General features: G+C 60.4%; 145 protein-coding genes, 2 tRNA genes and 1 pseudogene (1 of these 148 only partly in view). 133 read left to right on the forward strand and 15 right to left on the reverse strand.

Annotation, left to right across the window (positions count from 1 at the left end; all coding sequences use genetic code 11):
• The 3 genes from Q9316_RS00005 (at position 1) to Q9316_RS00015 (ending at position 1,638) form a co-directional block, all read left to right on the forward strand.
• Positions 1–777: a hypothetical protein gene (locus tag Q9316_RS00005; protein ID WP_306031570.1), complete on the forward strand. Its 777-nt coding sequence runs from the start codon at positions 1–3 to the stop codon at positions 775–777.
• Between the two features lie 298 nt (positions 778–1,075).
• Positions 1,076–1,330 carry a hypothetical protein gene (locus Q9316_RS25815; RefSeq protein WP_306031571.1) on the forward strand — a complete coding sequence of 85 codons (255 nt, stop codon included), beginning with the start codon at positions 1,076–1,078 and terminating at the stop codon, positions 1,328–1,330.
• A gap of 8 nt (positions 1,331–1,338) precedes the next feature.
• Positions 1,339–1,638, forward strand: a complete 300-nt coding sequence (locus tag Q9316_RS00015; RefSeq protein ID WP_306031572.1) for a hypothetical protein — start codon at positions 1,339–1,341, stop codon at positions 1,636–1,638.
• Between the two features lie 291 nt (positions 1,639–1,929).
• On the opposite strand, the gene Q9316_RS00020 is transcribed toward Q9316_RS00015, so the two are convergent.
• From Q9316_RS00020 to Q9316_RS00035, 4 genes are all read right to left on the reverse strand, one after another.
• A complete protein-coding gene (locus Q9316_RS00020) occupies positions 1,930–2,130 on the reverse strand; it encodes a hypothetical protein (protein WP_306031573.1) in 201 nt (66 codons plus the stop codon).
• Positions 2,127–2,318: a hypothetical protein gene (locus Q9316_RS00025; protein WP_306031574.1), complete on the reverse strand. Its 192-nt coding sequence runs from the start codon at positions 2,316–2,318 to the stop codon at positions 2,127–2,129. The genes Q9316_RS00020 and Q9316_RS00025 overlap by 4 nt, the downstream gene beginning before the upstream one ends.
• Positions 2,311–2,475 (reverse strand): hypothetical protein, encoded by a 165-nt coding sequence (locus Q9316_RS00030; protein ID WP_306031575.1) that lies wholly within the window; start codon positions 2,473–2,475, stop codon positions 2,311–2,313. The genes Q9316_RS00025 and Q9316_RS00030 overlap by 8 nt, the downstream gene beginning before the upstream one ends.
• A gap of 87 nt (positions 2,476–2,562) precedes the next feature.
• Positions 2,563–3,144 (reverse strand): hypothetical protein, encoded by a 582-nt coding sequence (locus Q9316_RS00035; RefSeq protein WP_306031576.1) that lies wholly within the window; start codon positions 3,142–3,144, stop codon positions 2,563–2,565.
• Between the two features lie 427 nt (positions 3,145–3,571).
• Here Q9316_RS00035 and Q9316_RS00040 point away from each other — a divergent pair, with 427 nt between their 5' ends.
• The 4 genes from Q9316_RS00040 (at position 3,572) to Q9316_RS00055 (ending at position 5,089) form a co-directional block, all read left to right on the forward strand.
• Positions 3,572–4,243 (forward strand): hypothetical protein, encoded by a 672-nt coding sequence (locus tag Q9316_RS00040; RefSeq protein WP_306031577.1) that lies wholly within the window; start codon positions 3,572–3,574, stop codon positions 4,241–4,243.
• 76 nt (positions 4,244–4,319) lie between these two features.
• Positions 4,320–4,396: transfer RNA gene (locus tag Q9316_RS00045), tRNA-Met, on the forward strand.
• A gap of 4 nt (positions 4,397–4,400) precedes the next feature.
• Positions 4,401–4,476, forward strand: a tRNA-Asn gene (locus tag Q9316_RS00050).
• A 160-nt stretch (positions 4,477–4,636) separates the two neighbouring features.
• Positions 4,637–5,089 carry a hypothetical protein gene (locus Q9316_RS00055; RefSeq protein ID WP_306031578.1) on the forward strand — a complete coding sequence of 151 codons (453 nt, stop codon included), beginning with the start codon at positions 4,637–4,639 and terminating at the stop codon, positions 5,087–5,089.
• A 92-nt stretch (positions 5,090–5,181) separates the two neighbouring features.
• Here the strand turns inward: Q9316_RS00055 and Q9316_RS00060 are convergent, their stop codons facing one another.
• The 6 genes from Q9316_RS00060 to Q9316_RS00085 all read right to left on the reverse strand — a co-directional run bounded on the left by Q9316_RS00060 (position 5,182) and on the right by Q9316_RS00085 (position 9,040).
• Positions 5,182–5,436 carry a hypothetical protein gene (locus Q9316_RS00060; RefSeq protein WP_306031579.1) on the reverse strand — a complete coding sequence of 85 codons (255 nt, stop codon included), beginning with the start codon at positions 5,434–5,436 and terminating at the stop codon, positions 5,182–5,184.
• Positions 5,433–6,080 (reverse strand): ParA family protein, encoded by a 648-nt coding sequence (locus tag Q9316_RS00065; protein WP_306031580.1) that lies wholly within the window; start codon positions 6,078–6,080, stop codon positions 5,433–5,435. Before Q9316_RS00065 ends, Q9316_RS00060 begins: the two co-directional genes overlap by 4 nt.
• A 69-nt stretch (positions 6,081–6,149) precedes the next feature.
• Positions 6,150–6,620, reverse strand: a complete 471-nt coding sequence (locus tag Q9316_RS00070; protein ID WP_306031581.1) for a hypothetical protein — start codon at positions 6,618–6,620, stop codon at positions 6,150–6,152.
• Positions 6,620–7,198: a hypothetical protein gene (locus tag Q9316_RS00075; RefSeq protein WP_306031582.1), complete on the reverse strand. Its 579-nt coding sequence runs from the start codon at positions 7,196–7,198 to the stop codon at positions 6,620–6,622. Before Q9316_RS00075 ends, Q9316_RS00070 begins: the two co-directional genes overlap by 1 nt.
• A gap of 70 nt (positions 7,199–7,268) precedes the next feature.
• The gene (locus Q9316_RS00080) at positions 7,269–7,463 is read right to left on the reverse strand and encodes a hypothetical protein (protein ID WP_306031583.1); all 195 of its coding nucleotides are present in this window, start codon (positions 7,461–7,463) and stop codon (positions 7,269–7,271) included.
• Positions 7,460–9,040 (reverse strand): DEAD/DEAH box helicase, encoded by a 1,581-nt coding sequence (locus Q9316_RS00085; RefSeq protein ID WP_306031584.1) that lies wholly within the window; start codon positions 9,038–9,040, stop codon positions 7,460–7,462. Before Q9316_RS00085 ends, Q9316_RS00080 begins: the two co-directional genes overlap by 4 nt.
• Before the next feature lie 75 nt (positions 9,041–9,115).
• Here Q9316_RS00085 and Q9316_RS00090 point away from each other — a divergent pair, with 75 nt between their 5' ends.
• From Q9316_RS00090 to Q9316_RS00355, 55 genes and pseudogenes are all read left to right on the forward strand, one after another.
• Entirely contained in the window at positions 9,116–9,874 is a 759-nt protein-coding gene (locus Q9316_RS00090) for a ParB/RepB/Spo0J family partition protein (protein WP_306031585.1), read from the forward strand.
• On the forward strand, positions 9,871–10,044 hold the full coding sequence (locus Q9316_RS00095; RefSeq protein ID WP_306031586.1) for a hypothetical protein: 174 nt from the start codon (positions 9,871–9,873) through the stop codon (positions 10,042–10,044). Before Q9316_RS00090 ends, Q9316_RS00095 begins: the two co-directional genes overlap by 4 nt.
• The gene (locus tag Q9316_RS00100) at positions 10,037–10,690 is read left to right on the forward strand and encodes a ParB/Srx family N-terminal domain-containing protein (RefSeq protein ID WP_306031587.1); all 654 of its coding nucleotides are present in this window, start codon (positions 10,037–10,039) and stop codon (positions 10,688–10,690) included. Before Q9316_RS00095 ends, Q9316_RS00100 begins: the two co-directional genes overlap by 8 nt.
• A gap of 14 nt (positions 10,691–10,704) precedes the next feature.
• On the forward strand, positions 10,705–11,091 hold the full coding sequence (locus Q9316_RS00105; RefSeq protein WP_306031588.1) for a hypothetical protein: 387 nt from the start codon (positions 10,705–10,707) through the stop codon (positions 11,089–11,091).
• Positions 11,088–11,729 (forward strand): ABC transporter, encoded by a 642-nt coding sequence (locus tag Q9316_RS00110; RefSeq protein ID WP_306031589.1) that lies wholly within the window; start codon positions 11,088–11,090, stop codon positions 11,727–11,729. The genes Q9316_RS00105 and Q9316_RS00110 overlap by 4 nt, the downstream gene beginning before the upstream one ends.
• Positions 11,726–12,010, forward strand: a complete 285-nt coding sequence (locus Q9316_RS00115) for a Thoeris anti-defense Tad2 family protein (protein WP_306031590.1) — start codon at positions 11,726–11,728, stop codon at positions 12,008–12,010. Before Q9316_RS00110 ends, Q9316_RS00115 begins: the two co-directional genes overlap by 4 nt.
• Complete coding sequence (locus Q9316_RS00120) at positions 12,010–12,333, forward strand: hypothetical protein (RefSeq protein ID WP_306031591.1); 324 nt, start codon at positions 12,010–12,012, stop codon at positions 12,331–12,333. The genes Q9316_RS00115 and Q9316_RS00120 overlap by 1 nt, the downstream gene beginning before the upstream one ends.
• Positions 12,334–12,424: 91 nt before the next feature.
• Positions 12,425–12,727 (forward strand): hypothetical protein, encoded by a 303-nt coding sequence (locus Q9316_RS00125; protein ID WP_306031592.1) that lies wholly within the window; start codon positions 12,425–12,427, stop codon positions 12,725–12,727.
• Positions 12,724–12,852, forward strand: a complete 129-nt coding sequence (locus Q9316_RS00130; RefSeq protein WP_306031593.1) for a hypothetical protein — start codon at positions 12,724–12,726, stop codon at positions 12,850–12,852. The genes Q9316_RS00125 and Q9316_RS00130 overlap by 4 nt, the downstream gene beginning before the upstream one ends.
• On the forward strand, positions 12,842–13,723 hold the full coding sequence (locus tag Q9316_RS00135) for a hypothetical protein (RefSeq protein WP_306031594.1): 882 nt from the start codon (positions 12,842–12,844) through the stop codon (positions 13,721–13,723). The genes Q9316_RS00130 and Q9316_RS00135 overlap by 11 nt, the downstream gene beginning before the upstream one ends.
• Entirely contained in the window at positions 13,710–13,973 is a 264-nt protein-coding gene (locus Q9316_RS00140) for a hypothetical protein (RefSeq protein ID WP_306031595.1), read from the forward strand. The genes Q9316_RS00135 and Q9316_RS00140 overlap by 14 nt, the downstream gene beginning before the upstream one ends.
• A gap of 151 nt (positions 13,974–14,124) precedes the next feature.
• Complete coding sequence (locus tag Q9316_RS00145) at positions 14,125–14,793, forward strand: hypothetical protein (RefSeq protein WP_306031597.1); 669 nt, start codon at positions 14,125–14,127, stop codon at positions 14,791–14,793.
• Positions 14,790–16,058 (forward strand): phage terminase large subunit, encoded by a 1,269-nt coding sequence (locus tag Q9316_RS00150; protein ID WP_371877900.1) that lies wholly within the window; start codon positions 14,790–14,792, stop codon positions 16,056–16,058. Before Q9316_RS00145 ends, Q9316_RS00150 begins: the two co-directional genes overlap by 4 nt.
• Positions 16,059–16,113: 55 nt before the next feature.
• Positions 16,114–17,724: a hypothetical protein gene (locus tag Q9316_RS00155; RefSeq protein ID WP_306031598.1), complete on the forward strand. Its 1,611-nt coding sequence runs from the start codon at positions 16,114–16,116 to the stop codon at positions 17,722–17,724.
• 83 nt (positions 17,725–17,807) lie between these two features.
• Positions 17,808–18,749: a DUF6651 domain-containing protein gene (locus Q9316_RS00160; RefSeq protein WP_306031599.1), complete on the forward strand. Its 942-nt coding sequence runs from the start codon at positions 17,808–17,810 to the stop codon at positions 18,747–18,749.
• Positions 18,750–18,873: 124 nt separating this feature from the next.
• The gene (locus tag Q9316_RS00165) at positions 18,874–19,773 is read left to right on the forward strand and encodes a major capsid protein (protein WP_306031600.1); all 900 of its coding nucleotides are present in this window, start codon (positions 18,874–18,876) and stop codon (positions 19,771–19,773) included.
• Between the two features lie 80 nt (positions 19,774–19,853).
• On the forward strand, positions 19,854–20,696 hold the full coding sequence (locus Q9316_RS00170; protein WP_306031601.1) for a hypothetical protein: 843 nt from the start codon (positions 19,854–19,856) through the stop codon (positions 20,694–20,696).
• Positions 20,697–20,699: 3 nt separating this feature from the next.
• Complete coding sequence (locus Q9316_RS00175) at positions 20,700–21,503, forward strand: hypothetical protein (protein WP_306031602.1); 804 nt, start codon at positions 20,700–20,702, stop codon at positions 21,501–21,503.
• Positions 21,500–22,273: a hypothetical protein gene (locus Q9316_RS00180; RefSeq protein WP_306031603.1), complete on the forward strand. Its 774-nt coding sequence runs from the start codon at positions 21,500–21,502 to the stop codon at positions 22,271–22,273. Before Q9316_RS00175 ends, Q9316_RS00180 begins: the two co-directional genes overlap by 4 nt.
• Positions 22,260–22,604 (forward strand): hypothetical protein, encoded by a 345-nt coding sequence (locus Q9316_RS00185; protein ID WP_306031604.1) that lies wholly within the window; start codon positions 22,260–22,262, stop codon positions 22,602–22,604. Before Q9316_RS00180 ends, Q9316_RS00185 begins: the two co-directional genes overlap by 14 nt.
• A gap of 8 nt (positions 22,605–22,612) precedes the next feature.
• The gene (locus Q9316_RS00190; protein WP_306031605.1) at positions 22,613–23,068 is read left to right on the forward strand and encodes a hypothetical protein; all 456 of its coding nucleotides are present in this window, start codon (positions 22,613–22,615) and stop codon (positions 23,066–23,068) included.
• A gap of 4 nt (positions 23,069–23,072) precedes the next feature.
• Entirely contained in the window at positions 23,073–23,489 is a 417-nt protein-coding gene (locus Q9316_RS00195) for a minor capsid protein (RefSeq protein ID WP_306031606.1), read from the forward strand.
• 87 nt (positions 23,490–23,576) lie between these two features.
• Positions 23,577–24,092 carry a hypothetical protein gene (locus Q9316_RS00200; RefSeq protein ID WP_306031607.1) on the forward strand — a complete coding sequence of 172 codons (516 nt, stop codon included), beginning with the start codon at positions 23,577–23,579 and terminating at the stop codon, positions 24,090–24,092.
• Between the two features lie 96 nt (positions 24,093–24,188).
• Complete coding sequence (locus Q9316_RS00205) at positions 24,189–24,524, forward strand: hypothetical protein (RefSeq protein WP_306031608.1); 336 nt, start codon at positions 24,189–24,191, stop codon at positions 24,522–24,524.
• 143 nt (positions 24,525–24,667) lie between these two features.
• Positions 24,668–24,895, forward strand: coding sequence for a hypothetical protein (locus tag Q9316_RS00210; RefSeq protein WP_306031609.1), 228 nt, complete (start codon positions 24,668–24,670; stop codon positions 24,893–24,895).
• A gap of 2 nt (positions 24,896–24,897) precedes the next feature.
• Entirely contained in the window at positions 24,898–29,520 is a 4,623-nt protein-coding gene (locus tag Q9316_RS00215) for a phage tail tip lysozyme (RefSeq protein ID WP_306031610.1), read from the forward strand.
• Complete coding sequence (locus Q9316_RS00220) at positions 29,520–29,873, forward strand: phage tail protein (RefSeq protein WP_306031611.1); 354 nt, start codon at positions 29,520–29,522, stop codon at positions 29,871–29,873. The genes Q9316_RS00215 and Q9316_RS00220 overlap by 1 nt, the downstream gene beginning before the upstream one ends.
• Before the next feature lie 54 nt (positions 29,874–29,927).
• The gene (locus tag Q9316_RS00225) at positions 29,928–30,641 is read left to right on the forward strand and encodes a phage minor tail protein L (protein ID WP_306031612.1); all 714 of its coding nucleotides are present in this window, start codon (positions 29,928–29,930) and stop codon (positions 30,639–30,641) included.
• Positions 30,638–30,880, forward strand: a pseudogene (locus tag Q9316_RS25635) (Mov34/MPN/PAD-1 family protein); the annotation flags it as partial. The gene Q9316_RS00225 and the pseudogene Q9316_RS25635, both read left to right, overlap by 4 nt.
• A 12-nt stretch (positions 30,881–30,892) precedes the next feature.
• Positions 30,893–31,423, forward strand: a complete 531-nt coding sequence (locus tag Q9316_RS00230; RefSeq protein ID WP_306031613.1) for an NlpC/P60 family protein — start codon at positions 30,893–30,895, stop codon at positions 31,421–31,423.
• On the forward strand, positions 31,416–32,024 hold the full coding sequence (locus Q9316_RS00235) for a hypothetical protein (protein WP_306031614.1): 609 nt from the start codon (positions 31,416–31,418) through the stop codon (positions 32,022–32,024). The genes Q9316_RS00230 and Q9316_RS00235 overlap by 8 nt, the downstream gene beginning before the upstream one ends.
• Entirely contained in the window at positions 32,024–36,718 is a 4,695-nt protein-coding gene (gpJ, locus tag Q9316_RS00240; protein WP_306031615.1) for a TipJ family phage tail tip protein, read from the forward strand. The genes Q9316_RS00235 and gpJ overlap by 1 nt, the downstream gene beginning before the upstream one ends.
• Positions 36,719–36,776: 58 nt before the next feature.
• Entirely contained in the window at positions 36,777–37,172 is a 396-nt protein-coding gene (locus Q9316_RS00245; protein WP_306031616.1) for a hypothetical protein, read from the forward strand.
• On the forward strand, positions 37,169–37,564 hold the full coding sequence (locus Q9316_RS00250; RefSeq protein ID WP_306031617.1) for a hypothetical protein: 396 nt from the start codon (positions 37,169–37,171) through the stop codon (positions 37,562–37,564). Before Q9316_RS00245 ends, Q9316_RS00250 begins: the two co-directional genes overlap by 4 nt.
• Complete coding sequence (locus tag Q9316_RS00255; protein WP_306031618.1) at positions 37,565–37,945, forward strand: hypothetical protein; 381 nt, start codon at positions 37,565–37,567, stop codon at positions 37,943–37,945. It begins immediately after the preceding gene.
• Positions 37,942–38,346, forward strand: coding sequence for a hypothetical protein (locus Q9316_RS00260; protein ID WP_306031619.1), 405 nt, complete (start codon positions 37,942–37,944; stop codon positions 38,344–38,346). The genes Q9316_RS00255 and Q9316_RS00260 overlap by 4 nt, the downstream gene beginning before the upstream one ends.
• Positions 38,336–38,719, forward strand: a complete 384-nt coding sequence (locus tag Q9316_RS00265; protein ID WP_306031620.1) for a hypothetical protein — start codon at positions 38,336–38,338, stop codon at positions 38,717–38,719. Before Q9316_RS00260 ends, Q9316_RS00265 begins: the two co-directional genes overlap by 11 nt.
• A gap of 70 nt (positions 38,720–38,789) precedes the next feature.
• Positions 38,790–39,077, forward strand: a complete 288-nt coding sequence (locus Q9316_RS00270) for a hypothetical protein (RefSeq protein WP_306031621.1) — start codon at positions 38,790–38,792, stop codon at positions 39,075–39,077.
• A gap of 10 nt (positions 39,078–39,087) precedes the next feature.
• Positions 39,088–39,594 (forward strand): TIGR02594 family protein, encoded by a 507-nt coding sequence (locus tag Q9316_RS00275; RefSeq protein ID WP_306031622.1) that lies wholly within the window; start codon positions 39,088–39,090, stop codon positions 39,592–39,594.
• The gene (locus tag Q9316_RS00280; RefSeq protein WP_306031623.1) at positions 39,595–39,969 is read left to right on the forward strand and encodes a hypothetical protein; all 375 of its coding nucleotides are present in this window, start codon (positions 39,595–39,597) and stop codon (positions 39,967–39,969) included.
• Positions 39,962–40,234 (forward strand): hypothetical protein, encoded by a 273-nt coding sequence (locus tag Q9316_RS00285; RefSeq protein WP_306031624.1) that lies wholly within the window; start codon positions 39,962–39,964, stop codon positions 40,232–40,234. The genes Q9316_RS00280 and Q9316_RS00285 overlap by 8 nt, the downstream gene beginning before the upstream one ends.
• Positions 40,231–40,623: a hypothetical protein gene (locus tag Q9316_RS00290; RefSeq protein ID WP_306031625.1), complete on the forward strand. Its 393-nt coding sequence runs from the start codon at positions 40,231–40,233 to the stop codon at positions 40,621–40,623. Before Q9316_RS00285 ends, Q9316_RS00290 begins: the two co-directional genes overlap by 4 nt.
• Positions 40,589–40,852: a hypothetical protein gene (locus Q9316_RS00295; protein WP_306031626.1), complete on the forward strand. Its 264-nt coding sequence runs from the start codon at positions 40,589–40,591 to the stop codon at positions 40,850–40,852. Before Q9316_RS00290 ends, Q9316_RS00295 begins: the two co-directional genes overlap by 35 nt.
• A gap of 174 nt (positions 40,853–41,026) precedes the next feature.
• On the forward strand, positions 41,027–41,371 hold the full coding sequence (locus Q9316_RS00300; RefSeq protein ID WP_306031627.1) for a hypothetical protein: 345 nt from the start codon (positions 41,027–41,029) through the stop codon (positions 41,369–41,371).
• 3 nt (positions 41,372–41,374) lie between these two features.
• Positions 41,375–44,479 carry a hypothetical protein gene (locus tag Q9316_RS00305; RefSeq protein ID WP_306031628.1) on the forward strand — a complete coding sequence of 1,035 codons (3,105 nt, stop codon included), beginning with the start codon at positions 41,375–41,377 and terminating at the stop codon, positions 44,477–44,479.
• Positions 44,479–44,958 carry a hypothetical protein gene (locus tag Q9316_RS00310; RefSeq protein WP_306031629.1) on the forward strand — a complete coding sequence of 160 codons (480 nt, stop codon included), beginning with the start codon at positions 44,479–44,481 and terminating at the stop codon, positions 44,956–44,958. The genes Q9316_RS00305 and Q9316_RS00310 overlap by 1 nt, the downstream gene beginning before the upstream one ends.
• A gap of 101 nt (positions 44,959–45,059) precedes the next feature.
• Entirely contained in the window at positions 45,060–45,824 is a 765-nt protein-coding gene (locus tag Q9316_RS00315; RefSeq protein WP_306031631.1) for a PhoH family protein, read from the forward strand.
• 51 nt (positions 45,825–45,875) lie between these two features.
• On the forward strand, positions 45,876–46,628 hold the full coding sequence (locus tag Q9316_RS00320; protein ID WP_306031632.1) for a hypothetical protein: 753 nt from the start codon (positions 45,876–45,878) through the stop codon (positions 46,626–46,628).
• 53 nt (positions 46,629–46,681) lie between these two features.
• Complete coding sequence (locus Q9316_RS00325; protein ID WP_306031633.1) at positions 46,682–46,972, forward strand: hypothetical protein; 291 nt, start codon at positions 46,682–46,684, stop codon at positions 46,970–46,972.
• Positions 46,969–48,303: a DnaB-like helicase C-terminal domain-containing protein gene (locus Q9316_RS00330; protein ID WP_306031634.1), complete on the forward strand. Its 1,335-nt coding sequence runs from the start codon at positions 46,969–46,971 to the stop codon at positions 48,301–48,303. Before Q9316_RS00325 ends, Q9316_RS00330 begins: the two co-directional genes overlap by 4 nt.
• 2 nt (positions 48,304–48,305) lie before the next feature.
• Positions 48,306–49,424 carry a hypothetical protein gene (locus tag Q9316_RS00335; protein WP_306031635.1) on the forward strand — a complete coding sequence of 373 codons (1,119 nt, stop codon included), beginning with the start codon at positions 48,306–48,308 and terminating at the stop codon, positions 49,422–49,424.
• A 116-nt stretch (positions 49,425–49,540) separates the two neighbouring features.
• Positions 49,541–50,032, forward strand: coding sequence for a WGR domain-containing protein (locus tag Q9316_RS00340; protein WP_306031636.1), 492 nt, complete (start codon positions 49,541–49,543; stop codon positions 50,030–50,032).
• Positions 50,032–50,325, forward strand: coding sequence for a hypothetical protein (locus tag Q9316_RS00345; protein WP_306031637.1), 294 nt, complete (start codon positions 50,032–50,034; stop codon positions 50,323–50,325). Before Q9316_RS00340 ends, Q9316_RS00345 begins: the two co-directional genes overlap by 1 nt.
• Positions 50,325–50,885: a hypothetical protein gene (locus tag Q9316_RS00350; protein ID WP_306031638.1), complete on the forward strand. Its 561-nt coding sequence runs from the start codon at positions 50,325–50,327 to the stop codon at positions 50,883–50,885. Before Q9316_RS00345 ends, Q9316_RS00350 begins: the two co-directional genes overlap by 1 nt.
• A 14-nt stretch (positions 50,886–50,899) precedes the next feature.
• Positions 50,900–52,300, forward strand: a complete 1,401-nt coding sequence (locus tag Q9316_RS00355; RefSeq protein WP_306031639.1) for an ATP-dependent DNA ligase — start codon at positions 50,900–50,902, stop codon at positions 52,298–52,300.
• A 105-nt stretch (positions 52,301–52,405) separates the two neighbouring features.
• Here the strand turns inward: Q9316_RS00355 and repC are convergent, their stop codons facing one another.
• Positions 52,406–53,488 (reverse strand): replication initiation protein RepC, encoded by a 1,083-nt coding sequence (gene repC / locus Q9316_RS00360; RefSeq protein ID WP_306031640.1) that lies wholly within the window; start codon positions 53,486–53,488, stop codon positions 52,406–52,408.
• A gap of 178 nt (positions 53,489–53,666) precedes the next feature.
• The gene (locus Q9316_RS00365) at positions 53,667–53,867 is read right to left on the reverse strand and encodes a hypothetical protein (RefSeq protein ID WP_306031641.1); all 201 of its coding nucleotides are present in this window, start codon (positions 53,865–53,867) and stop codon (positions 53,667–53,669) included.
• A gap of 306 nt (positions 53,868–54,173) precedes the next feature.
• On the opposite strand from Q9316_RS00365, the gene Q9316_RS00370 reads away from it, so the two are divergent.
• From Q9316_RS00370 to Q9316_RS00515, 30 genes are all read left to right on the forward strand, one after another.
• Positions 54,174–54,590: a helix-turn-helix domain-containing protein gene (locus Q9316_RS00370; protein WP_306031642.1), complete on the forward strand. Its 417-nt coding sequence runs from the start codon at positions 54,174–54,176 to the stop codon at positions 54,588–54,590.
• A 110-nt stretch (positions 54,591–54,700) separates the two neighbouring features.
• Entirely contained in the window at positions 54,701–54,907 is a 207-nt protein-coding gene (locus Q9316_RS00375) for a hypothetical protein (RefSeq protein WP_306031643.1), read from the forward strand.
• A 43-nt stretch (positions 54,908–54,950) separates the two neighbouring features.
• Positions 54,951–57,665, forward strand: a complete 2,715-nt coding sequence (locus tag Q9316_RS00380) for a cobaltochelatase CobT-related protein (RefSeq protein ID WP_306031644.1) — start codon at positions 54,951–54,953, stop codon at positions 57,663–57,665.
• Between the two features lie 115 nt (positions 57,666–57,780).
• A complete protein-coding gene (locus Q9316_RS00385; RefSeq protein ID WP_306031645.1) occupies positions 57,781–59,004 on the forward strand; it encodes an AAA family ATPase in 1,224 nt (407 codons plus the stop codon).
• Positions 59,004–59,660 carry a sigma factor gene (locus Q9316_RS00390; RefSeq protein WP_306031467.1) on the forward strand — a complete coding sequence of 219 codons (657 nt, stop codon included), beginning with the start codon at positions 59,004–59,006 and terminating at the stop codon, positions 59,658–59,660. Before Q9316_RS00385 ends, Q9316_RS00390 begins: the two co-directional genes overlap by 1 nt.
• The gene (locus tag Q9316_RS00395; protein WP_306031468.1) at positions 59,657–60,181 is read left to right on the forward strand and encodes a hypothetical protein; all 525 of its coding nucleotides are present in this window, start codon (positions 59,657–59,659) and stop codon (positions 60,179–60,181) included. Before Q9316_RS00390 ends, Q9316_RS00395 begins: the two co-directional genes overlap by 4 nt.
• A gap of 2 nt (positions 60,182–60,183) precedes the next feature.
• Positions 60,184–63,540, forward strand: a complete 3,357-nt coding sequence (dnaE, locus tag Q9316_RS00400) for a DNA polymerase III subunit alpha (RefSeq protein WP_306031469.1) — start codon at positions 60,184–60,186, stop codon at positions 63,538–63,540.
• Between the two features lie 8 nt (positions 63,541–63,548).
• The gene (locus tag Q9316_RS00405; RefSeq protein WP_306031470.1) at positions 63,549–63,860 is read left to right on the forward strand and encodes a hypothetical protein; all 312 of its coding nucleotides are present in this window, start codon (positions 63,549–63,551) and stop codon (positions 63,858–63,860) included.
• A complete protein-coding gene (locus Q9316_RS00410; protein WP_306031471.1) occupies positions 63,857–64,417 on the forward strand; it encodes a hypothetical protein in 561 nt (186 codons plus the stop codon). The genes Q9316_RS00405 and Q9316_RS00410 overlap by 4 nt, the downstream gene beginning before the upstream one ends.
• A gap of 72 nt (positions 64,418–64,489) precedes the next feature.
• Complete coding sequence (locus Q9316_RS00415; RefSeq protein WP_306031472.1) at positions 64,490–64,708, forward strand: hypothetical protein; 219 nt, start codon at positions 64,490–64,492, stop codon at positions 64,706–64,708.
• Positions 64,709–64,827: 119 nt separating this feature from the next.
• Positions 64,828–65,850 carry a hypothetical protein gene (locus Q9316_RS00420; RefSeq protein ID WP_306031473.1) on the forward strand — a complete coding sequence of 341 codons (1,023 nt, stop codon included), beginning with the start codon at positions 64,828–64,830 and terminating at the stop codon, positions 65,848–65,850.
• A 126-nt stretch (positions 65,851–65,976) separates the two neighbouring features.
• A complete protein-coding gene (locus Q9316_RS00425) occupies positions 65,977–66,927 on the forward strand; it encodes a 5'-3' exonuclease (protein WP_306031474.1) in 951 nt (316 codons plus the stop codon).
• On the forward strand, positions 66,924–67,262 hold the full coding sequence (locus Q9316_RS00430) for a hypothetical protein (protein ID WP_306031475.1): 339 nt from the start codon (positions 66,924–66,926) through the stop codon (positions 67,260–67,262). The genes Q9316_RS00425 and Q9316_RS00430 overlap by 4 nt, the downstream gene beginning before the upstream one ends.
• Positions 67,234–67,599 carry a hypothetical protein gene (locus Q9316_RS00435; protein ID WP_306031476.1) on the forward strand — a complete coding sequence of 122 codons (366 nt, stop codon included), beginning with the start codon at positions 67,234–67,236 and terminating at the stop codon, positions 67,597–67,599. Before Q9316_RS00430 ends, Q9316_RS00435 begins: the two co-directional genes overlap by 29 nt.
• A gap of 14 nt (positions 67,600–67,613) precedes the next feature.
• Positions 67,614–68,741: a hypothetical protein gene (locus Q9316_RS00440; RefSeq protein WP_306031477.1), complete on the forward strand. Its 1,128-nt coding sequence runs from the start codon at positions 67,614–67,616 to the stop codon at positions 68,739–68,741.
• Positions 68,738–68,950, forward strand: coding sequence for a hypothetical protein (locus Q9316_RS00445; protein ID WP_306031478.1), 213 nt, complete (start codon positions 68,738–68,740; stop codon positions 68,948–68,950). The genes Q9316_RS00440 and Q9316_RS00445 overlap by 4 nt, the downstream gene beginning before the upstream one ends.
• A gap of 70 nt (positions 68,951–69,020) precedes the next feature.
• Positions 69,021–69,551: an ASCH domain-containing protein gene (locus Q9316_RS00450; protein ID WP_306031479.1), complete on the forward strand. Its 531-nt coding sequence runs from the start codon at positions 69,021–69,023 to the stop codon at positions 69,549–69,551.
• A complete protein-coding gene (locus Q9316_RS00455) occupies positions 69,481–69,870 on the forward strand; it encodes a hypothetical protein (protein WP_306031480.1) in 390 nt (129 codons plus the stop codon). Before Q9316_RS00450 ends, Q9316_RS00455 begins: the two co-directional genes overlap by 71 nt.
• Positions 69,871–69,941: 71 nt before the next feature.
• Positions 69,942–71,039 (forward strand): metallophosphoesterase, encoded by a 1,098-nt coding sequence (locus Q9316_RS00460; protein WP_306031481.1) that lies wholly within the window; start codon positions 69,942–69,944, stop codon positions 71,037–71,039.
• A 65-nt stretch (positions 71,040–71,104) separates the two neighbouring features.
• A complete protein-coding gene (locus tag Q9316_RS00465; protein ID WP_306031482.1) occupies positions 71,105–71,485 on the forward strand; it encodes a hypothetical protein in 381 nt (126 codons plus the stop codon).
• Positions 71,469–71,756 carry a hypothetical protein gene (locus Q9316_RS00470; protein WP_306031483.1) on the forward strand — a complete coding sequence of 96 codons (288 nt, stop codon included), beginning with the start codon at positions 71,469–71,471 and terminating at the stop codon, positions 71,754–71,756. The genes Q9316_RS00465 and Q9316_RS00470 overlap by 17 nt, the downstream gene beginning before the upstream one ends.
• Positions 71,746–72,009 (forward strand): hypothetical protein, encoded by a 264-nt coding sequence (locus tag Q9316_RS00475; protein ID WP_306031484.1) that lies wholly within the window; start codon positions 71,746–71,748, stop codon positions 72,007–72,009. Before Q9316_RS00470 ends, Q9316_RS00475 begins: the two co-directional genes overlap by 11 nt.
• Before the next feature lie 177 nt (positions 72,010–72,186).
• The gene (locus tag Q9316_RS00480; RefSeq protein ID WP_306031485.1) at positions 72,187–72,318 is read left to right on the forward strand and encodes a hypothetical protein; all 132 of its coding nucleotides are present in this window, start codon (positions 72,187–72,189) and stop codon (positions 72,316–72,318) included.
• Entirely contained in the window at positions 72,311–72,550 is a 240-nt protein-coding gene (locus tag Q9316_RS00485; RefSeq protein WP_306031486.1) for a hypothetical protein, read from the forward strand. The genes Q9316_RS00480 and Q9316_RS00485 overlap by 8 nt, the downstream gene beginning before the upstream one ends.
• Complete coding sequence (locus Q9316_RS00490) at positions 72,547–74,490, forward strand: AAA family ATPase (RefSeq protein ID WP_306031487.1); 1,944 nt, start codon at positions 72,547–72,549, stop codon at positions 74,488–74,490. The genes Q9316_RS00485 and Q9316_RS00490 overlap by 4 nt, the downstream gene beginning before the upstream one ends.
• A gap of 275 nt (positions 74,491–74,765) precedes the next feature.
• Positions 74,766–75,239 carry a hypothetical protein gene (locus tag Q9316_RS00495; protein ID WP_306031488.1) on the forward strand — a complete coding sequence of 158 codons (474 nt, stop codon included), beginning with the start codon at positions 74,766–74,768 and terminating at the stop codon, positions 75,237–75,239.
• Positions 75,239–75,553: a hypothetical protein gene (locus Q9316_RS00500; protein WP_306031489.1), complete on the forward strand. Its 315-nt coding sequence runs from the start codon at positions 75,239–75,241 to the stop codon at positions 75,551–75,553. Before Q9316_RS00495 ends, Q9316_RS00500 begins: the two co-directional genes overlap by 1 nt.
• Complete coding sequence (locus Q9316_RS00505) at positions 75,553–76,119, forward strand: hypothetical protein (protein WP_306031490.1); 567 nt, start codon at positions 75,553–75,555, stop codon at positions 76,117–76,119. Before Q9316_RS00500 ends, Q9316_RS00505 begins: the two co-directional genes overlap by 1 nt.
• 110 nt (positions 76,120–76,229) lie before the next feature.
• Entirely contained in the window at positions 76,230–78,479 is a 2,250-nt protein-coding gene (locus Q9316_RS00510) for a ribonucleoside-diphosphate reductase (RefSeq protein ID WP_306031491.1), read from the forward strand.
• A complete protein-coding gene (locus tag Q9316_RS00515) occupies positions 78,479–78,697 on the forward strand; it encodes a glutaredoxin domain-containing protein (RefSeq protein WP_306031492.1) in 219 nt (72 codons plus the stop codon). The genes Q9316_RS00510 and Q9316_RS00515 overlap by 1 nt, the downstream gene beginning before the upstream one ends.
• 31 nt (positions 78,698–78,728) lie before the next feature.
• Here the strand turns inward: Q9316_RS00515 and Q9316_RS00520 are convergent, their stop codons facing one another.
• The gene (locus Q9316_RS00520) at positions 78,729–79,238 is read right to left on the reverse strand and encodes a hypothetical protein (RefSeq protein ID WP_306031493.1); all 510 of its coding nucleotides are present in this window, start codon (positions 79,236–79,238) and stop codon (positions 78,729–78,731) included.
• A complete protein-coding gene (locus Q9316_RS00525; protein ID WP_306031494.1) occupies positions 79,235–79,534 on the reverse strand; it encodes a PadR family transcriptional regulator in 300 nt (99 codons plus the stop codon). Before Q9316_RS00525 ends, Q9316_RS00520 begins: the two co-directional genes overlap by 4 nt.
• 204 nt (positions 79,535–79,738) lie before the next feature.
• Between Q9316_RS00525 and Q9316_RS00530 the strand changes: the two genes are divergently transcribed.
• From Q9316_RS00530 to Q9316_RS00695, 34 genes are all read left to right on the forward strand, one after another.
• On the forward strand, positions 79,739–80,077 hold the full coding sequence (locus Q9316_RS00530; RefSeq protein WP_306031495.1) for a hypothetical protein: 339 nt from the start codon (positions 79,739–79,741) through the stop codon (positions 80,075–80,077).
• Positions 80,070–80,297 carry a hypothetical protein gene (locus Q9316_RS00535; RefSeq protein WP_306031496.1) on the forward strand — a complete coding sequence of 76 codons (228 nt, stop codon included), beginning with the start codon at positions 80,070–80,072 and terminating at the stop codon, positions 80,295–80,297. The genes Q9316_RS00530 and Q9316_RS00535 overlap by 8 nt, the downstream gene beginning before the upstream one ends.
• A 9-nt stretch (positions 80,298–80,306) precedes the next feature.
• A complete protein-coding gene (locus Q9316_RS00540; RefSeq protein ID WP_306031497.1) occupies positions 80,307–81,272 on the forward strand; it encodes a hypothetical protein in 966 nt (321 codons plus the stop codon).
• The gene (locus Q9316_RS00545; protein ID WP_306031498.1) at positions 81,269–81,538 is read left to right on the forward strand and encodes a hypothetical protein; all 270 of its coding nucleotides are present in this window, start codon (positions 81,269–81,271) and stop codon (positions 81,536–81,538) included. Before Q9316_RS00540 ends, Q9316_RS00545 begins: the two co-directional genes overlap by 4 nt.
• Positions 81,531–81,749 carry a hypothetical protein gene (locus tag Q9316_RS00550; RefSeq protein ID WP_306031499.1) on the forward strand — a complete coding sequence of 73 codons (219 nt, stop codon included), beginning with the start codon at positions 81,531–81,533 and terminating at the stop codon, positions 81,747–81,749. Before Q9316_RS00545 ends, Q9316_RS00550 begins: the two co-directional genes overlap by 8 nt.
• Before the next feature lies 1 nt (position 81,750).
• Complete coding sequence (gene dut, locus Q9316_RS00555; protein WP_306031500.1) at positions 81,751–82,212, forward strand: dUTP diphosphatase; 462 nt, start codon at positions 81,751–81,753, stop codon at positions 82,210–82,212.
• Entirely contained in the window at positions 82,212–82,832 is a 621-nt protein-coding gene (locus Q9316_RS00560; RefSeq protein WP_306031501.1) for an AAA family ATPase, read from the forward strand. Before dut ends, Q9316_RS00560 begins: the two co-directional genes overlap by 1 nt.
• Positions 82,833–82,946: 114 nt before the next feature.
• On the forward strand, positions 82,947–85,478 hold the full coding sequence (locus tag Q9316_RS00565; protein ID WP_306031502.1) for an ATP-binding protein: 2,532 nt from the start codon (positions 82,947–82,949) through the stop codon (positions 85,476–85,478).
• The gene (locus Q9316_RS00570; protein WP_306031504.1) at positions 85,478–86,968 is read left to right on the forward strand and encodes a hypothetical protein; all 1,491 of its coding nucleotides are present in this window, start codon (positions 85,478–85,480) and stop codon (positions 86,966–86,968) included. Before Q9316_RS00565 ends, Q9316_RS00570 begins: the two co-directional genes overlap by 1 nt.
• A 38-nt stretch (positions 86,969–87,006) precedes the next feature.
• A complete protein-coding gene (locus tag Q9316_RS00575) occupies positions 87,007–87,636 on the forward strand; it encodes an RNA ligase family protein (protein WP_306031505.1) in 630 nt (209 codons plus the stop codon).
• A gap of 65 nt (positions 87,637–87,701) precedes the next feature.
• Positions 87,702–88,301, forward strand: a complete 600-nt coding sequence (locus tag Q9316_RS00580; protein WP_306031506.1) for a hypothetical protein — start codon at positions 87,702–87,704, stop codon at positions 88,299–88,301.
• Positions 88,302–88,354: 53 nt separating this feature from the next.
• Positions 88,355–88,585, forward strand: a complete 231-nt coding sequence (locus Q9316_RS00585; RefSeq protein ID WP_306031507.1) for a hypothetical protein — start codon at positions 88,355–88,357, stop codon at positions 88,583–88,585.
• Positions 88,578–89,162: a hypothetical protein gene (locus Q9316_RS00590; RefSeq protein ID WP_306031508.1), complete on the forward strand. Its 585-nt coding sequence runs from the start codon at positions 88,578–88,580 to the stop codon at positions 89,160–89,162. Before Q9316_RS00585 ends, Q9316_RS00590 begins: the two co-directional genes overlap by 8 nt.
• A 9-nt stretch (positions 89,163–89,171) precedes the next feature.
• The gene (locus Q9316_RS00595) at positions 89,172–89,300 is read left to right on the forward strand and encodes a hypothetical protein (RefSeq protein ID WP_306031509.1); all 129 of its coding nucleotides are present in this window, start codon (positions 89,172–89,174) and stop codon (positions 89,298–89,300) included.
• A complete protein-coding gene (locus Q9316_RS00600; protein WP_306031510.1) occupies positions 89,297–89,857 on the forward strand; it encodes a 3'-5' exonuclease in 561 nt (186 codons plus the stop codon). The genes Q9316_RS00595 and Q9316_RS00600 overlap by 4 nt, the downstream gene beginning before the upstream one ends.
• A 99-nt stretch (positions 89,858–89,956) precedes the next feature.
• The gene (locus tag Q9316_RS00605) at positions 89,957–90,766 is read left to right on the forward strand and encodes a hypothetical protein (RefSeq protein ID WP_306031511.1); all 810 of its coding nucleotides are present in this window, start codon (positions 89,957–89,959) and stop codon (positions 90,764–90,766) included.
• A 134-nt stretch (positions 90,767–90,900) separates the two neighbouring features.
• On the forward strand, positions 90,901–91,308 hold the full coding sequence (locus tag Q9316_RS00610) for a hypothetical protein (protein ID WP_306031512.1): 408 nt from the start codon (positions 90,901–90,903) through the stop codon (positions 91,306–91,308).
• The gene (locus Q9316_RS00615; RefSeq protein ID WP_306031513.1) at positions 91,301–91,717 is read left to right on the forward strand and encodes a hypothetical protein; all 417 of its coding nucleotides are present in this window, start codon (positions 91,301–91,303) and stop codon (positions 91,715–91,717) included. The genes Q9316_RS00610 and Q9316_RS00615 overlap by 8 nt, the downstream gene beginning before the upstream one ends.
• Complete coding sequence (locus tag Q9316_RS00620) at positions 91,717–91,986, forward strand: hypothetical protein (RefSeq protein WP_306031514.1); 270 nt, start codon at positions 91,717–91,719, stop codon at positions 91,984–91,986. Before Q9316_RS00615 ends, Q9316_RS00620 begins: the two co-directional genes overlap by 1 nt.
• Entirely contained in the window at positions 91,986–92,450 is a 465-nt protein-coding gene (locus Q9316_RS00625; protein WP_306031515.1) for a hypothetical protein, read from the forward strand. Before Q9316_RS00620 ends, Q9316_RS00625 begins: the two co-directional genes overlap by 1 nt.
• Position 92,451: 1 nt before the next feature.
• Positions 92,452–92,742, forward strand: coding sequence for a hypothetical protein (locus Q9316_RS00630; RefSeq protein ID WP_306031516.1), 291 nt, complete (start codon positions 92,452–92,454; stop codon positions 92,740–92,742).
• A gap of 44 nt (positions 92,743–92,786) precedes the next feature.
• On the forward strand, positions 92,787–93,158 hold the full coding sequence (locus Q9316_RS00635; RefSeq protein ID WP_306031517.1) for an A1S_2505 family phage non-structural protein: 372 nt from the start codon (positions 92,787–92,789) through the stop codon (positions 93,156–93,158).
• The gene (locus Q9316_RS00640) at positions 93,158–93,361 is read left to right on the forward strand and encodes a hypothetical protein (protein WP_306031518.1); all 204 of its coding nucleotides are present in this window, start codon (positions 93,158–93,160) and stop codon (positions 93,359–93,361) included. The genes Q9316_RS00635 and Q9316_RS00640 overlap by 1 nt, the downstream gene beginning before the upstream one ends.
• 71 nt (positions 93,362–93,432) lie before the next feature.
• Complete coding sequence (locus tag Q9316_RS00645; protein ID WP_306031519.1) at positions 93,433–95,424, forward strand: hypothetical protein; 1,992 nt, start codon at positions 93,433–93,435, stop codon at positions 95,422–95,424.
• A gap of 50 nt (positions 95,425–95,474) precedes the next feature.
• Positions 95,475–95,894: a hypothetical protein gene (locus Q9316_RS00650; RefSeq protein WP_306031520.1), complete on the forward strand. Its 420-nt coding sequence runs from the start codon at positions 95,475–95,477 to the stop codon at positions 95,892–95,894.
• A gap of 119 nt (positions 95,895–96,013) precedes the next feature.
• A complete protein-coding gene (locus tag Q9316_RS00655; RefSeq protein WP_306031521.1) occupies positions 96,014–96,643 on the forward strand; it encodes a S24 family peptidase in 630 nt (209 codons plus the stop codon).
• Positions 96,644–96,772: 129 nt separating this feature from the next.
• Entirely contained in the window at positions 96,773–96,979 is a 207-nt protein-coding gene (locus Q9316_RS00660) for a hypothetical protein (RefSeq protein WP_306031522.1), read from the forward strand.
• Positions 96,969–98,000, forward strand: a complete 1,032-nt coding sequence (locus tag Q9316_RS00665; RefSeq protein ID WP_306031523.1) for an NUDIX domain-containing protein — start codon at positions 96,969–96,971, stop codon at positions 97,998–98,000. The genes Q9316_RS00660 and Q9316_RS00665 overlap by 11 nt, the downstream gene beginning before the upstream one ends.
• A 9-nt stretch (positions 98,001–98,009) precedes the next feature.
• Positions 98,010–99,446: a nicotinate phosphoribosyltransferase gene (locus Q9316_RS00670; RefSeq protein ID WP_306031524.1), complete on the forward strand. Its 1,437-nt coding sequence runs from the start codon at positions 98,010–98,012 to the stop codon at positions 99,444–99,446.
• A gap of 101 nt (positions 99,447–99,547) precedes the next feature.
• Positions 99,548–99,907 (forward strand): hypothetical protein, encoded by a 360-nt coding sequence (locus tag Q9316_RS00675; protein WP_306031525.1) that lies wholly within the window; start codon positions 99,548–99,550, stop codon positions 99,905–99,907.
• Between the two features lie 95 nt (positions 99,908–100,002).
• Positions 100,003–100,425 (forward strand): hypothetical protein, encoded by a 423-nt coding sequence (locus Q9316_RS00680; RefSeq protein ID WP_306031526.1) that lies wholly within the window; start codon positions 100,003–100,005, stop codon positions 100,423–100,425.
• 11 nt (positions 100,426–100,436) lie between these two features.
• Positions 100,437–100,976 (forward strand): hypothetical protein, encoded by a 540-nt coding sequence (locus Q9316_RS00685; protein ID WP_306031527.1) that lies wholly within the window; start codon positions 100,437–100,439, stop codon positions 100,974–100,976.
• 165 nt (positions 100,977–101,141) lie between these two features.
• Entirely contained in the window at positions 101,142–101,438 is a 297-nt protein-coding gene (locus Q9316_RS00690) for a hypothetical protein (RefSeq protein ID WP_306031528.1), read from the forward strand.
• A 32-nt stretch (positions 101,439–101,470) separates the two neighbouring features.
• Entirely contained in the window at positions 101,471–101,722 is a 252-nt protein-coding gene (locus Q9316_RS00695; RefSeq protein WP_306031529.1) for a hypothetical protein, read from the forward strand.
• Position 101,723: 1 nt separating this feature from the next.
• Here Q9316_RS00695 and Q9316_RS00700 read toward each other — a convergent pair whose 3' ends face one another.
• Entirely contained in the window at positions 101,724–101,939 is a 216-nt protein-coding gene (locus Q9316_RS00700) for a hypothetical protein (protein WP_306031530.1), read from the reverse strand.
• 208 nt (positions 101,940–102,147) lie between these two features.
• Here Q9316_RS00700 and Q9316_RS00705 point away from each other — a divergent pair, with 208 nt between their 5' ends.
• The 7 genes from Q9316_RS00705 to Q9316_RS00735 form a co-directional block, all read left to right on the forward strand.
• A complete protein-coding gene (locus tag Q9316_RS00705; protein WP_306031531.1) occupies positions 102,148–102,468 on the forward strand; it encodes a hypothetical protein in 321 nt (106 codons plus the stop codon).
• Complete coding sequence (locus tag Q9316_RS00710; protein ID WP_306031532.1) at positions 102,431–102,886, forward strand: hypothetical protein; 456 nt, start codon at positions 102,431–102,433, stop codon at positions 102,884–102,886. The genes Q9316_RS00705 and Q9316_RS00710 overlap by 38 nt, the downstream gene beginning before the upstream one ends.
• Positions 102,861–103,103 (forward strand): hypothetical protein, encoded by a 243-nt coding sequence (locus tag Q9316_RS00715; protein WP_306031533.1) that lies wholly within the window; start codon positions 102,861–102,863, stop codon positions 103,101–103,103. Before Q9316_RS00710 ends, Q9316_RS00715 begins: the two co-directional genes overlap by 26 nt.
• A gap of 66 nt (positions 103,104–103,169) precedes the next feature.
• Positions 103,170–103,445, forward strand: a complete 276-nt coding sequence (locus tag Q9316_RS00720; protein WP_306031534.1) for a hypothetical protein — start codon at positions 103,170–103,172, stop codon at positions 103,443–103,445.
• A gap of 2 nt (positions 103,446–103,447) precedes the next feature.
• Entirely contained in the window at positions 103,448–103,660 is a 213-nt protein-coding gene (locus Q9316_RS00725; protein WP_306031535.1) for a hypothetical protein, read from the forward strand.
• Positions 103,657–103,896 (forward strand): hypothetical protein, encoded by a 240-nt coding sequence (locus Q9316_RS00730; RefSeq protein WP_306031536.1) that lies wholly within the window; start codon positions 103,657–103,659, stop codon positions 103,894–103,896. Before Q9316_RS00725 ends, Q9316_RS00730 begins: the two co-directional genes overlap by 4 nt.
• Positions 103,887–104,037 carry the 5' portion of a hypothetical protein gene (locus tag Q9316_RS00735; protein ID WP_306031537.1) on the forward strand. Its footprint extends 320 nt past the window's final position, so the window shows 151 of its 471 coding nt (coding positions 1–151); it begins with the start codon at positions 103,887–103,889; its stop codon lies off the right edge, out of view. Before Q9316_RS00730 ends, Q9316_RS00735 begins: the two co-directional genes overlap by 10 nt.

Below are 104,037 nucleotides of genomic sequence, written 5' to 3' on the forward strand. Positions count from 1 at the left end.
ATGGCAAAGAACAAGGCACAGAAGGCAGTAGTCGAAACCGTCGTAGTCGACACGCCCATCACCGACCACGAAGCCGCTATTCTGTCGGCGCTCGAAGGCGACAACGCCAATACTGACCCGGTCCAGTCCGATGCAGGCCCGGCCCCGGTCGACGGCGCAGTTGAACTGTCGCTGCCGCAGATCGCCGACAGCTACACCGAGGACGAGAAGCTCGCCATGGCCAAGAAGGTCGCCAAGGGCTTCGAGGACCGGAGCGCCTACGAGAAGCAGAAGAACCCGAACAACGACCGGATCCACAAGAACCTCGACAAGACGCGCGCCAAGCTGACGCTGCCCTCGGCGGCGGCCATCCTCATCGCGGCCCAGGTCGAGCCCGACTTCATCAACCGGTCGCAGTCGGAAGGCTCCCGCTTCAACGTCTACGCGGCGGACAAGCTCGCTGACCTGGTGAAGGGCCTTCGCGACGGGGCGCTGACCAACAAGATCAACATCGCCATCTGCAGGAGCCTCTTCGCCTTCCGGGCGGCGGGTGAGAAGTTCACCGGGGAGATGGCGAAGGCAGCGGCGTGCGACAAGATGAAGGTCAGCGCCGCCATGCAGAAGATCCTCATCCGCCACACCGTCGACCCGGGCACGATGTCGACGCAGACCTCCTCCACCATGACGGCGCTCCAGACGATGGGCATCGTCAAGAACACGGGATCTTTCCGGGCGCCGGTCTATGAACTGACCGACACGCCGCAGACCAAGCGCCTCCAGGAGGTGCTGGCAGCGTAAGGTTTCACCCGGACTGATGAAGAGGGGCAGCGCTGGGGCTGCCCTTTTTCGTGCGCTGACGAAGCCCATGGGTATCCGTGGCGCACCATGGGCGGCCTAGGGTGAAAGCAGGCGGCGCGGGGATGGGGAACCGGTGGGCTCCATGGGAGCCGGCGCTGGCTGCCCGGTCCATGGTCGACCAGGCCCTTTTCAGGCCAGGCTTCCCTATTTCGCCATTTACCGAAAGCGCCCTTTAGCTACCAGCCGCAACCCGTTGGCAGATTTGCGATGATTGATTATCGAACAAAGGAGATGACCAATGAAAACTGTTCTGATCACCTTCGCAGAGAAGCCCTGCAAAGACTATCCGCTCGCCGTCGTCGTGATCGACCCTGACAAGAACTGGCCTGCTCCGCAGCGTGGGCAAGAACATCTCGTCCGCTCGATGCGCGATGCCCGCCTTTACGCCAACGGCCTGTGCGCGGGCGCTCATATCGCCTCTGCCTACGATCGCACCTGGCCCGTCAATCCGACCGTCGACGAACGCCTCCTCGAACAGACCCTGACTAAGTGAGAACCGTCATGACCCTGTTCATCCGCTCCTGCGAAGACAACTTCCGCAACCGCAAACAAGACCTGAAGATCGAGGCCGTGCTCACCACGGCCGACGACAAGGCCGTTGCCCGTCTGACGATCCTTTATGCCGACGAAGGGATGACCATCACCACGAAAGTCCTCGATCCCGTGGCCGCCTACCAATACCCGATCATGTGCGAGGCCCATCTCGCCATGTGCATCCTCAAAACCCTGCACGAGGCCACGACCGCCCGTGACCTGGCCTTCTCGCCGAAGATCACCGAGCCCCTGCCCCTGATCATCTAAGCCCTAGAGCGCGCACCCAGCGCGCCCTTGCGGCCACCTGCCTCGACCATGGTGCTCCGAGGCCAGACAAGGAACTATCCGGAACGGTTTTGGGGAACCGGTGGGCTCCATGGGACTCGGGGTAGGTCCGATGGCTCGACCTACCCCTCTGTTTCCGCCGCCTGACGCCCGTGGGCGCGTTCGGCGCCCCATGGGGCTGTCACGGCCCATCCAACCCCTCCGCCGCCTCCCACGGGCGTCCCATGGCGTTTTCCCGCTACGCCAAAAGCCTCCCCGAAGGGAGGCTGGTGATTATCGGCTGAAGATCCGGGCGTCGCGCCGGCGGTTGTTGGCGAAGAAGGTGGAGATCGAGTGGCTGGGCATCTCCATCTCCTCCAGCTCGTCGAGATCGTATGTGTCATAAGCGGCCGCCCTCGCCTGGATGGTCGCTTTCTTGAAGCGGTGCGGCTCGACCAGGGCTTCGGCGGAGGAATGAACGGTGTGGTCTCTCATTTGCGTCTCTCGCAGGCAAGTTTGAGGGTGAGGGTCTGCCCGGTGGGCAGTTGGATCTTCCGGATCGGGAAGCGGGTGGCAGCCTCGGTGCATTCGGCGGCGGTCTCGTAGACCTCGATCGCCTGGCTCTCGATGGCAGGGCTGGCGCCAGGGGCGCCAACCAGGGTCATGAGGATCAGCTCAAACATTCAGGTCCGAGCCTTCGACGGCGCCGACGAAGAGGATGCCGGTGAGGAGGATCGCCAGGACGATCTGGAACCGGTTGGTTTCGGTCGGCTCGTAGTAGGCAAGGGCTGCTCGTCCAGCCGTGTAGAGGCCAGCGGCGGCGACAAGGAGAAATTTCATGGGTGTGCTCCAGGGGCGCGGGATGCCCGGGTGGATTGTTGCGAATATGTGAGCACGCTATCTCTAGCGTGCTCACTAAGCACTTACTTATTCAGCAGCTTTCGAAAGATCGATATTGAACTTTGCTGCAAGCTTGATCGTCGCATCGTTCTGCAAGTTCATGCGAAACTCGCTCTTGTTGATGCTGCGCAGAATGTTGAGCGCTTCAAGCGCTTTCAGCGAAGAGCGATGCTGAGACGCGACAGTCGAGTCAGCGACTTGCTTTGCGTTCTGCGCAGTGAGCGCGCGCTTCTTCGCGTCTTTGATCTTGTAGTGCGAAGAGCATGCATGCGTTGCGTCTTCGCGCGTGAACGCGATGTCTGCGCGCTCGAAAGCGAGCGCAGTCAGAAACACGCAACGATTCATTTCGTTGAAATCGCGTGCAGCGATTTCATCGACAGCGAAGCGCGACAGATTGCGCAGCTTGTCGATTTCATAGACGTCGTTTTCGAAGACGCGAACGTCAACTTGCGCGTTCGCTAAGAACGCGACGAGCTTTTCAGAATTGTTGCACTCTTTTGCGAAGTTGCGCAGCTTGTCGCGATTGCTCTCGCTCATCTTGTCAGCTTTGATAGCTGCATCGATGCGAGCATTGATAGCAGTCGAGAATGTGTTGTTGTTGTCAGTCATAGTCTTGTCTCTCTCTAGTGTAAGTCAGTGATGACTTATGTTGAACATTGAAAACAGTAGCTCTGTGACATAGACGCAAGTGTGCTTGGGATGCGTCGCATGTCATCTATTCGATTGTCAAAGAACTGAAGCGCTTTGCTTCAATCAACTGAGCTACTTGCTCTCTGTTGATGAATATAACTTAGCAGTGTGCTGTCAGAGATGCAAGCGAAGTCTTAGAAAAAAGCGTGTCAAATCAAGGGGATACCTTCATCGCTCACCAACATCCCGGTTCCCAAGCCACCTCCCCGATGTGTCCCGTCGAGCCGGACCTTGACCTAAGTTGCACCCTACCCCGGAAACCAGACCCGTAATTCCCCAGTCCACCTCCCCTTGACTGGGTAGCCGGGACGTTCGATGTCTGGCGCGGGGACGCTGGGAACTTTGCATGAGCAACATGACGATCAAGGAATGGCTGAAGCGGACGCGTTGGCCCTGGAAGGAGCCTGTGCGAGCACAGCACCCCTACCCGTGGATTCGAAACCCCCAGCGGCTACCAAAGCGGAAATCGCCTGACCGGCACAGGCTCATCATCGAGTGGGCGATGGTCATCGCCGCGATCAGTTCTGGCGCTGCGACCGTCTACGGCGCCTACTATGCTTCCCAGCAGTATGAGATGTCCCGCAAGGCGCTGACGATGAACGACCGGAACCGCTCCTTCAGCGAGTTCATGGTGACGGTCAAGAACCTCTGCGGCTTTATGGGCGAACTCGACGTGAGTGTGGATGACCTGTTCGGGCCGAAGGATGTGGATAATCGCGTCATGATTACGCAGCTCCTGCAACGCGCCCAAGCCGCGTCAGACGACCTGAACACCTGGCTCGATACCGACGAACGCGAGCAACTCACCCGTATCGTGCAGTTTTTGAACCGGCTGTTTATGCCGTTCGCGCTGTTTCGCCTGACGCAGCAGCCAACCGAGATGGTCCAACCAGATCTATCAATTGCCGGCCATACGACGCTGGTTTGCGAGATGTTTGCGAAGGACGTGCAGACCTGGTTCTCGACAGGTGTCGTGCCCCGCGAATTTGACCTGAAGTATCTCTATAAGGCGAAATAGCTAATTCGCGTTATCCGCTTTTCGTTAAATGGCTCTTGACTGTGGGTAAGTGCTTACTTAGGATCGGCGCTGTCAATGCGGGATAGAGCAGTCCGGTAGCTCGCCAGCCTCATAAGCTGGAGGTCGAGGGTTCGAATCCCTCTCCCGCAACCAATTTTGGGGAGTAGCTCAGATGGTAGAGCTGGCGACTGTTAATCGCCCTGTCGCTGGTTCGAGCCCAGCCTCCTCAGCCATTGTCTGCAAGGGATCGATCTATCTGGGGTCTGGCTGCCGTAGGTGCGTGAAGTGCCAGCAGGAGCTCGCCGACTACGCCGATGTGTTCGAGACGCCCTACCCCGCCGACGAACCAGTCGAGCCGATCCAGCTCGACCTTCCCTTCGAAGGAACCGACCATTGACAACGATCGCCTACCGGGACGGTATCATGGCCGGCGACAGCCGGGCCTATTCCGGCGACAAGCATCCGATCGGCCACAAGCAGAAGATCTTCGCCCTGCCCGGCGGCCGCCTTGTCGGCGTCTCCAGCAGCGTCGTGGGCGCGCCGAACCATTTCATCACCTGGCTGTGCTCCTTGGACCCGAAAATCTTTCTGGCGAGCGCTGTGGCCGATCAGGAGCATCTCGTCCAGGCGCTGGTCGTCGAGCCAAACGGAGACGCCTTCTACTGGAACGACGGCCGGACGTTCACCGGGCCGATCCAGGCCGACTACTATGCGATCGGCTCGGGACAGCAGACGGCACTCGCAGCGCTGACGCTCGGAAAGTCCGCCGCCGAGGCGATCGAGCTGGCGATCCTGCTCGACCCCTGGACAGGCGGCGATGTCCGGACGCTGGAGCATCCGAAATGATCTACGTCTATGGCCTGTTCATGTGCGCGGTAACGATCATGGCGATTTCTGGCTATCGGCTTTTCGCGAAATCCGGAAATAGCCCTTTCGCGCTATTTTGAACCGCCGTTGACTTCCATCCACATCTCAAAGCTCTGCTCCAGGATGTCCTTCATCTGAAGCCCGTGAACGGCGGCCGCAGACTTGTAGCGCCGGTGGAAGGTCTCCGGAACCTTGAAGCTCATGTCCTTCAAGCGCTCGCTCATGTTGTTGGCGGCGACCTGGGTCGACTGGCTGACGAAATCCATCTTCAGGCTGTTGGCGCTTGCCGGCTTCGGGACCGGGGCTTTGGTGGGTGCTTTGCTCATGCTGCCTTCTCCGAAAGTTCGTTCATTCTGGTCACGATCTCGGATGCGAGACCGTCAGCCCGTTCGTTCAGCGTGGTGAATGTCGTCTCTGCTACCGAGCGGCCGGCGTCCTGGGCCTTCTGATACCCGGTCTTGGCCGTCAGATCGTTCTTGGCGATCTCGTAGCCCGTGGAGCGCAGGATCTGGCGCACCTCCTGGACGGAGGCTTCGCTTTCCGTGACCTTGTTCAGGACGATCATGATCCGGTCGCGCGGCACGCCTTTTTGCACCAGCTCGTTCGCGAACAGGATCTGAGGCTTCAGATCGTCCGTCGACAGGCCGGTGGGTATGATGACGAGCTGGGAGACGCGTGCGATCGCCAGGGAGGAATCGTCGCTGTCCGGTTTGCCGTCGGCAACGATCAGATCGAAGTTCTCGCGCTTGAAGTTCTTCGGCGACACGTAGGGTTCGGCATGAATGACCGGCTCCAGGCCGAGCTTCATGCGAAGGCCGACCCAATCGACCGAGGTAAGCTGCTTGGTGTTGAAGTCGGCGATCTTCACGCTCCATTCGGCCGAAGCGTAGGTCCGGGCGATCAGCCGCGCCAGGGTGGATTTGCCGACCCCGCCCTTTTGGGACAGGCATGCGATGACTAATTCGCTCATTGGCTATATCCGCCTTTCGCTATTTCGTGTTCTAGCGAAAAGCGGATACCTGATTTGGGTTAACAGAGTCTAGCGCTGGTCCGGATTCGGTGTGAACTGATCCAGGTCGAAGATCTCTTCCGAGGTGCTGATCGAGGTTTCGAGCACACGCCAGCGGAATTCGTAGCTGTCGGTCGCGTGGTCGCAGATCATCTCCGCACTGGCCGGGATCTGGTGCGTGTTTCGAAACTCGCGCTTCAGCTCCTCCTCGTCGAAGGCCATGTTAAGCTGGTAGTTGCTGAGCCGGGCCGCGCGCCGCTTAATGTTGAGGCGGATCGTCCGGATGTTCGAGGTCATCGGCGCCAGCAGATAGTCATCCGGACTGCTCAGGACGGGCAGGGTAGGCGCTTCGAACACCGGAATTTCGACTGCGCCGCCGCGAATGTGATTGTCGGAGATCTGCAGCCAGCCGATCATCTCGCTGCCGCACCAGACCTGCCAGCCGCGATCCGGCTCGCCGCCGGCCATCTGGCGCTGGTCGAGATCGAGGTAGCCGCCCATTACGAGCGCTCCTTCGCCAGCGCATCGATCGCCGAGAGCAGCTCGCCACGAAAATAGGCGCGAGCGCGCTGCGGATCATCGAACTTCAGCATGCCGTCGTTGATGATGGTGCGATCGACGGCCGACAGGTCGTATTTGTCGAAGGCATTGCCGCTCGGAGGCGCCATCGGGTTCATGATCTCGATGACGACGCCGCCATGCTCCTTGAAGAAGTGACCTTGAGTTTTGCGAACCGAACCGAAGGAGTAGCGAGCGTTGGGATAGAGGTTGCGCGTGGCGATGAACGGCATGATGTGCTCGCCGAACATCTCCTCCAGGCGGTTGCCGAACTCGCCAAGCAAGATGCGGTGCTCCCAGTCCTTGCCAAGGATCGAGGTGACGCGCTTCTTGCCCTCCTGGGTCTGAACGTCATCCCAGGACAGCCCCAATTTGTTGACGGCAAACTCGCGCAGAACATGCCCGTCATCGATCGGGAGATAGTTCAGATCCGTGGACAGAATCTCCTGGGCGAGAGATTTGCCGGACTTGGGGTTGCCGCAGATGGCGATGAAACGCGGAAACTTGAGGGGTTTAGACATGCGAGACCCTATTAGATGAGTAACTGATTACTTATCTATAGCGGGCGAGCGGTCGCTTTTCGGGATTTCACTAATTCGCGATTACGCGCTCTCGTGATTTCGCTCTTTCGCCTTTTAGCGCCTGGACAGTCCTGGTCAGGAGCTGCTTCAGCTTGAGGTTCTCAGCCTCCAGCTCGGCGATGCGTTGCTCCTCCACCTTCCGGGTGAGCATGGACCTGCCATGGGAGTCGAAGAAGTGAACAGGATCGACAAGGCGGCGCGTCATGCTGCCTTCCTTTCGAAGAGCGCCCAGGGAAAATCCTGATTGGCCGGAAGAATGCCCTCGGCAAAGCCTGGCGTGGCTTCCACGATGGCCCGGCGCTGCCGGTAGTGGTCGTTGAGCGTGGTGTTGATGTTGCAGGTGTAGTCGGCGATGAATGCGTAGTTCGGCATGTTTTTCTTGGCGCGCAAGCCACGGCCGATCTGCTGGCGAAGCTGCACCTCGGCCTTGTAGCCGCCCAGACGCTGAACCAGGCCAACAGCCGGCACGTCGACGCCGACATCGAGAATCGTGGTGCCGATAAGGACGTCGATCTCTTCGGTGGCGAGCATATCGATATAGCGCCTGCGAATTTCCATCTTGGACTCGCCGTAGATGAATTTCGCGCGAAGACCGGCGGCCTTGTAGAACTCCTCGATCTTCTGACCGTGCTCCTTGCGCACGCAAAGCGCCATCACCGGCAGACCATACTCCTTCGCCTTCAGCGCGTCCGCCAACGCGGCCTGAAGCATGAAGTCGTTGTCGATGTAGCCGAGCTTGTAAGCGCGCTCCCACGGGCTCGTGCGGCGCAGCTTCGGGTGAGGGGTGCAATCAACGAACTTGAAGTAGGGTTTCGCCAGGATGCCGCGATCGATCAGCATCTTCTCGGTGATGATGATGAGCTTCGGACCGAAGGCGGCCATCAGGCGCATGTTGTCTTCGGCGCTGTCGCGCATGAAGGGCGTGGCGGTGAGAGCGACCCGGATCGTGGCGTTCTTGCAGTGCTGAAGGATCTTGTAATAGCTCTCGCCGCCGGCCTCGTGAGCCTCCTCGCCGATGACGACCTCGATCATCTCCAGGATCTTGATAATCTGATTTCGCTTTTTCGTCTTTTCGGCAAATCGCTCTTTCGCGATCTTGACGATCTCCTCCCGGGACAGGTTCTCATCCTTGGTCTTGGAAAGATGGATCGATTTGACGATCGCCCGGATCTCCTTGTTAAGATCGGGCTCTTCCAGAGCCTGGACCAGCGTCTGAACCATGCCGAGGTTGACGCCCTTTACCACCTTGAATTCGCCGTCGCCGATCTGCCCGGTGTTGAGGCCGATTTCCTTGAGCTGATCGTCCATCTGGTAGAGGAGGATGCCGCGCGTCGTCAGGAAGAGCGTCATGCGCCGGTAGCGCGCCATGATCAGCTTGGCGATGACAGACTTGCCGCCGCCGGTGGCGACTTGAATGATGCCCCGTCCGTGCTTCTCAACCTGGCGCAGCGCGCGCCACTGAAAATCGTAGGGCTCGAACTTGGAAACGACGGGCTTTTCCGGACCGAGCGGCTCGGCATGCGGCTTGCGGATCAGGTGCACGTTATGGCCGCGCTTGGTCAGCTCGGCGTGCACCAAATACACGAAGCCGGCGGGAAAGGCGTGTTTCGTCGTATCGTAGAAGCTGGACTTGCCGTCCCAGCGCCCGGAATTGACGGACCAGATGTGATCGGCGCCATCGACGACATAGGAAAGCAGGTCGGCCGTGACCTGCGCAACATCGGCCGGCGGATTGACCAACTTGGCGGCGGTGGCGTTGTGGGCGAGCTGAAGAACAGCCATTGAATTTTCCTCGCTGCCTCTTGCAGGCTTTGCGTGATATGATAAGTAATAGGTTACTTACCAGAGGATGATTCATTGTCGCAACCACAATTGCTCAACCTCGACCCTCAAATGCTGACGCCGAATCCGTGGAACACGAACATCGTGTCGCCGGACAACGAGACGAAGCTTGAAGAGTCGATCAGACGAAACGGCCTGTTCAAGCCGGTCATCGTGCGTGAGCTTCCCGTGCTCAAGCTCTCCCAGCCGGCACAACCGGTCTACGAGATCATCGGCGGCGAGCATCGCTGGCAAGTCGCCAAGAAAATCGGCCTCGCTCAGATTCCCGTCGTCAATCTCGGGCAGATTGACGACAAACGGGCCAAGGAGATCTCGGTCCTCGACAATGCCCGCTACGGCGCAGACGACACGCTGTCCTTCGCAGAACTTCTCAAGGGTCTTGGCGATGTCGTCGAACTCCAGAGTTTTCTTCCTTTTGGCGACGAAGACCTGACAACGATCTTCTCAAGCGCTGATATAGCGCTCGATGACTTGGAGATTGATGGGAATTTCGAACGCGCCGAAGGCGAGTCCGATGCCCCCGAGCCACCGGCGGCCAAGGCGCCGAAAACCCACACCGTCATGCGTTTCAAGGTGTCGCTGCGCGACGCCGAGCGCCTCACGGCCCTGATCGCCCGGACGCAGAAGGCCCAGGGTCTCACCGACGCCGACGATTTGACGAATGCCGGTGACGCGCTGGTCCACCTGTTGGTCGATCAGTTCGAGGTGAAGGCCTCGGCCGGCGCCTTCCAGCTCGACGAAATCGACGCCGCGCTCGCGGAGGTCGCGGCGTGAAGGAAACGAAATTCCCCGAGTGCACCGGATGCCGCTTCTTCTCCGCCAAATTCGAACGGCCGGAGTGTCGTGAATGCGGGGCAGGGGAGTTTTACGAGGAAAAGATCAACACCCGGCAGCCGTCGCGCGATGAGCTGATGGACATGCTTCAAAGGGACTACGATGAGTGATCAGCCGAAGATCGAGCTTTGGGATATCGACAAGCTCGTCCCCTATGCCCTGAACGCCAAGAACCATCCCGAGCACGAGATCGAGAAGCTCGCGAACGCCATTCTCACCTACGGCTGGACCCAGCCGATCGTGGTTTGGACGAATGGCGACATCATCGCCGGCCACGGCCGCCGGCTTGCCGCCATCAAGCTCGGCCGCAAGAAGGTGCCGGTCATCGTCCGGTCGGACCTGACGAAGGACCAGGCCGATGCGTTGCGCCTGGCCGACAACCGGGTGACTGGTTCGTCTTACGACATGGCGATGATCCAGGATGAGCTGCGCCGCCTGTCGGAGACCGATATCGATCTGCTCACCCTCGGCTTCGACGAGAAGGAGCTGGATTTCTCGACGGCCGATCTCGGCGAGATCGACACGGACTTCTTCACCGACGACATTTCCGGCGCCGTCGAAGCCCAGCAGCAGGCCAACGCCAAGAAGACTGAGGAGGTGGATGACACAGCCGCCCCGGTTGGCGATGCTCTCGGTTTCAAGCGCGTGACCATCGCCCAGTCCCGCATCATTCGCGACTTCATGTCCAAGGTCGAGGACGATACAGGCCTGAAGGGCGCAGACGCCCTCGTCACCTATATCGGCGCGAGATCGTAAGTAAGGACTGACTTATGGTCGACACGCCGCAGGATGCAGCACCGGACGTCAACGAGATCGCAAAGGCGAAAGTCATCTCCATCCGAACACGCCGCGAGGTGCCGCCGGAGGAGCTGGAGGTGCTTGAACAGGAGCTGGGCGGGAAAGAGCAGGGCACGCCAGTTGATCTGGACACCGCCGAGATGGTCGAGAATTTCGCCGACATGGTTCAGGACGGCCGCTACGCCGGCGCGCTGATCGTCGGCTGGAACCCCAACGACAAGTGCTTTTTCTCCGACCTCGTGCTGCCGAACGACGATCACGCCGACCTGTCGGCCATGAAGCTCATCGGCCAGCTCGAAATGATCAAGGGCATGCTCATGGAGATCATCCAGAGCGAAACAGTGGTGGAAATGGAATGACGCAATACACCATCTCCCGAGCGTTCAAGTCCAATGTCGAGCGTTCCCAGCGCGTGCTGGAGATCGGCGAGAGCTTCGGTCTGGCGCTGTCGGACAAGGAGTTCGTCATCTATGACAACCTGAAGATCGACATCGATGACGGCGATATCGTCTACATCACCGGCCAGTCGGGCTCGGGCAAGTCGCTGCTGCTGCGTGACCTGAAGGCGCAGATGGCAGGGGAGGGCAAGAAGATCGCCGACCTCGGCGATATCGTGCTCGAAGACAAGCCTGTCATCGACCTGGTGGGCGCCTCGACCGTCGAGGCGACCGACTACCTGGCGAAGGCCGGCATTTCCGACGCCTGGATCTACATCCGCAAGCCCTCCGAGCTGTCGGATGGCCAGCGCTACCGCCTGAAGCTTGCGAAAATCATGGAGCAGGATGCCGACGTCTGGATCGCCGACGAGTTCGGCGCCGTCCTCGATCGCGTCACGGCCAAGATCGTCGCCTTCAACATCCAGAAGGTCGCGCGGCGCCTGGGCAAGACCTTCATGGTCGCCACCACCCATACCGACCTGGGCGAGGAACTCGGCCCGGACCTGACGATCACCAAGCGCTTTCGCGAAAAGGTCGACGTCGAGCGGAGGGCTGCATGAACTACGGAGCCGCTCTTGAGCATGTGAAGGCCGGCGGCCGGGCGCGACGCAAGGAATGGCGAGCGAACCAGTTCGTGTTCCTCAATCCCGGCTCCAAGCCGGCTGATCTGCGGGGCGCCAAGCGCATCGCGGCGGCCTTGGCCGGCGAACTCTTCGACACGGGCGACAAGGGCACGACGCTTCGCCTGCCAAATCTCAACCTAGCCTCCTCCGGATCAACCGAAACCGGCTGGCAGGCGAGCCAGGTCGACCAACTTTCCGAGGATTGGGAGCTCATCTGATGAAACATCAAGGCTGGATCGGCGTCGACCTCGACGGCACGCTCGCGGAATACGACCATTGGCGCGGTATCGATCACGTTGGCGCGCCCATTCCGGCGATGTGCCGGCGCGTGCGCGAATGGCTCGACCAGGGCAAAGATGTTCGCATCTTCACCGCACGCTGCGCCGGGCCGGAGGATTGCAGACCGGCCATCAATCACTTCTGCATGGCCCAGTTCGGCACTCTGCTGCCCATCACAAACGTCAAGGACTTCGGCCTGATCGAGCTGTGGGACGATCGCGCGGTGCAGGTCGAATACAACACGGGTCGAAGGATCGGATAAATGGCGAAATGGCTTTTTAGCGCTTTCGTGTTTTCGCTGCTGAGCGCCTGTTCAGCCGTTGCGCCTGTCTTCGCGGGGTAGGGAAGGGGCCATGTATCTCACCTCTATCGCCGTCGCGCTGTCCATCATGATCAACGCCTTGCTCGGCGGAGCGCCAACCGAGACGCTTTCCTACCGGGCGGCTCTGGCGCGCGACGGCAAGAGAAGGTGGGCTGTGTGCTGTGCCGGATCCTCGACAGCGTGGACACCAATCATTGTGACAAGACCCTTCGGTGGTGGAGAGAAGTCAATGGACGCAAGTAACTGGATGGAACTGGGGCTCATCATGGCGGCCACGGTCGCGTTCCTCGTCTTCCTCGAAATCAAGATCCGACAGCGCGAGGAAGGAGAATGAGCACTTTCCTCGCCTCGATTCTCTACGCGCTGCTGATCGTCTGGTTCTATCTGTCGCTCAAAGAGTTCTGGCACGCGCTCATTCGCGCAGGGGTGCGCAGGGGCTGGTTTCGTCATGACGTTTGATGTCGACACGCTCATCGAGCGAAACCCGAGCCCACGAGCTTCTTTCGCGCTGGCTCGCGAAATGATGGTCGAGCGCGGCGACAAGTCCGATTGGGATCTGCTGCACGATCTGCACTACAAGGCCGAAGCGCTTCCGTTTGGCCCCCGTTTCTGGCGCCTGCGATTGTTTGACGAGACGATCGGCGTCATCGTCACCGGCTCGCCCAAGGGCATGCTCCGAGAGCGCCATCTCGTGTTTCCGAAACTGGCGCCCGGCGCCGGCGAGACCAAGCTGACGAACACGAACCGTTATCTCTACATCAACCAGAATTTCCGGGTGATTTCGCGCTTCGTGGTCGACACCATGTATCGCGGAATCGGCGTCGGCTACCGGATGATGAACCTGGTCTCGCGCATGGAGGGCAACACCTTCATGGAGATCCAGTCGTCGATGTCGAAGTTCAACCTGTTCGGCCAGAAGGCGGGCTTCCGCTTTGTCGAGCCGATGAATGCCAACAAGTTCGACGCCGGCATGAAGTTCTTTCGCAGCCACTTCGAGGCGTCGCCCCAGGACTATCTGGCGATCGTCGGCGAGATCGAGGGTAAGAGCCCGGCCGCCGCCGCCAAGCTCGTGCAGGCGTGCAAGGACTTCTATCTGCGCAACTCCGCGCTGGAGAACACGGGCGCCAACCGAGAGCGCGGCGCCGCGCGCGTGGCCGCCATGTCCACGGTCGAGGTGATCAAGGGTATCCAGCAGATGAGCCTGGCCTCGCCCATGTATGGCGTCTGGAAGTGCCCCGATCCGAAGGGCTCCGTTCCGGATCGTCTTCCCATTCTGCAGTTCGACCGGCAAGGTCCAAACGAGAGGCTGAAGCTCGATGCGCCGCAATAAGCCGAAGCGCACCGACAAGCAGCGCCAGATCATGCACCTGGTTCTGGAGGCTGCCGACAACGGCACCTTCTACACCATGACCGAGCTGCACCAGGCGCTGCCCTATACGTGCGCCTACGGCTCGCTCCGGACGTCCATCAAGTTCTTGGTCGCACGCGGGATCGTGACGAAAGAGCGTGCCGGGCTATCGAAGATCATTCGTCCCACTCCCTCGGCCTATGATTGGTTCAGAACTGGAGGGCGCATCTAGAGGACCGGAAGAGTTCGTTTCCCCCGCCTTCTTCATACTTAGTAGTTTATTACCTGTAGTAGTAAGTAATTACTAACTTAGTATGAAGATGGACAGGGAAGACGGCTCCGGTTAATATGTAAGTCACCGCTTAGTTATCTTGCAGGGAAATATGTCTGAAGAAGCACTCTCCGGTCCGGACGAGAACGCCGCCGGCGAGGACAAGAAGAACCGCCGGCTGACCGACGCCGAATGGGCTCAGATCGTAGAAAGCTACGAGCTGGGCATCAAAGGCGTGGGCGAACTTGCCGATGAGTTCGGCGTCTCCCGACAGAACCTTTCACAGCGCTTCAAGACGCACGGCATCAAGCGAGGCTCGCGCGCCCATGAGGTGCAGGCGGCGGTGCAGCAGGCAGCTACAAACCAGGCAGCGGCGGCAGCAGCGCGCGCCGAGACGTTCGCGGCGAAGCGAGCTGCGTGGATCGAGGAAACTCGTCTACAGGGCTATCAGATGGTCAGGAATGCGACCCTGATTGCTGCCAAGCTCGTCGGCGATACCGTCAAGAGCAACGCTTCGATGGCCTCGATCGATGACGACCTGAAAGCGATCCGTCGTTTCCAGCTCACGCTGATCGAAGGTATCGACGCTCGCCTCAACAAGATTCTGCGCGCCGACGAGACGGTTGACGAAAACGAGCTGCCCGAGCTGCCGCTGGTTGACCTGACAGCCGAGGACATCGTGCGCCACCATCAGGACATCGGCGCTCTCGACGACGAAACCGATATCGATGCGCTCCTGAAGTCCGTCGACCAAGACCTCACCGGAATGGTGTCGTCGTGATCGGCGGCGGTCAGCTCAAGGTCCACCTCGGCCAGAAGCGTGTCCTTCAGGATCCACGCCGCTTCCGCGTGATCGTGGCCGGCCGGCGCTGGGGCAAGACGCAGGTCTGCAAGATCGCCCTCATCCAGGCAGCCGCCGGCAAGAAGAACCAGCTCGTCTGGTATGTCGCCCCGACCTATCAGATGGCGCGCGACATCCTGTGGGAAGACCTCAAGCTCTCGATCCCGTCCAAATGGGTCAAGCGCATGAACGAAACGCGCATGACGATACGGCTGGTGAACGGCTCGACGATCATGCTCAAGGGCGCCGACAAGCCGGACTCGCTGCGCGGCGTCGGCATCTCGTTCTTGGTCATGGACGAAGCGCAGGACGTCAAGGAAGACACCTGGGAAAAGGTTCTGCGCCCGACGCTCGCCACCACCGGCGGCCGCGTCATTTTCATCGGCACCCCGAAGTCCTTCAACTGGCTCTACGACAAGTTCCAGGAAGGCCAGAAGGGCGACACCTACAAGGACGAGAAAGGCAGGACGGTCGTCAATGCCTGGAAGTCCTGGCAGTTTCCCACCATCACCTCGCCGTTCATCCCGAAGAAGGAAATCGAGCAGGCCCGGCGCGACATGGACGAGAAGTCCTTCCGTCAGGAGTTCGAGGCGAGCTTCGAAACCATGTCCGGTCGCGTCTACTATGCCTTCAACCGCAAAGAGCACGTCGGCGATTTCGCGTTCAATCCGCACCTGCCGATCATGGTCGGGCAGGACTTCAACATCGATCCGATGTCATCCGTCATCATCCAGGAGCAGCCCAACGGCGAGATCTGGGTGGTCGATGAATGTGTGCTGTTTGGCTCCAATACCCAGGAAACCGCTGACGAGCTGGCGCGCCGCTACTATCGGCACATGAATTCGCTTCGGATCTACCCCGACCCCGCCGGCAACAACCGAAGCCATGGGCGCGGGGAGTCCGATCTCGACATCCTTCGCGAGGCCGGCTTCAAGAACATCAAGTTCAAGCGCAAGCATCCGGCCGTCGCCGATCGCGTCAACTCGGTCAACCGTCTGCTGAAGACGGCAGAGGGCGTCATCCGGCTGCGCGTTGATCGCAAGTGCCGGCATTTCATCAACGCCCTGGAGCAGACCATCTACAAGCCTGGCACCCGTGAGGTGGACAAGTCGGCCGGCGTCGAGCACGCAGCCGATGCGTTTGGCTATTATGCCGACCTCGAACATCCGGTGCGCGACATCAAGATCCTGGGCGTTTCCCTGTAGGCTTGCACATAAGTAATCGATGACTTATTATTGAGCGGAATTTCAGGATATCGGTATGGCAGTCAAGCAGGCAGATCAGAAGAATAAACTCCGCGCCTTCTACGATCGGCGCCATCCCCGCTACAATCTGATGGCGGCGCACTGGCATTTCCTGGAAGCAGCCTATGCCGGCGGCCGCGAGTGGTTCATCGAGAACATCTTCCGCTACCACAAGGAGGGTGAGGAGGAGTTCGGCAAGCGCCGTGAGCGCGCCTATCGCTTCAACCACACCAAGGAGGTCGTCGACCTCATCCAGAAATACCTCTTCAAGGGCGTAATCGCGCGCAAGGAAGACGGCACGCCCGATGTGGTGAAGGAATTCTGGAAGCGCGCCACGCTGAGCGGTCACGACATCACGCAGTTCATGAGTTCGTCCTCGGGCTCTAACTCGGTCTTCGGTCGGGTCGCGATCGTCGTGGACAACAACATGAAGCTCGCCACGACGGAGGAGGGCGCCGCCCGGCCGCTGTCGGTGGCCGAAGCCAAGCAGTCGAACTTCCGGATTTACTCCTACATCGTCAACGCGATCGACATCCTCGACTATGCCTATGATGAGGACGGCGACGGCGGCCTGCTGTGGATCAAGCTGCGCGAGCACACGCGCGACGATGCCGATCCGCTGGAAGACACCGGCGACGTGATCGAGCGCGTGCGTCTGTGGACCCGCTCCGAATGGATTCTCTTTGAGGAAGAGGAAGTGAAGGTTGGTCGGCGCACGGAAAAGGTCGTGCGCGAGATCGGTCGACAGGCTCATGACCTCGGCGTCGTGCCGGTTATCCTGCATGACCACACCATCGAGGCCAAGCCCTACGAGGCGCCGGGTCTGATTGACGACATCGCCTATCTCGACCGGGCGGTGACGAACTACCTGTCGAACCTCGACGCCATCATTCAGGATCAGACGTTTTCGCAGCTCGCAATCCCCGCGAACGCGATCGCCGCCGGCGATGACATGTATAGCAAGGTGCTGGAGCTCGGCACCAAGCGGATCTTCGTCTACGACCCCGGTCAAGGCTCTACCGCCAAGCCCGAGTTTCTGTCGCCCGATCCCAAGCAAGCAGGCGTCATCCTGGCGGTGATCAACAAGATCATCAATGAAATCTACCACACCGTCGGCCTGGCCGGCGAACGCACCAAGGAAGACAACGCCGTCGGCATCGACAACTCGTCGGGCGTGGCCAAGGCGTATGACTTCGAGCGCGTCAACTCGCTGCTGCTGACCAAGGCGCAGTCCTGCCAGAACGCCGAGAACAAGATCGTGGATCTCGTCTGCCGGTGGGCGGGCGTGAAGGCGCCCGAGGAAGATCTCGTCACCTACCCGACGACCTTCGACGTCATGCGCCTGGTTGACGATCTCGTGACCGCTGAAGCGCTCGCAAAGCTGACCGCCCCGATTGAGGTGCGCCGCGAGCATATGCGCCAGATGGTCGAGAAGCTGTTCCCGCAGCTCGCCGACGATCTCAAGGAGACAATCCGCAAGGACATCGATGGCTGGCTGGAGGGCACTGACGTCCTCCTGGCCGCTCCAACCGCATTCGGCGGCCAGAAGCCCACCGCAGCGCCCGGTCGACAGGGCCAGGTGACTTCGAAATCGCCGAACAAGCAGCCTGCTTCGACCTCGAAGTAGGCGTCCGGTCGCAAGACCACCGAAACGGCCGAGATACCGGCCAAAACTGAAGATCGACCGAGATACTGGTCAAAGGAGTGAATATGTCTGCTGCAATGAACGCCACCCTGCCGCGTATGGGGATCGCAACTCTGATGTCGGGCTTCGGCCCCAAGCCGTTCCTGGCCCCGCCGGACGAGATCGGTGGTGATCCGGACGCAGCCGCAAAGGCCGCCGCTGCTGAAAAGGCCGTTGCCGACGCCGCCGCTGCGAAGGCCGCCGAAGAAAAGGCTGCCGCCGACAAGACCGAAGCCGAACGCAAGGCTGCTGAAGAAGCCGAGAAGAACATGTCCGAGGCCGATCGCGAGAAGCAGAAGCTCCTGCGCGAGGTCATGGAGAAAAAGGGCAAGCTCAAGGAAACCGAGGAAGCCCTGGCCGCAGCACGCGCCGAGGCCGACAAGTTCAAGGGCATCGACCTGGACAAGGTCAAGTCGCTGGTCGAGGCCGAGAAGCTGCGCGAGGAAAAGGAGCTGGAAGCCAAGGGCGAATTCGATCGTCTGAAGGCCCGGATCGCCGAAGAGCGCGAGGCCGAGCGCAAGGCATGGCTCGAAGAAAAGAAGGCCCTCGAAAATCAGGTCAAGACGCTCGCCGGCAGTGTCGACAATCTGACCATCGGCAACGATTTCGCCACCTCGACCTTCATCAAGGACGACCTGGTGCTGACGCCGACGAAGGCGCGTGCCCTCTACGGCAGCTACTTCGAGGTCAAGGACGGCAAGCGCATTCCCTACGACAAGCCCGCCGGCGCCGCCGGTCGCACGCCGCTGATTGACGCCGCCGGCGAACCGCTGGCCTTCGATGCTGCCATGCGCAAGATCATCGACGCAGATCCCGACAAGGATACGCTCCTGAAGGCCAAGGTCACGCCCGGCGCGGCCTCCAAGAACGTTCCCGGCACGAAGTCCCAGCAGGAGACGAACCAGTCGAAGGGATCGCTCTACGGGGCTTCGCGCATTCTGGCCGGTCTCAACGCCGGTCAGAAATAAGCAAATCCGTCTCTATAGCAGATAAGTAAGCACTTACGGTAAGAATCTGCTTGCCAATCAATTTGCCGTCAGGGTATGATAAGTCATTACTTACGTATCTTGACGGCGATAAAAGGAGTTTCCAATGCCGCTGCTTGTCGAAGAAGCCAACAAGCTGTCGATTGAAGACCGGCAGCGTGGCGTTATCGAGGAGATCATCGACAACGATGAACTCTTCGCCCTGCTGCCCTTCACCCAGGCCAAGGACAAGGTGTATTCCTACGTCCGCGAAGGCACCCTGAGCGAAGGTCAGTTCCTCTCCGAATACGAAGACGTGCCGGAAGGCGCGGCTACCTTCGAGCCCGTCGACACGCGTCTGAAGGTGCTCGCAGGCCAGGTCGACATGGACAACTTCACGACCGAAGTTCAGTCCACGCTCAACGACCAGGTTGCGATCCAGATCGCCGCCAAGTCCAAGGCGCTCGGCCGCAAGTTCCGTCGCACCCTCATCAACGGCGATTCCAGCGTCAATGCCAAGGAATTCGACGGCGTGAAGGCCCTCATTCCGGCCGGCCAGACCCTGACCGCCGGTGCAAACGGCGCCCCGATCTCCTTCGGCGCACTCGATGAACTGAAGCAGGCCGTCAAGCTCGGCGCCGACGTTCTGATGATGCACCCGAAGGTCTGGCTCGCCATCCGCGAACTGAACCGCTCGTTCGGCGGCAACACCGCCGACCTGTCCATGATCGAGAACTTCGGTCGCCCGATTCCCATGTATGACGGCACGCCCGTCATCATGAACGACTTCATCACGCTCGATGAAGATCAGGGCACTAACACCGACACGACCTCGGTCTACGCGCTTCGCCTGAACGAAGCCGACGGCTTCCACGGTCTGTTCGGTGGCGCGTCCGCCGGCATCCGCCTGGAGTCCCTCGGCACGCTCGCCAACAAGGACGCCTCGCGCTGGCGCGTGAAGTGGTATTGCGGCACTGCCCTCAAGGCCACGCACTCGGTCGCCCGTCTGAAGGGCATCAACGTCTAAGGTTGCAAATAAGTAACCACTGACTTAGTATTAGGGGCAGGACATTTCCTGCCCCTTTTCTGTTTCAACACGAGGCTCAAATGAAGCGACTGAAACTCTCCGGCTCCCGATGGGCTGGCTATACCGGCCTGATCGGCACGGTCGATTTCAAGGATGGTATTTCCGTCGATCCCGTTCCGCAGCGCATCGCCGACCGGCTCTCCGCTGCAATGCCGATGACCGAGATCGACGACGAGGGCAACGAGATTGGCGTCGCTGGCGTCGTCGCGCGCCTCCTGAAGGACTCGGCGGCACGCGCTGCACCGGTCACGCCGTCTCTCGTGCGCCAGACGGAAGCCGAAAAGAAGGCTGAAGGTCTGCGCGACAAGCTCAAGGCAGCCAAGTCGCCGACCGACAGTTTCTATGCCGTCGAGCAGCTCCAGGCTATCGCTGATGAAAAGGGTATCAAGGGTCTGCGCCTCGTTGCCGAGCCGTGGGGCGTCAAGGGCAAGGCAATCCCGGCCCTGATCGCCGCAATCATGGAAGCCCAGAACAAGTTCCTCGAAAAGAAGAACTATGTGGTGAACGTGCTGGCGGAAACCGCCCAGGAGCCCGAGATCGTCGAGGAGACCGGCAAGGTCAGGCCGGAAGACATCCAGACCGAGAAGCTCTCCACCATCAGCTCCGCAGCCATCACCGGCGACATGTCGGCTGCCATCTCCACCACGGCTCTCGAACCGCTCGACGCCGGCGAAACCCTTCTCGGCTCCTCCGTCCTTGCCTCTTCTTACGAGATCGATGGCAAGACCGTCACGCTCGGCGAGCTGGTCGGGGTTGCGCACCAACTCTCCGGCGCCACCGCCGCTGAGTGGAACGCGCTTCCCGATGCCGATCGCGAGGATCTCATTCGGGCCGAACTCGATCGCCGCCTGCCGAAGGACTAAGCCATGAAGTTCTACCCCGAGGAATACAACGTCGCTGTCACGTTTCCTTTCACCGATCTGAACAACGAGGCAGTTGTTCCGACCGCCGTGCATGCGAAGCTTTACGACGGCGACGACCAGATGTTGCTCGACATGCCGAATCTGCCCTTCGACCCGGACGCGGGCTTCAAGGAGGTCATCATTCCGGCGGCGCTCAACGTCCTCGGGGTAGGCGAACTCTCCGCCGGCCGCATTCTGCGCGTCAGTCTCCTCACCGCCAATGGAACGGTTCGACGTTCCTTCTCCTACATCATTGAGGGCGAGTTCCGTCTTGCCCTGATGAACAACTCATTCCAGACGCTCGAAAGCGCCGAGATGCTGGCGCGGGACATGGTGAACCTCTCCGGTTGGTCCGGCGCATCTGATGAACAGCGCTTTGTGGCGCTCATCGAGGCCTATAATCGGCTCACGCGCATCCCGATGAAGTTCAAGTCGGCTGACGCGGAGAACCTGCGCGATCGATCCGAGATGTTTGCCGAGGAGACCGTGATCCTTCGCTCGGCCTGGCCAACCGTGACCGAAGAGGAGTTCCTGGAATGGCCGGCGTATTTCCGCAAATCCCTTCGGCTCGCTCAACTGACGGAAGCAAATGAACTGCTGGAAGGCGATCCGATCGCCAAGAAGCACCGCGCAGGAATCCTGTCGGAGACGGTCGGGGAAAGCTCGATGATGCTCCGGTCCGGCAAGGTCGAGCATGGGGTGTCTTCTGCCACCCTGCAACACCTGACCGGTCACGTCTTCTATAGCCACCGGATCGTGCGTGCATGATCCAAAATCGACTGAACCAGGAGGCCGACCAGGCGGCGGCTCGGTATGGGCTGCTGGTCGATGGCTGGCAGGGGCTTTTCGGGCGCGCACTCAATGCGATCGACTTCGGCACGGCCAGCCACGCTGCTCATTTTATCTCCGAGGCACTGGAGATGGCCCAGACCTATATGCGCCAGGAGGCTGTAGCCTTCGATGACGTGTTCGAAGAAATCGCGTCAGAAGCTCACCAGACGACGCTTGATCAAATTGCAAGCAATGACGCAAACGAGCTTACGGAGCGCGTCACCGATCATCTGCGCACTGCCCAGCAGTATGCCGCAGACGAGTTGCTTGCACAGATCAATCGCGATCTCGCGCTTATGCGACGGGCGCTTCAGCGCGTCGCTCTGGAAGTCTATGCGGCGTCCCGCTCACGCGGCATCTCGCAGCGCCAGGCCCTGATCGAATATCGCATCGGTAACGTCGCCGAGCTGGACTTCGCCTTTCATGATCGAACGAACCGGAAGTGGTCGTCGAGGAAGTTCGTGCGCACCCTTTGGCGCCACTCGCTCCTATCGGTCTACAACGAGGTGGTCATGCTCACGCTTGCAGACCACGGCCTGCGCCGTGCGCGCGTGGTGCATCTGGATCCGAACGCCGAGTCCCACGACACGCTGATCGCCTTTTCATCCTCCGCTGACCTGCCGACCTATTCGGAGATCCGCGACACGATCTTCCACCCGAACGCGAACGCCATCCTGGCGATGGAGGGCTCCAGTGTTTCAGCCTAACCAGATCGGCAAGCTCTTCAAGCTGACCGGCCGCGACATACACTCCCGGCCGTCCTACGCGCCGCCGATCGACTGCCCGTTCGCCCCGGTCTCGCTGGCGGTGTCCACCGAGAAGACCAACGTGCGCGCCGACAGCTCCGCATCGCGTGGCTCGGCCGACGAACTGATCGCCAAGTCGAAGATCCTGATCGTGCCACGCATCCGGCCCGACTTCGAGGATCGGTTCGAGCACCTCGGAATCCACTATCGCGTGGTCGCGATTCATCCGCGCTACACAGTCACCGGCGGCCTCGATCATTTCGAAGTGGATCTGGAGGTTCAGCCTCAGTGAAGATCGGGATGCGCGTCAAGGGCGTCGACCAGGTTCGTGCCGAACTGCGCCATACACGCGAGCGTGTGGTCGACACTGCTCGTGGCGCCATGCGGCGCGCTGCCCTGCGCATTCGTGACGAAGCCCGGATCAACGCACCGCGAGACAAATGGAACCTTGAAGAGGCCATTCAGATCATTCGCACCGTTGGCGAGCGGGGACGCCTTCAGCTCGACATCGACATCGTGTCCTCGGTCAATGGTGTCGATGTCGGCCAATACGCCCTGATCATCCATGAGAACTACGAATCCATCATCCGCGAGCCAAACCCTGACCCTCTCGCTCGACAGGGCACAAAGGATAAGCAGCGGCAGTATCCCGATCATGTGATCGGCGAGAAGTTCCTGCAACGCGCGGCCGAGAAAGAGCAGGGCACGCTCACGAAGCACCTGGTCTCGGTGATCACCAAGGCAATCGAAGGGTAAGACAATGATCTGGGACATTCTGGAAAAGAAGCTCATCGACGCCGATCTGATTGTGCCCGCCGTTCCCGGCAGCACGATCTTTCGGCACACTATGTCGGCGACGGCTTCGAAGGGCGTGATGTTCAAGAATCCGCTCACCGGCATTCCCGTCGATCCGTATCTGCCCGGCTTCTACAAGCCGAGCCTGCAAGCGATCGTTCGTCACGTCGATCCTGAGATCGGCGATCTACTTTCCGACCAGGTGGTGAAGGCGCTTCAAATCGACGAGCCGGAAGACTTCGACGCCACCGACAAGCGGGGAAGGGTGCGTATCCACGTTTTCTATCCGTCCACGCTTCCAATCCAGTTTCCGCGTCTCGATGGCAACGGGTTCGAGTGGTCGTTGAATTTCACGACAGCGTTTGCCATCCAGCCTCTATAGCTAAATGGCGAAAGAGCTATTGTGATAAATCGCCCTTCATGGCAGAATAAGTAATCGCTTACCTAGTTTCTGCAAAAGGAATTCGTCATGGCATCGTCCACTGAAAATGTGAAGCTCGGCGTCTGCTCCGTTCTCTTCGACAACGTTGACCTTGGTTTCACCAAGGGCGGTGTCGAGGTGGAGGTTGCTACGTCCACCCATGAGGTCAAGGTCGACCAGACGGGTGAGACGCCGATCAACGAACTCATTACCGGCCGCACGGTCACGGTGAAGGTTCCGCTCGCGGAGACCACGCTGGACAACCTGGTCAAGATCATGCCCGGCGCGACGCTGATCACCGATGGCACCGATCCGACCAAGAAGAAGGTCGTCGTGAAGACCGGCGTGTCCATGTCGCTGCTCGACAGCGCCAAGATTCTCACGCTTCGCCCCAAGGGCACGACCGGCGAAGACGACTTTACCGTCTTCAAGGCGGCTTGCCCTGGCGCGCTGAACTTCGCCTACAAGCTCGACGACGAGCGCGTCTTCGTGGCGAACTTCAAGGGCTATGCTGATGAAGAAGGCGAGATCTTCTCCGTCGGCGACAACGACGCTGCGGCCTAATATCTAAGTAATGGCTTACTGAGCCATTCAAGAAATCGGGCCGGCGCTCAATGGTGAGTGTCGGCCTTTCCATTCAGAAACCCTGGAGTTTTCCAAATGCAGTATCTCGATCTCGATGCCGTCGCTTCCAATGCCGAGTTCACCCTGAAGCTGAACGGCAAGGAGCATACGCTGAAGGTCGCAACCGTCGAAACCTTCATCCAGAACATGCAGGATCTGGAAGGGCTTTCCATGAATGCGTCGGCTGCCGACGAGCTGAAGGTGGCTGTCGCGATCGTCAAGCGCGCGTTTCCGACCATCCCGGAGAAGGAACTCAGGGAGTTGAACATTCTGCAGGTGAAGGCCATCGCGGATTTCGCCCAGACCGCCAACGGCGAGAAGGTCGAAAAGGTCTCCGAGGACAACGAGGGAAACGCACCAGCGGCAAGCTGAAGTCCATCGATTTCGGATTTCTGTTTGCCCGCGTCCTGAAGTTCTACGGCTTCGAATACGACACCCTGCTGCAATACAAGTGGAAGAGGTTCCTCTTCCTTCAGCGCCAGATTGATCGTCTCGAAGCAGCCGACGACCTCCGGATGGTGCAGCTTCTCGGCTCGGCGACCTCGCAAGAGGGCTACACGCAGATCGTCGAGCGCCTGCAACGAACGATGGGCGACATCACAGTCTACGAAGCCAGCGCTGCGGTGCTCAATCTGGACGATAACGCCCTCGATCCCGAGTTCAATCGCGAAGCCCTGCACGCTCTGATGGGCGGGCGCGCACGCAAGAAGAAACCTCAGTCAGCGCTTACTGAAGAAGGCTAGAAATGACAGCGATCCGCGTCGAACTGGAACTTGCCGACGGCCAATTCGTCTCCCGCATGATTCATGCGGGGGAGACCGTTGGTCAGTTCCAGCAGAACGTCGCGCGCGGATCGGCTGCACTCACAGCTCTCAACCAGGCCGGCCTGGGTGTCATCTCGTCCGTTTCTCGTGCCGACCAAGCCTCGCGCGGCTTCCTGTCGACGCTCCGAGACGTATCCATCGTCACGGGTATGCTGTCGCTCGGCATCTCCAAGGCGATGAACCTTCAGAACTCGTGGATTGGATCCATCGTCCGGATCAACGCCGAGTTCGAAAAGCTCAATTTCCAGATGCAGGGTATGGCACGCTCCGCCGACCCGATCCGTGAGGCTGGCCAAAACGTGGCCTGGCTGCGCGAGAAGGCCATGGAGATGCCGTTCTCGCTGAAGGCCATCACGGATGGTTTCGTGCGCCTGAACGCGACCGGCATCGATCCGACCAAGGGGGCGCTCGACGCACTTGCTGACGGCATCACCGCCTTTGGTGGCGGCGAAGAGCAGATGAAGCGCACGCTCGTCGGCATTTCCCAGATGTCCGGCAAGGGCGTCGTCCAGATGGAAGAAATGCGTCAGCAGATCGCCGAGCACATGCCTCGTGCGATGGAGCTGATGGCGCGCTCGATGGGCGTCTCCATGGCGCAGCTCATCAAAGATATCTCGACGGGTCGAGTGGCCGCCGGCGCATCGCTGGAAGCGTTCTTCGGCGAGCTTGAGCGCACGTTCGGCGGTCGCGCCGCGCAAATGATGCAGACCTTCAACGGCCAGCTTCAGCGCACCAAGACCCAGCTCGAACTTCTGGCTACGTCCGATACGATCCGGCTGGAATTCTTCGACGGCGCGCTGAAGGATCAGCTCGCCGACCTGAACGCATTCCTGACGTCGCCTCGCGCCCAGGCTTACGCTGACCAGCTCGGTCAAGCCATGGCCAAGGGCGTGACCTGGGTTCGCGCCGCGATCGACCAGCTCATCGCGTTCCGTCGCGAGATCGGCAACGTCGCCCAAGCAGCCGCCTACGTCTTCGGCGCAAACCTGTTGTTCAAGGGTCTCGGCGCGATGGGCGGGGCGCTCGGCTCGCTTCGCAACGAGCTGAAACTGGTCAGTCTCCAGTTCACGATGGCCGGCGCCGCCCAGAATGCCTACACGATCGCGGCAAATTCCGGCGCCCCGCCGCTCATTCGCCTGAGCAGGGGCTTCGCTGCTGTCACCGCCTCCATGCGCGGCCTGATGATGGGCGCGGCTGCGTTCGCGCCCTGGATCGCCGGCCTTGGCCTGGCCGTCTACGCTGCCGGCCAGTATTTCGGCTGGTTCGGCGATCGCGTCGGCGACGCCTACAACGATCTCGTCCGCTTTGGAGCGGAGTCCCGCGCGCAGGCCCAGGAAACATCCCAGGCCCACATCGCGGCGCTGGAAGCGCGCCTCGCGGCGATGAAGAACGCTGCCACGATGTCGTCTTCCGGCAAGTGGTCGGAAGAGATCCAGCAGGTCGAAAAGGAACTTGCCGACGCTCGCGCGCGTCAGGGCGAACTTCTGCTCGTCGCCGGCGAGCGTGAAGACACCCAGATGCTGACCCGTTTCTCGGAGTCGGTCGAGCGTAAGCTGAACCTCGTCAAGTCGGGCTACGACCGTGAGATGATCGCGGCCGAGAAGTATTACAACGACCTGGCCAACACCACCCGCGACAAGGGCGGGGACGTTCAGAAGATCGAGGACGATCGTCGCGAAGCCTACGCGAAGGCGCAGAAGAAGTTCTACGAAGATCAGATCCGCGAACTGGAGGGCATGATCCTCTGGGAAGAGAGCGTCGAGACCTATGCCGAAGGCGTGAAGAAGAAGCAGTCCCAGCAGCGTCTGGACATGCTTCGCGCTCGTCTTCGTCAGGAAAGCGAGGCTCTTCGCTCGTTCAAGGCGGCCGACGTTCCTCTCCTGGCCAAGCTCGATGACCCGAACTCCGCCTACGACAAGGGCAGCAAGCTGTTCGCTCGGCTCCAGGAGGATATTGCCGGTGTCAAGGCGGAGATCCAGGGCGCATCCCCGGAACTCGCCAAGCTCCAGGAAATGCTTCGGACCAACAAGTTCGGCGACATGGGTCGCGAGGAAGTCCAGGCGTTGGCCGCAGACATCCGCAACGCCACTGCCGAGCTGGAGCAGTTCGAAGAGCTTCGCAAGGGGCAGAAGGACGCTGAGCGCGATCTGAAACAGATCGAGGATCGCCTTTTCGATCGCGAGATGGATCTGCTTGAAAAGAAGCAGGGCAAGACGATCACCGAGGGTGAGCGCTTCATTCTGCGCATGGAAAATGGCGCCTACAAGGGCCTTGGCCCGGCGTCCCAGATCGCGAAGGCGCTGGAAGGCGTCTACGGGCGTCTGGATATCGCAGGGTCGAAGTCTAACCAGCTCGGCGAGACGCTGCGCACCAACGCGTTCGGCGACCAGTCCCAGGGCAAGATCCAGGGCGTCAACGAAAAGCTCCGTGAAACCGCCCTGATCCTCGACCAGATCGGACAGGGGCTGAATGGCATCAACTTCAGCGGCTTCAACGCCTCAGGCATTGCCGGCATGGCGGGCGGCTTTGGCGCATCCACCGCTCTTCCCGTCAACGTGCCGAAGGACATGTCCGATCGGATGGCGCAGGCCATGCAGATCCTCATGGAAAAGGGTTGGTCGCAGATTGCCGCATCAGGCATCGTCGGCAACCTGGCCGGCGAAAGCTCGCTCAATCCGAACGCCCGGAACAAGGGCGACGGCAGCGACGGCTCGGATTCGATTGGTGTTGCTCAGTGGAATTCCAACCGTGCGCGCGCACTCCAGCAGTTCGCCGCGATGCGCGGCAGCAACTGGAACGATTTCCGCACCCAGATCGAGTTTGTCGATTGGGAGCTGCGCAATACTGAAGCGTCTGCCGGTAGCGCCATCGGCCTTGCGCGATCGCCGGAAGCCGCCTCCGAGATGTTCATGCGCAAGTATGAGCGTCCGGCGGAATGGGCGATCCGCGAAAGCGGCCCCAAGCGCGCTGGCTATGCGAAAACCGCCTACGGTCTTGGCGGGGGCGGCGCCTCCTCGCAGCCCGCTGCCGAAACGACGCCCATCGTCAACTACAACCCGGAACTGGAAGCCCAGATCCAGGAACGCGTTCGCGTCACGGAAAAGCTGACGACCGCCGCTCAGACCCTGAGCCAGCGTGAAAACGACATTCTGACCGGGGAGCAGCAGCAGGGCAGGGCGGATTACCTCAAGGAGCTGAAGGACAAGGCTGAGCAGGCAGCCAAGGGCATCGAGGGCACCGGCAAGAACCTGTCCGAACTTCAGGACAAGATCAAGTCCGGCACGCTCGGCTCCAAGGATCTCGCAGCGCCGGAATACAAGGAGCTGATCGCGGCGGCGAAGGAACTCGACAAGATCGAGGAAGACCGTCGCAAGAAGAAGTCGGCCATGTCGAAGGCCGATCAGCAGACAGAGGAATTCAGCCGTCGCCAGATTGAGCTTGCTCGCCGCGTCGAGGAGGCCAACGCGCGCATGCTCGACCCGCTGGAGCAGAAGTCCAGCACTGCCTATCGCGCTCTGCGCCAGGATCTTGACGACTACCTGTCGGATGTCCAGCGCGCATATGGCCAGGAGAGCACGCAGTATCAGCAAGCGCTCGATTTCCGCGCGGCGATGCTCCGCCAGCACCGCAACATGGAAGTCGCTGAGAACGGCGCGAAGTGGGCAAAGAACACGGCCGATATCAATCGCGGCCTGATGTCTGAAAGCCAGCGTCGCCAGCTTGCGCTCCAGGAAGAGATTGCCCGGATCGACGCCGAGGTTGCCGCCTTCCAGGGCTCCGAGGCTGAGAAGGTCCAGATCGTGGCTGCCGCCGAAGCGCAGAAGGCTGCTCTTCGAAAGCAGGCCGCCGCCGCTGCCAGCCCGATCACTGGCATGATGCAGCAGTGGGGCGATCTTCAAACGAACCTCGCCAATGCGACGCAGCAGTGGATGGGCTCGCTCGCCGATGGCCTGACGAACCTCATCATGGGCACCGGCGATCTGCGCTCGGTCATCCAGGGCATCCTGAAGGATGTCGTGAACATGGGGCTGAAATACCTCATGTCCCAGATGATGGGCGGCAAGAGTCAGAGCGGCGCAAGTGGCGCGAAGGGTGCGGCGGGTAAGACCGGCAAGGCTGCAACCAGCGCTGCCACGGGCGGCAAGGGCAAGATGTTCCCTATTCGCCACACCGGCGGCCTCGTCAATGCGTCCGGCGTTTACAAAGCGGTTAACCCGAGCGTCTTCGTTGGCGCGCAGAAATACCACACCGGCGGCATCATCGGCGGCCCGAAACTGTCGCGTGGGGAGGTTCCTATCATCGCCAAGGAAGGCGAGGGCGTCTTCACGCCTGAGCAGATGGCGAACATGGGCGGGTTCAATCAGACGTCGTTCCAGATCAACGCACCGGTTCAGGTCAACGGATCGGCCGGCACGCCCGAGCAGAACCAGGATCTGGCAAAGCGCGTGGCGAAGCAGATGGAAGACACTTTCCGGGGCATCGCCGCTGACGAGATGCGTAAGCAGACCCGCCCAGGCAACTTCGCGAATTCGAGGAGCAGGTAATGGCGCTCAAGACCTTCACACCGCCGGTCGGCCCTTCGCCGGGCACGGCGTTCGAGCCTCAGATCAAGGTGCTGGAGGCAGAGTTCGGCGACGGCTATTCGCAGCCGACGCCGGACGGCATCAACAACGTGCGCGAGAAGGTGAAGCTGAATTGGGACGGCCTCACCGAGCGCGAGATGAGCGCCATCAACGCCTTCTTCATGGCGCGCAAAGGCGCCGAGGCGTTCTACTTCAAGCCGGCTGGTTACGATCGGCCGCTCAAGTGGACCTGCAAAGAGTGGGGGCGCACCTTGACGGATGGGGTCTGGAAGATGACGGCTACCTTCGTTCAGTCCTTCACTGCTCAAATCTGAGGCTTGATAATCAGTAAGCGCTGACTTATTATTGGGATCTTGACGGAGATCCCTTTGGTTACGCTTTACCAAGCCGCGCAAAGCCTGACGCCTGATCCGATCGTGAGCCTCTTCACGCTCGATACGTCGTCTATTGGCGGCCCCTTGGTTCCGTTTGTGCAGGGCAGGGAAGCCGACCAGGCGGTGTCCTTCGGGAACGTGGAGTATCAGGCGCTCGACTGCGAGTTCACCGGGATGGAAGTGTCGGGGGTGGGCGCGCTGCCTACGCCAACCATTCGTGTCGCCAACCATGACGGCATCATCCAGTCCATTCTCAACACCTGGGGCGACGTTCTCGGCTGCCCGATCTATCGGATGCGCACCTTCGCGCGCTTTCTCGATAACGGGTCGGAACCCGACAGCGAGTCCTTCTACGGCCCGGACCAGTTTCGCATCGAGCGTCTGGTGGCTGAAAATCCCGTCTATCTCGAATGGGAACTCTCGACCGCCATCGACCAGGAAGGCAAGCTGCTGCCGGGCCGACCGGTGATCCGTGACACCTGCCTCTGGCGATATCGCGCCTACAACGCCAGCACGAATGGCTTCGACTACTCGAAGGCGCAGTGCCGCTACGCCGGCAACAAGTTCTACGACATCAACGACCAGGAGGTCAGCGAACCCTCGCTTGACGTTCCGAGCCGGCGCATTTCGTGCTGCGAGGCGCGCTTCGGCAAAGGTAATCCGCTGCCATTTGGTGGCTTCCCGGGTGTAGCAAGGGTGCGCGCGTGATTCAAACTAAGTCATTCCTTACTTATGATGTTGTCGAGGCCGCGAAAGCCCACGCGCGCAAGGAATATCCGAACGAAAGCTGTGGCCTGGTTTTCAACGGCGAATATGTGCCGTGCGAGAACATTGCCGGCGACCCGACGACCGATTTCGAGATTTCGGCGCAGGTCTATCGCTCCTACGCCAGGCGCGGAGAGATTCAAGCCGTTCTGCACTCGCACCCCGGCGGGCCGCTGTTTCCGACCGAAGCTGACATGATCGGGCAGATCAGCACGGATGTCGCATGGGGCATCATTCCGATCCTGGAAGAGGACAAGATCTTCCGTATCGGCGAGCCCATCATGTGGGGCGGCAACGTGCCCAAGAGCGATCTGATCGGCCGCGAATTCCTGCACGGTATTCACGACTGCTACTCGCTGATCAAGGACACCTTCGCTCTCGGCAAGGAAGGTCTCGCCGCCCAGGGCATCAGCGACGTGTGGCCATATGAGCCCCGCCTGCTGCCCGAAGTTCCGCGCGACGACGGCTGGTGGGAACTGGGTAAGGATCTCTACGTCGACGGCCTGAAGAAGAACGGCTTTCGCATCATTCAGCCGCATGAAGCGCGCGCCGGCGACGGCTTCCTTACGAAAATCCGTTCCGACAAGCTCAATCACGCCGGTCTCCTCGTTACCGACGACACGATCATTCATCACCTGCCCATGCGCGCCTCGCGGCGTGAGCCGGCGGGTTTGTGGGGTCGCCAAGCCGAGATCTGGGTCCGCCATGAGGGCCTCGATGCGTAAGGTCTTCCTCTACGGCGCCATCGCGAAGAAATACGGCGAGAGCTTCGACCTGGATGTCGCAACTGCCGCCGAGGCCGTGCGCGCCCTCACGGCCAATTTCCCCGAGATCGTCAAGGATTTCGAGGCGGGCTCCTGGCATGTCGTGCGCGGCGCCGACATCGATGAAGGCATGTCGCTTGGCGAGGACGATCTGGCGACCTTCCGTCTGGGCAAGGGCGATCTTCACATCGTTCCGGTCGTCGCCGGCTCCAAGCGATCCGGTCTGCTGAAGATCGTCCTGGGCGTCGCGCTCGTCGGCATCGGCTTCTTCATGGGCGGCTTCGCAGCTCCGATCTTCGGCGGCACGGGCGTCCTCGGCGGCGTGACCTACGGCCACATGATGATTTTTGGCGCAGCGATGGCTCTTGGCGGCGCGGCCCAGCTTCTCGCCCCCGAAAACAAGGACAGCGACACCGACAAGGAGTCGTCTTTCACCATGTCCGGCCCCGGCAACACCTACGACCAGGGCTACCCGGTCCCGCTCGTCTACGGCGAGGTCATCACGGGATCTGTCCTGATCTCCGCCGGGGTCGACGTCGAAAAGATCGCGGTGGGCTCCTGATGCATATCGTTGAAAGTGAAGAAGCGTTCCGTGCAAACGAAGCGCTGCACGAGCGCGGAGAGCTGGTCATTCGCGGCTCTGGCGGCGGTGGTGGCGGCAAGGGCAAGGGCGGCGGATCCGGTAGCGATGCCGAAAACACGCTGCGCTCGAAAGCTCGCGCGCGCATGATCGAGGCGATCTCCGAAGGGGAGATCGAGGGCCTGGTTGACGGCGAACGCTCGATCTACTTCGAGCAGACGCCGGTGATGAACGCCGACGGCAGTTACAATTTCAAGAACGTCATCTGGCGCGAGCACAAGGGACTTCCCGACGAGGGACACTTCCCCGGCCACGCAGGCGTGGAAACTGCAAATTCGGTCGAGGTGCAGGTCAAGGCGTCCGTTGGCCCGGTCCAGCGGACTATCGTCGACAAGAACGCCGATGCAGTGCGCGTCATTCTCCGCATCCCGGCGCTTTTTGAGCAGGACAAGAAGAAGGGCGAGACGAAGACGGCCTCGCTTGCCTATCGCATCGATGTGCGTCCCTATCAGGGCGCATGGCAAGTTGCTGTTCAAAAGAACATCAGCAACGAAAAGTGCACCAGCCCCTACCAGATCGCGCATCGCATTGAGCTGCCGCTGAACGGCTCGCCCTGGGACGTGCGCGTCGTGCGCCTCTCGCCCGACAGCGCCAAGGTCGAACTGCAGAACGACCTGTGGTGGGAAGGCTACGTCACGATCGTCGACGGCAAGTTCACCTATCCGCACACGGCCGCCGTCGGCCTGGAGGTGAACGGCGAGGACATGGGTCAGAGCATTCCGGCTCGCTCGTTCCACGTCAAGGGCCTGAAGATCCTCGTGCCGAGCAACTACGATCCCATCGCTCGCACATATACCGGCATTTGGAACGGCACATTCAAACGCGCCTGGACCAACAATCCGGCCTGGATCTTCTACGACCTGATCACCAACGATCGCTACGGCCTCGGCGAATTCATCCGGCCCGAGATCGTGGACAAGTGGTCGCTCTACACGATTGCTCAATACTGCGACCAGCTCGTGCCCTCTGGTTATCGCAATGGCGACACCGGCGCGATGATCATGGAGCCGCGTTTCACCTACAACGGGGTGATCAACAATCGCGAGGAAGCCTACCACGTCCTCCAGGCCGTAACCGCCGCCTGGCGCGGGATGGCCTATTGGTCGATCGGTCAGGTGTTCGCGACCGCCGACATTCCCGCTGACCCGATCAAGGTCGTGACGCCGGCAAATGTGATCGGTGGTGAGTTCCACTATTCCGGCACGGCCATGAAGGCGCGTCACTCCGTCTGCCTCGTCAAATGGAATGACCCCGCCGACTTCTACCGCCCGGCGACCGAGCTGATCATCAACGACGCGATGCTCCGTCGTTACGGCTGGCGCGAGAAAAACGTCACTTTCGACGGCTGCACCTCGCGTGGCCTTGCTCACCGCTACGGCAAGTGGATCCTGGACGTCGAGCAGAACGAGAACGAGACGGTGGAATATTCCGCCTCGTGGGATCACGCGGAGGTGCGCCCGGGCGACATCGTGGCGATCGCCGATCCGGCAAAGGCCCTCGTGCGCGCCGGCGGACGGGTCGTCTCCTTCAATGCCGCAACCAAGACGGTGAAGCTTGACGCCCCGTTCGAGGCGACGCCCGGCGAGACCTACTCTCTGATGGTCGCTCTTCCCAACGGCAAGCTGGACACCAAGGCCGTCGTGTCGTGGGCGAGCCCGTCCGAGGCGGTTCTCCAGAGCGTGTTCTCCGAACAGGTGCAGCCCGACGCGATGTATGCCGTTACGGGCACGGACATCCGTCCGCGCCAGTTCCGTGTCCTGTCCGTGCGCGAAGAAGAGAAGAACATCTTCAAGGTGACGGCGCTCTTCCATGATCCGCTGAAATACGCGCGCGTGGAGCAGAACATCAAGTTCGATCCGCTGCCCTACACCCGGCCGCAGAACGTTTCCTTCCCGCCTGAGAACCTTCAGGTGCGGGAGATCTACTATCAGCTCAACGGCGTGCAGCGCTCGCGCATGCTGTTTTCCTGGTCCCCCAATCCGAATTCGATCAGCCGCTCCTATCGCGTCAAGATCATCACGCCTTTTGACGGCGAGATCGACTTCGGCGAGACCGAGCGCACCTGGGTCGAACTGAACGATGTGACCCCCGGACCATACACTTTCATGGTCTGCGCCATCGGCATCTCGAAGAAGCCCTCCGATTGGGTCGAGTTCGAATACGAGGCGGTGGGTCCGGCTGGCATGCCCATTCCGACCGTCACGAACATCCGCCTTGCTGATCGCGCGGGCAACGAGTTTGTCGGCCGCGACGTTCGCGTGATCTGGAACAACAACTTCGCCGGCTCTTCCGACCCGACGTCCGACGAGGGCGGCCTGTCGCCCGGATGGTCGCCGTTCTTCAAGAGCAACACGGTCAAGGTCTATGACACTGCGACCAGCAAACTGTTGCGCACCCAGGAAACAACCGGCCCGTCGTTCACCTACAGCTTCGAGATGAACAAAGCCGACAGTCTGGCTGCTGGCTTTGCCACCGCGCGCCGCTCGCTGCGCTTCGAGATCGTGGTGAGTGATACGTTCGGGCGCACGTCGCTGCCGAGCAATGGCGTTTTCCAGAATCTCCCGCCGGCCGCCGTCGTTCCGACGAGCTATATCAGCGGCGACAAGATCTTCCTCGCGTTTCCGCATCTCGCCGATCCCGACTTCGTGGGCCATCTCATCTGGTTCAAGACCACCGGCGGCTACAATCCGGCGACCACGGCGGCGTGGGGCGACACGCCCGATACCAATGTCGTCGTGCCGGCCGAGCCGACCACGACATACTACTTCCGGTTTGCCGCTTATGACGCATTCGGCAAGGATGGTCTGAATTACTCGCCCGAGATCCAGATCGTCACGGGTCTGAATGGTTTCGACTTCGACGCGCCTGCTGTTCCGGCCAAGCCCACGCTGACCTCTGCGTTGGAGAACGGCCAGGCAAAGCTCGTCGCTCAGTGGACGGCGAATACCGAAAATGATCTTGCCGGATACGACGTCGAAATCCGCGAAGGCAGCGGAGCATGGGTGTCGTTCCTGACGACCTCCAATCGTTATGAGTGGCCTGTTAAGGCAGGGGTTACTTATACTGTCCGCCTTCGCGCATATGACGTCTCCGGCAACAAGTCTGCCGTGAGCGCCTCGACCACGCATACGGCGATCAAGGACACCACGCCGCCGGCCGCGCCAACCGGCTTCACGGTCACAGCAGGTCTGACGTCGTTCTGGCTTGAATGGGTCAATCCGGCGGACGCTGACCTCGACTATATTGAAGTCCTCGAAGGCACGACCAACGTCGCCGCGAACGCGGTGGTGGTCGGCCGCGCGCTCGGCACGTCCTTCGCTCGCACCGGCCTGGCAAACCAGGTCGCGCGCTTCTTCTGGCTGCGTGCCGTCGATACGTCGGGTAACAAGTCTGGCCTGACAGCAGTGCAGACGGCGACCACGGCCACGCTGCCTGAAGCCAAACGCATGACCATCACCGGTCTTACCCTGACGCCGAACAGCCCGAGCAGCAATCGTGTTGCCTGGTCGGCTTTCACGGTTGGTATCGGCTCGCCGACTGCCGGCACGACCAGCGCCAACGTTGCCGCCGGAAATGTCGCCTGGACCAGCGGCTCGCTCTACCTCTACTACGTCGAGGGCGAGACGACGCTGCGCTCCACGACGTCGATCGCGACCATCTACACGAACAATGGATATCCCGTCGCTGTCTATCGCGGTGGAACCGACGTGCAGATGGCCGACGGCAAGGTCGTCATGGATGGCAACAACATCCTGGCTGGCACGGTCGGGGCAAACCAGCTCGTCGTCAACGAAGCCATCATCACCAGCACGCTCCAGCTCAAGGACGCGATCATCACCTCGGCCAAGATCGTCTCGCTCAAGGCCGAGCAGATCGAAGCGGTCGGCGTCCTGGCGAGCACGATCCAGGTCGGCGGCGACAGTCTCGGCACGATCAAGGACCGGGCGGCCGATCCCGCTTCGCGCATCAACCAGGGCACGACGGTCATCGATCCCGGCAAGGTTCTGATCTCCGGCGCCTCGCGGCTCTCGAACTGGATTTCCGGCTCGGATGCAACCAAGATCGACGGCGGCGCTCTCGCAGCGAACTCGCTCAAGGGCAATACGGCCGTCATCGGTATGCGTGGCATCACGATCGACGGGATCACCTTTGAGCACAACAGCCCGTCGGCAAATCGCGTGTCCTGGACCGCCGGCACGATCGCTTACACCGATGATGCCGGGGCGAGCGTCACTCGCGCGATCACCGCCTCCAACGTTCTTTGGTCGGCTGGCACGCTCTATCTGTATTGGGTGAAGGGCGCGACGACGATCTCGTCAACGACCTCGTTTGCAACGGCCAACGGCGACAACAATGTCATCTTGGCGACCTATAAGGGCGGGATCTGGCTGTTCGCCTCGTATGGCCGGACGATCGTCGATGGTGGTCAGCTCAAGTCGCAGAGTGTCGATACCGAGCAGCTCAAAGCGGGCGCCGTGAAAGCTGGTATCATCGATGTCACGACCCTTTCCGCCATCACCGCTGATGTGGGTGTGATGACTGCCGGGCTGATGCGTTCCGCGAACAGCAAGTTCCAGGTTGATCTCAACAATGAGCGAATCCTGATCGCAGATTGAACTTGCTTCGCCTCGGAATATAGGTAATTGCTTACTTACTGAACAGGAAGTGAGATCGATGACAGGGCGCGTGTCGCTTGGAAAATATGTAGATGGAACGCACCGCCTGCGAGTGTCGGCCCCTGGCTTCAATGTCGACGACCCCGGCCTCATCGGCCAGCAGGTCGTCTTCGACAGCTACATTGGCGGGCACGGCATGATCATCATGTCCGGAACCTTCGCGGTATCCGGCGGGGCGGGCTATGCCAATACCAAGCTCGTCTCTTGGCCGGCGCTGAATGCCAGGCCGCTTGTCTATATGCTCGTCTCGGTCGACGGCGGGCGACGCAAGACCTTTCACTCGATGTCGAGTTTCAAGATGAAGGTCGGAAACGACGGCATTTACGCAGACGGCGCGCCGTCTTCGAGTATGGTGTTCTACTACGCTGCGCTCAACGTGGCGGTTGGCGCATGACGAACCGTGTTGTCCTCGGCAAGTTGAATGGATCTATGGCGGCGCGCGTGAGCAAGCCCGGCATCGATGTGCTCACGGCGAGCGCCCTTGAAGACTTCTTCCTGCATGAAAGCTTCAAGGGTCACAGGATCCTTCAGACGGGCTCTATCCCGTTCGCCACGAACACCACCACCTGCACGATCTACTATCCGGATTGGGGATTCGTTCCCATCATCTTCATGGTGCCGGCCGCCTCGGATACCGCCGTCTACCCCTTCCTTTCAGGCGGCAACCTGGTCGGGGTGTGGAACATCGAGCAAGAGCCAACGCGGACGAGCTGCGTGTTCACGATCCAGACACCGCTCCAGTCCTCGCTCTATGTCCGCTACGTTATCCTGCCGCTGGTGAACTAGATGGCAAATCGAATTCTGCTCGACCAAACCGGACTTTTCATTTCAGCGGCAGGGGTCGATGTCCTCTCGGCACTTGAGAAGGATCTGATCTTTTCCTCGAACTACGTCTCAACGCGCAAGTTTCTCGGCGGAACCGTCTTCGTGTCGGCGAACAGCCAAGCGACGATCAACTATGGCACGACCTTGGCCGGAGTGCCGATCGGGATCTTCTACGTGGACGATGGTGCATTGGCGTTGCACCCGATCATTCAAGCCACCACGGCTGTCCTCACGGACATGAAGGAGTTCGCGGCTTTCTTCAATTCGACATCCGTGACGTTCCGAAACTACACGACCTCCGGTCGAACATTTCAGTATTCCATTCTTGAGGTGATGACATGATCGTTGTTTTCGATCCCGCCGACGGCCGTATTCAGCAGACCGTCTTCGATCCTATTCCGCCTGGTCTTGAAAGGGTGCTTACCGACAACGGCCAGAACTTTCTCTTCACGCATCAGGAAATCGGCCCCTCCATCTATGACGACTACTTCGTCTCCGATGGCGCGCTGACGAGACGCCCGGACTTTCCCATTCCGCACGCCGAGATCTCGCTCGGCGTCGGTGAGGGGATTGCCCTTGAGGGACTGCCGCAGCCCTGCCGCATCTTCGTCGAAGGTGCGGAGATCGTCGTCAACGACGGCGAGTTGACGATCGAGAGTGATATGCCGGCCGAATACGAGATCCTTTTCGATCAGTGGCCATTCAAGCCTGCAACTGTGAAGGTGACGATTAATGAAGCTTAACCTGCGCAAAGACCTGGAGCCGCTCAAGTGTGAAAAACTCGCACAGATCGACGCTGACGCGAACCGTGCGCTTGAGAGCTATCGCACGTCAGGTGACATCGCGGCGCTCGTCTACAAGCTCAAGCGTGACGAGGTGAGCGAGGCCGACGCTGGCCGGCCGCTTAACGAACTGGCGATGCTTCAGGCCGAAGCATTTGCGACAAAGGTGCCGGCGAGTGACCTGCTCGAACTCTGGCGCAGAAAGATCCAGGACGAGGATGCATTCATCATCGTGATCGAGGCAACCCGTCAGAAACTCAAGGCCAGGACAAGGGCTGCGCAGACGCCAGCGGAGATCGAGATGATCCTGTTCAGCCCGCCTAGCCAATCTTGACGGTTGCACATAAGTAAGTCATGACTTATTATTCGCCTCATCGCATCGCCTAGCCGAAAAGGGCAGATCCATGAGCGCTACTGAAGAAAAGGGCTTCGCCGTAACGCCAGCGCGGTTGGGATTTATCCTTAGCCTCATCGCGGTGATCACGTTCGGATGGAAGATCGCCGCGCACGCGACGTCCCAGGAGCTGACGATCCAGTCGCACTCCGAATACATCGCCGAGGACAAGCAGAACACCAAGGAGGTCCTCGCCGAGTTGAAGGATCTCAACAAGAAGGTGGATCGGCTGACGTTTGTCATCGAGGGCACCAAGACTGCCTCGAAAGAGGCTTCCCTTGAGGCATTCTCTAAGTAAGGACTGACTTATGTTGAAGCCCACCGGACTCGCTTGGATCGACAAGGCCGCCGGTTATATCGGCGAGCAAGAGATCAAGGGCGGGAAGCACAATCCGCTGATCATTGACTGGTGGAAGGCCATCGGCGCCTCCTGGTTCAAGGACGACGAGACGCCCTGGTGTGGCGCATTCGTCGGCGGGGTTCTGGCGGAAGTCGGCATCAAGCCTCTTCCGGGAGGTAAAGGGGCCTCCGCCCGTGCGTGGAATGAGTTCGGCGTCAAGCTCCTGAAGCCGGCCGTTGGCTGCATCGTCATCTTCTCGCGCAACGGCGGCGGGCATGTCGGCTTCGTCGTCGGAAAAGACCAGAAGGGAAACCTGATGGTGCTCGGCGGCAACCAGGCCGACGGCGTGAATATCAAGCCCTTCGCGACGTCCCGCGTGCTCGGATATCGCTGGCCCTCCGTCTTCCCCGCCGAATCCCGTTTCAACCTTCCGGTCATCACGAGCGACGGCCGCCTTTCCACAAACGAGGCATAAATGAGCAAGTTCGAACAACTTCCTGAACTCCTCGGCGCAGCTCTGGTCGAGGCCTCCGCGAAGATCGGCCCGGAGCGCGCCCTGATTGCCCTTCAGGGAATCGTGCACAACGCCAAACCCATTCGCGTCATCGACGGCGTGCTGCGCAAGGAAACGATCGAGGCTGTCGAAAAGGCGGTTCAGGTCTCGGGCATCGAGACGATCGTTGGCGCATTCGTCGAAAAGGTCGAACATCGCTTTCCCGGCACCTTCGAAGTCGACGAGGATGACGACGTCATTGCCGGCGAACTGCCCGTCGCAGAAGCGCCTGCCGACATCGACGAGGATCTCGTGCCAGTGGTGGCGCCGCGCCGCAAGAGACGCACTGATGGCTAAGGCACTCAAAGATCACCTGGCGTCCGACAACTGGTGCATTCGGCGCCGGTGGATGAAGGTCATCCTCGGCTGGGCCATGATCAACGTCCAATACCTCATCGTCTGGGGTGACGACAACGAGCTGAACCAGAACGCGCTGATCTCGATGCTTGGCCTCGTCGCCGCGATCTCCGGCTCATACATTTTCGGCGCTGTCTGGGATGATAACGACAAACGAAAATGGCACGGCCGCCGCGAGCGCCCCGACCCGGAGTTGGGCGAATGATCGCTCTTCCCTCCAAGAACACCGTGATCCTCGGCGTTGGCGCTGTGCTTGGAGCCTTCGCCGGCATCGTGCTCTCCAGCCTGGTCTGGATCGCCTACAACCAGTTCGTCGGCTACCCGGCCGCCGCTGAGGAAGCGCGCCAGGGCTATGTGGTGCTTTCCGAGAAAGTCGCTCTCGAAGCGAAAGTCGCCATTGAGCAGAAGCGCCGCGAAACTGCCGAGATCATCTCCCGCAAGCACGCTGAGGCCCTGGAAAAGGCCGACGCGCTGAACAACGCCGAAAAGTCGCGCCTGGAGCAAGAGAATGCCGAATACGAAGCCCGCCTTGAAGCTGTCGGTCGTCGCTGCGAGCTTGATGGCGCTGACATTGACTGGCTGCGCAAGCCTTGAGAAGCGTCTGATCGAAGCATCGGTCAGCAAGGCAGTTGTAGAGGCCGACGTCAATCTGCCCGGCCGTCCGGCTGAGTGCGAAGGTCGAACGAAGGAAGAGCACGCGCCGCTGGTTGTTGGCGGCGAGGTGCGAACCGCCCTGAAGAGCGAGCGGAAGGCTCTCGAACGCCAGCAGCAGCGTCAGGACCGGTGCGAATCCTTCTATGACGACGTATGGAGCAAATACTGACGAACCGGAGCGATCTTCCCTCGCCTTCGTCATACTCTTTCTAGAGTTCTATACCCTGTAACTGACTAAGTATGAACGAGGCGAGGGAAGCGACCAAATCTATTGGTAAGCGCTTACTTATCATGATAGAATCCTCGCCACACCACGTTTCACTGAGGCGCGCACGGAGTCGCTATGTCGTCGGTCAAGGTTCCCGGAAAGATCATTCAGGCTGGCTACGGCTGGACGATGCGCATCGTCGTCGGCGAAAGCACGACCCTTTTTCCCACGGGCGCAACCTTCCGTGCTCAGGTCAGGCGCGACCCGGATGTGAATGACGTCCTTTACGAGATGACCACCGCCAACGGCGCGATCACGCGCGTCAACGGCAACACGCTGGATCTCTCCATTCCCGGAACTGCGACCGCCGGCTGGCCGTCGCGAAAAGCTTTCATCGACATCGTTCGCACCGACACACCGCAGCCGATCCATCTCGGCTTTCGTCTCGTCGTGCCCGTTCAGCAGCCGATTACGAGGTAGGTGATGGCAGAGGAGAACCTCGTTTCGGTCGTTCTTGGCGACATCGAGATCATGCGCCTGGAGACGGCTCCGGCGGAGATCCGCTTCGAGCACAATGGCGACATCGAAATCCAGTATTTCGGTAGCGAGCGCCCCGAAATCACTCTCATGGGGCTTGGACCGGCTGGTCCCACTGGCATCAAAGGCGACCAAGGTCTCAAAGGCGACAAGGGCGACAAAGGCGATAAGGGTGATAAGGGTGACACCGGCGACATCACGCCCGCTCTCGTCAGTCTCCGGGATCAAGCGCAGGCGGCTGCTACGGCTGCGAACACCTCCAAGACGGACGCCGCCGGCTCCGCAACGAACTCGGCCACGTCTGCGACGGCGGCTCAGACCGCTCGTTCCGGCGCTGAGACCGCTCGCACCGATGCCCAGACAGCGCGCACGCAGGCGCAAACCGCGCGCACCGGAGCTGAAACCGCTCGGGATACTGCGAACACGCACGCCACGTCGGCCTCGACGTCGGCCGCCAACGCCGCCACGAGCGCCGCAAACGCACTCGCATCCAAACAGGATGCGGCGGGCAGCGCGACCGCTGCGGCAAACAGCGCCCAGGCCGCCAACGCTGCAGAACAGGGCGCGGAAGACATTCTGGAGCACCTTCGCGGCTCGTTCCTTGGCCTTCAGGCAAACGATCCGGCTGTTGATCTGAACGGCAACGCGCTCACCGGCGGCGAGGTCTACGTCAACTCGACATCCGGTCGTCTGCGCTTCTACAGCGGCTCTGTATGGTCGAACATCGGCGTGACCGAACCCGAGATGGCTGCGCAGATCCAGGCCGCCGTCAACGCGTTGGTCAATGGCGCCGGTGCCACGCTCGACACGCTGGCCGAGATCGCCCAGGCGCTCGGAAATGATCCGAACTTCGCCACAACGATGACCTCGGCAATCGCCGGCAAGCTCGCCAAGAGCCAGAACCTCGCGGACGTGGCCGATACCGCCGCTGCGCGCGCCAACATCGGCGCGAACAACGCCGGCAACCTGACCACCGGCACGCTTCCAGGCGCGCGCTTCAACGACACCTCGCACGGCAACCGAGGCGGAGGCGCGCTGCATGCCGCTGCCACACAGAGCGTCGCTGGCTTCATGTCGGCCGCCGACAAGACCAAGCTCGACACCCTGGATCTCGGCGACCACACGCAGGTCGAGCTTGCCAACGCGCCCCTGAAGGACACCCCGGTTGATGGTGACTCCCTTGCGCTGCTCGACAGCGCCAGCGGGAGCGCGATCAAACGCACGACCTGGCTTCGTATCAAGGCTGTTCTGAAGTCCTACTTCGACACGCTGTATTCGACCGTCGGCCACGTTCACACCAAGGCGCAGATCACCGATTTCGCTCATGCTCACGCGATTGGCGATCTTCCGGTTGCGGCGTCCGGCGCCAGCTCGACCACTCAAATCGTTCGCGCCGATGACACGCGCCTGTCGAATGCGCGCACGCCGCTGGCACATGTGCACCCGATCGCCGATGTGACCAATCTCCAGACCACTCTCGATGGAAAGCAAGCGGCGCTCAGCGTGGTTCCCCAAGCCGAGGCCGAGGCGGGCACGGCGACGACCTCGCGCATCTGGACCGCCCAGCGCGTCAAGCAGGCGATCGACAAGTTCGCCTTCGTGACCAACGGCAACCTCGGATCTGCCGAGGATCTTGATAACTACATTACGCCGGGTCTTTGGCATCAGGCCGCGAACGCAAGCGCAACAGCGGGCGCGAATTATCCCGTCGGCCTGGCTGGCATGCTGACCGTTACGGCGGGCGGTAGCATGGTCTACCAGTCGTATCAGGCCTATTCGACCGGCAAGGTCTATACACGCTGCAAGTATCAGACGACCTGGTATGGTTGGGTGGAGACAGCGCTCGTCGGCCACGGCCACGCTATCGCCGACATCGCCAATCTTCAGACGACGCTCAACGGCAAACTCAATACCACTGGTGGCACGGTTAGCGGGAGCCTCACGGGAACGGGCAATATCGACTTCGCCCGCTTCTACGGGACCAACAGCGACACGGCCGCTGCCCCGTCCTTCACGAACGCCGCCGACCTCAACACCGGCATCTGGTTCCCGGCTGCCGACCAGATCGGCTTTTCTACGGGCGGCACGAACCGAGTTACGATCTCGGCTTCCGGTATTGCTGGTGCTGGTGGTGGGCTCACCGGCCTGAACGGCTCGAATATCTCGACCGGCACGGTGGCCGACGCTCGGCTGCCGACCGCGATGGGCTCGAAGACGTTCACCACCGAGATCCGTGTCGATAGCACGGGCAATTCCCACGTTTGGCACCGTCTGAATGGCGTCAATCGCGGTTTGACCTATCACAATGCCACCACGCCGGGCATGCACTGGAACCTCTACAACAGTTCCGGCGCCTATGTCCGATCGCTGAATTATCGCGAGTCCGATGGCCGCTTCTATGTAGATGGCTATGTTCATTCTGCCGGCGATCTGTATGTAGGTTCGGCTGGCACCTACATCACGACCGATGGCAATATCGCCTTTACCGGTGGAATGGCCACTGCCTTCGGCGCCTCGCTCTGGGAGGCTCTCAACGCACGCGTCAAGAATGATGGCGGCACCTATGGCATCAACATCTCCGGTAACGCCGGAACGGCTAACCGAGCATATCCGCGTCGTGTAGGCGGCGGAGATCTGAACTTCAACTGGTCCGGACAGGGCGGCCAGCCGACTTGGTTGTGGGGCGGCACTGACGGGACGAACATGTATGTTTACAATCCGTCGAACTTCAACGTCGCCTATGCCAACAATGCAGGAAACGCTGATACAGTTGGTGGACTTGCGCCTTCGGCGTTTGCCCAAGTTCATCAGGGTGCTGGTAACGGCGACACCAATTTCCCGATCGGACATACGATTGCGGCCCGCCTTAATCCAGGTGGCTGGTCCGAGCGGAACGCCTCTAGAGCACTAAATCTCGTTTCCGGCACTGCAATTGAGTATTGCTCTTCAAATTCAGGTCTTGCCGGAAACGCTCTTGCGGGAACGTGGCGCTGTCGGGGTATTACCCAGGTTGACCCGATCGCCGTCCAGCTTTTTGAGAGGACTGCATAATGCTGGCACTAAACTCAGTTGCATCGGTCAAGGCGACACCCGAGAATGGTGTCTATCTTTTGGACTGCAATATCACTGACCGTGATGGATTTACCTACGACTGTGAGTATTGCAGCCGCCCCGAGGACATGTTCGGTCTGAACCCGACCATTCGCGAGTGGCTTGTCGAAAACGAAGGCTCGTATCAGGTGGTCCCCTACGTTCCGCCGACCGTAGAGGAGATGCGCGCCACGTTTCCGCTTCTCACGTCCCGGCAGTTCTGGCTCGCCGCTGCAAATATCGGCGTCACGAAGGCCCTGGTCGCGAGCACGATCGAGGCGCTGGATGTGTCCGATGTGGAAAAGGCGACGCTGATGGTTGAATTGATGGAATCCACGACCTTCGAGCGGCTGCACTATGCCGTGGTTGATCTCGCAAACGCGCTCAATATTCCAGCGCAGCAGCTCGATGACCTCTGGATGTGGGGCTCAGCGCTTTAGGTCGAAAAGCGACTGAATCAAATACGTCAGCACTTACTTACTCAGAGGGAATCCGGTAAAGTATCTGGGTAGTTCATACTCTCCACTGGAGCCCTCGGAAAATGTCCAAGCCCAAGAAGTCCGTCGCCCGCCAAACCCGTCGCGACGTGCGCGCCTCTTCGCGTGACCACTCCAAGCTGATCGCTTCCGTCGATCGATCCCTTCCCCAGGCGCCGACGCCCGTTCGCCGTGAACCTGTGAAGCCGCTTACCGCTGGGCAGAAGCGTTACGACGTCGCCATCGCAAGCAAGGACATCATCTTCGGCCAGGGACCGGCTGGCACGGGCAAGACCTGGTATGCCGTTCAGAAGGCCGCCGAGGCTTACAAGGCAGGGCTGATCAGGAAGATTTACGTGACCCGCCCGGCGATCGAGGTGGGCGAGGGCATGGGCTTTCTCCCTGGTGAGCTGGACGAGAAGTTTGCGCCCTACCTGATTCCGCTCAAGGAAGCATTCTGCGAGGCGCTCGGCTCCGGTCATTACGAATACTGCCTGAAGGCCGGCGTCATCGAGCCGGTGCCTCTGGCGTTCATTCGCGGTCGCACCCTGAAGGACGCCTGGGTGCTCGCCGACGAAATGCAGAATGCCACCAAATCCGAGTTCAAGGCGCTGCTGACCCGTATCGGCGAGAACGCCAAGTTCATCGTCAACGGCGATACCTCGCAGATCGATGAGAAGATCGGCGGATCGTCCGGCCTGGAAGATGCTATTCGGCGGATCGGCAACCACAGCCAGGTCTCCGTGATCACCTTCGGGCGCAGCGAGATCGTCCGCTCCGGCCTTTGCCAGGATATCGTCGAAGCTTACGAGGGGCCGAAACCTAAGTAATCGCCTACTGAGTTCTGCTATATCGTCGTCGTCACAGAAACACATGGTCCAATGAGTATGATGCAGCAGAACGAAATGACGATGGGTGGCGATCTCGAAATCAGGCATTCGCCGCTTGAAGACGATATCGTCGCCCACCGTTTCATCCAGAACCAGAAGACGCTCCAGTTCGAGACTGATCTGTTCGCATCCAAGTGGTTCGACTACCGCCATCTGACACCGCTCGCCGCCACCCGCCTCTACATTCAGGCATATGATGGCGTCTACCGCCGGCACTACGCGGTGAACATGGACCACAACGCAGCGAAATACGTTCGAACGATCTCCATCGACGAGATCTTTGGCGGGCTGGATGCGCCTGAAAGCTCCACGCACAAGAAAGCCAAGAGCCACTTTACCGCTTGCTGGCACGGCCGGCAGATGGCCGACATGTTGGGCATGCCCTACGAGGTCTATCTCGACCTCGCGTTCGAATACCGGCTGCGTTACTGGAACCGCCCCTACCTGCCGCAGCCGCAGCACCTCTACAGCGACATGGTGGTTGATCGCGTGCAGCAGCGATGGCCTGAGCTTCAGGCGGCGCGGCTCTACACGAGCGATCATCCAGCCTACCTGATCGAGAACTACCAGAATCTACCGCAGCAGAACGACTACCACGAGTGGCTGTTCAAACAGGCGGGGCTCCGCGCCAACCCAGGCGAAATGCTGGGACGTTTCGTCAACGAAGACCTTCTCCCGGTCGAGAAAATCAAAGGACGGGTCGAGGAGGGGGTCTTCGAGATCGCCCGAACGTATATGCATTAACCCTTCGCTATTTCGCTATATCACGAAATAGCGCAATCGAGAGAAAGCAGAAAATGCAGTCCCATCATCATAGTGGCCGTCGCGAGGACGGCTTCCGTCCCAACAAGAAAAAGACCATCACCCTGAAGGAGTCCAGACCCAAGTCCTGGAGCCATCAGGACGATCTCACGGCCGCAATCGGCAAGAAGATTCGCCTGATGCGCGCGCCGATGCCGAATATCGAGGGTAAGGTGCTCGCCGCCGATCAGTTCACAGTCAAGGTCGAAGTTCAGAGCCCCTCGGGCGCGCTTTCTGCTGTCGTAGTGTTTAAGTCAGCGCTTACTTCCTTCGAGGTGTTGGCGTGAGCGAGGAGGTTCTTGAGCAGCAGTCCTACGAGTTCGATGGCGCCTTCCAGCAGAAGATCGTCTCGCTGTTCATGCGCGACACACAGTTCGCCATGCGCACCAAGGATCTGATCAAGGCGGAGTATTTCACCGAAGCTGCCTCCGGCGCCGTCGTGAACATGGTTCAGGAGCACCTGAAGACCTACAAGGCCGCGCCGGATCCCCGCATCATTCCGACACTGCTCAAGGATGCCTTCGCCGCCAAACGCATTCGTCCCGACATGAAGGACGATGTGGTCGCTGTCGTAAAGGGCGCGCTCGGCAAGAACGTCGACCTCAGCAACTCGAATTACGTCCTCGACAAGGTGAAGGACTTCGCTCGTCACCAGGCTGTCGAGCAGGCGATCATGGCGTCACTTCCGGCTCTCGAAAAAAAGGACTGGAAGTCCATCGAGAAGCTGATGAAGGGCGCGCTGTCGGTCGGCGCTTCGGTGGACAGCCAGGACTACGACTACTGGAAGGAAATCGATAGCCGGACCATCCGGCGCGAAGACATCAAGGCAGGCCGCCTAGTCAAGCGTGGCATCACGACAGGCTACACCGGCATGGATGCCTATCTCTTCCACGCCGGATGGGGTCGCCGTGAGCTGTCGTGCCTCATGGGCGCTGCGAAGGCAGGTAAATCGCTCGGCCTTGGTGACTTTACCAAGAACGCCTCCCTGGCCGGCTTCAACGCCTTCTACGGGTCGTGCGAAGTCGCCTCGTGGATCATCGCCGAGCGTATCGACGCCGCGCTCTCCGACACCATGATCAAGGATCTGGCGGTCGATCCCGCTACCGTGAAAGCGAAGATCCAGGCAATGGAGGCAAAGTCTGGCGCCTTCAAGATGCGGGATTTCGCGTCCGGCACCTTGAAGCCGTCTCAGCTCCACCGGATCATCGAGGAGTATCGCAACGACGGCATCATCTTCGATCTGATCACGGTCGACTACGCCGACATCATGGCCTCCGAGTATCGCTCGGACAACCTCCAGGAAAACCTGCGCACGATCTATATCGATCTCCGCGCCATCGCCCACGAATTCGACGCGGCTTTGCTCACGGCCACCCAGACGAACCGTGACGGCGCCAAAGCTGCGACCGCCAAGGCGACTGACGTCGGCGACGACTGGAACAAGGCTCGAACCGTTGACATTCTGATCGGCATCAACGCGACCGATGCGGAAAAGGCCGCCGGCGAAGCGCGCTTGTATTGGGCTCTTTCGCGCAACACCGAAGATGGGTTCTCGCTGCGCATCCGCCAGAACCGCCAGAAGATGCAATTCCTCAACAAGATTATTGCGCGGGAATAGCCATGAGGGTTGAAGCCGAGGAAATCTCGAAGGAACTGGATCTGGAGTTCCTCTTCGAACGCGAGAGCCTTCCCTACAAGCTCTCGCGCGGCACATCGGGCATGCAGATCAATGCCAAACACTGCGCGGCGTGCGGCGACAGTCGCTGGCGTGTCTATCTCAACGCTGACTCGGGCGTTGGAAACTGCTTCGTGTGCAACTTCCCCTACACGAAGATGAAATTCGTGAAGGAGCATTTCCAGCTCGAATGGCGCGAAGCCTTCGATATGGCGCAGGAAATTCTCAAGGAGCAGGGCTGGCGGCCAAAGCGCCAGGCGGTTGCGGCCGTCGAACACGGCGACGTGAGGCTTCCCTACAGCATGGAGCTACCGACGGAAGACGGCTCCAATCTGCAGTATCTGGAGCAGCGCGGCATCACGGCCGACTACGCCAAATACTTCGCGCTCCGCTACTGCGAGTTCGGCTGGTGGGAATTTGAGGAAGAGGGCGAAAAGAAGCGCCATCCCTTCGACAATCGCGTGATCATCCCGGTCTATGACCTGGACGGTCAGCTTGTCACGTTCCAGGGCCGGTCGCTGGCGCCGCCGCTCACGGTGGAGCAGAAGGAGCTTGGTCTCACCGAGCGCAAATACCTGTTCCCGAAGATGCTGCCTGGCACTGGCCGGTTCCTGCTCAACGGACAGAACGTCCACGCCACCGCCGAGGTGGCAATGGGAGAAGGGTTCTTCGACGTCGCCGCCATGAAGATCGCCTTCGACAGTGAGGTGGCGCTCCGGCACGTCATCCCGGTCGGATCATTCGGCAAGCATCTGAGCTACGGCGCCATGGACGGCAACGACCAGCTCGGAAGGTTCGGCAAGCTGAAGGCGAGGGGTGTCAAGCAGGTCACGATCATGTGGGATGGCGAGGAAATGGCGCTCGTCTCGGCGCTGAATGCAGCGAAACTGCTCGCTGGTATCGGTCTCGTCGTGAAGATCGCGCTGCTTCCGCCAGGGAAAGATCCGAACGAAGTTCTCCCGGAGGTGGTTGTCCGGGCATATCAGGATGCGAAGGTCTGGACGCCGGCCCTCGATATCCAGTGGCGCTTGCGAAATCCATACGCTGCCCGCTCGGGTAAGTAAGCAATTAGTTAGCGACCCTTTCTGATCTCGCTATAGTGAGATTTGAGAGAAGCGCGAAAGCGCAAAGAGAGAGAAGAGCGATGTCTGAATATCCTATGGAAGTTGCGAAAGCATCTTTGTCCCATAAGGGCGGAACGAAGGACTATTTCCTCACCCTCGTCGTGAACGCGCAGGGAAGGGCGATCGTCATTCGTCGCTGGGGCGCCAAAGGCGCTACGGGACAGGTGAGAGTCAAGAAGTTTGCCAGCCAGCTTGAAGCGGAGGTGGACTACCAGAAGGAGCTGGACCACCGTCAGTCTGGCAGCAAAGGCTACCGCATCACGGACAGCAAGACGCTCCAGATCGAGAAGCGCGAGGCTTTCCCGTTCGTCGTCGGGCGCACGGTGTTTCCGAAGATCGGCCCCGCAAACGTTCAGCATCTCGATCCTACCTACGACACGACCGGCATGCGCGAGCCCGAGAGCAACCGAGATGACGACGACAACTTCATCGGAAACGCCACGCGGCATGTCACCATCGATCCGGATGTTGTTGCACGCGCCGAGGCTGCTCGAAAGGAAGCCGAGCTGGCGGAGATGAAGCAGAACCCGAAGTTCGGGCGGTTCTGATGGAAGACTTTCTGCAATTTCTCCGGCAGGACGTTACCGAAAATCTATTCGACCCGCCGGACTATGTTCCGAAAATGGTCGACGTGGTGATGGCGCGCCATGATCTGGAAGACCTCTTCCAGTGGGCACAGGTCAACTCGGTAGCCGGCAGCTCGCACCTAACGAGCAACAGACAGCGGGTCATCGAGGCTCGGATGCGCGTCATCATCCGACGCGCTCATGCGAAGCGGAACACAATCGAGAACCGCCTCAAGCTCGACTACCCCGACAACCCCAAATTTGGGAGGTTTTGATGCCCACCCTTTACGAATCCCTCAGCGATACGAACCAATTTTCATTCACCTGCCCGCTTTTCGGCGCGAAGACGCGCATGGGTGCGTGTGTTCAGCTCCGCGACAAGGTTTGGCGCGGTGAGCAGATCGACGTCCGGCGCGGCTGTCAGGCTGCAATGCACTGCAACAAGTGCCCCGCCGCCGAAATGGTCCGCAAATACTGCTTCGACAAGAACTGGACGAATGACCACCACGGCTCGTCGACGCCGAAGGATGGCAAGCTCATGAAGCCGATCCTGGAGCGCATCCGCCCCGTCATGATGCGTGAGTCGGTGCTCAACGATTATCGCGTGCCCGAGAACGAGCGGCTTTTGCTGGTGACTGCCAACCAGCGGATCGATGAGCAGCTTCGCTCAGCGCCGGGCGAGTCCACCCGCCAGGGCAAACCTTTCGAGCACGGCTCTGCCTCGGTCACGCGCGCTCGCAAGGTCGTCAAGGCGCCTGAGATCACCACCCCGGCGGCAGCCGCCATCAACGAAGCAGCCGCAACCGGCAACCTTGCCGCTGCGATCAACGCATAAGGAAGTGATTACCTATGGATGCGACACAGGCTCTCGACCTCATCGAGAAGATTGCGGCTGAAGGGTCGCGCAACGGCAAAGAGGAGTTGCTCGCGCAGCTCCTGGCCACCGACATCGGCAAGTTTATCGTGAAGTGGTCCTATGACCCGTTCATCACCTACGGGATCAAGCCGACCCGTCATGCCTCGAACCTCGGCGAGAAGATCGCCTTCGACATCGATGGCATCGAAAGCGTGCTCACGAAGCTGGCGCAACGCGAGCTGACCGGCAATGCAGCCGCCGATGTTGTGACGGCCTGCCTGAAGGCGTCGGACGAGACGGCCAACGAGCTGCTTTGGCGCATCCTCAACAAGGATCTGCGCTGCGGCATCGCCGAATCCACCATCCAGAAGGTCATGCCTGGCCTGATCCCGGTCTTTGCCGTGATGCGCGCCCATCACTACGAGGAAAAGCGCATCAAGACCTGGCCCCAGGTGGTCGAACCTAAGCTCGATGGCTATCGCTTCACATTCCTGTGCCGCGACGGATCCGGCGGCTTCTTCACCCGGTCCGGCAAGCGCGCGCCGGCGGCCGAACACTTGGTCGAACCGATGATCCAGATGGCGCTGAAGGCGGTCGCCGAGTCGAACAATCTGGAACTCATGACGACGCTCAGCACGAAGCCGGGTCATCTGGGAAGCTACGCTCGTTCGAGCCTGAATTTCATGGTCGACGGCGAAATGGTCGTGAATGACAGCTTCGCCGAAGCTGGCGCGCTCCGTCGCAAGAGCGAAACGGCCGATGGCGCACGGTTCCACGTCTTCGACTTCATGACCTTCGCCGACTTTGACGCGACGGGCTCGGTCGGTCAGGTTTACATGAAGCGGCGTGAACTGGTGGAACAGCTCGTCGGGTATGCTGACGAGACGATCATCACCAAGACGCCGCGCTACCTGGTCAACAGCCACAAGGAAATCCACGATCTCTACACCAAATTCCAGGCGCGCGGCCTCGAAGGTGCGATGGTCAAGGATCCGCAGGGGCTTTACGACAAGAAGAAGTCCTACGGCTGGCTCAAGATCAAGGCCGAGGAAACCGAAGATCTCCCGGTTGTCGGTGCGTTCCCCGGTGAGCCCGGCACCAAATACGAAACCTGCCTCGGCGGCCTGATTGTCGATCGCAACGGCGTCGAGGTGCGCGTTGGCGGCGGCTTCTCGGACAAAGAGCGCGCCGAACTCTGGGATCTGTGGCTTCGCGACGAGACACGCATGGACAATCCTCCGGTCTATGACGGCGAGTTGGAGCTCCTCAAGCGCTTGATCGAGGTCGAATATCACGAAGTCACGCCCGACGGCTCGCTGCGACACCCCCGCTTCAAGCGCTTCCGCGACGACAAGGCGGGCGAGATAGAGGACAAGGAGAAGAAAGCGGCGTAACCGATTAAGTTTTTGCTATAACAGAGGAATCAGTTCCCCTGGTGCTTGGGTCAATGCACCTCTTTCTCTCTCGAAGGGGCGCTCGATGCGCCCCTTTTTTCTTGCCTAGTGCGCGCGTCGTCGGCGCATCCCGCGAATTTCCTCCACCAGGTCTATCTGCTTGTCGGCCACGCGCCGCACGAATGCGCGGAAGAACCCGCCGAAGTTCCGAATTGCGTTCTTGCGTTTTCGATCATCCTCGTAGTGTTGCAGGCAGATAAAGAATGTCGCGCCGGCCGCGACCGGCCCAAGCTTCTCGATCGCCTCGAACCAGGCGCTTTCATGCACCCCGACGGATCCGCGCAGCCGGCCGGCGCCGTTTACCAGATCGCGCTCGGTTCGCGGCGCCTCCATATAGTCCATCGCATCCGGGCAGACTGCCGTCAGATCACTAAGCGCGAGTTTCGCCACACCATTTTTCGAAGCCGTTTGACAAGACTGGTCAGGGGTATCTTTGTTGTTTTCAATGAGACGGCTGTTATTGCCCCCACAGGCGGTATCATATCTCTCTTTCGTCACTTCATGGAGCGTGCGCCAAGACGCCAGAGAAGCGTCAGGGCTCGCGAAGCTGTCCCGACGAGGTGTGAGGGACACAAGGCGATCGAATTCGCTCTGGAGGTCGTCTGCGTCGGTCATGGCGTTGATCAACTCCATAGTGTCGCGCCGGCAAATAGTGATCTCATCGAAATGCCGCCGGCGAAGCTCGCGCGCGTCCTGGATCTCCTCGCAGCGCTCCTTGAACTCGTCGAGGCGGAAAAGCAAAGGGGAGAGATCGAGGCCGTAGGCATCGCGTATCTGTCCGTTCTTGGAGCGGATTGCAAAGCGCTTGCCGTTGGCTGACTCCTTCGAGCTGATCACGCCGTCATCAAGAAGCGACCTGATCGCGTAGCGCACGCCACGCTCTGACAACCCTGTCCGCTCCATGAGGAACTCGTTCGCCGGCCAAACCAGGTAACGGCCGCCAATCGTCTCGCCGCCGTAGCAGCCGACGAGCTGGTCAAGGACGAACCTTGCCCCCGGTCGGAGGCGGAGTGCTTTGACGGCAAGTCGCGCCGCTGCGAATAGTTCGGTTGCGCCCGTCTCGGGCGCAGGCTCCGGTGGCTGAACGAAGCGCGCAGGCCTTCGCCAGCCGGTGTTAACCGTCTGCATTTCTCTCTTCCTAAGCGCAAGGAGCCTCATTCGCCGAATCGGTGATTCGTCGTTGACTCCGGCGGCTTTTGGTGGGAGAAACGAGCTGTCGAGACCCGAATCACATGCCGCGCAGCCGCCGGTATGAGTTTCCAAAAAGCCCCTTGGTTCCAGCCTTGGGGCTTTTTCTATTCCTACGTCAGTTAGTGGTTTGGACTTCCTCGGACGAGGCGATCCGGCTCAACGCATACTGAACGGCCTCGGAACGATTCCGCAGCCCTTTGGACGCAACTAATTCTGAAATGGTCTGGTCAGCTTCCTGTGTCAGCCAAACGGTCGTTTCCTTCAGGCCGATCGCCCGACGGCGCTCACGCAATCTCAAAACTTTGTCGGCAGACACACGAATCTCCTGCATGCAAATCAGTGATGGTCGCGAGTAACTCCGATTCTAGGTGATTTGGCAAGAGGTGCCGAGTAACCGTCCCGGCCTGAAAACGCCCGAAATGGCGTAAGACTTCTTATGGAACATCGCAACAAGCAGGGGAATTTGGCTCACGTCAGATAAGTAGGCGTTGACTTATTATTCTCGCTATGATCAACCGAAAGAACCCAATAGATGACGACTCGAAAAGCACACACCCCAGCGTTAAAGCGCTATAGCGTAGTTATCGCAACGCAAGAGAGAGACTAGAAGGGAACGAATGAAATGAGCACCGTCTCATCGGCTCAGTCGACGCTTCAGCAGTTCCTCAATAAGAGGATCTACGAGCTTCAAAGCCGGAAGTCGCAGATGGAAATCGCCAATGAGGCCGGTTTCAACAATGCCAATTTTATATCTATGCTGAAGTCGGGGCGCTCCAAGCTGGCGCTAGACCGTGTGCCTGCCATGGCAAAGGCGCTCGATGTAGATCCAGCCTATCTCTTTCGGCTGGCTCTGAGCCAGTTCTTCGATGATGCCGTCCTGAAGGAGCTGATGCCGCTCTTCAAGTCGGCCGTGACCGAGAACGAAAAAGAGATCCTGGATGTTATTCGAGAACATTCGGGCAATACCGATCCGCGCTTGACCGGCGATTTCCGTGAGGATCTCGCAAAGGTGGTTGCCAAGCACAACGGTAAGCAGTAAGTCGGCAACGAACCGGCCACCCGTGGCCGGTTTTAAAATGCCTGGGGTAATAAGTAATAACTTACTGAGGAGTATGCGCCAGGATGGCGCATCGACAAAGGGTCCAACAAGTGAACAACACCTCCAAGAATATCATCGCGCTGGCTCAGGAAGACGCCGAGGCCACCGCAGACCTGCTTAGTAATATCCAGAAGACGGATGGGGGATCGGTCACGATCTATCAAGGTGAACATCCCGAATACGGCAACATCTTCGTTGTCATCCCGGCCTTCGGTCAGTCTTACCTTCTGACCCCATTTGAAGTCCTTTCTTCATAGCTGTAATTCTAAGTCACTAGTTACTTAGACGTAGGAGAGAGACATGAACCGTGAGATTATTGAGCTTCGTGAAGTGGTCACGAAGCTCGTGCCGATGCTCACCGGCAAGGGTCTTACGGTGACGCAGCGCGGCGCCGACGCATACGTGATCGCCGACCCCAAGACGCGCAAGCCCGTTCGAATCAACATCCCGAACATCCCGGATACCGCCGACGCAGGCTTCATCCGCGCGATCCAGGGCTTCATTGACCACGAAGTCGGCCACGTCCTGATCACTGATTGGGATTGGGTCGCGGGCTATCGCGTCACGTCTCAGCAGATGATGGAGAAGAAGGTGCAGCGTCTGCGCACCTATCACAACATCATCGAGGATACGATGATCGAGCGGGAGATGGAGCGCATCTTCCCCGGTTCGAAGAAGAACATCGCCGACCTGCGCCGGCACTTCATCGCCAAGATCACCAAGCCGGCCGTCGCGTCGGCCAAAGACGAGAAGGAGGCGTTCAGCTACCTCCTGGTCGCCGTCATGCGCGCCCTCGCCGGTCATACCGAGTTCCAGGACTACATGGATGACGAGAAGCTCTGGGGCAACAAATACGTCAAGGAGCTGCTCGATCGTCTGCCGGCGAAGGTGAAGAAGGATCTGCCGAAGGTCCGGACCACCAAAGAGACGCTTGAGATCGCCCGGATTCTGGACGGTATCCTGCATCCCATCGTGCCGCCGCCGACCATCACGAAGGTCGAGCCCAACCAGGGTCATACGCCAGGCGGAGATCCCGTCGAGATCCACGGCACCAACTTCGTCGACCTCGAATGGGTTAAGTTCGGCGGCTCGCTCGCCAAGATTGTCGCGCATGCCAGCGGCCGCAAGATCGTCGTGGAAACCCCGCCGCACGCCGCAGGCTTCGTTGACGTCGAGGTCAAGACCGAACACGGCCAGGCGGTCAAAGCGAGCGCGTTCGAATATCTCGATCCTCCGCCGCAGCCTGGTGGAGGTGGCGATGGTGATCCCGACGCGAGCGACAACAACAACCACAGCTCCGGCGAGGACCAGCAGCAGTCCGATGGTGAGTCCCAGGACAAGCCCGAGAAGGAGGCTGGCGAAGGCGACGGTGACGGCGAGCGCGATCACCAGGACAGCGGTGAAGACGAGCCGGGTGACGCTGGCGAAGGTGAAAAGGATGAGAGCGATGAAGAGGAGCCTGAACAGGGCGACGGCGCCGAGGAAGATGCGGATGACGACACTGCCGGTGATGGCGAGGGGTCTGATGACGCTGAAGGCGATGGCGATCGGGATAGCGATGAAGAAGGAGCCGAAGACGAAGATCCTGAGAAGGATGAAGATGAGGGCTCTGGGGGTGATGAGGCCGAGGAGAATGACGACGGGGGCGAAGGCGACCCAGATGATGATCTTCACGACGGGAACGATGGTGAAGACCAGGACGGCGAACACGACGGCGGCCAGGAAGATGATGATGGCGACGCTGACGACGGCTCCGAGGAGGCGGCCGAAGCTTCTGACGGCGGAGACGACGACGGAGAGGATGCGTCGGGTCAGGACGAGGAGGATTCTGACGAGGATGGCAAGCCCGGCGCGACCGAGGCCGACGAAGACGATGATGGCAAACGGCCTGGCGAGAAGGAAAGCAAGGATCGTCTAGCCATCCAGACTGACGATCACGAGGCGGGTGAGGTCGGAGAGGCTGATGACGAGGATAACGGCTCCGGCGGCGGCGTTGGAAACGGTCTGGGCAAGAGCCTGTTCGACTTCGATGACAATGCCTTCGAGAAGGCAGACCTGTCGAGCCAGATCGCGATCCTGATCGCCAACGAGGCTGTCGATCTGCTCGCCGACAACGACTACAATGTGTTTACCCGCGAGTTCGACCGGATCGAGCCACTGAAGGTGCCGGAGATCCACGATCAGTGGGTGCCGGACCTGGAAGAGAAGGCGCGCGCCATGACTGGCCGGATGTCGAAGGACATCGAGCGTATGATGGCTTCGCAGTCGCATGTGGTGAAGGTGCCCGGCTATCGCTCGGGTCGACTCCACTCCCCTGCTCTGCATCGCATCGTTACTAACGACGATCGCCTTTTCAATCGTAAGCAGGAGCACAAGTCGAAGGACACGGCCGTCTCGCTGCTGATCGACAATTCTGGCTCGATGGGTGGCGTCAAGATCGTCACGGCGATGGTTGCGGGCTACGCGCTGTCATCGACGCTGGAGCGCGTCAACATCGCCAGCGAAGTCATTGGCTTCACCACCGGGGATCATCGAGGCAAGGGTTCGCGCACGAGCCAGCAGGAGATGAACCGGGAGATTTCGGATGCTCGTGCCAAGGGGCTCAGCTTCCATCGTGTCTCGCCGATCGTCATGCCGATCTACAAGGACTTTGACGAGCGGATCAACGCGACGGTGAAGCAGCGCATCGCATACATGGCGAACGCGCAGCGAGGCATGGTGACAAACGTCGACGGCGAGTCCCTCGAATACGCTGCCATCCGCCTGCTCAAGCGTCGTGAGAAGCGCAAGGTCATGCTTGTCCTGTCGGACGGTCAGCCCTCCGGCGCAGCGAACGCCGCCGGCCATCTGAAACAGACGGTCGAAAAGCTGGAGAAGCTCGGTATCGATCTCGTCGGTATCGGCATCATGGATGCTGCAGTCCGCCGCTTCTACACCAACCATATCGTGCTCCAGAGGATCGAGGATCTGCCGACGCAGGTCATGCAGGAGCTGAAAAAGATCCTCACGAACTGATCAACGGCACTGCGACGGGTAAGTAAGTAATTACTTGCGTCCCGTCGTCGTTCTGAGTAAGTAATTAGTTATGTGAAGCGCGAACGCGCATTTCAGAGAGAGAAGGAAACGATAGATGGCTGACGCCGCTGACGGGAAAATTATCTGCCAAATTGACGGCGCCCGAACTCATTCAATCCAGGTCCACCTGCGCGATAACCATCCCGACTGGACGATCGAGCGCTACCAGAAGGAATATCCCGATGCGCCCATCCTGTCCGAGAAGGCCACGCAGGCGCTCGCTCAGTCGCGTGCAGCAAAGGCGCAGTCGGCCGCCGGAGCTGGCGGCATCGTGACCAACGCCAAGAAGCACTATCTGCATGAGGTGTTCGGTTTCGGCGATGCGCGTGCTGCGCGCTCCTCGATCGGCAATCCGATCGAGATCCAGGTGATCCTTGATGCCGACGATGAGGCGCAGCCCTACGTCCAGCAGGTCGATCCCGACTACGTGTTCAACATTGACCTGGTGAAGAAGGTCATCATCGGTTTCGAGATCAACAAGCCCGTCTATCTCTGGGGCTTCCACGGGACAGGCAAGACGACGGTCCTCGAACAGGTCTGCGCGCGCACGGGTCGTCCCTTCAGCCGCGTTCAGCACACGATCAACACCGAGGAAGCGCATATCCTCGGCCAGTATGTCGTGCGCACCAAGTTCGTCGAGGAAGAGGTGCTCAACCCGACCGGCGAGAAGGTGAAGATCGTCAAGCCGCAGACCGTCACCGAGTTTCAGCTCGGGCCGCTTCCGATGGCGATGCTTCACGGCTGGGTCTACTGCGCCGACGAATACGACTTCGCAATGCCCTCCGTCACGGCTGTCTACCAGCCGGTGCTTGAAGGCAAGCCGCTCGTCATCAAGGACGCTCCGCCCGAGTTTCGGGTGATCAAGCCGCACCCGGATTTCCGCTTCTGCGCGACCGGCAATACGAACGGCGTCGGCGACGAGACCGGGCTCTACCAGGGCACGCTGATCCAGAACGCCGCCAACTACTCGCGCTTTCCGATCGTTGAAGAGGTCGAATACATGGAGGCCGCGACCGAGGAGCTGATCCTTGTGTCCAAGACCGGTATCGACAAGCCGACCGCCGGCAAGATCGTCAAGTTCGCCAAGAGCGTGCGCGATGCCTTCAAGGAAGGCAAGATCTCCATGACGGTCTCGCCGCGCGAGCTGATCAACAGCGCCGACCTCGGCATGTATTTCGGAGGCGACTGGAAGCAGGGGCTCAAGCTCTCCTTCGCCAATCGCCTGTCGCGTGTCGACAAGAAGACCGTCGAGGAATTCGCGCAGCGGGTGTTCGGCTGATGAAACTGCTCGAACCCATCGAAAGCGAGAAGTCGATCAAGTCCTTCGCCTGGCGCGTCATGCGCCGCCTGCGAGCCGCTGGAGACAGCGGCCGCACCTTCGCGATTGAAGACATTCAGCAGGAGTGCCGCATCGCGTGGTTCAAGGCATCGGAGAGCTATCAGGCTGAGATCGGCGTGCCGTTTCAGGCATACCTGAAGAACGGCATGCGCCTGCACATCAATCGCCTGATCGAGAAGAACATCGATCGCCGCCATGACGAGGTGGTCTCGATGTCGCTCGATGCCGAACTCGATCAGGGCTCCGGCAATCGCGCTTCCCTCTCGGACGTCGTGGCCGACAAGAGCATCTCCGGCACGACCGGCTACGAGGAAGATCAGCACTTCCAGTATGCGATCCGCAAGCTCAAGCCGCGCGCCAAGCTATTCATCACGCTCCTGCGCGAGCAGCCGAAGGAGCTGCTGGATGAGGTCATCCGAATGAAGAAGAAGTCCGACTATGCCCGTGAGGAAATGGGCATCGTCAGCCCCGTAACAAACCGACTGGCGACCTGGATGATCTTCGATCTCATGGACGCCTCAAATGTCGAACGCACCGAGATCATGAAGGAAGTGCGCGCCCTTGGTGAGCGCGTCTGCGAGGCGATGTCACGATGACCGATGTTCCGAATTTCTCCCCTGGCTGCTTTGGTTCGGCTCTCGCGTTCCAGCCCGAGAACCCGATCTGCCGGGCCTGTCCGTTCAACGCGCAATGCCACCCCCTGCACGAGACGAACCTGGCGGCGCTGCGCGAGCGCTTTGGCATCAAGACCACCCGGCGCGGCCCCAAGCTGAAGCCGGCGATCGCTCCCATCTCCGATCCTGCGATGATGGTGCTGCCCGTGAAGGTGCGTCGTCTGCTTGAGAAGCTGGACACATCCTCACTCCGCATCACGGAGAAGCTCGCCCAGGGCGTCAATCCGTTCGAAGGCAAGCTGCCTTTCATGCAGATCGCCTGCCACCTGCTCCTGCGCCTTGGGCGTCCTTTGCCGCGCCCGCTGCTCGCCCAGGCATTCGTCCAGAAACTCGGCTGGCAGCAGAACACCGCTGATGCGCATGCGCGCATGGCATTCCAGGCGCTCGCGCATGTCGGAGCCATTACGGACTCTGAAGCCGGCGCCGTCTTGAAGAGGGGTTGAAAATGCACTCGATCTTGGCCGCCAGGACCGATTTCTCCATTGGCGAAAGCATTCTGCAGACCGAACACCTGGTCGAAAGCGCGAAGGCGAACGGCGAGAAGGCCGTGGCCGTTACCGACACCATGACGATCACCTCCATGATCGACTTCACGAACCGCTGCAAGAAGGCTGACCTGAAGCCGATCGTCGGCGTGAGGCTCCGGCTCGTTGACGATCACACCTGGCGCGCCGACAAGACCGACAAAAAGAACAAGAAGGGCAAGCCGATCTATCACGCCACGGCCTACGTGATGTCGGAGAAAGGTCTGAAGGCGATCTTCCGGCTGCTGTCGCTGGCGAACGAGGAGCCCCGCTTCTACTACGTCGCCCGCCTCGACTTCGCCGATCTCTACGCGGAACTCGACAATCTCACCAAGGATGATCTGCGCATCACGCTCGGCGATGTCCAGCCCCTGACGGCGCATCCCGATGTCGCCGAGATCCAACAGGAGATCATGTCACGGCTGGGTCACGCCTATGCGACGCTCGTGCCGATCGACACCCCCTATTTCGCTCGTCTCAACGAACTGGCTGTGGAGGCGATCGGTCGCGGCGCCGAGCCGCTCGTGGTTCGCCCGGCCTTCTACAAGGAGGGCGAGGCCGACGCCGCCGAGATCATGGCCGCGATCTGCAACAACAACAAGGTGTCGGATCCCTGGCACAAATCCACCCACAACCGGGACTTTCACGTCGTCGGCGTCAAGGAGCTGGCGCAGGAAGTCGGCAAGGCGTCCAAGCGCTTTGTCGATCGAGGCAATCCGAGCGCCGGCTTGCTCTTCAAGCAAGGTCTCATGAACACAAAGGAACTCGTGGATGCAGTCAGCTATCAGTGGTCCAAGGCAGAGGTCACGCTCCCGCAAATGGCGTCGGACGAATTCGCTGCCGTGGTCGCGGAATGCAAGAAGGGCTGGGCGGAACGATTTGCGCAGCCAACATTCGGCCACCTTCCCGAAAAGGGGGAGCTCGCCACCGTCTACAAGGACCGTCTCAAATACGAGCTTTCGGTCCTCCAGAAGCTCAAATTCTCGGGCTACTTCCTTCTCGTCCAGGATGTCGTCCGCTATGCAAAGCAAAACGGCATCCTGGTTGGCCCTGGGCGCGGCAGTGTCGGTGGTTCTCTGGTCGCTTACCTGATGGGCATCACGGACTGCGACCCGATCCGGTTCGGGTTGCTGTTCGAACGCTTCATCAACCCCGACCGTATCGACTTGCCCGACGCCGACTTGGACTTCATGTCGCAGCGCCGGCATGAAATCTTCGAATACCTGATTGCGAAATACGGCCAGGCGCGCGTAGCGGGTGTGTCGAACTTCTCGGCGCTCGCGGCCGCCTCCTCAATCCGTGATGTCGGGCGCGTCGCGGGTCTTCCGGAGCGGGAATACGTCTGCTCGAAATATGTGCCGAAGCTGCACGGCGCCAACGTTCCCCTCCCTGACTGCGCGGCGCAGGTGCCTGAGATCAAGGCATTCAGTGACAAACATGCCGAATGGTGGAGCGTCATGACCCGCCTCGAAGGCACGATGCGCAACTATGGCCAGCACGCCGCCGGCGTGATCGTCGGTGGTGTTGATCTGGTGGACCGGGCCGTTATCGAACGGCGCAAGGAAGGCACGGTGGTCAACTGGGACAAGCGCATCGTTGAGGATCAGGGTCTGGTCAAGATGGATATCTTGGGTCTCAACACCCTCGACCTGATCAATCTCGCCTCCGAATACATCAAGGAGCGACACGGCAAGCGCCCGGATCTCATGCGTATCCCGCTCGATGACGAGCAGGTGCTTGCCAACTTCGCCGCCGGCCTCACGACCGCTGTCTTCCAATTCGAATCCGGCGGCATGCGAGGGCTTTTGAAGCAGCTCGGCAAGGACGGCGGGATCACCTTCGAGGATATCACCGCCGCCACGGCTCTCTATCGCCCAGGTCCGATGGAGTCAGGGATGATGGAGAGCTTCTATCTGCGCAAGCAGGGGCTGGAGACCATCGAATACGACCATCACCTGATGGAGCCGATCCTGCGCGAGACGTTCGGCGTCATGGTCTACCAGGAGCAGGTCATGCAGGTGGCGCGCGCCATCGCTGGCTACTCTGCCCCCGACGCTGACAAGCTCCGCAAGATCATGGGCAAGAAGTTGCCCGAGGAGATGAAGAAGGAGCGCGGCAAGTTCGTCGACGGCTGCGTCGCGACGATCGGATGCACACCCGAATGGGCCGGCCAGCTTTTCGACAAGATCGAAGGCTTCGCCGGCTACGGCTTCAACAAGAGCCACTCAGTCGAATACACGCTGATCTCCTACCAGTCGATGTGGCTGAAGACCAACTATCCGGTCGAGTTCTTCGCCGCTGCGCTCTCGCTGATGGACGAGGACAAACTCCCCGGCATCATCAAGGACGCATCACGTTTCGGCATCGACGTCTCTATGCCCGACATCAACATTTCAACCGACAGGTTCGAGATCGCGACGGACGTGCGCCTGGTTATTCCTTTCCAGCGCATCAAGGGAATTTCCGGCAACACCACCGGCGCCATTCTCGAAGCGAGGAAGAGCGGCCCGTTCAAGAACAAGGCCGACTTCTTGGCCCGTGTCGAAAAGCGCAAGTGCAACGTCAAACACCAGGACGCACTGGAGAAGGTCGGCGCGTTCTCGCGCATCGAGGTCGGCTCGCTTCCTGCGACCGATCCCTCCAGGATCAGGGATCTGATCGAGTTGATCCCTGGGCTGATCACAGCCAACGTCCCGGTCAATCGCGACCTCGACAACGGCAAGGAGGCGAAGGAGGACATCGGCGTCCTCGCCGCCGAGTATCGCGAGCGCCACGGTCCCGGCGGGTCCAGCGATGGCATGCCGGTCAAACCAGCATTCGGTCGGAGCGCACGCTTCATGCTCATCCAGGACTGCCCTGGGGCTCAGGAAGAGGAAGTCGGTATGATGGGCTGGAGCCAGTCCGTCAATGCGGTGATCGACGCTATGAGCGTTCATGACCTGGCGCGCGAGGACGCCTACTGGACGGCGCTGGTCAAGCGCACGAAGGCGGAGAAGCAGCTCACGGCCGAGGAAGTCTCGACCTATGCGCCATATCTCCAGCGCGAGATTGAGATTCTGAAGCCGCCGGTGATCGTGCTTCTCGGCTCGACGGTCGTGCGCCAGTTCTTCCCCGATTTCAAGGGCAAGGCGTCCGACGCCGCCGGCAAGGTCGTCTACTCGAAGGAGCTGGATGCGAACATCGTCATCGGCTTCAACCCCGGGGAAATCTACTTTTCGCCCGAGAAGCAAAAGAACCTGGAAGATGTCTTCCACTCGGTTGTCGATCTGTTGCCATAGGAGAAAACATGGAGATCGGACGTATTCAGGGCGCAACGCGCGTCCTGGGCAAAGCGCAGGGGTATCTCGGCCTGCCCCTGAAGGACGTGGTGCTCAACACCACGGTCGATGGACCGGAAACACCGGCCATGATGACGGCCTGGCTGCCGAACCCGGAGGAGATTGCGGAGATCGTCGCTGGTGCGCCGGTTATTCTCACCGTCTTGGGAACGCGACATCCCCCGGTTCTGGTCACGACGGGTCATGCGCCCGACGATCCGGAATATGAGATTGCTATAGATGAGCAATCGCACGAACAAACGAAAGGAGTCTCGCCGTGAGCGAGCTTGAACCGAAACCCATCAAGGTCCCGACGATCAAGGTCGTCCAATACATCGATCCGATCCAGCTCAAGACCGATCTCGCCTACTCCAACGCCGACTTGTCGTCGGCCATGATGGAGCAGGCGGCGCAGTTCGCCAGCTACGGCGTTCTGGCCGCGCAGGCGTCCATGCAGGTCGACAAGATGAAGATGCTGCTGGAGAATACCGAAGCTGAGGTTGCCCGCCGCGAGCGCGACCGGAAAGCTCTGGCGGGGCAGAAGTCCACCGAGGGGCAGATTTCCGAGATCGTCACCCGGCATCCGCGCGTCATCGCCGCGAAGAAAGCCCTCAACGAGGCAAAGCAGATCGAATCCGTTGGTAAGATCGCCGTCGAGTCCTTCCGCCATCGCCGGGATATGCTGGTTCAGCAGGGCCTCATCTCCCGCGAGGAACGCAAGGGCGAGCTTTCCGTCTCCCTGCGCAACGCGAAGGAGGAGGAGATGCGAAGCACGCAGGAGCGCTTGCTTGCGCGCCGCCAGGGCCGGCTCAATGGTGAGGACGCCGTTACCGAATAAGCAGCATCCCATTTTCCCGCTGCTATAGATAAGTAATCAGTTACTCACAGACCATTTAGGAGGGTCAATCGCATGAAACTGAGCATCGCCATCGGCAAGAAGCAGGAGGAGACCATCGAGACGATCATGGCTCCGATCAACGCCATCGTTGAGCGCCTCAAGGCGTTCCGCGAGAAGGCGCTGACTGATGCCATGGCCGCAGACGAAGAGGCGGCAGCAGCCAAGGAGCGCGCGGCCGAGCTGCGCACCGAAGCCGAGAAGGCCCAGCGTCTGGCGGAAAAATACGTCTAAGCACGCAGATTTCTGCGTGTCCCTTTTCGCGCGCGCTATAACACGATTTAGCTAAATAGCTTTTTCGCTATTGGCGCGAACGAACGAACTCACGAACGAGCTTACAAAGGAACTTACGAATGGCTCTGTCCCCCGCACTCCGTCGCTCCGTCAACGAGGCCAAGAACAAGTATGGTCGCTCCGACGGCAAGCGCATTCGCCCGAAGGAAGGGCGCAACGTCTACCGCTTCCTCGCTCCCACGCAGGCTCAGGCCCCCTGGGTCGGCGAGTCTGGCAAGTTCTGGGCCGAACTCGGCGTCCACTGGATCAAGGCCGAGAAGAACGGCAAGCCGATCGCTGTCGTCGGCTCGCGTGACGTCTGCTACCAGGAACCCTGCCCCGTCGGCACGGCCGTCGATCTCGCACTCGCCAATGCGCACGACGAGCAGTCCAAGGCGATCTTCGAGGAATGGAAGGTCTCCAAGAACATTCTCTTCAACGTCATCGACCGGACGACCAATCCGGACAACGACGAGGTGGAGATCGTTGAACTGCGCCCGTCGGCCGCCCAGCAGGTCTGGGATCTGATGGAGCAGTATGACGACGCCGGCCAGGATATTACCGACCTCGCCAACGGCGTCGATATCGTCATCACGCGCTCCGGCAAGGGCATGAACACCGAATACACGGTCAACGTGAAGCCCGGTGTTTCCAAGCCGGTTCACAAGGATGCGATCGCCAAGTGCCACGACCTTCCGGAGCACATCCAGAAGGAATTCTTCCGTGGCGACGAAACGAAGGCGCTCAACGCCATCGGCCAGATTGCCGGCATCCCGCAGTCGAAGCTGATCGCGATCGCTGGCGGCGCCGCCGTTGGCACCACTGCCGCACTGACCTCCGCCGGCACGGCCGCAGCCAAGACCCCCGCTGCGGCGCTGACCTCGACGGCCGCCGCCGTCGAAGATGCAACCGAGACCGTCGCCGAGGTTTCGGACGCCGAACTCGCAGCCGCTGTTGCTGCTGTCGAGGAAGCGGCTCCGGTCGAAAGCGCACCCGTGAAGACCGCCGCCGCAACCCAGGCGGCCGCTCCCGCGCAGGCTGAAGTTCTGTCTTCGGCCGAAGTGGATGACGTCCTTGCGGAACTCGACGGCCTGATCGTCTGAGTAGCGTCGGCTCCGATTTCCCCCGGTCGGAGCCGATACCGACCCTCTTCGCCGCAACTTGAGGGTCGGTGCGCGGCGACACGTTCCCCTCAGCGTGTCGCCGCCCTTCCATCTGAAAGGACGATCATGAACCGCCATCTTCTCATTGATGGAAACTCCATCGCACATGCAGCAAACGCCGGGACGACGCTGACTGTCGGTCAGACACAGGTCCAGGCAGTTTATGGCGTCATGCGCACCATGCGCCGGCTGATGGCCGTCTACGGCAATCTCTACACGCCGACCGTTCTCTGGGACGGCGCGTCCTGGCGCAAGATGCTCTACCCCGAATACAAGGCCAACCGTGACAAGGACGACACGGCGGCTGCCGCTGCGCTCAAGGCACAGAAGGAGCAGCTCAAGAAGCAGTCGCGCCTGATCGAGATCGGCGTTCAGCTTCTCGGCATCAACCAGGTTCGCGCCGCGAATATGGAAGCCGACGATCTTGCCGGCATCATGGTGCAGCGCTTCGAGCCGCGCGGCGACAAGATCGTGCTGGTCTCGGCTGACCGGGACTGGATCCAGCTTATCAGCCCCAACGTCTCCTGGTTCGATCCGATCAACGACCGGAAGATGACGCCGGCGATGTTGCCGGAAAAGTATGGCGTGAAAGACGTCGCGCAGTTCATCGAGCTGAAGGCTCTGATGGGCGATATGGGCGACAACATCCCGGGTGTCGGCGGGATCGGCGAGAAAGGCGCGAAGGAGTTCCTTCAGACCTACGGCTCGGTCGCGAACTTCACCAACGGCTGCATCCTCGACAAGAGCATCGACGTCGCCTCGCTTCCCAAGAAGTATCGGGCGCTGGTCGAGGATGAGAACAAGGCGATCACCTTCGCTTCCAACATCAAGCTGATGGATCTCAAGACCCCTCACCGACCGGCGCCGATCAATCTACGCGTCACAAAGGGCGAGCCCGACATCAACAAGCTTCGCGCGTTCTGCGACCGGTTGCTGTTCCGCTCGCTCACCGAAGATCTCGAAAACTGGTCGTCGGTCTTCCCGGCCTACCAGGAGATCATGCAGGAGGCAGCATGAAGACCCGTATCCCGCAGCTCGTGCGCGACAAAATGGTCCCGCGCCCGGGCTTCACCGAGCTGAACATCACCGTGTCGCCGGCAATCGCAACCGCTCTCTTGATCGCCAAGGTTCATTCCGAGGCCGAGGAGATCGCGCGCGACGTCGGTAATCCGGAAGAATACGCCGACGTTCTGGAATGCCTGATGGCGCTCGCCAAGACCAACAGCGTCAACTGGGCGGAAGTCATGAAGGCGCTCAACGAAAAGCGCGAGCGCAAAGGAGCGCTCGACACTGGCAATCTTTGGATCCCGGAGGCGTATCTCGATGACATCCGAAACCACCAGGCAGCTTGACGATCGCGCCAAGCTCGAAGCGGCCGTTGGAAAGGTCGCGCGCGCCTACCATGAGCTGGTTCGCTTGATCGAGGCCAGCAAGACCATCACCGAAACGGACATCGGCAAGGCGTTCACGTTCCTTGCCAATGTTCATGGCGACAGCCGCTCGAAAGCGGAATTGTCGCTTCGCACCGCCCTCGCGGCGAACGGCGGTTTTTCGCTCGACAAGGAATACGCGCCGGTCACGTCCATCACGCAGCCCACGGCGCGTGCCGCTGAGCGTTTGCGTCTCGTGGGTCAGTCGAAGCCGAAACCCCCGGTCGACAACGATGGCGTCGATTTTATTGAAGACTAAGGAAGGAATTACTTATGGCATCTGCATCCGACATCGCCAAGGCGCTCTTCGGCGTCATCGGGAACAACGACGACGAGGCGACCGTCAAGCACTGGCTTGAGAGCGGCTTTCCGCCCCTCAACAATGCGTCGTCCAACTCCTGGAGCGGCTGCTTCCCGGTCGGCCGCATGATCGAGATTGCCGGCCCGCCCTCTTCCGGCAAGACTGCAATTGCCACGCGCGCAATGGCGGCGGCCCAGGAACTCGGCGGCATCGCCGGCTTCATGGATCACGAGCGCTCCTTCTCGCTCAAGCTGGCGCCGCGCCTCGGCCTCGATACCACGCCCGGTCGCCTGGTTTACCGTAAACCTGAGACTTTCGAGCAATCGATCGCCATCTTCGCCACCGCCGTCCGAACGATCCGCGAGAAGAAGCTCATCCCTGCCGACGCGCCGATCTGCTGGGTCTGGGATTCGCTTGCCGCCATGACGCCGCACGCCATTCTTTACGACGAGAAGGGCAACCTGCGCGCCATCGACAAACGCAACATGAAGGACAAGCTGGAGCTGGCGGTCTGCACCTCGACGCACTTCCCGTCGGTCGCCCAGATCACCGAGGACTACGGCGTCTGCTCGATCTTCCTCAACCAGATGCGTAACAAGATCGGCGTCTCGTTCGGCGATCCGCGCAAGACCACCGGCGGCGATGCGCCGGAGTTCTACTTCTCGCAGCGTCTCTGGCTGTCCGCCTCGCAGATCAAGGTTGGCACCGAAGTCGTCGGCATGGAAGTGACCGGCGGCTTCCGCAAGAACAAGGTCAATCGGCCGTTCCAGACGGCCAAGTGGCGCTTCATGTTCCAGCCGGACGGCACGGGCCGGTTCGATCGCGAGCGCTCGCTGGTCGAGTTCCTCAACGAGCAGGGTCTCCTTGAGACGATGACTGTCGACGACAAGGGCAAGCCGAAGGAGGTCAAGAAGGGCCACGTCCTGTGGGAAGGCAAGCAGATCGGCCGCGAAGCGCTTGCGCGCCAGATCGAGGCCGAGGGCGAGGCCGGCTTCAAGAAGCTGACGGCGCTTCTGCCGCCCGAATACCAGGCCCCGATCGCCGCCGAGGTCGATATCTCGACCGACGAGCCCGAAACGGACGTTCAGGAAGCGGCATGAAGCAGCTTTACGAGATCATCCTCGTCCGGCGCGTCGAGCAGATCCAGCACGCCACGGTCAATGTCGAGGCGGCCACGGAGGAGGAGGCGCGAGAAATCGCCCTCCAGACTTCCCCGGATCTGATCGAATGGTCGGAGGCGATCAAGGATCTTCCGGTTCGCGATCTCAAGGTCGGCGAAGTGGACGTTCTGGCCGAAGTCCCAGACTAGCTGGGATTTCTCATCGTTCCCGTTTTGCGATTGCTATATCGACAGAAAGCGAAGCAGAGCGGGAAAGAATATGAAGGTGATCTCTATATGGCAGCCGTGGACATCGCTTGTTGTCCACGGCTTCAAACTCTTTGAGACGAGGACTTGGGCGCCGCCGGCGTCAGCGGTTGGTGAACGCATCGGCATTGCGTCGACCAAGAACATCACGCCCGATCAGCGCAGCGCTTTCGCCGATCCTTTGATGCAGCGCTACTATGCTGAAACCGGCCTGCCATCGCTTGAAGAGTTGCCGCGTGGATATCTCCTCGGCACGGTTCTGCTGCACAGCGTCGAGTTGATCACCGAAGAGTTTTTGGACGATATCACCGAAGAGGAGCGATCCTACGGCTGGTATCACCTTGGAAATTACGCTTGGCGGCTGCGCTATCCGCAGTTGCTGGAGCATCCCATCCCCATTCAGGGGAAGCAGGGACTTTACGAATGGAAAGGTCTCGATCGTGCCGCGCAAGAAGCCGACACTCAGGAAGCAAATGGACAAGCTACCCAAGCGGCTCGTCAAGAAGGGTCGACGCCTCTACGGGGCCGTCTACACCTTGCCTAATGGCAGCCAGGTCTATCTCGCGTATCGAAAGCTCGGTGAGATCTTCCGGGCGGGCAAAAAGTCGATCTCCGAGGCGGTGCGCGAAGGTGTCGCCGCCTGGGCGATCGATGAGGAAACGCTCCGGGAGCGCCGCCTCGAAGGCATCAAGGTCGTCGGCGTGCTGTGCAAGGAGAGCGACGATCTCTGGCTGGCGCCGCTGGACAAGTTCTTCGACACCAAGTTTTCGAAGGTCATGAACTACGAGAGCCGTGGCGGCGCGTTGCAGCGCTACCTGCCCCTGAAAGAGTTCAAGCGCAAAACGTCAGTCGCAACGCCGTAATGATCCAAGCGCAACCCTTTTTATTTACGCTATAACGTAAGTAAGCGCTTAGCGCGCAATAGGAGAGAAAGATGACCTACGCCGTCCTGTCGGACCTTCATTGCCACAACTGGTCCATGTTCTCGCGCGTCAATTCCGACGGTGTGAACAACCGGCTGCGCAACACCCTCAATGAAATGCTGCGCGCCGCCGCCGAACTCGTGAAGGCCGGCGGCAAATACATGGTCATTCCCGGCGACATCTTCCACGTTCGCGGCTCGATCGATCCCGAGGTGCTGAATCCGACGCAGGAGACGATCCGTCAGATCCTGGATATGGGCATCACCATTTACGCGATTCCCGGCAACCACGATTTGAAGGGCAAGGAGACGACGGAGCTGGGCTCCGCCATCCAGACGCTGGCGCAGACCTTTTCCGAGAAGGGCTCCTTTCAGGTCATCAACGAGCCCAAGCTCTTCAACACGCCTGATGACGAATACACCTTCGCCTTCGTGCCATGGCGCACGTCGCACGAGGCCCTGCTGAGCGATCTTGGTCAGATCGCCAGCGCCGCCGGCAACGGTGTCGACCAGGTGGACGTGTTCATCCACGCCGGCATCGATGACGTTCTGCCCGGCATGCCTGAACACGGCCTGTCTGATACCAAGCTCGCGAAATTCGGTTTCCGCCGCGTCATGGCCGGCGATTATCACAACCACAAGATCATGCAGGGCGGCGTCATCTCCGTTGGCGCGACCACGCACCAATCGTGGCGCGACGTCGGCTCGAAGGCGGGCTTCCTGCTCGTGACCTCTGACAAGGTGCGTTTCATGGACACGCACGCGCCGAAGTTCGTTGACGTCTCCGGCCGTGACGAGGACGAAATCAAGCTGCTCTGCGATGGCAACTATGTGCGCTTCCGTGGATCCCAGATGACGTCCGAGGATGTGCAGGAGCTTCGCACTTTCTTCGAAACGCATGGCGCGCTCGGCACGTCGATCCAGGTGCCGCCGGCCCAGGCGTCGCAGCGCCAGGGAACCGCGCCGGTGCAGTCCGGTCAGACACTGGATCAGTCGGTTACGGCATACGTCGATAAGGTCGAACTCGCGCCCCATGTCGATCGTGCCGAGGTCAAACGCCAGGCGGCCGACGTCCTGAACAAGGCGCGCAGCGTCTACGAAGAAGCCTGACGATCCCAGCCGATCGCCTGATCTGTAGCTGATACTCTAAGTTATCAGTTACTTAGGAGAGAAAAATGCAGCTTTACACAGTGGTCTTGGAAACCAAGCACCTGATCTCGACCTTCAACGAGAAGGGTCAGAAGATCGGTCAGCGCACCGAGACGATCCGGCAGACGATCTGTGATCTGCCGCACTCGACGGCCATGATGTATCGGACGAAGGATGCGGCAAGCGTCACAGTCACCAAGCAGGACATGTCCGACTTCGGTCGCGGCGATGGTCGGCGCGATATCGCGCAGCGCAGCCAGAAGCGTAGCGCAGCCCCCATCACCACAACGAAGAAAGCCCCGGCGGCTCGTCCCGCGCAGCAGACCAGCGTCCAGCAGGCTGCAGCGACCGGGAACATGACCGCCGCGATCAACGCGGCCGGAGGCGATCATGGTCCTCAGTCTTAAAACATTGCGGGATCTGTTCCCGAAAGACGAGCCGGCTTTTCGGCCTCCGTTCTATGTAGAGACCTGCGACGGTCTTGAGGTTCACATCTATGATGCAGACGACATGATCCTGTTGACTTTCTGCCGCTACACGCAACTTCCCATTGGGGATGAGAGAGCGTTGGCCGCTGAGGTTGCCTATTGGCGAGAGGAAGCTGGCCGTTTGGTGGCAGCCCTGAATGCTGCGTATCCAACCGCCAACGCGGCGAAGGGTGGCGACCATGAAGCCTGAAGAGTGGGAAGCCCTCGCTCGCAAGGAGCGGCTGTTGCGGTGCAGATACGAGCAAGCGCTGCGCGATATCAAAGCGGAAGCCTATGGACGTGAAGCGGTCCCGGCCGACAGTCGCCCCAAAGAAGCCATGCGTGGAACCGCACTGGCTCTCACGGGACGCCTTAGCCAGATCGAGCGCATTTCTTGCGAGGCACTGTCTCCGCCACGGACAGCAACGACCGCCATCGAACCTTCCGGAGGCGATCATGGCTGACCAGTGCAAGCACACGCGCCGCACTGGCACCATTACCATGCACAGGTGCGCGCGCCCTGCCGTCAAGGGCGGTTACTGCACCCGTCATCACCCATCCTACGTTTCGCCGTCAGAGCGGCGCGCTGAAGAGCGATGGGAAGCCGAACAAGCCGCCAGAAAACCATCTGGAGGCGCGAAATGACGGCTGAACTTGCCGCGCGAATTTCCGAGCGCGTGGAGCAGATCAAACGTCGGGCGCTGAAACGTGCTCGGCGCGTAGCTGACGCGCGCACCAAATTGCTTGGCGAAAGGAAGCTCGCCAATGGCTGAGTGGGTCGTTCAGACACGCGGCAAGAACCGAGGTCGCCTTGGCATCATCGAGCCGGACGTCTCTTTCGAGGCCTGCGGCATGCGGGTTCTCTGCCGGTTCGGATCCGGTGGTCCGTCTGTATGGCTTCGTCCCGGCTCCGTTCGCCAGGCAACGCAAACCGAAATCGCGAAGTTCATGGGCTGCCGCCCCGCTGATCTCCCTGACTATCTCAAGAAGGCGCATCCAGCATGAAGATCAAATCCCTCGCCGTGGAGCAGTTTCTCGCTCTCACCTCAGCAAACGTGAACCTTGCAGATCGCGGCCTGGTCCTCATCCAGGGCATCAATGCCGACGACACCTCGGCGGATTCCAACGGCGCCGGCAAGTCCTCGATCGCCGACGCGCTTTGCTGGTGCCTCTATGGCACGACAGCGCGCGGCGTCTCTGGAGATGACGTGATCAACAATGCCGCCGGCAAGGGCACGCGCGTTATGACCGAGATCGAGGACGGCCCCGACGCCTTCCGCATCGCGCGCCACCGTAAGCACAAGGACGGCAAGAACAAGCTGTTCGTCCACAAATTCAACGACGCCACCAAGGCGTTCGACATCGACCTGACGCTTGGCACCGACGCCATGACGCAGGACGTGGTGACGAAGATCCTCGGTGCCTCCTACGAGGTGTTCAAGGGCGCGATCTACGCCGGCCAGGAACAGATGCCCGATCTTCCGGCGATGACCGACAAGCAGCTCAAGATCCTGATCGAGGAAGCCGCCGGCGTTACCCTTCTCGAAGACGCCTACAAGGAAGCGCGCGAGCGCCTCGGCGTGAAGAAGGCGGAGCACGACCAGGTGGCGGCGTCGATCGGACAGGCGGATCAGCGCAAGTCGTGGATTCAGGACCAGATCAACAAGGAGATCGTCTCGCGTGACCAGTGGGAGGATCAGCAGACGCAGAGGATCGCCACCTCCAAGGCCGAGATCGTCAAATACGTCAACGCCATCAAAGCGATCGATCTCCAGATCGCCGCTGTCGATTTCGCCGGCCTGACCCAAGCCATCGCCGATTGCGACATGAAGATCGCAGCAGTCAGCCAGGAGGGTCAAAGGCACGCCCAGCTCGTCCAGGAAGCCGCACAGGCGCGCGGACAGGTCCAGGTGAAGCAGACCGCCATCGACAACGCCAAACGGCTCCTGGCGCGCTTCCAGAACGAATTGCAGAATGTTCAGCACAAGATTGGTTGCCCGTGCGACGAGTGCGGCCGGCCGATGACCGAAGCAGAGCTGGGCGCGGCGAAGAAGGCCGCGCAGGATCGTATCGATGAGGTGAAGAGCCAGCTCGATGACGCAACCGAGCAGTGGAAGGCCGCCGATAAGCTCGCAATCGAGAAGGCATGGGCGGCCAGCGCGTTCCAGCAGAAGATGACCGACACGTCCCAGGTCAGCGCAGAACGTGCGCAGAAACAGACAGAGCTGGCCGCTGGTGACGATTTGAAGATCGGTCGCTCACAACTCGCAGCGGCCGCGAAATCGCTTGCAGAGAACGTTAAAATCTCGGCGGCGCAGATCAATCCCCACGATGCGTCCATCGCCAATCTGCAGGGTCAGCTCGCAGCGGCCGACACGGCGGCGCGCGAACTCCAGGACAAGCTGAAGGAGCTGGCGACGGCGGTGGATATCGCCGACACGGTGACAAAGGTGTTCTCGCCGGCCGGCGTGCGCGCCCACATTCTGGATGAGGTGACGCCGTTCCTCAATCAGCAGACGGCGAAATATCTGGTCACGCTGTCCGACGGCAACATCGAGGCGAACTGGACGACGCTCGTCAAGAACGCCAAAGGCGAGCTGAAGGAGAAGTTCTCGATCGAGGTGCAGAAGAAGAACGGCGCCAAAACGTTCGCCGGCCTCTCCGGCGGTGAGAAACGCAAGGTCCGGATCGCAGCGGCGCTGGCCTTGCAGGATCTCGTCGCTACACGCGCCACCAAGCCGATCGATCTGTTCGTCGGCGACGAGATCGATGACGCGCTCGACCCCGCCGGTCTGGAGCGCCTGATGCAGATCCTTGAAGACAAGGCGCAGGAGCGCGGCTCCGTCTTCGTGATCAGCCATAACAGCTTGCGCGACTGGATCTCCAACATCGTGCAGGTCGAATCCAAGGGCGGCAAGTCCGTCGTGAGTGAGGTGACGGTGTGATTTGGCAACTGGTTATTTGTGGCGGCTTGAGCTGGGGCGGTTGCGGGTTCGTGTCCGTCTCCGATCTGCCGCGTGACGACTGCTTTTCCGCGCTGGCCGTCGTGAGGTTCGACGAACACGCCGTTGGCGACGACAGTCGCAGTTCGCTGGCGTTCTGTCGACCGAAGGCCCCGGATGTGCAGAAAGAGGGCGGCGCATCCCGCCCCTGATTTCAGACGATTCCCACCAGGAAAGTGCTATATCTTCATAAGTAAGCGCTTACGATAGGGTCAGCAATGACGAATATTCATCTAACCGAAACGCCAATCGACCGGGACAAGCTTTTCGAGCGTGTCCTGGAAACGCTCAACACCGCGCTGAAGGAGACGGTTCATACCGTCGAAGGCGCGCCGCAGGCATCTGTCCTGATGAAAAATGACCAGTATCGCACGAAGCCTGTCTTTGGCGATCAGGAGCTGTTTTTCAAGGATGTTCGCATCGGCAAGAGCGGCAAGATCATCTTCTCCTTCACGGCCGTCGATGACGTCGAGTGGAAGCAGTGCGAGTGGGATTCGGCCCAGCTCGACAAAGCCGTGCCCCTGTTCGGCGTGACCATGGCTGAAAAGCTCCGCTACGCCGGTGAACATCTCCCGACGCTGGTCGACCTCCTCATCAAGGACACGGAAAACCAGATGCTCGCCGAGATCGAGCAGGAGAAGGTCGCGGCCGCCGAGGTCCACGCCAACAATCCGAAGTTCGGTAGGTTCTAGTGATCGAACTCTCCGAACCCGAGGCCAGATTTCTGCGCGACTTCATCTTCGCTGCTCAGCAGCAGGGCGTCCACAGCGGCGGCCAATTCGCTCGGGACGCTCGGTTTGCCTATCACGAGATCATGCGCGTGGCGCCTCAAGTCAATCCGGTCAACCTTGGCAAAGGTGAGCGCGGAGAGAAAGGAGACAAGGGCGAGCGGGGAGAAAAAGGCGACAGTGCCGAGGTCGACGCACGTATCGATGATCTGATGGCAGAAATCGCCGCGCTTCACGAACGCATCAACCAACTTAACCCGAACTATGGAAGGTTCTGATGTCCAAGATCATCATCGCCGGGCTCGATGGCTCGCTGCGCAATTTCGGCATGACGAAAATGTCCTACGACCTGGTGACGGGTCAAAAGGCCGTGGTCGCCATGAAGCTCATCGAGACGCAGAAGGACAAGAACAAGTCCGTGCGCGCCTCCTCCGACAATCTCCTCCGGGCGCAGCAGATCGCCAGGGGCGTCGCCGAGTTCCTCACCGACGTCACGACATGCTTTGCGGAAGTGCCGTCCGGCGGCCAGGATTACAACGCCGTCCTCGGCTTCGGCATCACCATCGGCATCTATGCAGGTATCAAGATCCCGCTGCTCGAAGTGGCGCCGGCGGAGACGAAGAAATGCACGGTCGGCACCAAGACGGCCAGCAAGCAGGAAATGATCGAGTGGGGTTTCGAGACCTACCCGGATGCGCCGTGGCTCACCACAAAGCGCGCCGGCCAGGTGGTCCCGACGCTCAAGAATGAGCACCTGGCCGACGCCGCCGCCATCTGCGAAGCGGGTATCCTGACGCCTGCCTTCTCGCAGGTTCTTGCGATTTTGGCACAAAGGGCGGCCTAGCTGCATTTTACATCTAGCGAATAAGTAAGCGCTTAGCTACTATATGTAGCATCCATACCAAAGGAGTCATTATGAGTTCCCAAACGCCTGCACGGGAGTATTTCCCGGGCATGGGTCAGGCTGTCGCTGACCGAACCATCAATCGCAAGATCACCGACCCCGACGGCACCACGCGTGTCGAAACCTGGGAAGAAGTCGCCCACCGCGTTGCGCTCGGCAACGCCCTTCTGGACCCCCGTGGCGCGAGCGCTGCGCAGGGTGAATACCAGGCGCTGAACCACCATCTGCGCCAGGCATCGCTCCTGCTGTCCGGCCGGCACCTCCAGCACGGCGACGAGACGCAGCCCGAGCGCAACCAGGAAGTTTTCACCAACTGCTCGACGGCGGCGGCGACCTTCCTTCTGTTCTATCTGCTGCTCAACGGCTCCGGCGTCGGCCGCGCCTACGATGACGCCATGATCCAGGCGGATCTCAACCACATGCCGATCGTCGTTCCGGTCATCGACTGGAGCCATGCAGACGTGCAGCGCGGCCTGGTCTCCGGCTACAAGACGCGCCGTGATGCCGAGCACCTCTATGCCGGTCGCACGATCACCGTCTTCGAGGTTCCCGACAGCCGCGAGGGATGGGCGAAGGCCGTCGAGATCATCGAGCGCATGGCGTTCGAGAAACGCCGCGAGGAAGTTCTGATCCTCGACTTCACGCCGGTTCGCGAGCGCGGCGCGCCCATCAAGGGAATGCAGAACCGTCCCGCCTCCGGCCCGGGCCCGCTGATGTCGGCAATCGCCAATATCGCGCTGCTGCGTGACGCTGGCATGGCCCCGTGGCGCGCCGCCATGTATGCCGACCACTATGCTGCCGAGTGCGTCCTCGTCGGCGGTGCGCGCCGCGCCGCCCGTATGGCGACGAAGCACTGGAAGGACGCCACGATCTTCGATTTCATCCAGCTCAAGCGGGGTGGTTTCCTGTGGTCGTCCAACAACTCCGTCACCATCGATGACGAGTTCCGCGAAGCCTGCGCCAAGGTGCGCAATCAGCTCGGCGATTCCGATCTCGGCACGTCCGTTCCGCGCCTGGTCTTCCTGCTCGGTATCGGCGCGATCACGGTGACTGAGGCCCACGCCTGGCGCGTCCTGATCGAGCTGGCGAAGGCCTCCTATTTCGATGGCACCGGCGAGCCCGGCATCATCAACCAGGACAAGCTGACGCAGAACAACGCCGGCATCGAGGACTACGTTGACGGGCGTTATGCCGGCTCCAGCCGCTTTCAGGTCGACGAGGACACCGTTCCGCTGATGTCGGCGCTGGCAAAGGTCGTCATGGGTGTTCGCTACACCATGATCACCAACCCGTGCGGCGAGATCACGCTTCTCATGCTCGGCGCCTATTGCGTCATCGCCGACGTGGTGCCGTTCCATGCCGCGAACGACAACGATGCCGAAGACGCCTTCCGCACGGCTGTTCGTGCCCTCATCCGCGTCAACACGATGGATTGCCTCTACCGGCGCGAGGTCAACCGGACGAACCGGATCGGCGTCGGCATCACGGGCTTCCATGAATGGGCCTACGCTCGCTTCGGCTTCACCTGGCACGATATCGTGAACGAGGAGAAGTCCAAGGCGATGTGGATGACGCTCTCCCGGTTCAAGCGGGCGATCGATGACGAAGCCGAGAAGTTCGCGAAGGAGCTGGGCGTCATCGTTCCCCACACGAACACGACCTTCAAGCCGGCCGGCACGACCTCGAAGCTGTTCGGCCTCACGGAAGGCGCTCATCTGCCTTCGATGCGCGAGTTCATCCGCTGGGTGCAGTTCCGCAATGACGACCCGCTGGTCGCCGACTACGAGGCTATGGGCTATCCGGTGAAGCGTCTGAAGACCTACGAAGGCACGACCGTCGTTGGTTTCCCGACCAAGCCGACCATCTGCAGCCTGGACGGCGGCGAGTGGGTGGTGACGGCGGCCGAGGCTACCCCGGAGGACCAGTATGAGTTCCTGCGCCTGCTGGAAAAATACTGGATCCACGGCGTCGACGCCGACGGTCAGTCCCTGCCGGGCGAGACCGGCAATCAGGTCAGCTACACCCTGAAGTATGATCCGAAAGTGGTCGATTTCGAGCACTTCCTGCACACGCTGATCGACGGCCAGTTCTCGATCCGCTGCTGCTCGGTGATGCCGCAGACGGATACCTCGGCCTACGAATATCAGCCGGAGCAGCCGGTCACGAAGCAGCAGTTCGAAATGATCGCCGCCGCCATCGAAAACGACAACGTGAAGGAAGACATCGGCTTCGAACATGTCGACTGCGGCGCTGGCGCCTGCCCGATCGATTTCTCGGAAGACGAGAAGGAGGCCGCGTAATGGGCTGGAAGATCGTCAGCCGGCCGGACTGCAAGTGGTGCACGCGCGCCAAAGCGCATCTGGCTGTCCGTGGCGTCGAGTTCTACGAGGAAGTTCTTGAGACCGTCGCCATGCAGCGCGCTTTCAAGGCTCGCACCGGCCTCGACACCTTTCCGCAGATCTGGGACGGTGACAGGCATGTCGGAGGCTTCTCCGACTTGAAAGCGCAGATGGCATAAAATGGACAGGGGAGCGGCTAAACGCCCTCCCCTAGTCCTTTTGCATGAACTGGGAAAACTTTTCGAGCGGCAGCGTTGCCGCTTTCATCGCGAGCGCCAGTCCGACCATCAGATAGAGGCGCACCGCGATCCAGCGTGCCTGGTTGAGGCTCCCTTCCGCGAGCGCTTCGTTATATTCTTCGCGCGCATCGAGGATCATCTGCTCCACTACCCGCTCGAATATCTTCTTCGGGAGAACGAAGCGCAGAGCCATTGTGAGTGCGTGGCCCGGCGGCTTATAGATCCGAGCGTTCTTCTTTGCATTCTGAACCGGCGTCAAGATCGTCATGTTGTGCAGACGGTGGAGCTGACGCGGGTTCAACGTGTGCGTCACCTGGAAAAATGCTTTGTCGTTGGCTTCCAGAATTTGGTGGTGCTCGCCCGGCTCGAAGTATCCCAGATCATCGGTTTCGACGATATAGGATACGTCGCTGTGCCGAATAATCAGGTTGTCCTTAAAAAGGGAAAGCTGCGGCGGCTCTGTCTCTTTCTTTTTGCTCATGCCATTGCTCCGGCGGGGTTGGACATTTCATTGCTCGCTGCTATCGCAGCCCGGTAGGCTTTTTGCCCTTCGCCGGTGATGTAATAGCGGCGCTTGGCCATTCCGGCTTCGCCGGGAATCTGTTCGGCTTCAGAACGGAGCCACTTCCTGTCTTCCAAGCGGCCGAGATGCACGTAGATCGTCGCCCGCTTCAGTTTTTCGGATGCCTTGACCATCTCAAGGCCATACATTCCGTTCTTGCTGACAAGCAGTTCGAGGATCTCGAACTGGATGTCAGACACGTTGAAGAACCTCATTGTTAATCCTTTGTAAGTTGCTTCTTAGTTCTTGGAGGGCTTTCCAGCTTCTTCTTGATTGCGTGTGAGCATGATTCTTACTTTCTGTAAGAGTGAGTCTTACACCCTGTAAGCCTCACCGTCAATCCGGCTGCGATTTCTCACAGTGACCCATTTCTTGCGCGCTATAATGTAAGTAAGCACTTAGTCAGAGAGGAAAGACAAATGCTCGGTTTCCTTCGCCGGCCCCAGGTCAGCATCATTCACAACATCGCGGTGTCCAACTTCTTCGGCGGCACTGAGGAGGTCGAAGACAGCTCGGCTGACAAGGACACGATCGACGACCAGCGTCGCCGTCTTCGCAATCAGGCGTCAACCATCGAGCAGCTCCAGAAGGAAAAGTTGGCACTCGGTGGCCTTGTTCGCGAACTCGCCCGGATCTCCAACGAGCAGGAAAACATCCTGATCGAGAAGTCGGAGCACACCGGCTTCTGCGGCTGCGACCTCGAAAAGCGCGCGTCCATCGCTGTCGCCAAGGCGCGGGAGCTGGTCGGCGGTGTCTAGCCCTTCCCCCTTCGATCTCATCGGCGGCAACGGCACGCGCCGGATTAACGAGGCGTGCAAGCCGGACGCCAAGCTCAAGAACCTGGCGGGGCTCATTCAGGGCCTCTCCTATACCGAAATGACGAAGTTCGCCAAAGCGCTCAACGCGGGAATCAACGAGGGCACGAAAGAGCTGCCGGAGATTCTTCTCGATGTCGCCGACGAAATTCTCGAAAAGTAAGGAAACCCAATGTCCAGCAAAGACCAGATGTTTGCGAAGGTCATTCTCGCATCGAAGCCGACCAACGGCGCCCCGCCGATCATCACTATCCACGCGCGCTACCCGCGCTTCATCCACGCCGAGGTGATGACGCACCGCGTCTTCTCGCGCAACGCACGGTCCTCGCGAGCAGTCCCGGTGGCGAAGATGCTGGAAGAGATCCGAACGAGCCCGGTGGTCCCCTGGCATTGGGGTGCAAACCAGAAGGGCATGCAGGCCGGCGAACCGCTGCCCGAAGAGCTGGAATACATTCTCGACGGGAATGTTATCTGCAAAGAGCCTCGCGAGGCGTGGTGGCTTCGCGCTCGCAATGACGCAATGGCCTATGCAGAGCGCTACATGCGTGCCGGCGCGCACAAGCAGATCGCCAACCGACTGCTCGAACCCTTCATGTGGATCGACACGCTGATCACTTCGACCTCCTGGGCGAACTTTCTACATCTGCGCGATCACGACGACGCCGAGCCGCATTTTCACGACCTGGCTGCGATGTTCCGCGAGGCGATCTCGGGCGCTGGGTATCAGACATTGGAACCCGGTCAGTGGCATCTGCCATATGTTGATCGCGAAACCTGGGACCAGCTTGAGGCTTATCGTCTTGGCGCCGCTCATTTGGAGCGCAAGTGGATTAATAAGAAGGGTAGTTCTTTGAAGGCTGCATTGGCCTTGGAGGTGTCCACCGCTCGGTGCGCGAGGATCTCTTACTCACCATTCGACGGCGATTCATCGATCGAAAAGGAACTGATTCGTCACGATTTGCTGGTTCGCTCCTCGCCGCTGCACGCATCGCCGGCAGAGCACCAGGCCACTCCTGACCAGCGGTTCGTCAACGCGGAAGGCTATGCGACGACTGGACTCGCCGGCAACCTCGGCCCCGGTTGGATTCAGTATCGCAAGACACTGCCCGGCGAATGCATCAAGGACAGCGCAGCATGAAGGACGCAGGCATCTTGTTCGGCGCGCTCGCGTTTCTCGGCCTCATCACCGTCGCCCTTCACGGCAACGTCGACCCGGCCACCGCCCGTCGCGCTCTCGAAGCGCAGGGTCTCACCAACGTCCGTCTCGACGGCTACTCGTTCCTCGGGTGCAGCCGGGGCGAGACCTACAGCACATCGTTCCGCGCCCTCGGTGCCAATGGCAAGCCGGTCTCGGGCGTCGTGTGCGGCGGTTTTTTCAAGAATGTGACCGTGCGCTATGAGTGATGGCCACACCACATTCTCCCTTCGCATCAAGGAGGTCGGGGAACATCCCGACCTCCAGCCGGGCTTCTACTGGACGCTCGATGACGGCCCGGAAGAGGGCTGTTTCTGGGTCGGCCCGGAACCGACACCCGACGCGGCCAAGGAAAAGGCCGTTCAATCCATCGCCAGCGGCTACGCCGCCGCTGCGCGTCAACTCCTGGAAGGAAACTAAGATGGGCGCAGGCGACATCATTCACACCCCGGTCAAGGTCGAGAAACTCGCCCCGACGGCCAAGCTGCCGACCTATGGCAGCGCAGAAGCGGCCGGCGCCGATCTTTCGGCTTCCCTGGACCTGCCCGCTACCATCGAGCCCGGCCAGCGCCTGGTCGTGCCGACCGGCATCGCCATCGAGCTGCTCCCGGGATTCGAGGCGCAGGTGCGCCCACGCTCCGGGCTTGCCGCCAAGCACGGTATCACCATCGTCAACACGCCCGGCACGATCGACAGCGACTATCGCGGCGAGATCAAGGTCATCCTGCTCAACACCGGCACGGAGGCTTTCCAGATCGAGCCCGGCGATCGTATCGCGCAGATGGTGATCGCACCGGTGATCCGTGGCGCGTTCGCCGAAACCGACGAGCTGGGCAGCTCCGACCGTGGCACTGCCGGCTTCGGCTCGACGGGCGTCAAGTAATGCTTTTCGGGCTCACAGGAGCGCACCGCTCCGGCAAGACGACCCTCGCGCGCGCCGTGGCCCAGGATCTGGGACTAGAGTTTTACGAAACCTCAGTCTCCAGGACCGCCAAGGAACACGGCTACAACGCCGTGGGCGATATGTCGCTGACAGATCGCCTTCATCTCCAGACGATCCTTCTGCAGAACCATCTGGAGGAGATCGGCAAGCGCGATCGCCCGCTGATCGTCGACCGGACGCCGCTCGACTTCATGGGGTATCTCGCCTGCGAGTTCACCATGACGAACGGCAACGGCGTTGATCCGGAGGTTCTCCAGCAGGCGGCGATTTTCGCCGACAAATGCCTGGAGACAACGCGCGCTTACTACGACTACATCTTCTACCTCGCGCCGCTTCCGGCATATGTGGTTGAAGACGGGAAGCCGGCGGACAATCCCATCTACCAGATGCACCACGCGCTCGTCGTTCAAGGCGGCATCACGCAACTCCGGGACACCATCAACTCGGCGCTGATCTATGACACGGACTGGGACGTTCGCCAGGAATTCCTCCATGACACGATCGTTGGTCGTCTCGACACGATCTGCGAGGAACGCCGCTCCGCCGCTCACCTGAACTGACGACAGGCTCGCGGGATAATCAGCCTCGATATTCCGCGAGCAACCCTTTTTGTGACTGCTATAAGTAAGTAAGCGCTTAGTGAGAGAAAGCGTTTGCGAAAGGAAGAGAGAAAGATGGAAGTATCGCAGATCGCCGGGCTCGACACCCACGCCATCATCGGCGGCGGCAAAGCCCAAGCATTCACGATGTCGGAGTCGGCCGAGTTCTTCACCGTGTTGTCCGACACCCTCTACCGCGACAAGAAGCGAGCGGTCATCCGCGAAGTCTTCTGCAATGCCTGGGATGCGCATATCGTAACCGGCCAGAAGGATCGCCCTGTCGAAGTCACCCTCACCGATACCGAGCTGGTCATCAAGGATTACGGCCCCGGCATTCCTGCCGACAAGGTTGGTCCGATCTACTGCCGCTACGGCGCGTCGACCAAGGTCAAAGACGAAAACCAGACCGGCGGTTTCGGCCTCGGCTCCAAGGCCCCCTTCGCCTATTCCGACCATTTCTCCGTGACAAGCTGCGTCGACGGTTTCAAGCACGTCTATGCCATCTCGCGCGGTGGCGCCGAGACCGATGGCAAGCCCGATTTCCGCCAGATGGTGAAGGTGCCAACCACCGAAAGCGGCGTGACAGTTTCGATCCCGCTGAAGGACCCGAAGGACAAGGATGTCTTCATGATCATCCTGAAGTCCGTCGTGATCCAGGGCGGCATGAAAGCCATTATCAACGGCGGCACCCCGATCGAAGGCCACGACTATTCCAAGTCGACGCGCGGCTTTGCCTTGATCGGTTCTCACGACCTTCGCGAAAGCAACGTCTACTGCCTTTACGGCACGGTTCTCTATCCGGTCCAGACGACCGACCAGGAACTCATGGAGGCGGTCAGTCGCGTTTCCGAGATCACCGCGCATGTCGGTCGCCTCGTTCTCATCGCCCCGCCGAACAGCGTCGGCGTCACGCCCTCCCGCGAATCCCTCTCCTACACCGACCGGACCAAGGAGACGCTGATGGGGCTTTTGGCGCGCGCAGATCGCATGATCCGCAACGGCATGGCCCCATATGCCAAGCAGATGACATTCGAAGCGGCGGCCAAGATCTGCAAGAAGGAAGACGAGCTTCCTTGGAACCGTCAGATTACCTCGACCGATCTGAACCGTTACACGACCTTGCTCACCTCCAGCGCCTGGCTGACCTTGGAGGACATTCACAAGGCGTGCGCAGCGGTCCATATCAGCAGCTTGGTGAAGAACCAGTTCAAGATGTGGCGGCTGGCGTTCGCCGCCGTCAATCGCGACTATCGCAGTCACTTTCGGCGCGCGGCCTACACACCACCGCCGACCAGGCGCTACTACGGGCACGAGATGCCGCGCATCAACGGCTTCCGGATCGAGGCGCGCCTCTATCAGCGCATCGCAAACAAACTTGGGTTGCACGAGAACCTCTTCGCATTCCTCGTGGACGGCGGTTCGAACAGCGCCAACATTCGCCCGACGCGCATGGATAAGACGATCAAGGACCACGCGAAGCTCGCCTCCAAAAAGCTCTACATCAGTTTCAACCAGCGCGACGCGGTGGCGCAGATCTCCAAGGATCGCGGTGCCACCACCTATGTCCCGTATGATCAGTGTATCGCGCACATGGTCTTCGTCCTGAAGCGGAGCCAGCACGCCCAGATCGACAAGATCAAGGCGCTGGCGAAGAAATACGGCTTCGAACCGGTCGAGGTGAAGGTCACGCCGCCGCCGAAGCGTGCCCCGAAGGTCGTCAAGACCCCGATGTATCACTCGTTGATGGATCTCAACGACGGCAAGCTGCCGAAGACCGAGAGCCTGGAGTCGGCGAAGTATTACGTTCGCGGCAGCAACGACTGGCGCGACCACAGGTCGGCGGGTCATTTCCAGACGTTCCGGGATGTCCTCGTCAAGCACTACGGCGATATTGCCGTCGTTTTCGACGCGAAGGATGAGGCCAGGATCAAGGCGAAATGCGGCGCCGAGCCGCTGCTCGACGTCCTGGTCCGGTTCCTCAAGGAAAACGAAGACAAGCGTGATGTCCAGTATGCCTGGGCTGCGCGCAAGGGTTTCGTGTCGGGCAGCGGCTACGCCGAGGTGTCGCAATTGGTCGAGAACCTCTCGGCCAGGAGCCTCGAAATGGCGATGCACTTCTTCCCTGCGAAGGTGAAGATGACGGACATCGGCCGCAAGGCTTACGAACTGATCCATGTGGTGCGCAATGTTCGCGATAACGGCGGCGGCACGAAGGCGCAGCGTGAGCAGCGCGACTGGATCAAGAGCCAAGTCGCCGATCTCGCAAAGAAGGCGCAGAAGGAGTTCGGCCATCTGTGCCTCGACCGAAGAGCTGTCAACGAGAAGTTCGCCGCCTTCAAGTCGCTCGCCGGCGTCCACTACTACATGGACTACTCCGATGAGGAGCGTGTCGAGGATCTCTTTGCGGTGATGCGCTTTGTGGAACGCCGCCATAAGGCGCGCATCAAAGTCCGAAGCAGCGAGGACGCCGCACAAGTCGCTGAAACCCAGGGCGCCGACGTCGTGAATATGCCGGCCGCCGAAGAGTCCAAACCTCAGTCCACCGCCCTGACGATCATCCCGGTTGTTCTGCCGCCGGCCGTCATCATTGAAAAGGAAGCAGCATAATGAACAAGGTCACTATCAAGGCCGCGATCACCAGCGCCGCTGGCGTGACGCTCTATACGGTCGATGGCAAGGAGATCAATCTCCCGGCCGCCGGCTACCGCACCAAGTCGATCATGGACGAGATCACCCGGCCGCTGGCCAAGCACAAGTCCGTCGAGATCGACCTCGACTCCTACTCGCTCGAAGCGAAGGTCGAAGCCAAGACCGGCGGCCTCATCCGTTTCGTCAAGAAGAAGCTCCGCGACTTCGTGGGTCACTTCAACCTCGGCAGCTACGGCGCCAGCCAGGTCACGAGCGAGGGCGAAACCATCGAGCAGCCCGCCGGCCCGGCCTTCGATCCCGACCAGGAAACCCTCGTCGCTATCGTGGATGGCAAGGAGATTCCCGGCATGGAGAAGCTCGAAAAGCAGATCGAATACGCGGCGTTCAAGGACGCGAAGGGCCTTCAGCGCTTCCTGGAGCGCCTCGCCAAGGTCATCGACAAGCGCGGTCACTCTGTCCAGGAGCTGCTGAACTTCATCGAGCGCGCCGACCTTCCGATCGCTGATGATGGCACCATCGTTGGCTACAAGATCCTGTGCTTCTCCCAGGACAGCAAGGACATCTTCGTCGATCCGCACACGCGCAAGGTCCACCAGCGCGTCGGCTCGCGCGTCTCGATGGCCGAAAGCCTCGTCGATCCGTCGCGTCGTGTCGAGTGCTCCTCTGGTCTGCATGTCGCCCGGCGCGGCTACGTTGCCGGCTTCCGGTATGACCTGATCACGCTGATCAAGGTGGCGCCGGAAGATGTCATCGCCGTGCCCTACAACGAGCCGGACAAGATGCGCGCCGCCGCCTACCACATCGTTGCCCGTGTTCCCGACGAAGGCTATGCTCTTCTGTGCCAGAACAAGCCGATGACGACCCATGAACCGTCTGCGAAGATCCTCGCGAACGTCATCGCCGGCGACCACATCGAAGTCATCGAGGATGTGGTTATCGGCGGCGCAAGGGGCACGAATGTCGTCACCACCCCGCGTCGCGGCATCACCTACGACAAGCTCGCGTCCGTCGCCGAGGTGAAAACCGACGTGGCGAAGGTCGAAGCTCTGGATGAGCTTGAAAAGACCGTTGCGACTGTCTCCATCAAGGACGTCAAGAAAGCTGTCGAAGAAGCTGTCGCCGAGAAGAAGGCGGAGAAGGAACAGCGTGCTGCGGCGAAGGTCGCCAAGGCTGACGTGAAGAAGGCTCCGACCCAGGTCAGCCCGAAGAAGGGCGGCGTCAATAAGCAGCCGAGCAAGGTCGCGACGCGCCCGGCGGCTCCCGCGAAGATGAGCCAGCCGCAGAAGTCGGGTGCAGCGCCGAAGGCAACGCGCGAGGTGCCGGAGAAGTGGCGCGAAGCGTATCGTCGTGTCAGCGCCGGCGAGATCAGCCAGCGCGAAGCGGAGCGCCTTTACAACATCTCCGCCAAGAAGCTCCGCGCCCTTCGCCGTGAGATCGAAGGTAAGTAATCGCTGAGTTAGGCCACCGATTAAGCGAGGGGGCGGGAGTGACCCGCCCCTTTTGTCCCTCAGGAACAAGGAAGTCAGAAATGCCCATCGAAATTCCCGAACGCGAATTTGTCAGCTTCCAGAAGATCGCACGCGCCAAGCAGGGCTTCGGCTGCGTCATCACCGAGAAGCTCGACGGCACGAACGCGCAGATCCTGATCGAAGACGGCAAGATTGCCGGCGTCGGATCCCGTCAGCGCTGGATCAAGCCCGGCAAGGAAACCGACAACTACGGCTTCGCTCGCTGGGTCCAGGACAATGAGGAAGAGCTGCTCAAGCTCGGTGAAGGTCAGCATTTCGGCGAGTGGTATGGCTCCGGCATTCAGCGCGCATACGGGCGCACCGGCAACGATAAGCGCTTTGCGCTGTTCAACACCGGCCGCTGGTCTGACGCGAGCGTGCGCCCCTCCTGCTGCGAATGCGTGCCCGTGCTTTACGCCGGCGAGTTCACACGCCAGGCCGTCAATGAAACGATGCAGAAGCTGGCCGACGAAGGCTCCCGCGCCGCGCCCGGCTTCATGCGCCCTGAAGGCATCATCATCTACCTTCCGGGTCCGCGCATCCTGCTCAAGGAAACCTACGAACACTCGGACGGCAAGTGGCAGGCTGCTGTCAAGGCAGCGGCATAATGGACGGGCAAGTCCACAACACGGTCGGCGCAAATCCTGCGCCGACTCCCAGCCGTGGCCCTTCGATGAATGCCTCGAACGGTCGCAAGATTTACCCGTTCGATCCGAACCCGGAGGAGATCGACATCGAGGTTGTGGCGCACCATCTGGCGAACAACAATCGCTGGAACGGCGCCACCCAGCACAAGAAGTTCCGCAGCCGCATTTCCTTCTCCGTCGCCGAGCACTCGGTTCTGTGCGCAACGTTCATGGTGGAATGCCTGCATCGCCCGGACCTGGAGCTGGAAGCTTTGCTGCACGACGCGCCCGAATATCTCTTCGGCGACATGATCCGGCCGGTGAAGCATCACCCGATGGTGCACGCCATCATCAAGCCCATCGAGGATCGCGCCGAATGGGCCGTGGCGCAGCGCTTCGGGCTGATCTGCCCGTTGCCCAAGGAGATCAAGATCGCCGACAATGCCGTTTGCACGGCCGAGTTCCGGCAGATCGTGCCGCATCAGCCTGACGATCCTTCCGAAATGCTCCTGCCGGACACACCCTGCGCTCCCTACGAGATCGAAATGATGGGCGCCTACCAGGCCAAGGAATACTTCTTGATGGCTTACGAGGACGCCATGTCTCGTCGCCACCGTTACGCCGACATGCGCTTCGTTAACCCGTAAGCATTCCGCTTCGCAGACTGCTATAAGTAAGCGATTAGTGACGCGAGGGTGAAATGACAGACGACTGGCCGACATTCTCCGAGGAGCTGACGCGCAAAGGCAGTGAGCAGCTTGCGAAGTGGGTAGCGGCTTTCGACGCCGGCAAGATCACCGACCGGGAGCTTTTCATCGTCGCCAACGCGATCTGGGACACCGTTTCCGGCCTCGCTGACAAGGAGCTGCTCCGCAACCTGGAGCAGGTCATCGAGGAAATCCGCCAGATGAGGAAGGCCAAGAGTGGCTAAACGCTTCGACAAAGACCGCTGGATCCTTCACGCGATCAAGTGCCGCTACATCATCCCGAAGGAAGATGGCACGGTTCTTCGCTGCAAGCGCGCCAGCAGCAAGGGTGAGCTGCTTTCGGACGAATACGAGCCGATCAAGTTTCGCGTCCATAAAGCCACCGGCCGGGTTTACGCGAACATGACCTGGATGGGCTTCACCAAATCCATTCTCCTCAACCGGGTGATCGCCCTCCGCTTCCTGCCGAACCCGCTCAACCTGCCGCAGGTCAACCACATCGACGGCGACAAGGAGCACAACTACCTCCGCCAGCCGACGCCCGAGCTGCGCGCCAAATGGGGCGAGTTCCAGCTCGAATGGTCATCCGGCAGCGACAACGAGAAGCACGCGCACCGGACGGGTCTCAAGTCCGGCCGTGGATCCCAGAATTCCAACGCAAAGCTCAGCGCCCGTCAGGTGATCGAGATGCGTCGTCTGCATGAGGAGGGCAAGACCGTCCAGTTCCTCATGGATTACTTCCTGGTCGCCCGCTCGACCGTCATCAACGTCCTCACCCGAACCACCTGGCAGCACATCTAAGGAGCCGTCATGCATCTCATTCTGGAATTCGCGACATACGCCGCTTGCGCCGTGGTCGGTATCGCCGCCGCTGCCCTGGTCGGGCTTGGGTTCGGAAAGCTTCTGTTCAACATGACGGGCGGGGAGAACAACCAATGACGATCATCGCAGGTCTCGACACTGAAACGACCGGCATCGAAGTTGGCGATCATCGCCTGATCGAAATCTACATCGGCCTGTGGAAGGCCGATGGCACCAAGATTTTCGCCTTCGAGCAACGGATCGATCCGGAAAGGTCAATCGCCGTTGATGCGCAGCGCGTTCATGGAATCTCGTCCGCCGACTTGATTGGTAAGCCCACCTGGGCCACGGTCGCGCCGGCTGTCGAGAAGGTGCTGTCCAAGGCCACGCACTTCGTCGCGCACAACGCCGCGTTCGATATGGGTTTCCTCAAATACGAGTTGGAGCGCGTGAAGCTCAAACTGCCGGAGCGGCCAGTGATCGACACCATGGCCGAAGGCATCTGGGCCTGCCCCGATGGCAAGAAGCCGACGCTCCAGGAGCTGTGCTTTGCCATGAACGAGGAATACGATCCAGCGCTTGCGCACGCCGCCGCCTATGACGTGGACGTGATGATGAGATCCTTCTTCAAGGCGTTGAAACAGGGCTGGTTCAGCCTGCCGGGCGTTCCGGGCCAGGCGATGATGGCGGCTTGAAACGTTCCTGATCTACCCAGCCGCAACCCGTTTCGCTCTCGCATATAACGATAATGCAAGCGCAAGAGAGCGCAGAGAGAGAGCGAAACGGAGTTTCAAATGGATACGCAAGCCAATACCCCCACTGTCGGCGCCAGCGACGTCGCGGAGCTGGACAATCTGCTCGGCGAACTGGATCTCGGCACCTCCACCGATGCCGATCTCGAGGAACTGATCGAGGCGGTTGATGAAGCCGTCGCCGGTGTCGATACCAGCGCCGTCGTTGACGACACGCTGACGGATCTCGCCCTGGACGACGAGGAGCTGCGCAAGCTCGAAGCCTCCATCGAGCGCTCCGAGGCATACGAGGAGCAGGAATCCACCATCCAGGCCGATACCCAGGTGCCGCAGGCTGCTGCCACCACGCAGACCGTCGTGAAGCCGTCCAAGACGCCCCGCGCCAGCACGCCGCGTGTCGCGCGCGACCTCAAGTCGCTCGACGCCAAGCACTTCGTCCTCGAAGTCGACGGGCTCCTTCAGGACGCCGCCGGTCTCGAAGCCACGAAGACGGCCACGCTGGGGCTGATCCCGTCGCAGAAGAAGGTTGCGGAGAAGTTCGAGAACCTCTTCGCCTCGATCGCCGCCGGCAAAGCACCCTCGACCTTCGTCGTGATCGCCTTCAATCTGCTCGACAAGACCGGCTCGATCTCGTCCGCTGATCTCGTCGCCGCCTACAAGACCGTCGGCGCCAAGAGCGACACCGAGGGCTACAATGAAGGCACGGCGCGCAGCCAGGCCGGGCAGATCATGAACCTGTTCGACGCGGTGAAGATCGCCACGCGCACCAAGCAGGCGCTGGTCCTGAACAAGGATTCGAACCTCGCAGCCAGCCTGCGCGCAATCCTGAACCCTCCTGCAACGACGACTTGATCTTCATGCCGTGCAGCCAGCGGCGCATCCCGGCTCCTTGATGCGCCGCTTCGGCCTGAAGATTCCAATTGCAACCCGCCTCGTTATCGCTATAACGAGATAAGTAAGCGCTTAGATCGCGCAGGAGAGAGAAGATGCCGCTGTTCAAGGTCGTGAAGGGTCACGATGCATGGGTGAAGTATGCCACGCTGGTCGAAGCTGACACCCTCAACGACGCCGAATGCATGGCGGCCGATCGTGATTACGAGGGCGTGTGGGTTGAGACGGGCGACATCGCCGAGTTCGACCACAACGAGATCATCGAAGGCGAAGCCGAAGAGGTCGCTCCCGATTACGTCCTCACGGAAGTAATCACTTACTGCTTCGAGCCGCAGGAGATCGACGCGCTCATTGCCGGCCTGCGCTGCCTCCAGGATCTGCGCACGATGAATGCCGGTGAACTGCCCGACGCCCTGAATGACATTGTTACGAACAACGGTGCGCACGCCGGCCTTTCGGACGACGCCATCGATGCACTTTGCGAGGTGCTCAACTGTGGCTAATCACAACGACCTCGCCAAGAATTTCGTCGAAGGCACCTATCCGGCTGAGCACGTCGGCGCGATGCGCTACGAGAAGGACAAAGCATTCTCCTACGACGTCCTGATCGCCAGAAAGGCAAAGGGCGTCCTGTTGATCAACAACATGCCCTACAGCACCTCCACGGCAGCGCATCGCGGCAAGATCCGCAACGCTGCCAAGGATGTCGGCATGCCGATCATCGAGGTGCCGAACCTCTATTTCGAGCATGAGGTGAACCTTCAGCACTTTAGCGGCGTGCGCCGCGAGCTGGAGCACCGGAAGACACGCGCCCGGCTCGTGAAGCCGATCCAGGACTCGCTCGATCACCTCGACAAGACCGAGCAGCTCTACCGTGGCCTGTTCATGCTCGATGCGAAGGAGGCGGCGTGATGCGGAAGGCCCTTTATCGCTTCTTCGCCCGTCTGCGCCTCGCTGTGGCCGCGTTTCAGCACGGACATGCCTTCTGCCCGCTCTACGCCGTCATCTACGACAGCTACGAGGGGCTCGATCGGATGAAGGATGATCCGCGCGAGGAGTTCTACGAGCTTTTCGATAGCCCCTCCGAGGCGCGCACCTGCTTTTATGACGCCTTTCCGGATCCGGCGATGACGGAAAATCCGCGCCTGGTGCTGATCCTCGGCAGGATGGAGAAATACTGATGCCTGTTCTGACCCTCACCGCCGCGCGCCTCAATGAGAAGGCCGACCGTCACGAAACCCTTCGCGTGGAGATCCAGGCGCAGCGCAAGACGGTCGATCCCGCGCTCCAGGTCACGAACGGAAGGCGCGCCGGTTGGGCGAAGAAAGCACTCGATGCTTACAAGGCGAGCCGCCGGTGCGATGAAGACGATAGGGCGCACATTCAGGACCTTATCGGGGATCTCTTGCACCTGGCGCGTCGCGACCACGGAATTGAAGGTGATGATCTCCTGGCTCTTACGCGTCGCGCCTTCGACATGAACTTCGCTGAGGCGATCGAAGACCCGGAGAATGAGGACGACTTCGAGGTCTGCCGGACATGCGGCGAGCACTACGCAGCGGGAGGCGACGGTTACGATGGCGAATGCCCGGGCTGCGCCGACAAGACCGACCAGAAACTTCACCCCGAAAACTATGAGGATTGATATGAAACGCTCCAAATTTGGCGAACCCCGCCCCGCAAACGCCGATGAGATCGTCGAGATGCTGGCTGACGCCGGTCTCGATGCCTCGGATGTCTACGCTGAGATCAGTTCGGACGTCTGGGATCCCGAAGCGAATGGCTTCGATGGCATCAACATGACCGGCTACACGGCCGAGATCCGAAACAGCGACGAAGGCGATGAGCTTGGAACGACGATCGGCTTTGAACAGCGGGCCGATCTCATCCAGATCCTTCATGCAGCCGGGATCACGGAGATCGAGACGCTCGGATAGCGCCCGGCTTCGTAAGTAACCAAATACTGAGAGAGGAAGAAACAATGAAATCCGACATCAAACCTGACGAAATCTTCGTCTTCGGCTCTAACCTCGCCGGCCGTCACGGCGCCGGCGCTGCGCGGGATGCCGTCGAGAAATATGGCGCCATCTACGGACAGGGCGTTGGCTTGCAGGGCCGCTCCTACGGCATCCCGACCAAGGACATTACGATCCGGACCCTGCCGCTGCCCTACATCGACCAGGCGATCGATGACTTCATGAAGTTCGCCGAGAGCCGGCGGGACCTCAAGTTCTACATCACCCCCGTCGGCTGCGGCCTCGCCGGCTACACGCGCGAGCAGATCAAACCCCTGTTTGAAGGCATGCCGGAGAACTGCCGCTTCGCCGAGACCTGGGAGTTGGAGACGGTGTGATGACTGGCAAATGGAAGTTCGCCTGCTGGTTCTTCGGACTCGTCGTTGGGCTCTGGCTCGCCGCCTGGATCAACGCATTCGTTCATCCGTTTGCGAGCTTCTTTATCGCCACCATCCTTGGTCCTGTCAGCGTCTGGCTCACAGGCGAAGCGCGAGCTGACGCTTACAAGCGCAGCCGAAACAATCCACCCGCAGCCCGGTAGCGCTCTCGCTACTGTCATTTTGTCAACGAAGCGCACGAAGCGCTTACTTAGCAACGGAGCTTATAAACCCGATGAGTGAGAATTTTCCCGCATTCGCGAAGGCTGTCGAGCAGCGCTTCGCCGTCCTGTCCAAGAACGAGCTGTTCCTGGTCGATGTCGAGCGCGACGAACTCTGGGGCGTCTATCTCGGCGCATTCCCGGAAGGCACCAATCCGATCTTTCGCGTTCGCACCGAGCATGATGGCTCCTATGACCGGGCGTTCGTCCGTCACGTCGGCCACGTCGTCGCCATCGTCGACGGAAAGATCGAAACGATCTGGGACAAGATGGCTGATCTGCCGCATCCCTACGATGTCGTCTCGGCTGCGCTCGCGGCCTACGTTCGCACCAAGGCGATCAAGAGCGTCTTCCGCGTCAAGGAATCGGTCTTCGGCCACAAACCGAACGTCGAATACATCGACAACAAGACCTACCAGTTCACCCACTTCTACACGACCGTCGCCGCGTCCCACCGTCACAGTGCGCCCGATGCTGAACGCGGCCGGATCGGCACGAACCTCGGCGTCTTCAAGCGCGGCTGCGAGGAGCTGACGATCGACGCCCTCAACACCGTGATCGACCTGATCAACTCCAACAACCTCTATCGCGGCCAGGAGCATTCGGCGGCCGTCAGCGGCTTCTACCGGCTCAAGACCGACTACGACGCTGCGCCCGACAAGGACATCTTCCTCTGGGCGAACGTCACCAACCGGTCGGCGCTCTTCCGCAACACGGTCATCGGCACGCTCGTCACGGATCTGTCGGCCGGCGAAGACCTCGAAGGCGCCGTGCGCAAGTTCGAAAGCAAGGTCGCGCCGCAGAACTACAAGCGCCCGACGGCGCTGATCACGCCGAAGATGGTGGAGCAGGCCGTGGACAAGCTCAAGGAGCTGGACCTCGAAGGCGCCGTCGAGCGACGTTTTGCTAAGCTGTCGGATGTCTCGGTCAACAACGTCCTGTTCGTGAACAACGACGTTCGCGGCCAGATGAAGGACGGATCGCTGACCGGACTGCTGATGGAGGAGGTCAAGCCCAAGTCGGTCGACGTCAAGAACGCCGAGGACATTTCGATCGAGGACTTCTTCAAGCACAAGCTGCCGCTGGCATCCTCGATCGATCTCCTGGTGGAGAACCGGCACCTCGGCAACTTCATGAGCCTCACTGCGCCGGTCCACGAAAACACCGGCCGGCTGTTCAAGTGGGGCAACGACTTCGCCTGGTCCTATGACGGCGACGTCACCGACTCCATCAAGGAGCGCGTGAAGGCTGCCGGTGGCAACATCGATGCCCGTCTGCGTGTGTCGCTCGCCTGGCACAACGCCGACGACCTCGATCTGCACGCCCAGGCTCCCGATGGTCATATCTACTACCGCCAGCGCTTCGGCGTTCTCGACGTGGATATGAACGGCATGGACCGTCACGACGCGGAGAACCCGGTCGAGAACCTGAGCTGGCGCGATCCGCGTGACGGGCACTATGAAGTCTGGGTCCACCAGTATTCCCAGCGCCGTCGCGAACGTGGCGGGTTTGAAGTCGAGATCGCCATCAACGGTTCGACGCGCACCTTCAGCTACCCGAAGATCCTCGCGCAGAACGACCGGATCGACCTCTTCACCTTCGACGTGCGCAACAGCGAGGTGATCAATCTCAAGCCCGGCGCCCAGCTCACCGCGACCTCGGGTTCGATCGACAAGTGGGGTCTTTCGACCGAGACGCTTGTGCCGGTCAACACGCTGCTCGCCTCGCCCAACCATTGGGACGGCCAGGAGATCGGAAACAAGCACTGGTTCTTCATCCTGAAGGATTGCGTCAACCCCGACCAGGCGCGCGGCATCTACAACGAGTTCCTCCGGGGCGAGCTTGAGCCGCATCGCAAGGTCTTCGAGATCCTCGGCGCCAAGACCAAGACGCCGAAGGCAACCGAGCAGCTCTCCGGCCTCGGCTTCTCTTCGACGCGCCAGGACTCGGCGACTGTGGTCGTCAAGGGCGCAACCATCAACAAGGCGTTCCGGATCAACTTCTGATCCGGGCGTCAGCCACCAGCCATCAAATCGAAACCTGAAAGGTGAAAACCATGTCGAACATCTTTGAAACTGCCTCCCGCAAGAAGTTCCGCTTCGCCTCGGCAAAGGGCGACCTGACCGCCGAGCAACTCTGGGACCTCCCCCTCCTCATCACGACGCCGACGCGCGAGATCAAGGCTGACCTGAACAGCGTGGCGCAGACGATCGCCACCGAACTGAAGGCCGCCGGCGAAGGTTCGTTCGTCGCCGTGTCGCCCAATCCGAAGGTCGGCGAGCTGGAGACCAAGCTCGAAGTGGTCAAGCACATCATCGGCGTCAAGCAGGCGGAAATCGCGGCCGCCGCCAAGCGCAGCGAGAAGAACGAGGAGCGGCGCCGCCTCGTCGAAGCGCTCTCGCGCAAGGAATCCGAGGAGATCGCGAACATGTCGCGCGAGGAGATCCTCAAGCGCCTCGAAGCCATCGACAACTGATTTTGAGCGGGTGAGGAATATTTTCCTCACCCCTCTTCAAAGACAGGAATTGTTGCAGTATGTATAGGAATCGAGGGGTCGGCAATCGCGGGCCCACAGTGGCATCGGAAACCGGGAACATGTTCTCCCACAATCGAATCTGGGCTGCAATCGACGCGCTCGCTGCGCGTCATGGTCTTTCTCCGTCCGGCCTCGCGCGCCGTGCGGGGCTTGACCCGACAGCCTTCAATCGCTCGAAGCGCCAGGGCGCGGACGGCCGCTCCCGCTGGCCTTCTACCGAGTCGATCTCCAAGCTGCTCGAAGTGACGGGCGACACGATCGAGGACTTCTTTCAGGTCGCGCGAAAGACACCCGAGCAAACAGGGATTATTCCGCTCATAGGCTTTGCTCAGGCCGGCGTTGGCGGTTTCTTTGACGACGGCGGCTTTCCCGCCGGCGAGGGCTGGGATGTGGTCGAGTTTCCAGCTTCACCCAGCCGGTCAGGCGTCTATGCGCTTGAAGTGCAGGGCGACAGCATGGAGCCGGTCTATCGCGATGGCAATGTGATCATTGTAGAGCCCGGCGCGCAGGTGCGTCGCGGCGATCGTGTCGTGGTGAAGACGCGCCAGGGCGAGTTCATGGTCAAGGTTCTGAACCGCCAGAGCCCGAAGGCCATCGAACTTCTCTCGCTCAATCCCGAGCACCCGAACCGGGCGCTGGACATGGCCGAGGTCGAATGGGTCGCACGCGTCATCTGGGCAAGCCAGTAAAGACCCGCTCGTAACCTCGACTACCCACCCGCAATCCACATTGAAACGCGCGATGATTAATCATCGAAGCGCATGAAAAGGGCGTATCGCGCCCTCTTCGATCAGTCATCACTTACTTAGGAGATTGCGATGCGATATCTGGGAATGCTCACAAATGCACGTTTTCTCGATGTCGGCGCCAATCGTGTTGTCGTGGCGGGCACCACGCGAGGCGTAGAGGGCCGTCCGGATGGCTCGACCTTCTACACCGAGCCCGTCGATGAGATCGACGGCAACATCGCCAAGTGCGGCGATGGCTACTTCCGTTTTCAGAGGAACCTGCAGCATGCAGCCTAACTACCAATACGGCGTCTATATCGGACGCTTTCAGCCCCTCCACATCGGTCACGAGCATGTGATCCGCGAAGCACTGTCCAAGGTCGAGACGCTGATCGTCGTCGTCGGCTCCGCCTACCAGGCGCGCACGCCGGTCAACCCTTTCACCTACGACGAGCGCCGCGCCATGATCGAGGCGGTCTTCAAGCATGAGATCTCCACCGGCCGGATGATCGTCATGCCGCTCATGGACTACGACCCGGACACGCGCTGGGCGCATCACCTGCGCAACGACGTCCACGGCATCGTCCTCGACAGGCTCAACAAGGGCGGCATTCGCCTGCATGGCCTCAAGGACACGACGATTGCGCTCGCCGGCTACGGCAAGGATGCCTCCTCCTACTACCTCAACATGTTTCCGGAATGGGGCTCGATCCAGCTCACGACGCAGCATGGCACGATCAACGCCTCTGACATCCGCTGGGACTACCTGCGATCGCTCCCGCGCATGCCGCATGACGCCGTGTCGGGCAGCATCCTGGCCTGGTTGAAGGAGTTTTCGCTCACCGAGGCGTTCAAGGATCTGATCGCCTACAAGAAGGCACTCCAGGAAGGGCGCGAGTTCTATGGCACCGGGCCGTTCCTCGCGGCCGACGCGCTCGTCTCCCACCGTGGCAAGATCCTGCTCGTCACGCGCGGCAAGGCCGTCGGCAAGGGCACGCTCGCCATGCCCGGCGGCTTCCTCAACGACGGCGAACCCTTCTTCTACGCCGCCTGCCGCGAGCTGAAGGAAGAGACCGGGCTCGAAATGGCCGAGCTGGAGAAATACCTCGTTGGCCACCAGGTCGCTGACAAGCCCGACCGCTCGCTGCGCGGCCGGATCGTCTCGGTCGTCTACCATTTCGAACTGCCGGACAGCATCGAGATTCCAACCGTCGAGGGGCGCGATGATGCCGCTCACGCCGGCTGGTATTCCTTCGCGGATCTGCGCCCCGAGCAGTTCTTCGAAGACCACTACACCCTCATCTCCAACGCCTTCTAAGAGGTCACGATGACGAACATCCTCCTTGCGACGGACAGCTACAAGCACTCGCACTACCTGCAATACCCGCCGGGCACGCTCTATGTGTCCTCCTACATCGAGGCGCGCGGCGACGCGAAGAAGGATGGCAAGGTCGTCTTCTTCGGCGTCCAGTCCTTCATCCAGGACTACCTGTCAAAGCCGTTCACCCAGGCTGACATCGACGAAGCCGAGGAGCTCATCACGGCGCACGGCCTGCCCTTCAACCGTGAAGGCTGGGAATACATTCTCAACCGTCACAACGGCTACCTGCCGATCGAGATCGAGGCGCTGGGCGAAGGCACGGTCGTCGAGCGCGGCATTCCGCTGGTCCAGGTGCGCAACACCGATCCGCTGGTCCCCTGGCTGACGAGCTTCATCGAAACGGCGCTTCTGCGCGCTGTCTGGTATGGCACTTCGGTCGCCACCCTGTCCTTCGCGGCCAAGGTCGTCATCTACGACGCCCTCGTTGCCTCGTCGGATAATCCGGAAGCCGGTCTGCCGTTCAAACTGCACGACTTCGGCGGTCGCGGCGCATCGTCCGGCGAGTCCGCTGGTCTCGGCGGCATGGCGCACCTGGTCAACTTCCAGGGCACCGACACGATCGAAGCCCTGGTGGCCGTGCGCCGCGTCTACGACGACAAGAAGGTCGTCGCCGGCTTCTCTCTGCCTGCATCCGAGCATTCGACCATGACGAGCTGGAGTCGCGCCGGAGAAGGCGACGCCTATGCCAACATGATCGCGAAGTTCGGCGGCGGGCTGTTCTCGATCGTGTCCGACAGCTACGACCTGTTCGCGGCGCTAGAGGATATCTATGGCACCGCCCTGAAGGACGACATCCTGAAGATCGACGGAAAGCTGATCGTCCGGCCCGACAGCGGCGATCCGGTCGCCACGCCCATCAAGGTTCTCGAAGCCCTCTGGCGCAAGTTCGGCGGCACGGTCAATTCGAAGGGCTTCAAGGTGCTCCACGAGAAGATCGGCGTCATCCAGGGCGACGGCATGAACTTCGAATCCATCTCGCGGCTGTGCCGGACGTTGATCACCAATGGCTGGTCACTCGACAACATCGCGTTCGGCATGGGCGGCGGCTTGCTCCAGGCCCACAAGCGCGACGATCTCAACTTCGCAATGAAGTGCAACGCGATCGATGTCGGGAATGGCTGGCAGGACGTGCAGAAGAAGCCTGCGACCGATCCCGCCAAGGCATCCAAGGCCGGCCGCCAGGCTGTCGTTGGCACGATGGAGTCCGGCTTCACCGCCATGAAGGACGACGATGAGCCCGAGGTGGCCTTCCACAACCGGTTCGAGACCCGTTACGCCAACGGCACGATCTGGCCGGCGAACTTCGCCGAGGTGCGCGCACGCGCCCACAAGGGCATGCTGCTCACCCATCAGGAATTGTCTGCTCTGCGCGAAGCCGCTTAGAGCCGACAGAAACCACACGTAACCCGATCACTGACTCGCTATAAGTAAGTCAGTGATTAGTTATCTAACTAGCACAAAACGAACGCAAAAGGAGCGTATCAATGCACATTTCCCAGCTCAACCATGTATCCAAGCTCAGCAGCGAACTCAGCCAGGTCCGCTCGCAGCTCGCCGCGACCGAAGATACCGGCGTCCGCGTCAGCGCTGGCAGCGGCGCCTATCTCGGCCTGTCGGAAAGCACGCTGGAAACCTTCACCAAGCTCGCCGCGATCGAGCTGGCCGAGAAGGAAGCCAAGCTGGTCGAGCAGCTCGAAGACCTCGGCGTCGAAGCCACTGAACTGCCGGACACCTGCGGCTGTGACGGCGCCTCCGCCAAGATCGAGGTCGGCCCGGCGGACGTTCTCAACATCCTCTTCGGCGGCCTCCACACCGGCGGCGTCGCCGGCGCGCAGCGCCGTTAATCCACCATGCTGACACTCGCTGCCACCGCTCTTGCAGTCTTCCTCCTGAGCTTGGCAGCGAGTGCCTGGCTCCTGTTCCGATAAAGGAGAATTCCTTGAACGACGGTTTCAAATTCGGGCTGATCGCTACGGCTGCCGTCATCGGCATCATCATTGCCGGCGCCACTGTCAGTCTCGTCACCCTGCCCGTTCGCGCCGTGACCGGCGTAGCCGAGCGAACCTTCAACCCCGACAACATGATCCACAATTACGAGTGGTTCAAACGGCAATACCAGGACGTCCAGGCGATCGGCGTGAAGATCGGCGCGGCCGAGGCCTCGATCGCCGTCTTCGAGAAGAGCGCCGGCGAGCGCTCCACCTGGAAGTTCGAGGATCGCCAGGAATGGAACCGGCTCAACAACGTCCTCCTCGGTCTCCAAGGCCAGCGCGCCTCGATGGTCGCTGAATACAACGCCAAGACCCAGATGGCCAATCGCAACCTCTTCCGCACGGGCGACCTGCCGGCGGAGCTGCAGTAAGGATCAAGCACTTGTCCCGCATCCGTCACCACTACGCCCTCATCGCCGGTATGGCCGCTCTCGCCATCCTCGCAGGCTGTGAACCGGCCGAACCTACCTCCACGCAGCGCAACGCCGCCCAGGTCGAAAGCAACCAGCAGCGCCTGATGAGCGCAATCCCGAACCCGCGTCTGGAGACGTCGCTGGAGCGCAAGAATCTGGTCGAGCGCTTGGAGCGCATCAACCAGCAGAATATGTCCGGCTACATCTACCTGCTCTCCTACGGCAACGTCGTCGCCGAATACCCAATCCGGGGCAAGGTCACGTCGCTGAAGTCCTACCTGATGGCCGGCGACGCCCCGCAGAAGTTCTCCGTCGGCGGCACGACTGTCCTGGAGATGGTCGAGCAGCCCGACTACGACGGCGCCTACGGCGAGAACACCGAGGGCATCTTCTTCTTCACTGCCGACACCAACGCCTATGTCGAATGGCATGGCGACTATCTGTTTTCGGACCAGCCGCTGCGTCTCTCCCAGCGCCCGATGATGGTCCGGAACGTCGCTGACGACTAGCCTCCTCCCAAGCTCGCAGCGACAGGCCCAGGGCTCGCGCCCTGGGCTTTTCTATGGGCGGCGCGTCCCATGGGGCTCCTGATGCAGTCGCGAGCTTCCAGCCGAAAACCGCTTCAAAACGCTTTACATTACGAATTAGCGAAATAGCTAAAGAGAGAAAGCGCTATGGCCTACTTTTACGACACGACGCGCATCGCTGGAGGCGATCGTCCTGCCCTGAATGTCTGGAAGTGGAACGGAACCAAGCACTACCTGAAGCACTATGATCAGTGCCTCTTCCTCAAGTTCGTGCGTGACAGCCCGTTGTCCTCGCCCGCCGAAAAGCGTCAGGCTGAGAAGGAAATGGTCCTGTGTGAAAAATCGCTTGCATTCTGGCGCCGACACCCGAATTACGTTCATGAAGATGCGTTGCGCGGGATCTCGGAGCTGAAGCGGAATTGGACCGCCGATCGCGCAGCGTGACGTTCACCTGAAGCGATACGGAAGGTTCGGTTATGGAGATCAAATTCGTCGGCGTCATGATCCTGGTGCAGCTCCTCGGTGGAGGCAGCGAGCCGGAGATCTCGACCAAGGTGCTGACGATCCTTCCGATCGAGCAATGCGAGGAGCAGGTGAAGACCCTCAACGCCGATCTAAAGCCGCCCAAGTTCACGGAAGACGGCAAGGTGATCGTCTACGAGCGCCGCCAGTGCGCCCTGATGATGGACCGTGAACTGGCGGCTGCGATGAAACGTTTGGAACAATAGGTCAGGCGGCGGCCACGTTCTTCACTTCCGGAAAGACCTCGGCGCCGAAGTAGTGCGCCTCAAGGCAGAGTTGCTGCATATCGGTAGACGTTTGCTCTAGGAAACCTTTCCTTGAGAAGGGAAGTCCTTCTGCTGCGAAATGCGCCTCGACGGCCGTCATGATGGTGGATGCGAGCGTGCCGACGCTTGCCGTAAATCTGGTTTCCTGAACAATCACTGAAGGGTCTCCCTGGTCTGGCCGCTTGTGGCCCGTTTTCCTGTTTAACGTTTATTTTCTGATGGCGATCTTACGACGCCAAGATGCTGCAGTTTCTTACATAAGCCGTCCGACTCCTGAAAAATGCCTACGATGACCCTTTTAACGAGTGCTATATGTAAGCAGTCAGTTTCAATGAAGAAATAACGATTTCTAAGGAGTCTCAAACATGGCTAATTCCGTCGACGTTCCTAGTTTGTTCGACACGTTGACACCGAAGCCTCGGACCGACGCGCCTCTCGTGGTAGACGGCGACTGCGGTATCATCCTTAAGCTCGATGGTCGTGTGGAGGTCTTCTCTACAGGAATTTATTCCTTGATGGATGATCCTGTCAAGTGGGGCGAGCGCGAACTTGCGCAACTTGAAATTGGCAAAAAGCTCATGGCGATCTCAGTCGCCCTGCAGAATGAGCAAATTATGTCCATTCTCTACGATATCGCCGAGGGCGTCATTGACCCGGATCAAGCTCGCAATGTCCTCAAGCACTAGGCTGAAGGAAGCGATCCGCCAGGAGATCTCGTTTGATCGCCCGGACGTTCAATCCGGCGCAGAGCACGCCGTCGAATTGATCAAGAGCCTGCTGGCGATCGATCCCACGCTCATCGAAGACCTCGCGCCCGGCATGCGCCTGGTCCGCCGTCCGATGACGGCGAAAGAGCGTGGACGAATGGCAATCCCGGCGATGAACGCCGCCCGGCGCGCCTACCACGAGGAGATGGTCCTGGCTCTCGCGCCGGTGGTCGGCGACGTGCGCAGACTGAAACCGGACGCGAACGGTCACGAGATCGCTATAGAGCTGAACAGGACGGCCTATGGGCCGTCCAAGACGCGAAAAGAATGGACCTACGCCGACGTGCGGCGCTTGCTGAAGGAGCTTGGACTTGATCACGAACCGAATGCGACTTGAATTCGCCGCCGAGGGCTTCCTGCGCTCGATGCGGCGTTCCTATGTCGCGCGCCACCCTGATCGGGAGTGTCCGATCAAGCCCAGCCTTTCGGAATACAGCGAAGCCGACCGTGGCGTTTTCATCGCGGCCGTGGAATCTGCACTGGCCCTCACGGCTGCAAAGTCCGACCAGGCATTCGCCAACTGGTCGGAAAGGCGTTTTGCGGCGGCCGATTAAAACCGTCAGCAACCCTCATGCTCGCTCGCTATAGTAAGTAATAGAATACTTATCGAAGGAGCGATTATGATCGTCGAACACCTTGTCAACGCCGCGCTCATGTCCGGGCGTCTCGTAATCACCGAGCCCACGCCCGGACACTTTCACCTGAAGGTAAGATTTGGCGGCGCCTACGTGACGCTATCGCGTGTTGCCGTTCTGACCGAAGAGCACGCCGACGTCCCCGTCGTGCCTCACGCACCAGAACCGGAGAGCGTCGAGGTGAAGATCGAAGTGCCAGAGGTGGTGGTCGCTCCGAGCACCAGCGCGCAGATCCTCGCCTTCCCGGGAGCTGGGAAGTGACCTTGAGCGTTCCGCGTATTCCAAGGCTCCTCAAGCAGGAGCTCGAAAAGCAGAAGGACTGGGAGATATCGCGCGGCGCGCGCCACTTCCACATCCGCATCGCCGGGCATCTGGCCGGCATCATTCCATTCAAGGCTGGAGAAGCCGAAGGGCGGGCGACAAAGAACGTCGTCGCCCAGGTCCGCCGCGTCAGAAAGGAGCTGGGTCTCGCATGAGTGCCTATCGAATCATCAAGCATATCGACGGTCAGGCGAAGGGCTCGGCCTACTCGCTGATCGTGACCACGACGGGAGGGCGCCGCATCGTCGGCGCGCTCAAGAGCCACAACGAGTATTTCATGGAGCTGGAGGTCACAAGCGACACCCAGCTTCTCTGCGATACCGGCGAGACGGTCAATTCCGTGTTCATTCCCCTCGACCGGGTAGATTCGGTGGTGCCCAGATGGCTCTAGGCGCTTTCGAAGCCCTGCTGAAGGACGACGACTGGAAGAAGCTCTCCATCTCTAACCTGCTTCTGCCCCGGTTCGGACCGAGTAAATCGATCGCCTATGATCGGGAAGCGACGACGAACGCGCTCGCGGGCAAGGAGATTT

The organism is Shinella zoogloeoides (assembly GCF_030733845.1).
GTDB lineage: Bacteria > Pseudomonadota > Alphaproteobacteria > Rhizobiales > Rhizobiaceae > Shinella > Shinella zoogloeoides_C.

Bases quoted from the DNA above. Each gene is read 5' to 3' on its own strand.
- Q9316_RS00005 (WP_306031570.1), top strand. From the start codon at position 1: ATGGCAAAGAACAAGGCACAGAAGGCAGTAGTCGAAACCGTCGTAGTC.
- Q9316_RS25815 (WP_306031571.1), top strand. From the start codon at position 1,076: ATGAAAACTGTTCTGATCACCTTCGCAGAGAAGCCCTGCAAAGACTAT.
- Q9316_RS00015 (WP_306031572.1), top strand. From the start codon at position 1,339: ATGACCCTGTTCATCCGCTCCTGCGAAGACAACTTCCGCAACCGCAAA.
- Q9316_RS00020 (WP_306031573.1), bottom strand. From the start codon at position 2,130: ATGAGAGACCACACCGTTCATTCCTCCGCCGAAGCCCTGGTCGAGCCG.
- Q9316_RS00025 (WP_306031574.1), bottom strand. From the start codon at position 2,318: ATGTTTGAGCTGATCCTCATGACCCTGGTTGGCGCCCCTGGCGCCAGC.
- Q9316_RS00030 (WP_306031575.1), bottom strand. From the start codon at position 2,475: ATGAAATTTCTCCTTGTCGCCGCCGCTGGCCTCTACACGGCTGGACGA.
- Q9316_RS00035 (WP_306031576.1), bottom strand. From the start codon at position 3,144: ATGACTGACAACAACAACACATTCTCGACTGCTATCAATGCTCGCATC.
- Q9316_RS00040 (WP_306031577.1), top strand. From the start codon at position 3,572: ATGAGCAACATGACGATCAAGGAATGGCTGAAGCGGACGCGTTGGCCC.
- Q9316_RS00060 (WP_306031579.1), bottom strand. From the start codon at position 5,436: ATGAGCAAAGCACCCACCAAAGCCCCGGTCCCGAAGCCGGCAAGCGCC.
- Q9316_RS00065 (WP_306031580.1), bottom strand. From the start codon at position 6,080: ATGAGCGAATTAGTCATCGCATGCCTGTCCCAAAAGGGCGGGGTCGGC.
- Q9316_RS00070 (WP_306031581.1), bottom strand. From the start codon at position 6,620: ATGGGCGGCTACCTCGATCTCGACCAGCGCCAGATGGCCGGCGGCGAG.
- Q9316_RS00075 (WP_306031582.1), bottom strand. From the start codon at position 7,198: ATGTCTAAACCCCTCAAGTTTCCGCGTTTCATCGCCATCTGCGGCAAC.
- Q9316_RS00080 (WP_306031583.1), bottom strand. From the start codon at position 7,463: ATGACGCGCCGCCTTGTCGATCCTGTTCACTTCTTCGACTCCCATGGC.
- Q9316_RS00085 (WP_306031584.1), bottom strand. From the start codon at position 9,040: ATGGCTGTTCTTCAGCTCGCCCACAACGCCACCGCCGCCAAGTTGGTC.
- Q9316_RS00100 (WP_306031587.1), top strand. From the start codon at position 10,037: ATGAGTGATCAGCCGAAGATCGAGCTTTGGGATATCGACAAGCTCGTC.
- Q9316_RS00105 (WP_306031588.1), top strand. From the start codon at position 10,705: ATGGTCGACACGCCGCAGGATGCAGCACCGGACGTCAACGAGATCGCA.
- Q9316_RS00110 (WP_306031589.1), top strand. From the start codon at position 11,088: ATGACGCAATACACCATCTCCCGAGCGTTCAAGTCCAATGTCGAGCGT.
- Q9316_RS00115 (WP_306031590.1), top strand. From the start codon at position 11,726: ATGAACTACGGAGCCGCTCTTGAGCATGTGAAGGCCGGCGGCCGGGCG.
- Q9316_RS00120 (WP_306031591.1), top strand. From the start codon at position 12,010: ATGAAACATCAAGGCTGGATCGGCGTCGACCTCGACGGCACGCTCGCG.
- Q9316_RS00125 (WP_306031592.1), top strand. From the start codon at position 12,425: ATGTATCTCACCTCTATCGCCGTCGCGCTGTCCATCATGATCAACGCC.
- Q9316_RS00130 (WP_306031593.1), top strand. From the start codon at position 12,724: ATGAGCACTTTCCTCGCCTCGATTCTCTACGCGCTGCTGATCGTCTGG.
- Q9316_RS00135 (WP_306031594.1), top strand. From the start codon at position 12,842: ATGACGTTTGATGTCGACACGCTCATCGAGCGAAACCCGAGCCCACGA.
- Q9316_RS00140 (WP_306031595.1), top strand. From the start codon at position 13,710: ATGCGCCGCAATAAGCCGAAGCGCACCGACAAGCAGCGCCAGATCATG.
- Q9316_RS00145 (WP_306031597.1), top strand. From the start codon at position 14,125: ATGTCTGAAGAAGCACTCTCCGGTCCGGACGAGAACGCCGCCGGCGAG.
- Q9316_RS00155 (WP_306031598.1), top strand. From the start codon at position 16,114: ATGGCAGTCAAGCAGGCAGATCAGAAGAATAAACTCCGCGCCTTCTAC.
- Q9316_RS00160 (WP_306031599.1), top strand. From the start codon at position 17,808: ATGTCTGCTGCAATGAACGCCACCCTGCCGCGTATGGGGATCGCAACT.
- Q9316_RS00165 (WP_306031600.1), top strand. From the start codon at position 18,874: ATGCCGCTGCTTGTCGAAGAAGCCAACAAGCTGTCGATTGAAGACCGG.
- Q9316_RS00170 (WP_306031601.1), top strand. From the start codon at position 19,854: ATGAAGCGACTGAAACTCTCCGGCTCCCGATGGGCTGGCTATACCGGC.
- Q9316_RS00175 (WP_306031602.1), top strand. From the start codon at position 20,700: ATGAAGTTCTACCCCGAGGAATACAACGTCGCTGTCACGTTTCCTTTC.
- Q9316_RS00180 (WP_306031603.1), top strand. From the start codon at position 21,500: ATGATCCAAAATCGACTGAACCAGGAGGCCGACCAGGCGGCGGCTCGG.
- Q9316_RS00190 (WP_306031605.1), top strand. From the start codon at position 22,613: ATGCGCGTCAAGGGCGTCGACCAGGTTCGTGCCGAACTGCGCCATACA.
- Q9316_RS00195 (WP_306031606.1), top strand. From the start codon at position 23,073: ATGATCTGGGACATTCTGGAAAAGAAGCTCATCGACGCCGATCTGATT.
- Q9316_RS00200 (WP_306031607.1), top strand. From the start codon at position 23,577: ATGGCATCGTCCACTGAAAATGTGAAGCTCGGCGTCTGCTCCGTTCTC.
- Q9316_RS00205 (WP_306031608.1), top strand. From the start codon at position 24,189: ATGCAGTATCTCGATCTCGATGCCGTCGCTTCCAATGCCGAGTTCACC.
- Q9316_RS00210 (WP_306031609.1), top strand. From the start codon at position 24,668: ATGGTGCAGCTTCTCGGCTCGGCGACCTCGCAAGAGGGCTACACGCAG.
- Q9316_RS00215 (WP_306031610.1), top strand. From the start codon at position 24,898: ATGACAGCGATCCGCGTCGAACTGGAACTTGCCGACGGCCAATTCGTC.
- Q9316_RS00220 (WP_306031611.1), top strand. From the start codon at position 29,520: ATGGCGCTCAAGACCTTCACACCGCCGGTCGGCCCTTCGCCGGGCACG.
- Q9316_RS00230 (WP_306031613.1), top strand. From the start codon at position 30,893: ATGATCGGGCAGATCAGCACGGATGTCGCATGGGGCATCATTCCGATC.
- Q9316_RS00235 (WP_306031614.1), top strand. From the start codon at position 31,416: ATGCGTAAGGTCTTCCTCTACGGCGCCATCGCGAAGAAATACGGCGAG.
- gpJ (WP_306031615.1), top strand. From the start codon at position 32,024: ATGCATATCGTTGAAAGTGAAGAAGCGTTCCGTGCAAACGAAGCGCTG.
- Q9316_RS00245 (WP_306031616.1), top strand. From the start codon at position 36,777: ATGACAGGGCGCGTGTCGCTTGGAAAATATGTAGATGGAACGCACCGC.
- Q9316_RS00250 (WP_306031617.1), top strand. From the start codon at position 37,169: ATGACGAACCGTGTTGTCCTCGGCAAGTTGAATGGATCTATGGCGGCG.
- Q9316_RS00255 (WP_306031618.1), top strand. From the start codon at position 37,565: ATGGCAAATCGAATTCTGCTCGACCAAACCGGACTTTTCATTTCAGCG.
- Q9316_RS00260 (WP_306031619.1), top strand. From the start codon at position 37,942: ATGATCGTTGTTTTCGATCCCGCCGACGGCCGTATTCAGCAGACCGTC.
- Q9316_RS00265 (WP_306031620.1), top strand. From the start codon at position 38,336: ATGAAGCTTAACCTGCGCAAAGACCTGGAGCCGCTCAAGTGTGAAAAA.
- Q9316_RS00270 (WP_306031621.1), top strand. From the start codon at position 38,790: ATGAGCGCTACTGAAGAAAAGGGCTTCGCCGTAACGCCAGCGCGGTTG.
- Q9316_RS00275 (WP_306031622.1), top strand. From the start codon at position 39,088: ATGTTGAAGCCCACCGGACTCGCTTGGATCGACAAGGCCGCCGGTTAT.
- Q9316_RS00280 (WP_306031623.1), top strand. From the start codon at position 39,595: ATGAGCAAGTTCGAACAACTTCCTGAACTCCTCGGCGCAGCTCTGGTC.
- Q9316_RS00285 (WP_306031624.1), top strand. From the start codon at position 39,962: ATGGCTAAGGCACTCAAAGATCACCTGGCGTCCGACAACTGGTGCATT.
- Q9316_RS00290 (WP_306031625.1), top strand. From the start codon at position 40,231: ATGATCGCTCTTCCCTCCAAGAACACCGTGATCCTCGGCGTTGGCGCT.
- Q9316_RS00295 (WP_306031626.1), top strand. From the start codon at position 40,589: ATGGCGCTGACATTGACTGGCTGCGCAAGCCTTGAGAAGCGTCTGATC.
- Q9316_RS00300 (WP_306031627.1), top strand. From the start codon at position 41,027: ATGTCGTCGGTCAAGGTTCCCGGAAAGATCATTCAGGCTGGCTACGGC.
- Q9316_RS00305 (WP_306031628.1), top strand. From the start codon at position 41,375: ATGGCAGAGGAGAACCTCGTTTCGGTCGTTCTTGGCGACATCGAGATC.
- Q9316_RS00310 (WP_306031629.1), top strand. From the start codon at position 44,479: ATGCTGGCACTAAACTCAGTTGCATCGGTCAAGGCGACACCCGAGAAT.
- Q9316_RS00315 (WP_306031631.1), top strand. From the start codon at position 45,060: ATGTCCAAGCCCAAGAAGTCCGTCGCCCGCCAAACCCGTCGCGACGTG.
- Q9316_RS00320 (WP_306031632.1), top strand. From the start codon at position 45,876: ATGAGTATGATGCAGCAGAACGAAATGACGATGGGTGGCGATCTCGAA.
- Q9316_RS00325 (WP_306031633.1), top strand. From the start codon at position 46,682: ATGCAGTCCCATCATCATAGTGGCCGTCGCGAGGACGGCTTCCGTCCC.
- Q9316_RS00335 (WP_306031635.1), top strand. From the start codon at position 48,306: ATGAGGGTTGAAGCCGAGGAAATCTCGAAGGAACTGGATCTGGAGTTC.
- Q9316_RS00345 (WP_306031637.1), top strand. From the start codon at position 50,032: ATGGAAGACTTTCTGCAATTTCTCCGGCAGGACGTTACCGAAAATCTA.
- Q9316_RS00350 (WP_306031638.1), top strand. From the start codon at position 50,325: ATGCCCACCCTTTACGAATCCCTCAGCGATACGAACCAATTTTCATTC.
- Q9316_RS00355 (WP_306031639.1), top strand. From the start codon at position 50,900: ATGGATGCGACACAGGCTCTCGACCTCATCGAGAAGATTGCGGCTGAA.
- repC (WP_306031640.1), bottom strand. From the start codon at position 53,488: ATGCAGACGGTTAACACCGGCTGGCGAAGGCCTGCGCGCTTCGTTCAG.
- Q9316_RS00370 (WP_306031642.1), top strand. From the start codon at position 54,174: ATGAGCACCGTCTCATCGGCTCAGTCGACGCTTCAGCAGTTCCTCAAT.
- Q9316_RS00380 (WP_306031644.1), top strand. From the start codon at position 54,951: ATGAACCGTGAGATTATTGAGCTTCGTGAAGTGGTCACGAAGCTCGTG.
- Q9316_RS00385 (WP_306031645.1), top strand. From the start codon at position 57,781: ATGGCTGACGCCGCTGACGGGAAAATTATCTGCCAAATTGACGGCGCC.
- Q9316_RS00390 (WP_306031467.1), top strand. From the start codon at position 59,004: ATGAAACTGCTCGAACCCATCGAAAGCGAGAAGTCGATCAAGTCCTTC.
- Q9316_RS00395 (WP_306031468.1), top strand. From the start codon at position 59,657: ATGACCGATGTTCCGAATTTCTCCCCTGGCTGCTTTGGTTCGGCTCTC.
- dnaE (WP_306031469.1), top strand. From the start codon at position 60,184: ATGCACTCGATCTTGGCCGCCAGGACCGATTTCTCCATTGGCGAAAGC.
- Q9316_RS00405 (WP_306031470.1), top strand. From the start codon at position 63,549: ATGGAGATCGGACGTATTCAGGGCGCAACGCGCGTCCTGGGCAAAGCG.
- Q9316_RS00415 (WP_306031472.1), top strand. From the start codon at position 64,490: ATGAAACTGAGCATCGCCATCGGCAAGAAGCAGGAGGAGACCATCGAG.
- Q9316_RS00420 (WP_306031473.1), top strand. From the start codon at position 64,828: ATGGCTCTGTCCCCCGCACTCCGTCGCTCCGTCAACGAGGCCAAGAAC.
- Q9316_RS00425 (WP_306031474.1), top strand. From the start codon at position 65,977: ATGAACCGCCATCTTCTCATTGATGGAAACTCCATCGCACATGCAGCA.
- Q9316_RS00430 (WP_306031475.1), top strand. From the start codon at position 66,924: ATGAAGACCCGTATCCCGCAGCTCGTGCGCGACAAAATGGTCCCGCGC.
- Q9316_RS00435 (WP_306031476.1), top strand. From the start codon at position 67,234: ATGACATCCGAAACCACCAGGCAGCTTGACGATCGCGCCAAGCTCGAA.
- Q9316_RS00440 (WP_306031477.1), top strand. From the start codon at position 67,614: ATGGCATCTGCATCCGACATCGCCAAGGCGCTCTTCGGCGTCATCGGG.
- Q9316_RS00445 (WP_306031478.1), top strand. From the start codon at position 68,738: ATGAAGCAGCTTTACGAGATCATCCTCGTCCGGCGCGTCGAGCAGATC.
- Q9316_RS00450 (WP_306031479.1), top strand. From the start codon at position 69,021: ATGAAGGTGATCTCTATATGGCAGCCGTGGACATCGCTTGTTGTCCAC.
- Q9316_RS00455 (WP_306031480.1), top strand. From the start codon at position 69,481: ATGGACAAGCTACCCAAGCGGCTCGTCAAGAAGGGTCGACGCCTCTAC.
- Q9316_RS00460 (WP_306031481.1), top strand. From the start codon at position 69,942: ATGACCTACGCCGTCCTGTCGGACCTTCATTGCCACAACTGGTCCATG.
- Q9316_RS00465 (WP_306031482.1), top strand. From the start codon at position 71,105: ATGCAGCTTTACACAGTGGTCTTGGAAACCAAGCACCTGATCTCGACC.
- Q9316_RS00470 (WP_306031483.1), top strand. From the start codon at position 71,469: ATGGTCCTCAGTCTTAAAACATTGCGGGATCTGTTCCCGAAAGACGAG.
- Q9316_RS00475 (WP_306031484.1), top strand. From the start codon at position 71,746: ATGAAGCCTGAAGAGTGGGAAGCCCTCGCTCGCAAGGAGCGGCTGTTG.
- Q9316_RS00480 (WP_306031485.1), top strand. From the start codon at position 72,187: ATGACGGCTGAACTTGCCGCGCGAATTTCCGAGCGCGTGGAGCAGATC.
- Q9316_RS00485 (WP_306031486.1), top strand. From the start codon at position 72,311: ATGGCTGAGTGGGTCGTTCAGACACGCGGCAAGAACCGAGGTCGCCTT.
- Q9316_RS00490 (WP_306031487.1), top strand. From the start codon at position 72,547: ATGAAGATCAAATCCCTCGCCGTGGAGCAGTTTCTCGCTCTCACCTCA.
- Q9316_RS00495 (WP_306031488.1), top strand. From the start codon at position 74,766: ATGACGAATATTCATCTAACCGAAACGCCAATCGACCGGGACAAGCTT.
- Q9316_RS00505 (WP_306031490.1), top strand. From the start codon at position 75,553: ATGTCCAAGATCATCATCGCCGGGCTCGATGGCTCGCTGCGCAATTTC.
- Q9316_RS00510 (WP_306031491.1), top strand. From the start codon at position 76,230: ATGGGTCAGGCTGTCGCTGACCGAACCATCAATCGCAAGATCACCGAC.
- Q9316_RS00515 (WP_306031492.1), top strand. From the start codon at position 78,479: ATGGGCTGGAAGATCGTCAGCCGGCCGGACTGCAAGTGGTGCACGCGC.
- Q9316_RS00520 (WP_306031493.1), bottom strand. From the start codon at position 79,238: ATGAGCAAAAAGAAAGAGACAGAGCCGCCGCAGCTTTCCCTTTTTAAG.
- Q9316_RS00525 (WP_306031494.1), bottom strand. From the start codon at position 79,534: ATGAGGTTCTTCAACGTGTCTGACATCCAGTTCGAGATCCTCGAACTG.
- Q9316_RS00530 (WP_306031495.1), top strand. From the start codon at position 79,739: ATGCTCGGTTTCCTTCGCCGGCCCCAGGTCAGCATCATTCACAACATC.
- Q9316_RS00540 (WP_306031497.1), top strand. From the start codon at position 80,307: ATGTCCAGCAAAGACCAGATGTTTGCGAAGGTCATTCTCGCATCGAAG.
- Q9316_RS00545 (WP_306031498.1), top strand. From the start codon at position 81,269: ATGAAGGACGCAGGCATCTTGTTCGGCGCGCTCGCGTTTCTCGGCCTC.
- Q9316_RS00550 (WP_306031499.1), top strand. From the start codon at position 81,531: ATGAGTGATGGCCACACCACATTCTCCCTTCGCATCAAGGAGGTCGGG.
- dut (WP_306031500.1), top strand. From the start codon at position 81,751: ATGGGCGCAGGCGACATCATTCACACCCCGGTCAAGGTCGAGAAACTC.
- Q9316_RS00560 (WP_306031501.1), top strand. From the start codon at position 82,212: ATGCTTTTCGGGCTCACAGGAGCGCACCGCTCCGGCAAGACGACCCTC.
- Q9316_RS00565 (WP_306031502.1), top strand. From the start codon at position 82,947: ATGGAAGTATCGCAGATCGCCGGGCTCGACACCCACGCCATCATCGGC.
- Q9316_RS00570 (WP_306031504.1), top strand. From the start codon at position 85,478: ATGAACAAGGTCACTATCAAGGCCGCGATCACCAGCGCCGCTGGCGTG.
- Q9316_RS00580 (WP_306031506.1), top strand. From the start codon at position 87,702: ATGAATGCCTCGAACGGTCGCAAGATTTACCCGTTCGATCCGAACCCG.
- Q9316_RS00585 (WP_306031507.1), top strand. From the start codon at position 88,355: ATGACAGACGACTGGCCGACATTCTCCGAGGAGCTGACGCGCAAAGGC.
- Q9316_RS00595 (WP_306031509.1), top strand. From the start codon at position 89,172: ATGCATCTCATTCTGGAATTCGCGACATACGCCGCTTGCGCCGTGGTC.
- Q9316_RS00600 (WP_306031510.1), top strand. From the start codon at position 89,297: ATGACGATCATCGCAGGTCTCGACACTGAAACGACCGGCATCGAAGTT.
- Q9316_RS00605 (WP_306031511.1), top strand. From the start codon at position 89,957: ATGGATACGCAAGCCAATACCCCCACTGTCGGCGCCAGCGACGTCGCG.
- Q9316_RS00610 (WP_306031512.1), top strand. From the start codon at position 90,901: ATGCCGCTGTTCAAGGTCGTGAAGGGTCACGATGCATGGGTGAAGTAT.
- Q9316_RS00620 (WP_306031514.1), top strand. From the start codon at position 91,717: ATGCGGAAGGCCCTTTATCGCTTCTTCGCCCGTCTGCGCCTCGCTGTG.
- Q9316_RS00625 (WP_306031515.1), top strand. From the start codon at position 91,986: ATGCCTGTTCTGACCCTCACCGCCGCGCGCCTCAATGAGAAGGCCGAC.
- Q9316_RS00630 (WP_306031516.1), top strand. From the start codon at position 92,452: ATGAAACGCTCCAAATTTGGCGAACCCCGCCCCGCAAACGCCGATGAG.
- Q9316_RS00635 (WP_306031517.1), top strand. From the start codon at position 92,787: ATGAAATCCGACATCAAACCTGACGAAATCTTCGTCTTCGGCTCTAAC.
- Q9316_RS00640 (WP_306031518.1), top strand. From the start codon at position 93,158: ATGACTGGCAAATGGAAGTTCGCCTGCTGGTTCTTCGGACTCGTCGTT.
- Q9316_RS00645 (WP_306031519.1), top strand. From the start codon at position 93,433: ATGAGTGAGAATTTTCCCGCATTCGCGAAGGCTGTCGAGCAGCGCTTC.
- Q9316_RS00650 (WP_306031520.1), top strand. From the start codon at position 95,475: ATGTCGAACATCTTTGAAACTGCCTCCCGCAAGAAGTTCCGCTTCGCC.
- Q9316_RS00655 (WP_306031521.1), top strand. From the start codon at position 96,014: ATGTTCTCCCACAATCGAATCTGGGCTGCAATCGACGCGCTCGCTGCG.
- Q9316_RS00660 (WP_306031522.1), top strand. From the start codon at position 96,773: ATGCGATATCTGGGAATGCTCACAAATGCACGTTTTCTCGATGTCGGC.
- Q9316_RS00665 (WP_306031523.1), top strand. From the start codon at position 96,969: ATGCAGCCTAACTACCAATACGGCGTCTATATCGGACGCTTTCAGCCC.
- Q9316_RS00670 (WP_306031524.1), top strand. From the start codon at position 98,010: ATGACGAACATCCTCCTTGCGACGGACAGCTACAAGCACTCGCACTAC.
- Q9316_RS00675 (WP_306031525.1), top strand. From the start codon at position 99,548: ATGCACATTTCCCAGCTCAACCATGTATCCAAGCTCAGCAGCGAACTC.
- Q9316_RS00690 (WP_306031528.1), top strand. From the start codon at position 101,142: ATGGCCTACTTTTACGACACGACGCGCATCGCTGGAGGCGATCGTCCT.
- Q9316_RS00695 (WP_306031529.1), top strand. From the start codon at position 101,471: ATGGAGATCAAATTCGTCGGCGTCATGATCCTGGTGCAGCTCCTCGGT.
- Q9316_RS00705 (WP_306031531.1), top strand. From the start codon at position 102,148: ATGGCTAATTCCGTCGACGTTCCTAGTTTGTTCGACACGTTGACACCG.
- Q9316_RS00720 (WP_306031534.1), top strand. From the start codon at position 103,170: ATGATCGTCGAACACCTTGTCAACGCCGCGCTCATGTCCGGGCGTCTC.
- Q9316_RS00730 (WP_306031536.1), top strand. From the start codon at position 103,657: ATGAGTGCCTATCGAATCATCAAGCATATCGACGGTCAGGCGAAGGGC.